This window comes from Pseudomonas sp. GW821-FHT02H06, from assembly GCF_059421525.1.
Genome location: NZ_JBWKVD010000009.1, coordinates 57,672 through 173,014, shown reverse-complemented (window position 1 = coordinate 173,014; position 115,343 = coordinate 57,672). Strand labels below are relative to the sequence as shown.

Sequence of the window (115,343 nt, the reverse complement as noted above, 5' to 3'; positions counted from 1 at the left end):
GAGGTACAGCATGCGTCGCCCTATGGTAGCTGGTAACTGGAAGATGCACGGTACCCGCGCCAGCGTCGCTGAGCTGATCGAGGGTCTTGCAAATCTCGCCCTTCCGGGTGGCGTTGATGTGGCGGTCTTCCCGCCTAGCCTGCACGTGAGTCTTGTGGTTGATTGCCTGGAAGGGCAGTCGATCTCTGTCGGTGCGCAGAATTGCGCTCATCAGGCAGGCCAGGGTGCGTTGACTGGAGAGGTGTCGTCGACTCAGTTGGCGGATGCAGGTTGCAAGTTTGTGCTTGTCGGGCACTCTGAGCGTCGCCAGATAATGGGCGAGAGCAATGAGGTGCTTAATCGCAAGTTCGAGGCCGTCCAGGCGGCAGGTCTGACGCCGATACTGTGTATCGGTGAGACGCTCGAGGAGCGAGAAGCCGGCAAGACCCTTGAGGTTGTCGGGCAGCAGCTTGGCAGCATCATCGAAGAACTTGGCGTCGGGGCTTTCGTTAATGCGGTAATTGCCTATGAGCCAGTCTGGGCCATTGGCACCGGATTGACTGCCTCGCCGGAACAGGCGCAGGAAGTGCACGCAGCGATTCGTGCGCAGTTGATGGAAGAGAATTCTGAAGTCGCACAAGGTGTGCGTCTTCTATATGGCGGCAGCGTGAAGGCGGCCAATGCGGTCGAACTGTTCGGCATGCCGGATATCGATGGAGGCCTCATTGGTGGCGCCTCCCTGAATGCAGATGAGTTCGGTGCGATCATTCGCGCCGCGGGAAACTGAAAAAATGCTGGAAACAGTCGTAGTCGTTCTTCATCTGCTGGGTGCTCTGGGCGTTGTTGCTCTGGTTTTGCTGCAGCAGGGTAAAGGTGCCGACGCTGGCGCATCATTTGGAGCAGGTGCATCAAATACTGTGTTCGGTGGGCAAGGTTCCTCTACCTTTCTCAGTAAACTTACTGCTATACTTGCCGCCTGTTTCTTCATGACTAGCTTAGGGTTAGGTTACTTTGCTAAAGAGAAAGCTCACCAGCTGACTCAAGTAGGTTTGCCAAATCCAGCGGTACTGGAAGTGAAGCAAAAGCCGGCAGCAGATGATGTTCCGGTTCTGGAAGGGCAACAGAAACCAGCTGCAGTACCTGCTGATGTTCCTGCCACTCCAGAGCAGAAGTAACACCGGATTCGCAGCTGTTTTTGGGGCTGCAAAAGAGTTGTAATGCCGAGGTGGTGGAATTGGTAGACACGCAACCTTGAGGTGGTTGTGCCCATAGGGTGTAGGGGTTCGAGTCCCCTTCTCGGTACCAATTAACAAGAAAGCCCGCAGTAGCGGGCTTTCTTGTAGGTGGATGTGTCGGATTGACCCAAATTTGGATCGGTCGTATACTTCCGCCCCAGCTTTGTCGCGGGGTGGAGCAGTCTGGTAGCTCGTCGGGCTCATAACCCGAAGGTCGTTGGTTCAAATCCAGCCCCCGCAACCAGTTTTAGCGGAGCCCCTTTTCAGGGGCTTTTTGTTAGCTGGACACTTTATGACGCCGCTTTTCGCAGGCGTTTTCATGATTGGGCTTCTGCCCATTTTTTATTTGCAGCATGCACGAGGGGGTTCAGGTGTCGAGCAAGCTAGAAGAGTTGCAGGCCTTGTTGGCCCCGGTGGTCGTGGCCCTAGGCTATGAATGCTGGGGTATCGAGTATTCGTCTCAAGGGCGTCACTCGATGTTGCGCGTCTATATCGATAAAGAAGGCGGCGTGTTGGTGGACGATTGCGCGATCGTCAGCCGTCAGATCAGCGGTATTCTGGATGTAGAAGATCCGATCAGCTCCGAATACACGCTCGAAGTTTCCTCTCCAGGCATGGAACGCCCACTGTTTACCATTGAGCAGTTTGCGGAATTTGCCGGGGCACAAGTGAAGATAAAGCTGCGTTCGCCGTTTGAAGGTCGACGCAACTTTCAAGGCCTTCTCCGCGGGGTGGAGGAGCAGGACGTCGTGGTCCAGGTTGATGATCACGAGTTTCTGTTGCCGATCGATCTGATCGACAAAGCCAACATTATTCCCACGTTTGACTAAGACGTGCCAGATACAGCGGATCCCGCGGATCCAATGGCTTGCGAAAGGCGAGGCGTACGATGAGCAAAGAAGTACTGCTGGTTGTTGAATCGGTATCCAATGAAAAAGGCGTACCGGCCGATGTGATTTTTGAAGCGCTTGAAATAGCTCTGGCTACGGCCACCAAAAAGCGTTTTGAAGACGAAGTAGACCTGCGTGTCGAGATCAATCGTCAAACAGGTGCATATGAGACTTTCCGTCGCTGGACCGTCGTCGAAGAAGACGACCTCGACGACCCGGCCATCGAGACATGGCCTAGCAAAGTTGCCCTGACCCACCCAGGCGCCAACGTTGGCGACGTAGTGGAAGAAAAGATCGATTCCATCGAGTTCGGCCGCATCGCTGCGCAGACTGCCAAGCAAGTCATTGTGCAGAAAGTTCGCGAAGCCGAGCGAGCTCAAGTCGTGGACGCCTACCGTGAGCGTCTGGGCGAAATCATTTCCGGCACTGTTAAAAAAGTTACACGTGACAATGTCATCGTCGACCTTGGCAACAATGCCGAAGCTCTGCTGGCGCGTGAAGACATCATTTCGCGGGAGACTTTCCGCGTAGGTGTCCGCGTTCGTGCATTGCTCAAAGAGATCCGCACCGAAAATCGTGGCCCTCAGCTGATCCTGTCGCGTACCGCGCCGGAAATGCTGATCGAGCTGTTCCGGATTGAAGTTCCGGAAATCGCCGAAGGACTCATCGAGGTGATGGCTGCCTCTCGTGATCCTGGTTCGCGTGCAAAGATCGCAGTTCGCTCCAAGGACAAACGCATTGACCCGCAAGGCGCGTGCATCGGCATGCGCGGTTCTCGCGTGCAGGCTGTTTCCGGCGAGTTGGGCGGCGAGCGTGTGGATATCGTGCTTTGGGACGATAACCCGGCGCAGTTCGTCATCAACGCCATGTCGCCTGCCGAAGTGGCAGCGATCATCGTTGATGAAGATGCCCACGCCATGGACATCGCTGTAGGCGCAGATAACCTCGCCCAGGCGATTGGCCGCGGTGGCCAGAACGTGCGGTTGGCCAGTCAGTTGACTGGCTGGACCCTTAACGTGATGACCGAATCGGACATCCAGGCCAAGCAGCAAGCGGAAACCGGTGACATCCTGCGCAACTTTATCGACGAGCTGGAAGTCGATGAGGATCTCGCTCAGGTTCTGGTAGACGAAGGCTTCACCAGCCTGGAAGAGATTGCCTACGTACCGTTGGAAGAAATGCTCAACATCGACGGCTTTGACGAAGACACCGTCAACGAGCTTCGCGCTCGTGCCAAGGATCGTTTGTTGACTAAAGCCATCGCTACTGAGGAAAAGCTGGCAGACGCCCATCCGGCCGAAGACCTGCTCTCGCTTGAGGGTATGGACAAGGATTTGGCGATGGAACTGGCGGTGCGCGGCGTAATTACCCGCGAAGACCTGGCCGAGCAGTCTATTGACGATCTGCTCGACATCGACGGCATTGACGATGATCGTGCCGGCAAGTTGATCATGGCCGCCCGAGCCCATTGGTTCGAGTAAGTAGATGCGGCCTGAGGAGAGAAGTGCATGACGCAAGTCACGGTGAAAGAACTGGCCAAGACGGTCGACACACCGGTAGAGCGCCTGTTACAGCAGATGCGTGAGGCAGGTTTGCCGCACAACGCCGCCGAACAAGTTGTGACCGATATTGAAAAACAAGCCCTGTTGACCCACCTGAAAAGCGGTCACAAGGCCAAGGTGGAAGAGCCGCGCAAGATTACCTTGCAGCGCAAGACCACCAGTACACTTCGCGTTGCTGGCAGCAAAAGCATTAGCGTTGAAGTACGCAAAAAGAAAGTCTTTGTTCAGCGCAGCCCGGAAGAAATCGAAGCCGAACGCAAGCGCGAGCTGGACGAACGTCGTGCGGTCGAAAATGCCGCTCGTCAAAAGGCTGAAGAAGAGTCCCGTCAGCGTGCCGAAGAAGAAGCGCGCCGTCAGCCTTCGTCTGGTGCCCCCGCTGCCGAGGCTGTTGCAGCGCCGGCACCGGCTCCGCAAGCTGCCGAGCCAGCCCGGGAAACTCCGGCTGCGGCACCTGCGCCTGTCGCTGATCGCAAGAAAGACGAACAGCGTCGCCCCGACAAACCACGCAATGACGACAACAATCGTCGCAGCGGCGGTGGTGACGGCGATCGCAAGAACGCCCCGCATCGTGCATCGGTCAAGGAAAAGGCGCCAACGCCACGCGTTGCTCCTCGTACTACCGACGAAGAAAGCGATGGCTTCCGTCGCGGCGGTCGCGGCAAGGCCAAGCTGAAGAAGCGCAACGCGCACGGTTTCCAGAGCCCTACCGGCCCTGTCGTTCGTGAAGTGAAGATCGGCGAAACCATCAGCGTGGGCGATCTCGCTCAGCAGATGTCGGTCAAAGCTGCCGAGATCATCAAGTTCATGTTCAAGCTGGGTACTCCGGCCACCATCAACCAGGTTCTGGATCAGGAAACTGCCCAGCTGGTCGCTGAAGAACTGGGCCACAAAGTGACCCTGGTCAGCGACACCGCGCTGGAAGATTCTCTGGCCGAGTCCCTGAAGTTCGAAGGTGAGACGTTCTCCCGTGCGCCGGTTGTAACGGTCATGGGTCACGTTGACCACGGTAAGACCTCGCTGCTCGATTACATCCGTCGCGCCAAGGTTGCTGCTGGCGAAGCCGGTGGTATCACCCAGCACATCGGTGCGTACCACGTGGAAACCGAACGTGGCATGGTGACGTTCCTCGATACCCCGGGTCACGCTGCGTTTACCGCAATGCGTGCTCGTGGTGCCAAGGCAACCGACATCGTGATTCTGGTTGTCGCTGCCGACGACGGTGTCATGCCGCAGACCATCGAAGCCGTGCAACACGCCAAGGCTGCCGGTGTTCCGCTGGTCGTTGCCGTGAACAAGATCGACAAGCCGGGCGCTGACCTGGACCGTATCCGCAGTGAACTGTCCGTTCACGGCGTAACGTCCGAAGAGTGGGGCGGCGAGACACCTTTCGTCTCGGTCTCCGCGAAGATGGGTACTGGCGTTGACGAGCTGCTTGAAGCCGTTCTGCTGCAGGCCGAAGTTCTGGAATTGATGGCAACGCCGTCGGCTCCGGGTCGCGGTGTTGTTGTCGAATCGCGTCTGGACAAGGGCCGTGGCCCGGTTGCTACTGTTCTGGTTCAGGACGGTACGCTGCGTCAGGGCGACATGGTTCTGGTTGGCTCCAACTACGGTCGCGTTCGGGCAATGCTCGACGAGAACGGCAAGCCAATCAAGGAAGCCGGCCCGTCGATCCCAGTCGAGATTCTCGGCCTGGACGGTACGCCGGACGCTGGCGACGAGATGAGCGTGGTTGCCGACGAGAAGAAAGCCCGTGAAGTGGCTCTGTTCCGTCAAGGCAAGTTCCGCGAAGTCAAGCTGGCCCGTGCTCACGCCGGCAAGCTGGAAAACATCTTCGAGAACATGGGTCAGGAAGAGAAGAAGACGCTCAACATCGTCCTCAAATCCGATGTCCGTGGTTCTCTGGAAGCGTTGCAGGGTGCTTTGAATGGCCTGGGTAACGACGAAGTGCAAGTGCGTGTAGTGGGCGGCGGTGTCGGTGGTATCACCGAAAGCGACGCCAACCTGGCACTGGCCTCCAACGCTGTACTGTTCGGCTTCAACGTACGTGCCGATGCTGGCGCGCGCAAGATCGTCGAGCAGGAAGGTCTGGATATGCGTTACTACAACGTTATCTACGACATCATCGAAGACGTCAAGAAGGCCCTCACCGGCATGCTTGGCAGCGACGTTCGGGAGAACATCCTGGGTATCGCTGAAGTCCGCGACGTGTTCCGCTCGCCGAAATTCGGCGCGATCGCAGGTTGCATGGTCATTGAAGGCGTTGTCTTCCGTAACCGTCCAATCCGTGTACTGCGTGAAGACATCGTTATCTTCGAAGGCGAGCTGGAATCCCTGCGCCGCTTCAAGGATGACGCTTCCGAAGTACGTGCCGGCATGGAATGCGGTATCGGCGTCAAGAGCTACAACGACGTCAAGGTCGGTGACAAGATCGAAGTCTTCGAGAAGGTCCAAGTGGCTCGCAGCCTCTAAATCGCGAGCTTCAGGAGTCATGGCTTGCGCCGCATGAAAATGCCAAGCGTCGGCCATGGACTCTAAACGCAACGCCCGGTCCGGCTCTCGCCGGGCCGGGCGTTTGCCGCTTTCAGACCACATGGCTTTTGCCATGGGTCAGCAGTGACAGGTAACAAGACATGGCAAAAGAATACAGCCGTACCCAACGTATCGGCGATCAGATGCAGCGCGAGCTGGCACAGCTGATCCGTCGTGAAATCAAGGACCCCCGCGTAGGGCTGGTCACCATCACCGCCGTTGACGTCAGCCGTGACGTCGGCCACGCGAAAATCTTCATGACCGTGATGGGGCAGGACAGCGCCGAAGAAATCGCACAGTCCATCAAGGTGCTCAATGCTGCTGCAGGATTCCTGCGTATGCAGCTGGCCCGTGAGATGAAGCTGCGCAGCGTGCCGCAACTGCATTTCCATTACGACGAAAGCGTTGCCCGTGGCGCGCATTTGTCGGCATTGATCGAGCGGGCAGTGGCTGAAGATGGTCAGCACCAAACCGCACCCAAGCAAGACGGTTCGGAGGAATAAGGCGTGGCTCAGGTCAAGCGTATTCGCCGTAACGTCAGCGGGATCATCCTGCTCGACAAGCCGCTGGGGTTCACATCCAACGCCGCGCTGCAAAAAGTGCGCTGGTTGCTCAACGCAGAAAAAGCAGGGCATACGGGCAGTCTGGATCCGCTGGCCACCGGCGTTCTGCCGCTGTGCTTCGGTGAAGCGACCAAGTTTTCCCAGTACCTGCTCGATTCTGACAAGGGTTATGAAACCCTGATGCAGCTTGGCAAGACCACCACCACGGCAGATGCCGAGGGTGAGGTCCTACAGACGCGGCCTGTGACCGTTGGTCGTTCGGATATCGAAGCGGTGCTTCCGGCATTTCGGGGGAATATCAGTCAGATACCGCCGATGTACTCCGCCCTCAAGCGCGACGGTCAGCCGTTATACAAGTTGGCCCGGGCTGGGGAAGTGGTGGAGCGTGAACCGCGTTCTGTTACTATTGCGCGCCTGGAATTATTGGCGTGCGAAGGTGAGACCGCTCGTTTGGCGGTCGACTGCACAAAAGGCACCTATATTCGTACCCTCGTGGAAGATATCGGTGAAAAGCTGGGCTGCGGTGCTTACGTTGCTCAGCTGCGTCGTACCCAGGCCGGTCCTTTCACGCTGGCCCAGACCGTAACGCTGGAAGAGCTGGAAGCGGTGCATGCCGAAGGCGGGAACGAAGCGGTTGATCGCTTCCTGATGCCATCGGACAGCGGGTTGCTGGATTGGCCGCTGCTGCAGTTTTCAGAGCACAGTTCGTTTTACTGGCTGCATGGTCAGCCAGTGAGAGCCCCCGACGCGCCGAAGTTCGGCATGGTGCGGGTGCAGGATCATGAAGGACGCTTCATCGGGATCGGTGAAGTGAGTGAAGACGGGCGCATTGCGCCGCGTCGACTGATTCGGTCAGAGTGACCGGACCCGTCGCGGCAGGGTTTCCTGGCACGGCGGTACGAGGGTGGCTGTTAACAGGCATGGTCACTCCTCACATTTAAATACGAGAGTCAGCTCTCGGCCTGTTGAAACCGTCTCCCCGGAGCGGTTTCTTGATAAAAGGAATGCCCACATGGCACTCAGCGTTGAAGATAAAGCTCAGATCGTAACCGACTACCAGCAAGCTGTTGGTGATACTGGTTCGCCAGAAGTGCAAGTTGCACTGCTGACCGCCAACATCAACAAACTGCAAGGCCACTTCAAGGCCAACGGTAAAGATCACCACTCCCGTCGTGGTCTGATCCGTATGGTAAACCAGCGTCGCAAGCTGCTGGATTACCTGAAAGGTAAGGACGTTAGCCGTTACAGCGCCCTGATCGGTCGTCTGGGTCTGCGTCGCTAATAACGACTCGGATAGAGGTTGGTTGGTCGTCATGTTCCGCTGGTTTTATCAGTGGGGTGGCGGCCTCCCAGCCTCTAGTTGTATCTGGACTGCCGAAGGGTCCGATTCCCCTCGCCGCCCAAGAATTCGCAAGAAACCAGTTCCCCAAGAGCCACAAAGAAGGTAGGAAACCGTGAACCCGGTAATCAAGAAATTTCAATTCGGTCAATCGACCGTAACCCTCGAGACTGGCCGTATTGCCCGTCAAGCCTCTGGTGCTGTATTGGTCACCGTTGACGACGACGTCACCGTTCTCGTGACTGTGGTCGGCGCCAAGCATGCAGACGCAAGCAAAGGCTTTTTCCCTCTTTCCGTTCACTACCAGGAAAAGACCTACGCCGCTGGCAAGATCCCTGGTGGTTTCTTCAAGCGTGAAGGCCGCCCTTCCGAAAAAGAAACACTGACCTCGCGTTTGATCGACCGTCCGATCCGCCCACTGTTTCCAGAAGGCTTCATGAACGAAGTGCAGGTTGTCTGCACCGTCGTCTCTACCAGCAAGAAAACCGATCCGGACGTCGCTGCGATGATCGGTACGTCGGCTGCTCTGGCCATCTCCGGCATTCCGTTCGACGGCCCGATCGGTGCCGCGCGCGTTGCTTTCCACGAGAGCACCGGCTACCTGCTGAACCCGACTTACGAGCAACTGAAAGCATCGAGCCTGGACATGGTCGTTGCCGGTACCGAAGAAGCGGTGCTGATGGTTGAGTCGGAAGCCAAAGAGCTGACTGAAGACCAGATGCTGGGTGCCGTGCTGTTCGCCCACGACGAATTCCAGTCGGTCATCAAGGCCGTCAAAGAGCTGGCCGCCGAAGCTGCCAAGCCAACCTGGAACTGGGCGCCTAAAGCTGAAGCCACTGAACTGCTGGGCGCTATCCGCTCCGAGTTCGGCACAGCGATCTCCGAGGCGTACACCATCACCGTCAAGGCCGATCGTTATGCTCGCCTGGGTGAGCTGAAGGATCAGGTTGTTGCCAAGCTGGCTGTTGAAGACGGCAGCCCGTCCGCCAGCGAAGTCAAAGCGGCGTTCGGCGAAATCGAATACCGCACCGTTCGCGAAAACATCGTCAACGGCAAACCACGTATCGACGGTCGCGACACCAAGACTGTTCGTCCGTTGAACATCGAAGTCGGCGTTCTGCCGAAGACTCACGGTTCGGCACTGTTCACCCGTGGCGAAACGCAGGCGCTGGTCGTGGCCACCCTGGGTACCGCGCGTGACGCTCAACTGCTCGACACCCTCGAAGGCGAGAAAAAAGACCCGTTCATGCTGCACTACAACTTCCCTCCGTTCTCGGTGGGCGAGTGTGGTCGCATGGGTGGCGCAGGTCGTCGTGAAATCGGTCACGGTCGTCTGGCCCGCCGTTCGGTTCAGGCCATGCTGCCTGCTGCCGACGTGTTCCCGTACACCATCCGTGTCGTATCGGAAATCACCGAGTCCAACGGCTCCAGCTCCATGGCTTCGGTCTGTGGTGCTTCGCTGGCCCTGATGGACGCTGGTGTTCCAATGAAGGCGCCGGTTGCCGGTATCGCCATGGGTCTGGTTAAAGAAGGCGAGAAGTTTGCCATCCTGACCGACATTCTGGGTGACGAAGACCACCTGGGCGATATGGACTTCAAGGTAGCCGGTACCGCCAAAGGCGTCACCGCGCTGCAGATGGACATCAAGATCAAAGGCATCACCGAAGAGATCATGGAGATCGCTTTGGGTCAGGCGCTGGAAGCGCGTCTGAACATCCTGGGCCAGATGAACACCATCATTGGTCAGTCGCGTACCGAGCTGTCGGAAAACGCGCCGACCATGATCGCGATGAAGATTGACACCGACAAGATCCGTGACGTCATCGGCAAAGGCGGCGCGACCATCCGTGCCATCTGTGAAGAGACCAAAGCGTCGATCGACATCGAAGACGACGGCTCGATCAAGATCTTTGGCGAAACCAAGGAAGCTGCTGAAGCTGCACGTCAGCGCGTTCTGGGTATCACCGCTGAAGCCGAGATCGGCAAGATCTACATCGGCAAGGTTGAGCGCATCGTCGACTTCGGTGCGTTCGTTAACATCCTGCCGGGCAAAGACGGTCTGGTGCACATCTCCATGTTGAGCGACGCTCGCGTAGAGAAAGTCACCGACATCTTGAAAGAAGGTCAGGAAGTCGAAGTTCTGGTGCTGGACGTGGACAATCGCGGTCGCATCAAGCTGTCGATCAAAGACGTAGCAGCTGCCAAGGCGTCGGGGGTTTAACCCGCTCTACCGCAGCTGATCAAAAAGAGCCCTTCGGGGCTCTTTTTTTGAATGCAATTAATGGCTTAAGGATGCAGACCGTCGCTTGGCAGCTGGTCAGAACATGCATCTTGCAAGCGGAACTTTCCCAAAGCGGGCAATCTGCACGACACCCGTGGATCCATGAAAACATAACTCATTGATTTATAACGAATATCCTTCAGGGCAAAGGTTGGCACACCGCTTGCGACATATAGGTAACCCTGCAGCCAATCAGATTGGCGCAGATTCTGAGAAAAACAGGAGTTACCCGTATGAAGAAGTTCGCTATTGCTGCTGCTACCGCCACTGCTCTGACTCTGACTATGGCCAACGTAGCCATGGCTCAGACCTCTGCTCAAGCTCCAATGACTGTAGCTGCCAACGAAGTCGCCAAAACCAAAGAAGCTACTTCTGACACTTGGATCACCACCAAGGTCAAATCTGATCTGCTGACCGAAAAAGGCATTCCAGGCTCCGACATCAAGGTTGAGACCAACAAAGGCGTGGTATCTCTGTCGTCGACTGTCGCTGTTACCGAAGCACAGAAAACCACCGCTGTTGCGATCACCAAGAAAATCAAAGGCGTGAAGGCTGTTTCGGCTGACGGCCTGAAAGCTGAGTAATTCCATTCGGTAGAGCCTTCGGAACAATTGTCTGACAGTGTGAAAGTCGTCAGCTGACTGATCCCGGTTCATGCGAAAGGCCGCAGCAATGCGGCCACCAAAAGCCCTGACGCCCGCGTCGGGGCTTTTTTATGCCCTGATTTCAGCCCATCCTCCTCGCTGTTTCACCAGCGCCAGAGCGTTTGACATATTCTCGCCACACCCGCTGCGTTACTCTTCTGCGCTTCTTGATATCCAAATGGAAGGATTTTTTCAATCCATCCGAAATGAATCGAATCAGCTGTGCACATTAATTGCATATCACGCAGCCCATTGTGGAATGGGTAGAGAATCTACCCACAGGTTTGACGCTTTGATGACGTGTCATCAGCTACAGTCTGGCATGACTCTTTGCTCACCCTTTGTCACGCTGCCTTAAACCGGGCCAGGCCTGAAACTCTTTTGCTGTGAGAAGTAGATGCCCACGATTCCCTTGCTCATTTGCGACGACTCCAACATGGCGCGGAAGCAGCTCATTAAGGCCCTGCCGCCCGAGTGGGATGTTTCAGTGACCACGGCAACCAACGGCCGTGAAGGGATCGAGGCGATTCGTCAGGGTCTGGGCCGCGTTGTGCTGCTGGATCTGACAATGCCGGACATGGACGGCTATCAGACATTGGCGGCCATCCGCGCGGAAAGCCTGCAGACCAGCGTCATTGTCGTCTCCGGCGACGTTCAGGAGGAGGCGGTGCGCCGTACCCTCGAACTGGGCGCACTGGCGTTCCTGAAAAAACCGGCCGATCCCGATCAGTTGCAGGAGACCCTCCAGCGGCTGGGCCTGTTGGGGGAGGGCGCCGATCAGTCGCTGGCTCCGGCATCTGGCCTCGATCAGGCGGAGATCAGTTTTAACGACGCATTCCGCGAGACCGTGAACGTTGCGATGGGCCGCGCGGCCGCTTTGCTGGCGCGGGTGTTGGGCGTATTTGTGCAGCTGCCGGTGCCCAACGTCAACATGCTGGAAGTGGGCGAGTTGCACATGGCGCTGGCCGATGCCCAGGCCAACGACCGGCTCACGGCGGTGTGTCAGGGCTACATTGGTGGTGGCATAGCCGGCGAGGCGCTGTTGTTGTTCCATGATTCGGAAATCGCCGACATGGCGCAGTTGATGAAGATCGATGACGCCGACTATTCCGACATGGAAATGTTGCTGGACCTGTCGTCCATCCTGATCGGCGCCTGTCTGAGCGGTATTGCGGAGCAGCTCGACATCGCATTTTCCCAGGGCCACCCGCAAGTGCTGGGATTGCACAGCGGCATTGAAGAGCTGATCCGGCTCAACGAGCGGCGCTGGAAGAAGACCCTGGCTGTGGAGATCAGTTACAGCCTGGAGGGTCATAACATCCATTTCGATCTGTTGATGTTGTTCACCGAAGACTCGGTCGAGCTGCTGTCGCGGAAACTCGCCCACCTGATGAGCTGATTCATGAACGATCGTATCGATTTCAAGGAATTGCACTGGCTGCTCACCGTGACGCAGAGCATCGACGTCGGCGTGGTGGTGCTGGATCAGGAATACCGGGTGCAGGTCTGGAACACCTTCATGGAGAACCGTTCCGGGATACTGTCCTACGAAGCGGCGACCCGTTCGTTCTTTTCGTTGTTCCCGGAGATCAACGAGCGCTGGCTGAAAAACAAGATCGACAGCGTGATTACCCTCGGCACCCCAGCGTTCACGATCTGGGAGCAGCGCCCTTTTCTGGTTCGCTTCAAGAGCTATCAGCCCATCACCGGGCAAGAAGACTTCATGTACCAGAACACCACGATGTTTCCGCTGCGGTCGACGACCGGCGTGGTCACCCATGTGTGTCTGGTGATTTACGACGTCACCGATGTGGCGACAAACCGTCTGCAGTTGCAGGCGGCCAACCGCGAGCTGCAGAAGCTATCGAGCACCGACCGCCTGACCAGCCTGTACAACCGCGGCCACTGGGAAGAAGCATTGCGTCTGGAGCATGCACGGCATGTGCGTTACGGCACCACAGCGTCACTGGTGATGTTCGACATCGACCACTTCAAACGCGTCAACGATACCTATGGGCATCAATGCGGCGACCGGGTGATTCAGCGGGTGGCGGACGTGGTGCGTGAGCACATCCGCGACGCTGACATCGCGGGTCGTTACGGCGGCGAAGAGTTCGCGGTGCTGCTGCCCGATACGGACAAGCAGGGCGGCGCCATGTTTGCCGAGCGTCTGCGCGCCGCCGTCGAGGCGCTGGACGTCATGCAGGAAGGCGAAGCCATTCATTGCACGATCAGCCTGGGCGTAGCGGACATGACCTCGCCGATGGACGACTACAAGATGCTCATCGAGCGCGCGGACCAGGCGCTGTACGAGTCCAAGAAGAACGGGCGCAATCGTGTGTCGGTGGATGCGTCAGATTGAAGCCCGGATAACGTCTGCGTCGCAGGCCGTCTTCACCCGCTAAGACAGCTCCGCGAAATCGCTGAGCACGTCATCCCGCAGCTCGATAAACCGCGCGTCGCTGCGATTGCGCGGGCGTGGCAGGTCCACGTCGACGATACGCCGGATGCGCCCCGGATGCGGTTGCATCACCACCACCCGATCACCGAGATAAACCGCTTCATCCACATCATGGGTGACGTGGACCATGGTGATCTTTTCCTGCTGCCAGATGTGCTGCAACTCACGCTGCAATCGCGTACGGGTCAGCGCATCCAGCGCGCCGAAGGGTTCGTCGAGCAGCAGCACGCTGGGCCGATTGACCAGTCCCCGGGCGATCGCCACCCGTTGCGCCATCCCGCCGGAAATCTGGTGCGGGTACGACCCGGTGAAATCCTGCAGACCCACCAGCTGAATATGTTCGCGCACGGTCTCATTTTTCTGCGCCGCACTCAGCGGCGCGTTTTTAAGGCCGACCGCGACGTTCTGCTCAACTGTGAGCCACGGAAAAAGCCGGTGATCCTGAAACACGATGCCGCGCTCCAGGCCCGTGCCCCTGATCGGCTTGTCGTCCAGCAGGATGCGGCCGTCAAATTCTTCGTCCAGGCCGAGGATCAGCCTGAGCAGGGTTGATTTGCCACAACCACTGGCGCCGACGATGGTGATGAACTCCCCCGGCGCGATGTCCAGCTGGACGTTATCCAGTACCTGCAGTTGGGTGTCGGCTCCTGTGCTGGCGAAGCGCTTGCTGATGTTTTCCAGACGCAGGCCATTGCCCTGCGATGGGGAGATGGCCGGGGCGACGGGCTGCGCGGTAAGCGGTTGAGTGGCGGACATGGGCTTTCCTTCAGACATTCGGTTTAGCGAAGCGAGAGAGTCGATTGAGGCTGAAGACGATGGCTTCAGCGCGGGGCGATGCCGTACAGCCGTTGCAGGCGCCGTTCAAGAAGGCGCGCCAGGACGTTAAGTCCCCAACCGACCAGCCCGATGACGATCATGCCGAACAGCACGAGGTCCATCATGAAGTGCTCGCTGCCATCGATCAGTGTGTTGCCGATGCCGCTGCCTGACACCAGCAGGTATTCCGCGCCGATGGTCGCCAGCCACGAATAGACCAGCGCCAGGTAGATGCCGGTGAAGATCGAAGGCAGTGCTGCCGGCAGCATGACGCCGATGATGGTCTGCCAGCGGGTGAAGCCGTAGACCTTCGCGACTTCCAGCAGCGCGGGGGAGACGCTGCGCAAGCCGTCGCACGTATTGACCACCACCGGCACCAGTGCGGCGAGTGAAAGAAACACCACTTTGGCGACGTCGCCCAGCCCGAACCACACTGAGATCAGCGGGATCCAGGCGAACAACGAGATCTGTTTGAAGGTGTTGAAACTCGGGCCCACCAGGCGCTCAAACAGCCGTGAAAACCCCAGCAGACAACCGAGCACCAGGCCCAATGTGGTGCCGATGAAGAAGCCGCTCACGTCGCGCGCAAGACTGGCGGAAATCGCGCGCCAGAACTGCGCGGAGGTCACTTGCTCCCAGGCGGTGACCGCGACCTTTTGCGGCGAGACCAACAGGCCGGAGCTGCTCCAGCCCTGACTCGACGCCAGCCACCACACGGCGACCGCCACTATCGGCACGACCCACCCTCGATAGCGGTGGGTCTGGCCGGCTTGCGGGATAGTCGGTGTGTTCATGCGAGTCTCCCGGTCTTGCTCGGGCGGCCTCGGTTGAGGCGCCGCTCGACGAACTCGAACCCGCGATCAATCAGCAGACCCATCGTGCCAACCACCACCACGGCGGCCATGACCAGATCCAGCTGGAACAACTGCCGACCGTAGGCAATCAGGTAGCCCAGCCCTTCGCTGGACGCCAACAGCTCAACCACCACCAGCGACAGCCAGGCCTTGGTGAAGCCCAGGCGCAGGCCGGTGAAGATCGGCGCAACGGCGGAGGGCAGGACGATATCAGTGACGATCTGACGTTGGCTGAACCCGTACGCGCGGCCCACCTCCAGCAAGCGCTTGGGCACTTCATGGAAGGCTTGCAGCGTACATAGCGTCACCGGGACCAGCGCGGCGTGGGCAATCAGCACGTATTTCAGTGGCTCGCCGATGCCGAACAACAAGAGCGCAAACGGCATCCAGCCCAGTACCGGAATCTGCACCAGCGCGTTGAAGGTCGGCAGCAGGTAATCCTCCACGGTTTTCGACAAACCCATCGCCAGTCCCAGGGTGATGCCCAGCGCCGAGCCAATCAGAAAGCCCACCAGCACGCGCTGCAGACTGGCGGAAGCGTTCAGCCACAAGTCGCCGCTGCTGGCCAGATCGCCCAGCGTCTGGTAAACGAACGCGGGCGGCGGCAGCACTTGCTCCGACAACCAGCCGCGTTCAGTGCCGAGGTACCACAGCCCCAGCAGCGCGATGGGCAGCAGCCAGGCCAGCGCGACGTTGGCAGCGCGGGTTCGCCAGGCCGTGGCGGTTTTGACAACCGGGACGCGGCGAGGGGCACGCGACGGTGAACGGGGCAGGCGCTTGACCGGCGCCAGGGTTTTCGCCGGGAGGTGCTGCCGATCAAGGGCTTCAGCGGTGGCTCGGGCCATGGCGTCAGCCTCCGATGTTGACGGGTTTGTCCGAAGACGCCGTCGCTGTGTTCGCGGCTTTGCCGTCTGCGCCGTAGGCTGTCCAGTAGTGCTCGAGGCCTTTGGCTTTCAGCGCGTTGTCCAGATAGCGGGTGTCGAACCAGCCGTCGACGCTCACTGGCCGACGGATCATTTTCTCGTCCTTGGCCTGATCGGCGACGGCTTGATAGCGGTCGCGCAGGAATTCATCCACCAGCGGTGACGCGCTGTCGCGCAAATCCAGTCGATTGAAGTCAGCTTGCAGCGAGGCCAGCGGTTCATTGGTCTTCGCCCACTCGTTGAGCACGGCGTCACGGTTGCCGGCTTCGGACTCCCATCGCGCGGCATCGACCAGCACGTTGACGACTTTCTGCACGTTGTCGGCGTGCTGTTTTTCGTAATCGCCACGAACCACCAAGGCGCACTGGCGCGTGTAGCGCACGTTGTCGTCAGGGTTGTCGAAGATGATGTCGACCAGCCCCTGATCGCGCAGCTTGAACAGCTCGCGACCGCCGAATGCGGCATCGACGCCTTTGGACGCCAGCGCGGCCTGGCTGCTGCCGCTGTCCAGATTGATCACTTTCAGGTCGCGCTCGGTCATGCCGTGATCGGCAAGCAATTTGATCGAAACCAGATGGCCGTTGGTACCACGGAACACCGCGACCTTCTTGCCCTTGAGGTTTTCGACGGTCTTGATGTCGGAGCCTTTCGGTACGGCGAGATACACATTCGAGCGCACGCCGATGGCCGCAAGCAATTTGGTGTCCAGGCCATTGGAACGGCCAACTACCGCAGGCAAGTCGCCTTCGTAAGCGAAGTCCAGTTGCTGATTGGACAGCGCCTCGTTGACGGCCGGCCCGGCGCCCTTGAAGAAGAACCACTGCACTTCGGTGTCGGTGCCGGCGAAGGCTTTTTCGAGGAGCTGCTGGTTGCGCACGATGCCTAACGGCGAGCCGCTGAACGTGACCGGATCACCGCCACCCGCGCTGGCCACGCCAATACGCAGAACGTCGGCCTCGGCCAAGGGCATCATCAGCAGCGCCGCCAGTGCGGTAGCTACGCTTGTTTTGCTGAATAGAGATGTTCGCTTGGCGTTTGCCATGACGGTTCTTCCTTGGAAAGTGGGTGACGCGCAATCAGGCAGCCAGGTGTTTCTTGTCGGCTTCTGTTTTGGGCGAGAGGGTTTCGGGTGTGGGTTTGATGGCCTGACTGGCGCGTCCGTCGACGCCGACCGGAATGTCGCCCGCCACAGTGGTACGACGCACCACGCGCTCGGCCTGGCCGTAGTCGTTGACGGCAATGTGTTGGGTGGCGCGGTTGTCCCACATCACCACGTCGCCTTCGTTCCAGCGCCAGCGCACGGTGTTGTCCAGATGGGTGATGCGATCGTGGAACAGGCGAATCAGCTGTTTCGAGTCATTACTGCTGACGCCCTGAATCTGTTTGACGAAGTGGCCGAGCAGCAGGCTGCGCTCGCCGGTTTCAGGGTGCACGCGCACCAGTGGGTGTTCGGTTTCGTAGACTTCGGCGGTGAACTGTTCGCGGTAGCGTTTCACGCCCGCTTCGCCGGTATCTCGGGGCGCCGCATAGTCATAGACATTGGTGTGCAGTGCGCGCAGGCCGTCGGCCAGGATTTTCAGGCTGTCGGGAAGGTCAGCGTAGGCGGCTGCCGTATTGGCCCATACGGTGTCGCCGCCGTAGGGCGGGATGACCACCCCGCGCAGGATCGAGATCTTCGGGTAGTTGGCGACGAAGGTGACGTCGGTGTGCCAGGAGTTGGCGCGGGTTTCCTTCGCGTCCAGATGCAGGATGGCACTGCTCTTTTCAGCGGAACGTACGGTGGGGTGAGGGACCTGATCGCCGAAACGGCGGGAGAAGCCTTCGTGCTGCTCGTCGTTGAGAAACTGCTCACGGAAGAACAGCACCTTGTGCGTGAGCAGCGCCTGATTGATGAAATCGAAATCCTGCGCGGAGACATCGGCGGAGAGTTTGATGCCGCTCACCTCGGCACCGATTTTCCCCGCAACGGGTTTGATCTGAATCGCCATGTCCGTAACCTCGATCTGAGCTGTTGTGGCTCAGATCATAAGGATATAAATCGGCGCTCCGCTAATCACAATTTGGCATAAATATAGAAGGAGAGTTTATGCGTGAGGTTAATGTCATGGGCTGAAGGTCATAAGCCCAAGAGATTCCTGCGCCATTGGATCACCTCACATCTGCGGTGCATCCTCCTGCAGACCCTGCCCCTTCCAGGTGCCGAGGGATCTTCGCAGTCGGGTGGCCAGCGAGCTGCTGCCGTGGACGTTGTGATAGTGAAACACCGCCGTGGCGCGCAGAGCGTCTTCGGCCACGGGCATGTTGGTGTGCAGCGAGCGATAGCCCCAGAACAGGTACAGGTGGCCGGGTTGCATGGCGATGCGGGTGAACGCCTCTTCATCCCTGGCGACTTTGGTCCTGAGACGGCGCTGCACCCAGCCGTTGTCCACTCGCACCTTGTCCAGCAGGTTGGCGAAGTAGGTGCGGCGGATCGGCCGACGGTTCGGCAGCATCAGCAGGTCGCCGCGTTCTCCGCTGGTGGGCATGCAGACCGGCATGATGGTGGTCAGCACAAACGAGTCGTAGTGGAAGATCAGCGATTCGCGACGACCGCCGCTACCGGTCAGGCAGCGTAACGTCTGGGTCATGCCGTTTTCACTGGAGCGATCACCGGTGGCTCCGGCCACAATGCGCCGGCATAAATCGACGAAATCCCGAGATGTACCCCATTCATGAAGCGGTGTCCCTTGCACGGCCGCTCGGCCTGAGAGCGCTACGTAGTCGTTGCCACAGTCGGCCACCGTGCGGGCGACCAGCGCTTGCAGTGCTTTGAGTTGGGAAGGGCTGGCCCAGCCGGGCAAGACAGCGTATCCGTCGCTGTCGATGGCTTTGATCAAGCTCTGGACCTGAGCTTCCGAAAAAGTGGTGTAGGGCATCTTGCGGCAACCTCATGACGTAGACCGAGGAACGGAGAAGCCCATCGGACCTACTGCTTGAGACGTACCGTTTCAGCCGGGCGAGGCCGAAGCCTAGCAGCTAGCACAGGGTTATCCATGTGCACGGAAAGAATATTTCAAAATGTTTATTTTCGCGGGAAAAGCTCACTTTTTCGTCCATTTATGAAACAGATCGACGCAAGATCCCCTGACCAGAGGGGTGCTGCGTGTAACGCTATTGTGTCGCGAGATATGTCAGGGCCACTTTGCGATCTTTAAACCACGTGGCGGGCCATCTGAATGGCAGTGCGTTTTACCCGCTCGACGATGTCCAGACCGGTTGAGCGGCAGAGCGGGGCCGAGTGTGTGGCTCAGCCCTTGAACAGGGGTTCTTCGAGGCCCTGGACGCCAGGGTGTAACGCGAACACGCCACCGGCCAGCGGCTGGTCGCTGATGTCGCCGCCGGGGCGTATCGAGGTGACGTAAAGGGTGTCCAGACCCGAACCGCCGAAGGCGCACATGGCGGGCTTTTTCACGGGCACCTTGAGCGAGCGATCCAGCTTGCCCTCGGGGGTGAAACGATGGATCACGCCTTCATCGTTGCCGCAGATCCAGTAGCAGCCGTCGGCGTCGACTGCTGCGCCATCGGGGCGACCGGCGTGGTGATTCATGTCGACGAACAGTCGGCGGTTGCGCGGCGTGCCGGTGTCTACGTCGTAATCGAAGGCCCAGATTTTCTGCACGGAAGGGTGGGAATCGGAGAGGTACATGATGCGGCCGTCCGGGCTGAACCCCAGGCCATTGGGCACGATCATGTCGGTAAGCTGCGCAGTCAGCGGCTCCGCCTGGCCGGCGCCGTAGCGATACAGCGAACCCACCGGCGACGCTTTTGCCATGTCCATGAACATGGTGCCGGCCCAGAAACGGCCCTGGCGATCGCAGCGACCGTCGTTGAAGCGCATGTTGTCGCTGGCGTGTTTCACGCCGCTGAGCAGTTGCGTGGTGACGGTACCATCGTCCTGAGGATGAAGGCGGAACAGGCCGCTTTCCATGCCGGCCAGCCAGCTGCCGTCTTCGTAGCGAGCGATGCAGGCGAGCATTTCCGGTGCTTCCCAGTGCGTGGTGCGACCGTCTTGCGGGCTCCAGCGATGGAGGCGACGGGCCGGAATGTCGACCCAGTAGAGTGCCTGTTCCTGAGCGTTCCAGACCGGCGATTCACCCGTGGCGTTGCGTGCATCGAGAATCAGCTCTGCGTCCATGACGATCATTCCCGGATTTTTACTATGGAAGGCCGACCTCGCAGTCGGCCTGGTCGTCGTCGATCCTTACTCGTCGCCAAACGGCCCGGACTCCACGAACGCGCCGCCCTGATAAACCATGGTGGGGTCGTCGGACGCCGGCATCGGCTGCGCTTCGACCTTGGCGCGAAAGGGCTCTGAACTGTCTTTCGGCTGATAGCCCAGGTGATTGGCCAGGCGGTTATCCCACCAGACCTTGCTGTTGTCCGACGCGCCGTAAACGATCGTGTGGCCGACGTTCGGGGTGAACAGGCCGCGCTCGATCAGCTGGGTCAGGTCGTCGTAGCTCAACCAGCTGGAAAGCATGCGGCGGTTCTGCGCTTCGGGGAATGAGGAGCCGATGCGGATGCTGACGGTCTCGATGCCGTAGCGATCGAAATAGAAGCTGGCCATGTCTTCACCGTAGGATTTCGACAGGCCGTAGTAGCTGTCCGGGCGACGCACAGCGCTGGCGTCGATGACTTCATCCTGACGGTAGAAACCGATGACGTGGTTGGAGCTGGCGAAGATCACTCGCTTCACGCCATGCCGGCGCGCGGCTTCGTAGATGTGGAAGATGCCACAGATGTTCGGGCCAAGGATTTCTTCGAAGGACCGCTCGACCGAGACGCCGCCAAAGTGAACGATAGCGTCAACGCCTTCGACCAACTGGTGAACCGCCTTTTTGTCGGCCAGGTCGCAGATCTGGATTTCTTCGTGGGAGCCGGCGGCCGGTGCCATGTCGGCGATATCGGAAAGCCGCAGGATCTTGGCAAATGGACGCAGGCTTTCGCGCAGGACTTTACCGAGGCCGCCAGCGGCGCCCGTCAGCAAAATGCGATTGAGCGGGGCCTGGGCGTTGAATTCAGTCATCGTGGGAAGCCCTGATTCTGATGTTGTTTTTATGGTGTCATCGGTTGTCGTATGACGTCTGCGGGATTATCGACAGGGCCCGCAAATTTTGTCAACGCGACAAAGGTTTCAATCCCATGGGGTCGTCCTCGCCGGGCCAGTCCCGGGCACTCCCCGAACGGTACTCGTCACGGGCTTACCAACGGTCGCTGGCGGATATTGCGGACCCCTTGTTTCTCTGCTAATTTCGAAAATGTTAACGATGACATTTCCGCTTAAACAATAAAAACAACGGGATTTTTCGCTATGACAACTCGCCTCAAGAAGGGCTTTTCCGCCGCTCTCTGTTCCCTCGCTGTGGCCGTCGCCTGCGGCACCCCCATCAACGTTCAAGCCGCCGACGCCGCTAAGACCGGTCCGCTGAAAATCGGCGCTTCGTTTCAAGAGATCAACAACCCCTATTTCGTGACCATGAAGGACGCCCTTCAGGACGCCACTGCCAGCATCGGTGCAACGCTGCTGGTCACTGACGCGCGCCATGACGTGTCCAAGCAGATCAGCGACATCGAAGACATGCTGCAGAAGGGCATCGATATTCTGATCATCAACCCGACCGACTCGGTCGGTGTTCAGTCCGCCGTCAAACAGGCCCACGATAAAGGCGTGGTCGTGGTTGCCGTCGACGCTCAAGCCAATGGCCCGCTGGACTCGTTCGTCGGCTCGAAGAACTTCGACGCTGGCGTGCAGGCTTGCGATTACCTGGCCAAGAACATCGGCGAGAAGGGCGACGTCGGAATTCTCGACGGCATCGCGGTGGTGCCGATTCTTGAGCGCGTGCGCGGCTGCAAGGAAGCCCTGGGCAAGTACAAAGACATCAAGATCGTCAGCATTCAGAACGGCAAGCAAGAGCGTGATCAAGCGCTGACCGTGACTGAAAACATGCTGCAGGCGCAGCCCAATCTCAAAGGCCTGTTCAGCGTCAACGACAACGGATCCCTTGGCGCCCTGGCGGCCATCGAATCCAGTGGCATGGACGTCAAGCTGACCAGCGTCGATGGCGCGCCCGAAGCCATTAAGGAAATCCAGAAGCCCAACAGCAAGTTCATCGCCACTTCCGCTCAGTACCCTCGCGACCAGGTACGTCTGGCCCTCGGGCTGGCGCTCGCCAAGAAGTGGGGCTCACAAGTCCCGGCGACCATTCCGGTCGACATCCTGCTGGTGGATCAGGCCAAGGCCAAGACTTTCACCTGGTAAGGGGCGTTGCGCCGCTCGCCTGAGTTTTGTTTGCCCAGGCGGGCGCCACGGATTGATGTGAGTTGCGCAGCGATGTTCTGCTGCGACGAGGTGCCCATGAGCTGCCTTCTGCAATTGGAAAACATCTGTAAAAGCTACCCCGGCGTGCAGGCGCTCAAGTCGATCAACCTGCAGGTCGAGCGCGGCGAAATTCACGCGCTGCTCGGCGAAAACGGTGCGGGCAAATCGACCCTGATGAAGATCCTCGCAGGCGTCGAGCATCAGGACAAAGGCAGCATTCTCATTGACGGCGCGGAGCAGCATTTCGCGACCTACAACGAGGCCATTGCCGCCGGCATCGGCATTGTCTTTCAGGAGTTCAGCCTGATCCCCTATCTCAATGCCGTGGAGAATATTTTCCTCGGTCACGAGATCGTCAACGGTTTCGGCTTGCTGCGAAAAGGCGAGATGCGCGAGAAAGCCATCGCGCTGTTCGACCGCCTCGGCGTGAAGATTAATCTGGATTGTTCGGTGCAGCACTTGAGCGTCGCCGAGCAGCAGTTTGTCGAGATCGCCAAGGCGCTGGCCCTTGAAGCGCGCTTGCTGATTCTCGACGAGCCCACCGCCACCCTGACGCCGTCCGAGGCCGAGCTGTTGTTCGACATCATGCGCGAACTGAAAAGCCAGGGCGTGGCGGTGATCTTCATCTCTCACCATCTGGAAGAGATTTTTCAGGTCTGCGACCGCATCAGCGTGCTGCGTGATGGCGCCAATGTCGGCGCCCTGACCGTCGCCAACAGCGACATCGACACGCTGGTGGAGATGATGGTGGGGCGGCGTCTGGAAGCGAGCTTTCCGCCCAAGCCGTCCCGCGCCCAGGGCGAAGTGGTGCTGCAAGTGCGTGATATCCAGCTCACCCGCAACGGCCCGCACAACAGTTTCAATCTGCACAAGGGCGAGATTCTCGGCTTTGCCGGGCTGGTGGGGTCCGGGCGCACGGAGCTGGCGCTGGGCGTGATCGGCGCGTTGCCGGTGGTCAGCAAGGATGTGCTGCTGCGGGGTCAGCCGGCGCACCTTAATGATCCGGCGCAAGCGCTGGCCAGTGGCATCGGCCTGTTGCCGGAGAGCCGCAAGAGCGAAGGGCTGATCGTGGATTTCAGCATTCGCGAGAACATTTCCCTGAACAATCTGGGCAAGTACGAAGGCGCGGCGCACCTGCTTGATCGGCACAAGGAGGACACCACCACCGCTCAGCTGATGAAGCAGCTGTCGATCAAGGCGCCGAGCTGTGAAAGCCGGGTGATTAATCTCAGCGGCGGCAATCAGCAGAAGGTCGTGATCGCGCGCTGGATCAATCACCACTGCGACATCCTGATCTTCGACGAGCCGACCCGAGGCATCGACGTCGGCGCGAAGGCGGAGATCTACACCCTGATGCGCACACTCACCGAACAAGGCTTCGCGATCATCATGATCTCTTCGGAACTGCCGGAAATCATCGGTATGTGCGACCGCGTGGCCGTTTTCAACAAGGGCGCTATCGTCAACGTGCTGGAGGCTTCGGCCATCAATCCGCAGGAAGTGATGCGCCACGCCACCGGGAGTCTGAACAGTGAACACCTCCATTAAATCCATGACCGCGCACCCCAACCGGATGCAGCTTAACTTCGCTCGATTGATCCGTTCGCCAGCGTTTTACCCCTTCGTCGGTCTGGTGGCGGTGACGGTCTTCATGATCTTCGCCAGCGACAAGTTTCTCACCGGCGCGAACCTGGAAAACATCGCCCGCCAGGTGTCGATCAACGCAATCATCGCGGTCGGGATGACGTGCGTGATCCTTACCGGCGGCATTGATTTGTCGGTGGGTCCGGTGATGGCCTTGTCCGGCACGCTGACCACCGGCCTGATGGTCGCAGGCGTGCCGGCGCCGATCGCTATCCTTGTCGGTTTGCTGATTGGCGTGGGCTTCGGGGTGGGCAACGGCATCTTCGTCGCGTACCTGAAAATGCCGCCGATCATCGTCACTCTGGCGACCATGGGCATCGCGCGCGGGCTGGGCCTGATGTACACCGACGGCTACCCGATTGCGGGCATGCCGGACTGGTTCGCCTGGTTCGGACGCGGCACGCTGTTCGGCATTCAGGTGCCGATTCTGATCATGCTGGCGACATACTTTTCCGCCTGGGTGCTGCTGCAACACACGCGTGTCGGTCGCTACGTTTATGCCATCGGCGGTAATGAAGAAGCCGTGCGTCTGTCCGGCGTGCGCGCCTCGCGGTTCAAGCTGCTGGTGTATTCGATCAGCGGGCTGACGGCGGCGATTGCCGGGCTGGTGTTGTCGTCGCGGCTGATGAGCGGGCAACCGAACGCTGGCGTCGGTTTCGAGCTGGACGCCATTGCGGCCGTGGTGCTGGGCGGTGCGTCGATTGCCGGCGGTCGCGGCGTGATCATTGGCACGCTGGTGGGCGCGATGCTGTTGGGCGTGCTGAACAACGGCCTGAACATGCTGGGCGTCTCGCCGTATGTGCAAAGCGTGATCAAGGGCGGAATCATTTTGCTGGCGATCTTCATCAGTCGGCAGCGGCATAAATAATTTTGGTGGTGACTGATTTGGCCTCATCGCGAGCAAGCTCACTCCTACAGGGCGACGCGGTCATTGGAGGAGTGAGCTTGCTCGCGATAGGGCCGGCCCAGTCACTGATGAATTTGAAACGATATCGGCTATCTCAGCCGTCATCCAAACATCAAAACAGGTAACCCGACATGGAACAAAACACAAAAACCACCATGCAAGCCGTCGTCTGCCATGCTCCGAAAGACTACCGTCTGGAGCAGATCAGCAAGCCCGTTGCGCGGGCCAATGAACTGGTGATTCGCATCGGTGCCTGCGGGATCTGCGCCAGTGACTGCAAATGCCATTCAGGGGCGGCGATGTTCTGGGGCGGCGAGAGCCCGTGGGTCAAGGCCCCCGTCGTGCCGGGCCACGAGTTCTTCGGCTACGTCGATTCGGTGGGCGAGGGCGCTGAAGAGCACTTCGGCGTAAAGGTGGGTGACAAGGTCATCGCCGAGCAGATCGTTCCGTGCGAGAAGTGCAAATTCTGCAAGTCCGGCAAGTACTGGATGTGCGAAGTGCACAACATCTTCGGCTTCCAGAAAGACGTCGCCGAGGGCGGCATGGCGCAGTACATGCGCATCCCGAAGACGGCCATCGTGCATCACATTCCCGAGTCGGTTTCGCTGGAAGATTCGGCGTTGATCGAGCCGATGGCCTGCTCGATTCACACCGTCAACCGCGGTGATGTTCAGCTCGACGACGTGCTGGTGATCGCCGGCGCCGGCACGCTGGGCCTGTGCATGGTGCAAGTCGCTGCGCTGAAAACGCCGAAGAAACTGGTGGTCATCGACATGGTCGACGAGCGCCTGGAACTGGCGAAAAAATTCGGCGCCGACGTGGTGATCAACCCGAGCCGCGACAATGCGAAAGAGATCATCAACGGCCTCACTGACGGCTACGGCTGCGACGTTTACATCGAGACAACGGGCGTGCCGATCGGCGTTACCCAAGGCCTTGATCTGATCCGCAAGCTGGGCCGCTTCGTGGAGTTCAGCGTGTTCGGCGCCGAGACCAGCGCTGACTGGTCGATCATCGGCGATCGCAAGGAACTCGACGTACGTGGCGCTCACCTGGGCCCGTATTGCTACCCGATTGCCATCGACCTGTTCGAGCGCGGGCTGGTGACATCAAAAGGCATCGTCACCCACGACTTCGGTCTGGACGACTACGCCGAAGCGTTTGCCCTGGCGGACTCGACCAAGTCGATCAAGGTGCTGCTCAAACCTGTTAACGGATAACGCTGTCTCTGTAGGAGCCACCGGAGGTTACGACGGTCGCGATGCGGTTTACCTGACACAACGCTTTCCGACCGTCGTAACCTCCGATTGCTCCTACAGGGAACCGTGGCACCCCTCAGGTAAACCAATAACAAGAGAGCGCACCCAGATGGATTACGTCATCGGTGTTGACATCGGCACTCAAAGCACCAAGGCATTGCTGGTCGATGGTCAAGGCCGGATCGTCGCGCAGCACAGCCACAGTTATAAGGTCGACACACCCAAACCGCGCTGGGCCGAGCAATGGCCGCAGGTCTGGCTCGACGCCGTGGAAATCTGCGTCGCCGCCTGCATGCGCAAAAGCGCGTTGCCGAGGGACAGCGTCAAAGCCCTGTGTGTCAGCAGCCTGTATGGCGGCTCCGGCATCGCGGTCGATGCACAGATCAAACCCTTGTACCCGTGCCTGATCTGGATGGACCGCCGCGCCGAGGCACAGGTCGAGTGGGTCAATCAGCACGTCGATCTCGAGCGGCTGTATGCGATCACCGGCAACTCGGTGGACAGCTATTACGGCTTCACCAAAATGCTCTGGCTCAAAGACAAACAGCCGCAGGTCTGGGCCGACACGCGCTACCTGCTGCCGCCCAACAGCTACATCAATTACTGCCTGACCGGCGAGGTCGCGGTGGACCACAGCTCTGCCGGCAACATCGGTGGTGTTTACGACGTAAAGGCCCGGGGCTGGTCGGCCGAGATGCTCGACGCGTTGGGCATCGCGGCGTCGATGATGCCCGAGCGGCTGGTTCACTCCGGTGATGTCGTCGGCGGCCTGTTGCCCGAATGGGCCGACCGCCTTGGGCTTGCTCCTGGCATTCCGCTGCTCGGTGGTGGCGTCGATGCCGCCATGGCGACCTTCGCCGCGGGCGTTACTCAGGCCGGCAATCACGTGGCGATGATCGGCACCAGCATGTGCTGGGGCTACCTCAATCAGCAGGTCGATGCCCGCCACGGTCTGGTCAGTTTTCCCCACGTCTTCAACGGCGCCAAGGACCTCTACATCTTCGGCGGCGCGATCACCGCCGGCGCCTCGGTCAGCTGGTTTCGCGAGCAGTTCTGTCAGGCTGAAGAGCAGCAAGGCAGGGAAAGCGGCGAAGACAGTCACGTCATTCTCGAACGTGCGGCGACGAAGATCCCGGCCGGCAGCGACGGCGTACTGTTCCAGCCGTACCTGATGGGCGAGCGCAGTCCGGTGTGGGACGCTAAAGCCAGCGGCAGTTTTGTCGGCCTGAGCCTTTATCACAGCCGAATCCATCTGTACCGCGCGGTGCTCGAAGGCGTCACGTTCGCGCTTCGGCACAACATCGAAGCGGGCACCAAAGGCGCGCAGTCCCTGGACCCTCGGCTGATCGTGGTCGGCGGTGCCAGCCACTCGGACCTGTGGATGCAAATCATCGCCGACGTCACCAACTTTCCGGTCTACACCATCGTGCAGGAGGTCGAGGCGGCGCTCGGTGCAGCCTTGCTGGCGGCCCACGCGGTAGGGTTGGTGGATGAGGCGCAGGTCCACAAAGGCTGGGTCCAACTGGAGCGCCGGGCTGAGCCTCAGGCCGAGAACGTCGCGCTGTATTCACGACTGTTCGCCGATTACGTGGCGCTGTACCCGGCGCTGAAACCGATCATGCATCGCTTGCAGGGAGCGTAACTGTGAACACGGTGCAATTTGATTTCGCCGGCCAGCGCATCCTGGTCACCGGCGCCAGCAGCGGCATCGGCTGGGAGGTCGCGCAGCAGTTGCTGGCCAGCGGCGCCGAGGTTTATGCCCTGGGCCGCGATGCAGCGGCTCTGGAAAAACTGGCAGGACAAGGCTGTCAGGTCTTGCGCGTGGACGTGGCCGATCAGCCGTCATTGGCCGCATTGCTGGCGGACTTGCCAGTGATGCACGGCCTGGTCAACTGCGCGGGGATTTCCATACTGGAATCCGCGACCGAGGTCAGCGCTGCGGCATTCGATCAGGTCATGGCGATCAACGTGCGGGCGGCGGCGATGATCGCGGGAGCGATAGCGAAGAAGATGATTGCCGAAGGCGTGGCCGGCAGCATCGTCAACGTGTCCAGCCAGGCTTCGTTGGTGGCGCTGGACGACCACTTGAGCTACTGCGCGTCAAAGGGGGCGATGGATGCCATGACCCGTGTGCAGTGTGGCGAATGGGGCCGCTACGGGATTCGCGTCAACAGCGTCAACCCCACCGTGACGCTGACGCCCATGGCGCAGATGGCGTGGGGCGAGCCAAGCAAACGCGACCCGGCGCTGGCGGCGATCCCCCTCGGCCGCTTCGCCGAAACCGCAGAAGTCGCAGCGCCGATCCTGTTCCTGCTGAGCAGCGCGGCGTCGATGGTCACTGGCGTGTCGCTGCCGATTGATGGGGGTTACACGAGCCGTTGAAGGCTTGGATTCAGCACCTGTGTGGATACTAAATGCGTGTTTATTGTGGGAGCGAGCTTGCTCGCGAAGGCGTCGGTGAAACCGCTAAATCACCTTCGCCTGGAATGCCTTCTTCGTGAGCAAGCTCACTCCCACAGGGATCCCGTTTGCTCTAAGGGTGCGTAGGTTTCACGACTAAGGTTGCGGGTGGATGGCCGATGAAAAATTACCCGCCAACCCCATTCTCCAGCTCCCCGACAATCACCACCTGCGCCTTCGGCAAATGCCGGTCCTCGATTCGCTCCATCAGCATCTTCACCGCACTGCTTCCGGCCAGCGAGGCATCGTGGGCGATGCAGGCGATGGGGATGCCAAAGATGTCGGCGAAGGGCAGCCGGTCGATACCGCAGATGGCCACGCTGTGGTGGGCGATATCGCGGTCGCGCAGGGCTTTCATGGCGCCCAGCGTTATGAGCTGGTTAAAACCGAAAATGGCGTCTGGTACTGGATGGTCGCGCAGGTAATCCAGCGTGCTTTGGTGCGACGGTTCCAGCGTGTAATCCCCGGCAAACACATCCAGTTGCACCGGCTTGCCGCTCTCGGCAATCGCCGCCTTCACACCCTTCAGGCGTTCCTCGGAAATCCGCGAATGCGCAGGACCGGTCAGCACCAGCATGCGACGCATCGCCGGGCTCTGCGCCAGCAGGTAACGCGCGCCTTTCAGGCCGCTGTGATAGTTGTCGAGCACCACATGGCTGAATGGGCTGGCAGGCAGCGCGCGGTCCAGCTGCACCACCGGGATGTCGCCATTGCTCAGCCGGCTCAGATAGACCGGTTGGTACGCCGGCTCGTCTGACACCGGCGACAGCACTATGCCCGCCACGCGATAACTGAGCAGCGTATCCACCGCTTTGGCTTCGAGTTCTTCGGAGCCGTCAGTGTCCACCAGCATGATGGTGTAACCACGGGTCTTCGCCTCGCGGGAGATCGCCTTGATCATCTCGCTGTAGAACGGGTTGTCCACCGACGCGGTTATGACACCGATGATCATGCTCTCGCTGCGCTTGAGGCTGCGGGCAAAGGCGTTGGGGACGTAATCGAGTTCTTGCGCCACTTCCAGGATGCGCGCCAGGGTGGCGGGCTTGACCAGATCGGGTTTGTTCAGCGCCCGGGAAACAGTGACAGGCGTCATATTCACGCGGCGTGCGATGTCGGAAATGGTGACGGGGGTTTTCTTGCTCATGGGCGATTGGCTGCCTGAAATCCGGGACAACCTGCGGGGCAGTCGCATCCCTCCAAAGAGTGCCAAGGCTAGCACGATGGAGGGCGCGAAAGGGATGCCGATGTCGGCGCGCGTCGTCGAACCGACAGCTAAATTATCGGACGCTGGCTGAGTGCCTGAAGACCCTCCGTCGATGCGCCGACGCCAGGGTCAGACGCTGGTTTCCATTGCCTCGGCGACAGCGCGACGTCTGGCTTTGACGGGCACGGAAATCTGCAGTTCGGTGAGCTCATCAAAGCGCGAAAGATCGCGGCGCAGCTCCAGAAAGTAGTCCAGCGCGCCGCCCAGGCAAATGCTGTAGGCCAGCAACTCGACGCCTTCTTCGACGGTGGTTTTCGCCAGCCGCGCGTAGCCGCCCTGAAGGATGCCGTGCCACAACGAGCCCATGCCGAAGAGTCGCGAGAAGATCAGCACCAGCAGGCCGGCCATGATGAAGCCGAACGCCGGACGCAGGGAAAAACGGGCGAGGCCCGAGACGACGTCGCGCCACGCGTTCCTGTACCCCAAGGCCTTGTAGACGCAAGTGCCAGCGGTGAGCAGCGCAGGCCACAGCCAGAAGCTGTGACTGATGGGGTCAAACAACCCGTCCAGCTCACGAATCAGCATGCAGGCGAAGAAGCCGCCAATCAGGATGCCAACGCCACGTTGCCCAGGTTGACGCGCCGAAAGCCAGAACAGACCGGCGATGATTGCCAGCATCACTTCCTGACTGACCTCGGTGAACGAGGTTTCGAGAATGTCCGTTTTAGCGATAAAGATGTCGATGAACACCATGCCGATACTGAAGAGCGTAAGCGCCAGCATGACGCCGAATCGCGTTAATGCTGATTTAACAAGTTGTAGATCGTTGTTCACAAGTTTTTCACTGTTGAGCGAGTATTAAGGGCAGGACTCTAAAGAACTTTCCCGGGTTAGCCAAACAGCGGACGAGTTCATTCTTTTAGTTTTTCTTCCACTCAGTAAAAGTCTTTTGTGATAATCGGTATTGCAGTTTTCCAAATCTGCGATTTCGTCTTGGTTATCTCGTCAGTATGGCTCAATCGGGCCTCTGATCCGCGCTGATGGGCGTGAGGCATGCAAAGTCAAAGTGTTTAACATGATGATGAATATGTTCACGCATACTTCAAAATTGCCTCAGCATGAACCTCGGTAACGCTCTCAGGTCTACCTTGCCTGGTCTGTATCAGCGACACTGCCAGTCTTGTTTATACCGGTGCCCGGAGCGCTCATGTCCTTGCCTGCTTCCTCTTCTTCTACGCGCGACTTCATCTTTGCCGCCTGCGCGTTACTCATCGCCATGGTCGGCACCACGCTGCCCACGCCGCTCTATGCCCTTTATCAACAACGGCTCGGCTTTGACGCGAGCTGGCTGACGATCATCTTCTCGATCTACGCGGCGGGCGTCATCGCAGCATTGCTGGCGGTCGGCAGTTGGTCCGATCAGTTGGGACGCAAGCCATTGTTGCTGGCAGGGCTGGCGATGGGAGCTATTAGCGCGGTGATCTTTCTGTTCAGCGATTCGATCGGCGGTTTGCTGATCGGACGGCTTTTTTCCGGTTTCAGCGCGGGCATCATGACCGGCACGGCAACTGTCGCCGTCATTGAACTGGCCCCCAAGACCTGGAAGAAAGCCACGCTGGTGGCCACGGCCGCCAATATGTTCGGCCTTGGCATCGGGCCTTTGCTGGCCGGCTTTACTTCGCAATTTCTGCCGGATGCGTTGCATCTGGTGTTTTACGTGCACTTGGTAATGCTCGTGCTGGCGACGGTCGGTATCGCGCTGATTCGGGAGACCGTGCAGCGTCCGGCCATTCTGAAACTGGGTATTCAGAAGCCATCGGTTCCAGCCTCAGTGCGCAGCGTGTTTATTTCCGCGTCCATCGCCGGGTTGGCGGGTTTTAGCGTGGCAGGTCTGTTCACCAGCATGGTGCCGTCGGTGATGATTCACGTCATGCACGAGCAGGGCGGGTTGTTGATCGGCGCTGTAATCGGGTTGTTTTTTGTGGCGTCGATCATTGGCCAGGCGTTGCTGCAGGTGCTGCCAAAGGACCGGCACATGACCCTCGGTTGCGTCGGGCTGATTGTCGGCATGATCTGTCTGGGGCTTAGCATCGCCACGTCGCAGTTGGGGCTGTTGATCGCGGCGGGTCTGGTGGCAGGCATCGGCCAGGGCATGATCCTGCGCGCCGGCATGGGCGCGGTGACCGCCAGCAGCCCGCCTGATCAGAAGGCAGCGGTGACGTCCGCGTTCTTCGTGGTGCTTTACGTGTCGATTTCCGTGCCGGTGGTGGCGGTGGGTTTCAGCGTGCGGGTGTTTGGCCTGGAGCATGTGGGCGAGTTCTTCGCCGGACTGGTGGCCGTGGTTGCGTTGCTGGCGATGATCAGCATGAAGCGCGTGCAATCGAAACAGGCTGCCCTGTCGGCATCCGGGAGCTAAACAATGAGTGTAAAAGTAGGCTTGATCTCGGACACCCACGGCCTGTTGCGCCCTCAGGCACTGGAGGCGTTGCAGGGCTGCGATTACCTGATCCACGGCGGCGACATCGGCAAGCCGGAGATCCTCGACGCATTGATGGCCATCGCGCCGCTGACGGTGGTGCGAGGCAACAACGACACCGACGACGCCTGGGCGTGCGACGTGCCTTATGAAGCAGTTTTGCGTGTCGGTGATGTAGCGATTTACACCACTCACATACTGGCCGATGTGCAGAAATCATTGCCAGATGAGGTGCGCGTCGTGGTCACCGGCCACTCCCACCGGCCCTTGCAGCAGATGCGCGATGGCGTGCTGTTCATCAACCCCGGCAGCGCCGGACCGCGACGGTTCAAACTGCCGATCACGGTTGGCGTGCTGCACATTGAGGGTGATGACGTGCGCGGTGAGTTGATCGAGCTGGCGCTCACATAAGCCCGTCCAGTGCATTTACGACGCAGTCCAGTGTGAGAGTGAGGTTGCTTACGAAGACGATCTTCCCTCCACCAAATATCTAGCGGATGTAATGGCCTCTTCGCGAGCAAGCCCGCTCCCACAAGTGATCTGGCAACTGATAGGGCTTCGGCGAACACGGTCACTGTGGGAGTGAGCTTGCTCACGAAGACGTTCATCCAATCGCCAAGTTATTTAGCGGATGTACGGGCCTCTTCGCGAGCAAGGTGGAGCGCCACCCCGGTCGCTCCCACAGGTCATCCGCCAACTGAAGGATCTGCGGCATCCTCGTTACTTCGCGATCGGGTCCAGGCCGCTGGCTTTGATGGCCGGGGCGGCTGCCGAAGAACTCAGAAACTCCAGAAACTGTTTGGCCTGTTCAGGGTGTTTGCTCATGGTCACGACGCCGGCGGAGTAGAGGGTCATCTGCTGCGCCTGGTCGGGGATCAGGCCGATGATGTCGATGCCGTCCACCGGCTTGAGCTCGCTCAGCTGTTGAAACCCAATTTCAGCGTCTCCACGCGCAACGACTTCACCGACGGGCTCGGCGGGAATCATGCGGCTTTTGCTCTGAATGCGATCGGCGATGTGCATCTGGCTGAACAGCACGCGGGACAGGTAAACGCCGCTGGCGCTGTCCGAATAGGCGATGCTTTTTGTGTCCAGCAGGGTCTGCTTGAAGGCTTCCATGGTGCTGATGTCAGGGTGTGGCGCGCCATGACGTACGGCCATGGCGATGTAGGATTTGCCCAGATCAACACGGGTTTTCGGATCGACCTTGCCGTCCTTGATCAACTTGTCCAGCGCCGCACCCACCATCAGTACCACGTCCGCCGGCTCGTGGCGGGCCAGTCGGTTTGGAATCGCCTGGGGCGTCGCGCCCATCGATGGGGCTACCTCGCCTTGCAGCTTTACGCCGGCGCGCTGTTCGTAATCGGGGGCAACAGCCTTGAACGCACCCATGATCCCACCGGAACTCAGGACGATCAGTTGAACGGGGGCAGGTGCCGTGGCGGCGTGGGAAAAAGCGACTGGAACGAGGGAGAGGGCGGCACTGAGGAGGTAAGGCAACATTCTTTTCATGGAGATAAACCCGGCGTTGGAGATGAATATGACGAAATAAAACAGCGCGGGCAGTATGTGGCAATTGTGAGATCAGTAAATCCCTTTCTTGCCGATACGCCTGCGCGTTTCGTCTTCAACCCCTTGCAGTGCCTGCGCCGGGCGGCTTTTCGCCCGACGCAGATAAAGCCGGTTTACACCTTGAAGTGGCTGACCAACATCTGCAGCTGGTTGCCCAGGCGGGCGAGTTCGACGCTGGACGCGGCGGTTTCTTCGCTGGCGGCGGCGGTCTGTTCTGACACGTCGCGCACGTTGACGATGCTGCGGCTGATCTCTTCGGCCACCGAGCTTTGCTGCTCGGCAGCGGCGGCGATCTGCTGGTTCATGGCCTGGATGTTCGACACCGTCTGGGTAATGCTTTCCAGCGAGGTACCGGCCTTGCGGGTCAGGGCAACGGAGCTGTCAGTCAGGTTGCGGCTGCTGAGCATGATCTCCGAGACCTGGCGCGTTCCGTTTTGCAGCGCGGCGACGAGGCCTTCGATCTCTTCGGTGGATTGCTGAGTGCGTTGCGCCAGGCCACGGACCTCGTCGGCGACCACGGCAAAACCGCGACCGGCTTCACCCGCCCGTGCGGCCTCGATGGCAGCGTTGAGGGCCAGCAGGTTGGTCTGCTCGGCGACGGCCTTGATCACGTCCATGACCTTGCCGATCTTGTCGCTTTCCTGTTCCAGCACGGTCATCGCGTCGGTGGAGCGAACCACCTCAGTGGCCAGCTTCTCGATCTGGACGATCGCTTCACCCACCACTTTGTCGCCTTCCCGTGCCTGCTTGTCAGCGGCAGAAGCGGCGACCGATGCTTGCTCGGCGTTGCGCGCCACCTCGTGAACAGTGGCCGACATTTCGTGCATCGCGGTGGCGACCTGGTCGGTTTCCACTTTCTGGCTGTTGACCCCGGCGCTGGTCTGTTCGGTCACGGCCGACAGCTCTTCAGCGGCGCTGGCAATCTGCGTGACGCTGTCACGGATGCCGCCGATCAACTCGCGCAGCGTGGCGCCCATGCGCTGGATGCCCATTTGCAGAACGCCCAGTTCATCTTTGCGGGTCACGACCATGTCGTGGGACAAATCGCCCGACGCAATGCGGTCTACCACGGCCAGTGTCTGTTGAAGCGGACGGGTGATCTGACGGGTAATGATGATCGCCGCCAGCGTACCGAGGATCAGCGCCAGGAGCGTCCCGGCCAATTGCAGGGTGCGGGCTTGCTGGCTGTCGGCCTGGCCGAGGGTGATCTGCAAGTCATTCAGTTGCTTGGCCAATTTGACAATGGCGCTTCCTTCCTCGGTCATCTCGGCGCGCGTCGTGTTGATCGTGTCCGTGGCGACCTTGAATCCCTGCACCGATTGGCGATAGCCGTTCAGAGCCGCTTCCAGCTGCTTCAGACGTTCGCCCTGAGTGCCGCCAAACATGGCGTTGAGCGGAGCGAGGCCGTCAATGGCGCTGGTCAGTTGGCGCATGGCCGTGTCTTCGGTTTTGGCCGAGACACTGGCGGTGTAGCCGCGCACTTCATAGCGCACCAGCATCACGTCTTCGCGGGCTTTGATGACGGCCTGGTACTGCTCGAAACGGCGTTCGTCCGTCGGGTCGAGTTTCATTACGTCGTCGTTGATCGCGGCGATCAGGTCGGCCGCTTTCATGGCATCAACGCCCATGTCGGCGCGAACCTTGGCGCTCGCCTGATAGGCCTCGCGCATTTTGCTCAATGAGGTCTCATAAGCGGCGATCTGCTCGCCCAACGCCTTGATGGGCGCGACGTTCAGTGGATTGCTGAAGGTTTTCTGCAGAAATTGCTGCTGCGCCTTGAAGCTTTCGAGCGCAGTCTGCACGGTCTGCGCAGCGGCTTCGTCGCCATTGCTGAGCATGTACTGCAGCCGCGTAATCCGAAGGTCAGTCAGCTTCTGGCTGAGTTTGGTGATGTCGGCAACGCGGTCGCTGCGATAGGTCATATTGCCCAGGCTGTTCCAGCCCACCAGGGCCAGCAGGGCAGTCAGTACAAGCACGACACCGAAACCGAGGGCCAGCTTCATGTTGACGCTAATGTTCGCGAACCAGCTGTTCATTCCATTTCTCCAGATCCGTAAATATTTGAAATCGTCAGCTGGAGGGTTTTTGTTATGGAGCCAGCAAAACATTCATGTGTACGAATGCATCGGCAGATTCGCGAGAATCTGAAACCGATGTCGGAATTGTCCGACAGTCGTGTGCGAGCGGAGGTATAGGCAGGAGAAAAAACGCAGGGCCCAGAAACAATCAAGCCCGGCAAAGGCCGGGCTGGGGGAGGAGCAGGGTGTCGATCAGCTCAGGCGGCTGGCACCGACGTGGTCTGCACCGTCAGAGGCAATACGACCCAGCTGGGTGTGCGACGAACCGTTTTCAGCAACGCGATTTGCACCAACGCGATCGGCACCGTCAGCAGCAACGCGATTTGCACCAACGCGATCGGCACCGTCAGCAGCAACGCGGTTTGCACCAACGCGGTCAGCGCCGTCAGCAGCAACACGATTGATGTTGGTGTGGGAAGAGCCGTTTTCAGCAACGATTGGCGCGTTTACAAATGCGCTGGCATCAACAGCAGGGAGGGCGAAAGCGCTGGTTGCCAGTACAGAGAAGGCCAGGCCAAGAATCAGTGTGTTGGTTTTCATGGGAGTTGCTCCAGTACGTTTGATGAGTGGGTGACTCGGTATGGAGCTGATGTTACTCGCCGCAAAATTAATCAGAACTCAATACGATTGGTAGCGAACATTGTCGGCGTTGATAGTTGATTCACCGATGGCTTGCCCCGCTGCCCGTCAAACGCTGGCGTCAATCTTTGCGCCGTCCTTTGTACCGGACATGAAATATTTCAACTGTCGATAAGTCCACCAACCCCCTACCGTGTAAAGGCCGCGAGACTTCGCTGCCGCCGCGGGCGTTTTCTCACTCAGGACGGGACGTTGGGCCATGGGATCAGTTCAGCGATTCACCACGCTAGACAGTTTCAGGGGCGTTTTCGCGTTGTTGGTGGTCTTCTATCACCTGCACGTGGTGGGCGCTTTCATCGAGCTGCCTTTTTTTCGCAGAGCGGACATCCTCCTCAACTTCTTCTTCGTGCTCAGCGGTTTTGTCCTGGCCCATTCCTATGGGCTGAAGCCGCAATTCGGCTTCAAGCGTTTCGTCATCTCGCGCCTGTTCCGCCTGTACCCGCTGCACGTCGTGATGCTGCTGGTGTTTATCCTCTTCGAAGGGGTGCGCTGGGCGGCCTGGAAGAAAGGCTTCACCTTGAACAACGTGCCGTTCACCGGGCTCTTCGCCCCGTCGGAGATCCTGCCCAATCTGCTGCTGGTGCAAGCCTGGACGACGCTCACCGAAACCATGTCGTTCAACTACCCGTCGTGGAGCATCAGCATCGAGTTCTATATCTACATGCTCTTCGGCGGGCTGTGCCTGCTCTCACTGCGAAGCCGCTTTCTGATGTTTGCCTGCGTGGCCGTCGTCGCATTCACGATGATCTTCACCGAAAACGAACCGCTGGTCTGGCGCGCGATGCTGGGTTTGTCCTGCTTCTTCGCCGGCAATATCACGTACCTCGCCTATCTGTTGGTTCGCGACCGATTCGTGCCGGTGCGCTGGCTGATGACGGTGCTCGAAGTGGCGCTCACGTGCACAACGTACTGGATGGTGATGAACGACTACAGCGACCGCTCGCCCATTGCCAGTCTGACGTTCTGCGTGTTGGTGCTGGTGTTCGCATTCGAAGCCGGGCTGGTATCGACGTTCCTGAAAACCGCCGTGTTCAGGCTGTTGGGCAAGTTGTCGTACTCCATCTACATGACCCACGCTGCGCTGCTGTTTTGCCTGTCGACGATGTTCATCGTGGCGCAGAAGCTCACCGGCCGCGATCTGTCGCCGATGATCAACGGCCAGCGTTTCATGGACACAGGTTCCGAGCTGGGCAACAACGCGCTGGTGGTTGCCGTCACCCTCGCAGCGATCGGCCTGGCTGCTCTGGCTCATAAGTACATCGAGCTGAAGGGCGTCGAGTTGGGCAAGTGGGTCACCGGAGCCTCGAACGGCAAAGCGCCGGTCAAGCAGGGTATCGGCGGTGGCCTGAAGCCGCAGGTTGATCGCGCGGCGTGAATCCCCTTTGGTTGCGCTGAGCCTTAACTGCGGCGCAACCAGTCAACCATTCCCAGCCCTGCCGCGCGGCCGCTGGCGAAGCAGGCGGTCAGCAGATAGCCGCCGGTGGGCGCTTCCCAGTCGAGCATCTCGCCGGCGCAGAAGACGCCGGGCAGCGACGGGATCATCAGGTGCTCGTTCAGTGCTTCGAATTTCACTCCGCCTGCCGTGCTGATGGCCTCATCCAGCGGGCGCGGCGTGATCAGTGTCAGCGGCAAGGCCTTGATCGCACGCGCAAGCAGGGCTGGGTCAGCGAATGTCGCAGCGGGGGTCAGCTCACGTAACAGCGCCGCTTTCACCCCGTCGAGGCCCAGCTGGCTGTGCAGATGCTTGGACGTCGAGCGGGAACCGCGGGGTTTGCTCAGGGCCTTTTGCACCTCGGCAACGCTTTTGCCGGGCAGCAGATCAATCTCGACCGTGGCCGACCCCGACTGATTGATCGCCTCACGGATCTGCGCGGACAAAGCGTAAACGAGGCTGCCCTCGACACCGCCCTGCGTGACCACGCATTCCCCCAGCCGCAGGTTTTGCCCCTCCAGGCCCATGGCGATGTTCTTCAGCGGCGCGCCGGCGAATTTGCTGCGCAGCAGTTCGCTCCAGGCGGAGACTTCGAACCCGCAATTGGCGGCTTGCAGCGGCGCGACGTTGACCCCGCGTTGTTCAAGCAGCGGTACCCACGCACCGTCCGAGCCCAGCCGCGACCAGCTTGCTCCGCCCAACGCCAGCAGCGTGGCGGCAGGGTTCAGGGTGACTTCACCTTCGGGACCGTCGACTCGCAACGTATTGTCGGCATTCCAGCCCAGCCACCGATGACGGGTGTGGATAACGACGCCGGACTCGCGCAGTCGCTTGAGCCAGGCGCGCAGCAGCGGCGCGGCCTTCATATCGGTGGGGAATACGCGCCCGGAACTGCCGACGAACGTCTGGATGCCCAGGCCGTGAATCCACTCGCACAGCGCCTGGGCGCCGAAGCTGCGCAGCAAGGGCGCGATTACCGCGGCGCGTTCGGCGTAGCGGGCAACGAACGCAGGCGACGGCTCGGAGTGGGTGATGTTCATGCCGCCGACGCCCGCCAGCAGAAACTTGCGCCCGACCGAGGGCATGGCGTCGTAGAGGTCCACCTTGAAACCGGCGTGGCTCAGCACTTCAGCGGCCATCAGGCCGGCAGGGCCGCCGCCGATGATGGCGACTGTCTGGGTGCTTGAGGTGGCGGTTGACGTCATGGCTAAGCGAACACCGGTTGGGTAGGGGGCGCGCATTCTACGCGAGCTTCGTGAAACGCGGCCAGCCTGTGGAAAACTTATCGATCAAAAAACGTACAGTGCGCGCGAGCCCCAGTGATATCAGGGGATCACGCCCTTGCACTCAGGTTATCCACAGGCGGTTCCACAGGGGATGTGGGTAAGTGATGTCATCACTCAAAGCCCGCGCTCTATCCACACCCGCTGCGCACTGTGGTGCAAAATCCCGTGCCGTTGAGCAAGTGCTTGCCGGTCCTTGCTGTAGCCACCGCCAATCACGCCCATCACCGGAATGTCCCGACCCAGGCAATGACGCATCACCGCCTCGTCGCGGCGGGCAACCCCCGCATCGGTCAGCTGCAAATAACCCAACGCGTCGGCACATCCACGCCGGCGTCGTATAGCACCAGATCGGGCTGATACAGCGGCAGCAGGTAATTGAGCGTGTCGTCGACCACCTTCAGGTAGTCGTCGTCACCCATGCCCATCGGCAGCGGAATGTCCCAGTCACTTTGGGCCTTGCGCGCAGGGAAGTTCTTTTCGCAGTGCAGCGAGACCGTGATCGCGTCATCGGTGTGTTCGAGAATCCGCGCAGTGCCGTCACCCTGGTGCACGTCGCAGTCAAAAATCAGCACCCGGTCGACGCGTCCGCTTTGCAGCAGGTACTGACTGATGATCGCCAGGTCGTTGAAGATGCAAAACCCCGCCGGGTAATCGTAATGGGCATGGTGAGTGCCGCCGGCAAGGTGACAGGCCAGTCCGTGTTGCAGCGCCAGTTCCGCTGTCAGCAAAGAGCCACCTACCGCGCGTACCGTACGTCGGGCCAGATCCTCGGTCCAGGGCAGGCCAAGGCGACGTTGATCTTCCCGCGACAGCGCGCCTTCCATATAACGGCTGATGTAACCGGGGTCATGGGCCAGCACGAGGATGTCCGTTGGGCAGACCAGCGGGCGAAACAATTGAGCATCTGTGGTCAGGCCGGTGTCGATAAGGTGGTCGCGCAGAAGCCGGAACTTGTCCATCGGGAAGCGATGGTCGGGCGGAAAGTCCGGGCTGTAGTCTTCGTGGTAAATGAGGGGCAGGGGCATGGTGAGCACGCGTCTGGTTCGAAGGGGAATCTTGCCAGTTCTGACGATCACCGCACAGCGATTTGCCTGGGCGGGGAGATCGCCAGCCGGCGGGCATTTTGAGAGGCGAGGCAACAGGGAGACGATCGATGGAGCCGATTCTTGAGCTCAACAGCGCACGCTTGTTGATGCGTCAATGGCGAGATGATGATTTGCCAGCCTTCGCGAAGATGTGCGCCGATCCACAAGTGATGCGCTACTTTCCGCAGCCCTTGAGCCGCATGGAAAGCGCCAAGCTGATCGGCCGAGTGCGCGGGCATTTTGCCGAGTATGGTTTCGGCTTCTGGGCCCTTGAACGCAGGGACACCGGTGAATTCATCGGTTTCACCGGCCTGGCCGTGGTGGGCTTCGAGGCAGGATTTACGCCAGCGGTAGAGATCGGCTGGCGCCTGGCCCGCGAGCATTGGGGCCTGGGTTATGCCAGCGAAGCCGCCTGGACGGTCCTCGGCTGCGGATTCGAGCACCTGGACATGGACGAAATCGTGGCATTTGCGGCGGTCAATAATTTGCCCTCGCAGAAGGTCATGCAGGCCATCGGCATGCGCAACGATCCGGCTGACAACTTCGATTATCCGAAATTGCCCAACGGCCATCCACTCAGGCCCCACGTGTTGTATCGCATCAACCGGGCGGGCTGGTTGGCGACGCTTTAAACAGCTGCGGGAATCGGGCTACAAACCTCTGTATCATTTCGTCCCACTTCCATATGCGCCGGCCTACGGCGCCCATGGCCTGATTGATGCGATGACGGTTGGCGAGACGACCGTGTGAGGAACCCTGAATGAGTCACGTGCTGGATGATCTGGTGTCGCTGTTGAGTCTGGAGCCGATCGAAGAAAACCTCTTCCGCGGACGCAGCCAGGACCTTGGCTTTCGCCAGCTGTTTGGCGGTCAGGTACTGGGTCAGTCGCTGTCGGCGGCGAGCAAGACGGTTGAAGACGCGCGCCATGTGCATTCGCTGCATGGCTATTTCCTGCGCCCCGGCGACGCGCACTTGCCCGTGGTGTATCAGGTGGACCGGGTCCGCGACGGCGGCAGTTTCAGCACACGCCGGGTGACGGCCATTCAGAAAGGCCATCCGATTTTCACCTGCAGCGCGTCGTTCCAGTACGACGAAGAAGGCTTCGAGCACCAGAGCCAGATGCCTCACGTGGTCGGCCCGGAAAACCTGCCGTCGGAACTTGAATTGATGCGTCAGCGCGAGCACCTGATTCCCGAGCACATGAAGGACAAACTGCTGTGCCCCAAGCCCATCGAATTCCGGCCAGTCACCGAGTCTGATCCCTACAACCCGAAGCCTACTGACCCGGTGAAATACATCTGGTTTCGCGCCGACGGCACCCTGCCCGACATCCCCGCCCTGCACCGCTACATGCTTGCTTATGCGTCGGACTTCAACCTGCTGACCACCTCGCTGCTGCCCCACGGCAAGACGGTCTGGCAGAAAGACATGCAGATCGCCAGCCTGGATCACTCGCTGTGGTTCCACGGTGAACTGCGCGCTGACGACTGGCTGCTTTACGCCATGGACAGCCCATGGGCCGGTAATTCGCGCGGGTTCTCCCGAGGCAGCGTATTCAATCGCGAGGGCAAGCTTGTGGCGTCGGTCAGTCAGGAAGGTTTGATTCGCCACCGTAAGGATTGGTCATGAGCCTCAATCAAGTACGCCACTGGGTATTCGACATGGACGGTACGCTGACCGTTGCTGCCCATGATTTTCCGGCGATCAAGCGTGCGCTGGATATCCCTCAGGAGGACGACATTCTCGGGCATCTCGCGGCGTTACCGGCGGATGTTGCGGCGGCCAAACATGCCTGGCTGCTGGAGCACGAGCGCGCGTTGGCGATCGAATCCAAACCCGCGACAGGTGCTGTCGAGTTGGTGAGGGAGCTGGCAGGGCGGGGCTATCGTCTCGGCATCCTGACCCGTAACGCCCGGGAGCTTGCTCACGTAACGCTGGAGGCAATCGGTATTGCCGACTGCTTTGCCGTGGACGACGTGCTCGGCCGTGACGAGGCCGCGCCCAAACCCGATCCGGGTGGCCTGCTGAAGCTCGCGAGCGCCTGGAACGTGCAGCCGTCGGAAATGGTGATGGTGGGTGACTATCAGTTCGACCTGGCCTGTGGTCGAGCGGCCGGGGCCCGGACGGTGCTGGTCAATCTCCCGGAAAACCCGTGGCCGGAATTGACCGACTGGCATGCGGAGGATTGTGTGGCGTTACGGGCGATGATTGGCGCAAAGAGCTGATTCCACCCTTCTGGCAGGACCGGCTTCAGCCGGGAACGCGTCCGGCAATTCACCACAAAATTGATGGTGTACAGACCGGCCTCTTCCCGGCTAAAGCAGGTCCTACATAATGCCGCGTCTAGACAGTAGGACCGGCGGCTGCGTTCATTTGTAGGACCGGCTTCAGCCGGGAAGGCGTCTGGCGCTACACTGCAACATTGACGCTGCACATGCTGGCCTCTTCCCGGCCGAAACCAGTCCTACCAAACGCGCGGATATCAATTCGCCTTGAACAACGCCGTCTGCCCTTCAGGCGAAGTGAAGATCGCATCGCCGTTGTGCCCGACGTTTTTCACTTCCACCAGACGCTGATTCAAGCCTTCCGGGTGGCGCTTGGTCAGGTAATCGAAATAGTTGTGACCCCGGGCCAGGCGCTGAGGCCCCTGAGCTTCCGCGCCACAATCCTTGTCCAGCGCGGGGTGCTCCGGATCGGTGTCCAGCTCGCCCAACAGATAAGTAATGTCCCGCTTCACGTATGCGGCCTCAAGCTCGGCCGGTGTTTCCTTGCCGGCGTAGGCGGGCAGCTTGTTCAGACCATACTTCCAGGTGTCGAAAGTCGGGCAGCTCCCCGCATCAACCGGCACAGGGCGCGTCGCGTCGAAATAGGCATAAGAGGACGGGTTGGCGATCACATAGCGCAGCTTGATGCCTTCCTTCTTGAGCAAGGCATCTTCCTTGCCACCAATCATCGCGTAGCGCTGCACCACCTGCGCACCGCCGGAATGGCCCGCGATCACGATTTCCTTCAGGTTGGGGAACAGCTTACTGTCGCTCAGACGCTTGAGGATGTGATCGATGACCACAAAGGAGCTGACCGGCTTGGGGCCCAGTGACTTCTCGCCCGCCATCCAGTCATTGGTGTGCCAGCGAAGTACCGACTCAGGCAGGCGGTGTTCTGCGATGTCCTTTTCGTCGAGAAACTGCGGCGCGATCAGCAGGGTTTTCGATCGCTGCCTGGACTGGTTGGCTGCGCGCTCGACACTGCGCAGGTAGGTTTGCGCGTTACGCAGCCGACCGTGGAAAACAATGACCACCCGCTGGACCTGCGGGCTGGGACGAACCCAGTTCTGACTCAGGCCGAGGGTGGCCTGGGTCGTTCCGTTGATCTGCAGCCGGTCGGGGCTGATGGCTTTAACCGCCTGATCCGCCGCATGAGCATTGAGGCTCATCAGGGTGCCCAACAACAGGATCGAAAGCGGTTTCATCATGTGATCAGAGGCTCTTGGCGGCGAACGTATCGCATTGGTTGATTTGTCCCTGGGCAAAACCTGTCTTGAACCAGCGGACCCGCTGGGCAGAAGTGCCGTGGGTAAACGAGTCCGGCACGACCCGGCCCTGACCCTGTTGCTGCAAGCGGTCGTCGCCAATGGCATTGGCGGCGTTCAGCGCCTCTTCAATATCACCCGGCTCCAGCCAGTTCAAACGCTTTTGTGCGTTGTTGGCCCAAACGCCTGCCAGGCAGTCAGCTTGCAGCTCCTGACGCACCAGCAAACCGTTGTCACCTTCCATTTTCATGCCGCGTTGGCGGGCGGCGTCAACTTTAGCCGAAACCCCCAATAAGGTCTGCACATGATGGCCAACTTCGTGAGCAATCACGTACGCCTGAGCGAAATCTCCCGCCGCCTTGAAACGCTGACTCATCTCACGGAAAAACTCCATGTCCAGGTACACGCGCTGGTCAGCCGGGCAATAGAACGGGCCGCTCGCCGAAGACGCCGAGCCACAGGCCGACTGCACCCGGCCGCTGAACAGAATCAGGGTCGGGGCCTTGTACTGGCTCCCCATTTGCTGGAATACCTGCTGCCACGTGTCCTCGGTGTCGCCCAGGATCGCGCGCACGAAGTCGGCCTGCTCGTCATTGGCCGGTGGCGCCTGGCGCGTTTGCGGATTGACCGCTGCGGTCTGCTCCGAACCCATCTGGCCGGTAATCTCGCCCAGAATTCGCATCGGGTCCTGCCCGGTCAGCAGACCGATCGCGACAATGATCACGATCCCGCCAAGCCCCAGACCCTTGCCGCCAATGCGCATCCCGCCGCCACCGCCACCCCCGGAATCGCCGCGTGCGTCCACGACGTTGTCACTGCGACGTCCTTTTTTCCATAGCATGGGGGAATCCTCTTTTGGTCGTGTGGGAAGTGTAGACGGCGTGCGTGCGTCGTCTGGTCTGCTGGACTAAGAGAGGAGGGGAGGGGGAATAGTTCGCGAATCGGTTCTTCAGAGGTGTTGCTCACCTGCAGAGCTGTTTGGTGGGTTGGCAGCCTGGAACCTTATTTGTGTTTTTCAATCTGCGGAGAAATAGCCCATGCCAAGGCAGCGCCCTTTGAGCGCGCTAATGCGGCGCTCGAAAATAATAGAGCAGTCCGCTAGTCACGCCGATGAGAATCATCGAGCCATAAATTATCCGCACTCCCCACAGCAGTCGGGTAGGCAGTTTGAGCAGCTTTTGCCTGGGGATACGTTCCTGCCTCCAGAAGATCTCAGGTGCGACTGCGACCAGCATTACAAAGGTTTCCCTCATTCTTCGTCCGAAAAGGCTGTCTCCGTAGAAATCTCTGTTCAATGAAAACATTTCAATATCGCATAGGTAGTTTTCGATTTTTTCCAAGTTGATGTAGAAGAAGATGTAGTAGCCGGCGAGATGCAAGGCCGTGATCACTGTCAAAATGAGTGCCAGTAGTCCGGTAGGGATATCTACCATTACTGCGCCCATTCATAGAGATATTCGTCGGTCATTTCTTTCACTTCTCTCACTGTGCTGTGATAAAGGCATAAAGCCCGATCATGCATGCAAATACTGTATTTAGATTGATGTAGAGCCAGAGTATCCAGACCCTTAAATCTGGTGGCACTCTTAAGTTTGCATCTTTTGAAATATCTCCACGGAGGTACATCAAATTCGGAAAAGTAAGGACGACAGTCACCATGTTCATACGCATCTGTCTTCCGATAATGCCGTCGCCCCACATCCTTCGAGCATCAGATATGCATCTGCAGTCATTCAGATAGCTTTCAATTATTACTATCTTTCTGCAGCAAAAAATTGTCATCGTCAAGATGGTCGCAAACATCCAAAAGGACATTGCCAGTGAAAGTAGGCCGATTAAGTAGTGCATTGGTGAAGCAGCTCCAAATTTCTTCCCTAATGAGGGTCAAAAGGTCTCGCAGAGCACTGTCAAGCTTGTTCAGTCTAGGGAGAAATAAACCCAAGCTAAAGCGGCGCCGTTTGCATACGAGAAAAAATAGAGCGCCTGAAGTTGAAGCCTGAGCGCCGAAGACAACCGCTTATCTGCATCGGGAGGTATCTCACCCCGCCTGCACATAAGCTTATGCATGATGATAATCATCGCTAATCCATTCAGCCTCATCTGCCTGCCAATGAGGCCCCCGCCCCACACGCTTTTGTTCCACTGCACGAGTTTTACGTCTGATAGCAGTTCCTCCATGGCGGTTAACTTATTTAGCTGGAAGTAAATCATTATGATGATATTGACGAATATGCTTCCAAACACCGCCATCACCCACCAGACTTTCTCAATCATCATTAGTGTGCGGGCTCCATTCATAAAGTTTGGTTCCTATGAACTCTCCGCTTTTCTCACCTGCCAACCCACCTCCATACCCTCCAGCAACTGCGCCCACGATCAAACAGGCAAGTGCCACCGGGCCGCTTGTTGGACCCAATACCGCGAAGCATGCAGTAGCCGCCGCTGTGCCACCTAGCGTTCCGCCTAAGGAGCCGCCGCTGACATTGCCCACCAGTTTCACGCCTTCGACGAATTTCGCTCGCGTGCAAATATCCTCCCTTCCGGTCGAGCAGGCTTCCTTAATCTCAAGCGCGGTAGATGCTAAGTTCAGCCCGATCCCAATTGCTGTCCCATGCTTCAACAACTTCGCCACCTTGGCGATCTTCCCGACCCGCGCCGCATATCCCTGGATCTCACCTGTGTGCAGATAACTCTTGGTCGACAACCCCAGCATCTTCTTAAGCGGGCCCTTTTTCCGTAGCCCGGTACCCCAGCGAGCAATGCCTTCCAGTTGCTTATCAAGCGTGGCAAACAGCGCTCGTCGTTGGTTGATGAATTCCTGCCGGGCAATGGGTGTTCCGCGCGCCAGCGACAGTTTGTAAAGCCGCTCGATCTCTTCCAGAGTTTTCTTCACCCCCTCAAGGTGCTTGCCCCAACTCCCGTAGCAGCGCCAATACCCAGTGCTCCATAACTGAGCATGTTCTGCAGCAGGTCATAGTTCTCGATGAGCTGGCTGCCCGCGCCTTTCACTTGACGATGGACGTTACGCGCTAGGTTCATCAGCTCGGTTTCTTCGGCTGTGAGAGTGCCGTTTGAACCGTCGCTGACAATCACCAGTTGGCCCGGCATCACCACAACGTTTCGAATATGCGCGTTCAGCACATCGAACTTCGCACCCCCGCTCACCCGTGCCTTGAGTGTGAAATAGGTCTGTATGCGGTCATTGATAAACACATATGGCTTGGACACGTGCTGTCCTCAACTAAAGCGCTTGTTGGCGATGCGGTCCCAGCCGCCGGTGACGTTGCCGGCTGCCGCCCCGTCGCTGCGTTTCTGCTGGGTGTACAGAATGCGAACGCGGCCGAAGTTGATTTGCACGTGTTCCAGGGGCTCGCCGCTTTCACCGCTTTGGCTGAAGTCAGAAATGATCACTTCTTCGAGGCGCACTTCGTAGTACTTCAACTTGTCTCCACCGGCCCGGTACAGACACAAGGTCAGGTCCTTGATGTGCGTGCCCGCGCAGCTGGCCTCAAACAACGAAGCGCTGGATTTGTCCAGACGCTTGCTGAAGCTGAAGTCGCTGAGGCTGGCCCGACCCGAGCCTGCGCCGCCGTTCGAGCTGGCGGTGGCCGAAGTGCTTTGGCTGACGCCGAAGTCGTAGGCCACGATTTCGATCCAGCCCTTGTTGCGCTCATCCAGCGACTCGCCGTCTATCCCGTCCAGCTTGATGAATCCGTCAAATGCCATGCTGCATGTCCTTGCTGAGTTCAGATGCAGCAAGGATAGGGAGCGTATTCCTGGCTTTGAAGCGTCAAGAGGGGGGGCAAAAGTACGATTCGGATCGGTCCTACGCTGGAGCCATAGCCCGTCTTACGGAAGATTCCGTAACGGGTGATGTTCGTCGCAGTAGTTGTTCAAAAGGGGCTGGAAATCGCCGAATTCGCGTGGCGCTCAGAGGGTACGCGCCGACAGCAAATACCCGAGAGGGCTTACATCAAACCCGCGCCGTCTGCTTCTCGGTGGTTTCGACCGGCGAGGCGTCGGCAAAGTGGTTGACCTGGCGCAAGGCCTTGAAACCCACCATCCAGGCGCCCACAACACCCAGAGTGCAGAGGCCGCCGATGATCGCGGCGGGCACGGCCCCCCAAAGCGCTGCGCTGCTGCCGGCGCGGAATTCGCCCAGTTCGTTGGACGAGCCAATGAACAACATATTCACGGCGTTTACCCGCCCGCGCATGTCGTCCGGCGTTGAGAATTGCACCAGTGTGGAGCGAATGTAGACGCTGACCATGTCCGCCGCACCGGCGATCATCAACGCCAGCAGCGACAGCCAGAACAGCGTCGACAGGGCGAACACCAGATTGGCGATACCGAACACCGCGACGGCGATGAACATGACCAGACCGACGTGTCGATCAAAAGGCCGGAAGCTCAGGTACAGGCCGGTGCTGACCTCCCCCAGACTCATCGCGCTGCGCAACGCGCCCAGCCCTTGTGGCCCCAGGTGCAGCACTTCGTGGGCATAAATCGGCAGCAGCGCCACGACGCCACCGAGCAGCACGGCGAACAGGTCGAGGGAAATGGTGCCGAGGATGATCGGCCGCGATCGAATGAACGCGATGCCGGCGGTAAAGCGCTTCCAGGCCGTGGACTCGAGGATCTGCTTCTTCCCGGCATAGAGCACCGGCACGCGGATCAGCAACAGCACGCCAGCGATGAAGCTGGCCATGCACACCGAGTAGGTCAATCCGCCGCCGCCCGCTGCATATAAACCGCCGCCGACCAGAGGCCCGGCGATGGTGGCAATGCGCATGATCATGCTGTTGGTGGCGATGGCCGAGGCGAGTTTTTCACGGGGGACGACTTGCGGCAGCAGGCTCTGCAACGCCGGCCCGGTGAACGCCCGCGCGCAACCGAACAGCGCCAGAGTGGCGTAAATGAGCCGCGTATCCTGATGGTGCGTGACCGAGAACAGCATCAGCATCAGGCTGCACACCGCTTGCACCGACCAACTGATGGTCAGGATCATCTTGCGATCGTAGCGGTCGATCAGATCGCCGGCCGGCATCAACAACAGCAGCATGGGAATGAACTGCGCCAGGCCCACATACGCCAGGGAGATCGGGCTGCGGGTCATGTCGTAGACCTGCCAGGCGACCACGACCGCCTGAATCTGCATGGCAAACACGGCGGCAAGACGCGCGGTCAGGAAGGCGAAAAAGCCGGGCAGTCGCAGGGCGCTTTTAGCGGAGGATTCAGAGGACGGGGCGGGCGATTCGGAGCTCAAGGCTAGGCATCCATCGAAGCGAGAGACGGCCGAGAGTTATACACCGGTCTGACGCAGTTCGCCGCTAGCTGTCAGGAATTTAATGATGGGTGGTGAGGGATATGCTGCGTGCGCATGAGAAAGCGGCGGCGGATCGAGTAGGAGTGCGCTGGGTCCAAGCCCCATTGGGAAGATCACTTTGTTCATCCGGCCCATTCTTAACCACTGCCAAATGAACTGTGGGAGCGAGCTTGCTCGCGAATAGGTCGGTACATCCGCCAAATCTTCAGCGGACCGCACGCCGTCTTCGTGAGCAAGCTCACTCCCACAGGGACTTTATTAAATGCCCGACATCGCGGGATCTGGACGACCGGGGATATCCTAAAGTACCTCAGGTTTACCGGCTAACCAGCAACACCCCCGACTCCATGTGATGGGTATACGGGAACTGATCAAACAGCGCGCAGCGCTCGACCCGGTGGGTGTCGTGCAGTTGGGCGATGTTTGCGGCCAGGGTTTCCGGGTTGCACGAGATGTACAGAATGCGTTCGAAACGTCGCGTCAGCTCGCAGGTGTCCGGGTCCATGCCGGCGCGGGGTGGGTCGACGAACACGCTGCCGAAGTCGTAGCTCTTCAGATCGATGCCGGCCAGACGACGGAACGGGCGCACCTCATTCAGCGCTTCGGTCAGCTCTTCCGCCGAAAGGCGCACCAGCGACACATTATCCACACAGTTGTCCGCCAGGTTACTCAGCGCCGCGTTGACCGAGGTCTTGCTGATCTCGGTCGCCAGCACCTTGCGCACGCGGGTCGCCAACGGCAGCGTGAAGTTGCCGTTGCCGCAATACAGCTCCAGCAAATCATCGTCGCGGTCGCCCAGCGCGTCATATGCCCAGCTCAGCATTTTCTGGTTCACCGTGCCGTTGGGCTGGGTGAACGCGCCCTCCGGCTGGCGATAACTGAAGGGCCGGCCGGCGACTTCCAGCTGTTCGGTCACGTAATCGCGACCGATCACCAGACGCTGCCCCTTCGAACGGCCGATCACGCTCACCTTAAGATCAGACGCCAATTGCTCGGCCTCGACTTGCCAGGCTTCATCCAGCGGGCGGTGATAGCACAGCGTGATCATGCCGTCGCCGGCCAGCGTGGTCAGAAAGTCCACCTGAAACAGCTTGTGATTGAGCGTCTTGCTGGCTTCCCAGCGATCCCGCAGCACCGGCATCAGCGCGTTGATCTGCTGGCTGGCGATGGGGAAATCGTTGATCAGAATCGGCGTGTGTTTGTCGCCCGGCGCGAACATGGCGTAGTGACGCTTGCCATCGTCGCGCCACAGGCGGAACTCGGCGCGCAGGCGGTAGTGCTCGCTCGGCGAGTCGAAAACCTGAGGTTCCGGCGCCTCGAAAGGCGCCAGCAGCTCGCGCAGGCGCGCGGCCTTTTCATCGAGCTGAGCGGTGTAGTTTGCAGGGTCGAACGTAGAACTCATGGATAAAAGCCCAGCTTGATCACGAACAGAATCGACAGCACGACCAGTGCCGAATTCAGCTCGCGGCCCCGGCCCGACAACAGCTTGATCACGGTCCAGGAAATGAAGCCAAAGGCGATGCCGTTGGCGATCGAATAGGTGAACGGCATGGCCAGCGCGGTGATCACCACCGGTGCTGCTTCAGTGATGTCATCCCAGTTGATTTCGGCAAGGCCGGAGGTCATCAACACGGCCACGAACAGCAGGGCCGGGGCGGTGGCGAATGCCGGAACGCTGCCGGCCAGCGGTGCGAAAAACAGCGCCAAAAGAAACAGCACCGCCACCACGATGGCCGTTAGACCGGTCCGGCCACCGGCGCTGACGCCCGCCGCCGATTCGATGTAACTGGTGGTGGTCGACGTGCCCAGCAGAGAGCCCGCCATCGCGGCGGTGCTGTCGGCGATCAGCGCACGGCCCATTTTCGGCATGTGGCCGTCCTTGCCCATCAGGCCCGCGCGCTTGGCGACGCCGATCAGAGTGCCGGAGTTGTCGAACAGGTCGACGAACAGGAAGGAGAAAATCACGCTGACCAGACCGATGTTCAGTGCGCCGGGAATGTCCAGCTGCAGGAAGGTCGGCGCCAGTGAAGGCGGCATCGACACCACGCCGCCAAACGGCGAGAAGCCCATTACGATCGAGATGATGGTCACGGCCAGAATGCCTATCAGCACGGCGCCCCGCACTTTCAAAGCTTCCAGCGCCACGATCAGCGCGAAGCCCAGGGCGGCAAGGATCGGTGCCGGTTTGGCCAGATCGCCCAGGCCGACCATGGTGGCCGGGTTGCTCACGACGATTTCAGCGTTGTGCAGCGCAATCAGCGCCAGAAACAGACCGATACCCGCAGCGATGGCCGAGCGCAACGGCAGCGGGATGCTGTTGATGATCCATTCGCGGATGCGGAAGATCGACAGCAGGAAAAACATCACCGCCGAAATGAACACCGCGCCCAGCGCCACTTGCCAGGTGTGGCCCATGTGCAGCACGACGGTGTAGGTGAAGAAGGCGTTCAGGCCCATGCCCGGCGCGAGGGCGATCGGGTAGTTGGCGATAAGGCCCATCACGGTGGAACCGATGGCCGCGGCCAGACAGGTGGCGACGAAGATCGCGCCCTTGTCCATGCCGGTCTCGCCAAGGATGCTCGGGTTCACGAACAAGATGTAGGCCATGGCCAGAAAGGTCGTGACCCCGGCCAGAATTTCGGTGCGCACATTGGTGTTATGTGCCCTGAGTTGAAACAACCGCTCCAGCATTTAAGGCTCCCCGGTGACGCTCCGCGTCATTTATGTAGTCGACTGAAACAGCAAAGCACTGCTCACCGAAACGGCTTGCACAAATTCTGCCAGTTGCAAAAAGCCGAGCATCATACCAGCAGCTCCGGGCGATGGGGCCTGGCGCTTGTCGCCGGATTGCAAATGTCCGGATCGGCCTTGCGCCAGGCCGGCGCTACGCTGCGTCAAAACGCCCGTCATAAACCCTGAACGTTTCCGAAACCACACAAGTCGTACCCCTTAAGACGCAGATCACTGCGCTGATCGAGTACCTACCGTGAGGCTTCCCATGAGTGCAACCAATGAACAGGCGTTCGCAGGGCATTCCATCGCCCTGACGTTGAACGGCCAGACCCGACAAGTGGACGTACAGCCCTGGACCACGCTGCTGGATCTGCTGCGCGAGCAGCTCGATCTGGTCGGCACCAAAAAGGGCTGTGACCACGGCCAATGCGGTGCATGCACCGTGTTGCGTGACGGCAAACGCATCAATGCGTGCCTGACCCTGGCGATCATGTGTGACGGCGCCGAGCTGACCACGATCGAAGGGCTGGCCAACGGCGACACCCTGCACCCGATGCAACAAGCGTTCATCAAGCACGACGCCTTTCAGTGCGGCTACTGCACGCCCGGGCAGATCTGCTCGGCGGTGGGCCTGGCCAACGAAGGCCGCGCCAGCACCGATGACGAAGTGAAAGAACTGATGAGCGGCAACCTGTGCCGTTGCGGCGCCTACAGCAACATCCGTGCGGCGGTGGTTGAAGTCTTGCCATCGATGAATGCCGCACCGGATCAGGGAGGGCGCGGCCAATGAATCCCTTCAGCTACAGCAAACCGTCCGACATCGCACAGGCGGTCAATCTTGCAGGCCCTGCCAGCCGTTTCATCGCTGGCGGTACGAACCTGCTGGATTTGATGAAAGAAAACATCGCCCGTCCCGAGCACTTGATCGACATCACTGGGCTGCCGCTCAAAGACGTTCGCGCAACCGACAGCGGCGGCCTGATGATCGGCGCGCTGGTGAGCAACGCTGATCTGGCGTGGCACCCGCTGATCGAACGTGACTATCCATTGTTGTCTCAAGCCATTCTGGCGGGCGCCTCGCCGCAGTTGCGTAACATGGCGAGCACCGGCGGCAACCTGTTGCAGCGTACCCGCTGCTACTACTTCTACGACTCAACCGTGCCGTGCAACAAGCGCGAGCCTGGCACGGGTTGCCCGGCTAAAGAAGGTCTGAACCGCATCCACGCGATCCTTGGTGCCAGTGATGCCTGCGTCGCGACGCACCCGTCGGACATGTGCGTTGCCTTGGCTGCGCTCGAAGCCCGCGTGCACGTTCAAGGGCGTGCCGGTGCGCGGGTCATCGAGTTTGCCGACTTCCACCGCTTGCCGGGGGATGCGCCCCAGCGCGACAACCAGCTGGCCGACGATGAACTGATTACGGCTGTCGAACTGCCTGCGCCGCGTTTCCAGCAGCACAGCCACTATTTGAAGATCCGTGACCGCGCGTCTTACGCCTTTGCCCTGATCTCGGTGGCCGCTGCCGTCGAACTCGATGGCGACGTGATCCGTGATGTGCGCATCGCCTTGGGTGGCGTTGCCCACAAGCCTTGGCGTGACACGGCCGTCGAGCAGTCGCTCAAGGGTCAGCCGGTCTCGCGGGAAAACTTCGTTGCTGCTGCCGACGCGATGCTGCGCGACGCTCAGCCGCTGGCGCACAACGCTTTCAAGATCAAGCTGGCCCGCCGCGCGATCGTTCGCGCCTTGAGCGACGCCACCTTGGGAGGGACTGTTTAATGAACGCCAACACACCAATCCCGGGAAGCTCCGCGCTGGGCCAACCGATGGACCGCGTCGACGGACGCCTGAAAGTCACCGGCCAGGCCCGCTACGCCGGTGAGTACCCGGAGCATGGCTTGCTGCATGCTAGCGTCGTGTCCAGCACCATCGCCTCGGGCCGCGTCGTGCGCATCGATGCGACCCAAGCGCTGGCGGTGCCCGGCGTGGTGGCGGTCATTGATCACACCAATCGCCCGCACATCGCCAGCTATGACGAGCCTTATCAGGACGCCGATGCGGCCGAAGGTTCGCCGTTCCGCCCGTTCTATAACGATCGCGTGCTCTACAGCGGCCAGCCGCTGGCGTTGGTGGTGGCAGACACCCTTGAGCTGGCGCGGCATGCCGGCTCCCTTGTGCGTATCGAATACGAAACCGAGTCGCACCAGACCGACCTCGGCGTCGGCCAGAGTGACGCCCACACGGCACCTGCCGAAACGCCAAAGCCGCGCGGGGATTTTTCGCGCGCATTCGCCCAGGCGGCGGTGACGGTCGACACCCACTACAGCACGCCTAACGAACACCACAATCCGATGGAACCCCACGCGTCGACGGTGTTTTACAAGGCCGACGGCAGCCTGGAGATTCACGATAAAACCCAGGGCACGCAGAACTGCCAGGACTACCTGCACAGCGTGTTCGGCCTGGAGAAAGAAAAGATTCGCGTCCTCGCCGCCTTCGTCGGTGGCGCGTTCGGTTCCGGCCTGCGCCCGCAATACCAGCTGCCACTGGCCGTGATGGCAGCGCTGAAACTTCAGCGCTCGGTACGCCTGACGCTGACCCGCCAGCAGATGTTCACGTTCGGCTATCGCCCCCAGACCCTTCAGCACATGCGCCTGGGTGCTTCCAAAGATGGCAAGCTGACAGCGATTGCCCACGACGCGATCGGCCAGACCTCGCGTTTCGAAGACTTCACCGAGCACGTCGTTGAATGGAGCGGCATGCTCTATCAGTGCGACAACGTGCAGTTGAGCTACCAGCTGGCGCCGCTGGACGTTTACACGCCGCTGGACATGCGCGCACCGGGCGCCGCTTCCGGCATGGTCGCGCTGGAATCCGCCATGGACGAGCTGGCCATTGCGGCCGGCATCGACCCGGTGCAGCTGCGGATCGTCAACTTTGCCGACAGCAACGGCAACGAAGCCAAGCCGTATTCCAGCAAGGAACTGCTGGCCTGTTACGAGCAAGGCGCCGAGCGCTTCGGCTGGAGCAAGCGCAACCCTGAGCCGCGCAGCATGCGTCAGGGCCGTCAGCTAGTGGGTTGGGGCATGGCCGGTGGTGTGTGGGAAGCCATGCAGATGCCGGCCAGCGCCAAAGCCAGTATCGACAGCAACGGCAAGATCACCGTCAGCAGCGCCACCACTGACATTGGCACCGGCACGTATACGGTCATGACTCAGATCGCCGCCGAAGCCGCCGGTGTGAATCCGGACGACGTCACCTTCGTGCTGGGTGATTCTTCGCTGCCGACGTCGCCGTTGCAGGGTGGCTCGTTCACCGTGTCGTCCGTGGGTACTGCCGTGCAGCAGGCCTGCCGTGCCTTGCGCGCCAAGCTGCTCGACGCCGTGCGAATGGCGCATCCGCAATACGCGGTGGTGGACATGGCCGATGTCGGTTACGGCGACGGTTATCTGCTCATCGACGATCAGCGTTTTGCCTATGCCGACATCGTCCGCGAGTCGTCCCACGAGACGCTGGAAGTCCAGATCGACGCCAAGCCTGACGACAAGCGCGAAGGCTATTCGACGGCGACTCACTCGGCGGTGTTCGTCGAAGTGTTGGTGGACGAAGACCTGGGCACCATTCGCGTTAATCGTGTGGTGGACGCAGTCGCGGCGGGCCGCGTGGTCAACCCGAAAACCGCCCGCAGCCAGATTCTCGGCGGCGTGGTCTGGGGCATTGGTCAGGCGCTGCAGGAAGAGAGCCAGACCGACCACAATCTCGGGCGCTTCATGAACCACAGCCTGGCCGAGTACCACATCCCGGTGAACGCCGACATCGGTGAGATCGACGTGTTGTTCGTCGAAGAGAACGACGACATCGTCAATGATCTGGGCTCCAAGGGTGTAGGCGAGATCGGCATCGTCGGCGTGGCTTCTGCCATCGCCAATGCCATCTTCCACGCCACGGGCAAGCGTGTTCGGGAATTCCCGATTACGCTGGATAAAGTGCTGTAACCCACGCCGGACCTGATCGTTCCCACGCGCTGCGTGGGAACGGTCATCTGCTGCTGAACCCCCTTCATTCAATGTCGCCCCAGTGCAAGCACAGGTCGCGCTGGTGCGCTTGATGCTCAGGCCTGCTGCGTACCTTGCATCGACGCGGCAGCCATCGAATTGCCGCGGGTCTTCAAGCCTTGAAAAACTGCCGAAAAGAGCTGAATAAAATAACGAGCCGACCCGAGGAGCACCCATGAAGTCATTTATTCGTCATTTCAGTTGCGCTGTGTTGATGCTGAGCAGCACCGTCCTGCTGGCGGCGGAACCCGCCAAATGCCAGAACGTGCGCATGGGTGTGGTCAACTGGACAGACGTCGTCGCCACCAGCGCTGTCGCCGAAGTGCTGCTGCAGAACATGGGGTACGACGTGAAACAGACCAGCGCCGCCCAGCAAATCGTCTTCGGTGGTCTGCGTGACGATCGACTCGACGTCTTCATGGGTTACTGGAAACCGGCGATGGACAAGAACATCGCGCCCTTTGTGGCGGCCAATCAGGTCAAGGTGCTCGACGTGCCCAGCATGAGCGATGCCCAAGCCACGCTGGCGGTGCCGGACTATGTGGCGTCGGGCGGGCTGAACACCTTCGGCGATATCGCCAAATTCAAGGACAAGCTCGGCGGCAAGATCTACGGCATCGAGCCCGGCACCGGTGCCAACGCCAACATCAAGGGCATGATCGAGAAGAACCAGTTCGGCCTCGGCGGCTTCCAGTTGGTCGAGTCGGGCGAAGCCGGCATGCTCGCGGCGGTGCAGCGTGCGATCAAGCGTAATGAATGGGTGGTATTCGTCGGCTGGACCCCGCACCCGATGAACATCAATATGAAGATCGCCTACCTCACCGGCAGCGAAGACGTGTTCGGCTCGGGCGAAGGCGCTGCGACCGTTTCAGTGGTCACGGCGCCCGATTACGCGGCTCGTTGCCCGAACGTCAGCAAGCTGATGAGCAACCTGAAGTTCACCGCCGCTCAGGAAAGCCAGATGATGGTGCCGATCATGGACCGCAAGGCGCCGAACGACGTTGCCCGCCAGTGGCTCAAGGATCATCCTGAAGACATGAAACGCTGGCTGGATGGCGTGACCACCTTCGATGGCAAGGATGCAGCGGCCGCCGTGCAAGTGGCGGTGAACAAGTAAATCAACAGGCCTGGCCAAGGGCTCGGGCTGGAGCAGCCAATGCCCACGTCTTACCCGTTGTCACCCGAGATGTCGGCGTTCGTGACCAAAACGCTGAGCTTCAGCAGCGCGTCGGAGGACATCAACGAGCAGCGCCGTGCGTATGCGCGGATGAGCGAAGCGTTCACACCCGCCCGTCCGGCAGATCTCGATGTCAGGGATTTTGCCCTCGGCGGCGTGGCGGTGCGCAGTTACCGACCTCGGCGGCTGTCCCTCGAACATCCGGCGCCGTGCGTGATGTACATCCACGGCGGCGGCTGGGTGGTCGGCGATCTGGATTCCCATGACTTTCTGACCGCAGCCCTGGCGGCCGACCTCAACGCCGTGGTCGTCGCCGTGGATTACCGGCTGGCGCCCGAACACCCGTTTCCCGCAGGATTCGGCGACTGTCTGGCGGTCTGGCACGCCTTGCAGATTCAGGCGCAGCGGCTGGACATCGACCCGCGTCGCATCGCCATTGCCGGGGACAGCGCCGGTGGCAATCTCGCCGCTGCAGTGTGTCTGGCGCTGCGCGATTCCGGTGAGCGTCAGCCAGTGGGGCAGGCGCTGATTTACCCCGAGCTCGGGGGCGACACCGATCTGCCCTCACGCCGTGAATGCGCCGACGCACCGCTTCTTTCCACCGATGAGCTGGGGTTCTACCGGCAGATGTACATGGCGCCGGACGAACAATCGGCCTATGCCCGTCCGCTCCGCGCAGCTGATTTCCATGACCTGGCGCCTGCGTTCATTGCCGTCGCGCAGTTCGACCCGTTGCGTGACGACGGTGTTGCCTACGAGCGCGCGCTGCGTGAAGCGGGCGTGCGCACCGAGTTCGATCCCGGTCTCGGGCTGCTTCACGGTAGCCTCAGGGCCAAAGGCCAAGTGCCGGAAGTCGACGCGCTTTATCAGCGACTGATTTCTGCGCTGTTGGGCTTTATTCGCGATCCGTTGTAGGACCTTCTACTAGCGCTTTGTCAGTGCTGCGCTGCAATTCCACGCACCCTGTTCTGCTTCCCGCCAACTGCACCGCCCTGGCGGGTGAGTCAACTCGCCACGCGACAAAAGACCACGCAGAGCAAGTGCCGAAATGGGACTACTCTTTCACTGTCAGCTGACCTGGATCAATGCCCTGGCCTGTATTGATCGAACTGGCCGCGTGACGCATCCCCCGGTCGCCGACCTGAGCACGAATCCAAGAGAACAAACGCCACACCTCGTACTCAATACACCGGGGGCAGTCGCTGAAGGCCCTGAGTCTGAAGCCAGTTCCACCTGATAGAGGAAGACCTATGTTCGGCTTAGAGGCGCTCGATCTCGCCCGAATCCAGTTTGCGTTCACCGTTTCATTTCACATTCTTTTCCCTGCCATCACCATTGGTCTGGCGAGCTTCCTTGCGGTGCTTGAAGGCTTGTGGCTGAAAACCCATGACAACACCTACCGCGACCTTTATCACTTCTGGTCGAAGATCTTTGCCGTCAACTTCGGCATGGGTGTGGTTTCGGGTCTGGTCATGGCGTATGAGTTCGGTACCAACTGGAGCCGCTTCTCCGATTTCGCCGGCGCGGTCACCGGGCCGCTGCTGACCTATGAAGTGCTCACCGCATTCTTCCTCGAAGCGGGTTTTCTCGGCGTCATGCTGTTCGGCTGGAACCGCGTCGGTCGCGGCCTGCACTTCTTCGCCACGTCGATGGTGGCCGTCGGCACACTGATTTCGACCTTCTGGATTCTGGCTTCCAACAGCTGGATGCAAACCCCCCAAGGCTTCGAGATAGTCGATGGCCGGGTGATTCCGGTGGACTGGTTCGCGGTGATCTTCAACCCGTCGTTCCCGTACCGTCTGATGCACATGGCGATTGCCGCCTTCGTCGCCACGGCGTTCTTCGTCGGCGCCTCGGCGGCCTGGCACCTACTGCGTGGCCGCGACAACCCGGCGATCCGCAGAATGCTGTCCATGGCCATGTGGATGGCGCTGATCGTTGCGCCGATTCAGGCAATGGTGGGCGACGCTCACGGCTTGAACACCCTGGAGCACCAGCCGGCCAAGATCGCCGCCATCGAAGGTCACTGGGAAAACGTCGGCGACGAGCCGACCCCGCTGATCCTGTTCGGCATCCCGGACATGAAGGAAGAGCGCACCAAGTACGCCGTCGAGATTCCGTACCTGGGCAGCCTGATCCTGACCCACAGTCTGGACAAGCAGATCCCGGCCCTCAAATCCTTCCCGCCGGAGGACCGTCCGAATTCTCTGATCGTGTTCTGGTCGTTCCGGGTCATGGTGGCGCTGGGCATGCTGATGATCGCGGTCGGTCTGTGGAGCGCCTGGCTGCGCTGGCGCGGCGGGCTGTACACCAATCGCTGGTTCCTGCGTCTAGTCATGTGCATGGGGCCGGCCGGTCTGATCGCCATGCTGGCGGGCTGGTTCACCACCGAAATCGGGCGTCAGCCGTGGGTGGTCTATGGGCTGATGCGTACTGCCAATGCGGCGTCCCGCCACAGCGTTGAGCAGCTGAGCATCACGCTGGTGTTGTTCGTCGTGGTGTATTTCCTGCTGTTCGGCACGGGCTTCGGCTACATGATGCGTCTGGTACGCAAAGGGCCCAAAACCCATGAAGGTGACACTCCGGCACATGGCGGACCTGGGCAGAAACGCACCCCGGCGCGTCCTCTTTCTGCTGCTGCTGATGAAAGCAGCACGGACCACCGCAAAGACAGCCTGACTGAGGGGAACTGAGCCATGGGTATCGATCTTCCACTGATCTGGGCCGTGATCATCATCTTCGGCGTCATGATGTACGTCATCATGGACGGCTTCGATCTGGGCATCGGGATACTGTTCCCGTTCATGAAGGACAAGACTGACCGCGACGTGATGATGAACACCGTCGCGCCGGTCTGGGACGGCAACGAGACCTGGCTGGTGCTGGGCGGGGCCGGCTTGTTCGGCGCCTTCCCGCTGGCCTACTCGGTCGTGCTTGAGGCGCTGTATCTGCCGCTGATCTTCATGCTGTTCGGGCTGATCTTCCGCGGCGTGGCATTCGAGTTCCGCTTCAAGGCCACTGACGTCAAGCGGCATCTGTGGGACAAGGCGTTCATCGGCGGTTCCCTGGTGGCAACGTTCTTCCAGGGCGTGGCACTGGGCGCGTACATCGACGGCATTCCCGTGGTCGACCGTGCCTATGCCGGAGGCGGGCTGGACTGGCTGACGCCGTTCTCTGTCTTCTGCGGTCTGGCGCTGATCGTGGCCTATGCCTTGCTCGGCTGCACCTGGCTGATCATGAAGACCGAAGGGCCGTTGCAGAAAGCCATGCATGACTTGGCACGCCCTTTGGCCCTGGCCACGCTGGTGGTCATGGCCATCGTCAGTCTGTGGACGCCGCTGGCCCACCAAGCCATCGCCGATCGCTGGTTCAGCCTGCCAAACCTGCTGTGGTTCATGCCGGTGCCGGCGCTGGTCATGCTGACGATGTACGGCCTGTTCAAAGCGGTGGCGCGCAATGCCAACTACGCACCGTTCCTGCTGACGCTGGTGTTGATCTTCCTCGGCTACAGCGGTCTGGGCATCAGCCTGTGGCCGAACATCATTCCGCCGACTGTGTCGATCTGGGCAGCGGCATCGCCGCCACAGAGTCAGGGGTTCATGCTGGTCGGTACGCTGTTCATCATTCCGCTGATCCTGGGTTACACGTTCTGGAGCTACTACGTATTCCGCGGCAAAGTCACCCACGAACACGGCTATCACTAGCCGGTTGCGGCCCCGGTGTATCGCCGGGGCCGGACTGCGCGATAAGAGGGTTTAGCGATGTCGGTTAAAGAATCTGTTCAGCATGAAGCCCGGAATCAGGATGAGCACAGGCGTGAGGTTGATCCAGCGCAGGGCAAGCCACTGTGGCAGCGCATCGGCTGGCTGTTAGTCATCTGGACCGGCAGCGTGCTGGCCCTCTTCGTGGTCGCCATGCTGCTGCGCATGTTCATGACGGCGGCAGGCATGAAGTCGCACTGAATGATGCTCGCTCAATAAAAAACCCGCTTCGGCGGGTTTTTTTGTGCGGTCATGTTGGCGTTGCAGCAACATTGCGGGAGCGAGTTTGCTCGCGAAGAGGATTCTACTTACGCGCCTTGAGGATCACGAATTTCGGCGTCGCCGCCACTTGTTCCACGCCCCTGAACAACCGAGCCAGTTTGCTGTGATAGCCCAGGTGCCGGTTGCCGACGATGTACAGCGCGCCGCCGGTGACCAGTGCCGAGCGCGCCTGCTGGAACATCCGCCAGGCGAGGAAATCGCCGACCACTTGCTGCTGGTGGAACGGCGGATTGCACAGGATGACGTCCAGCGAATCGGGCTCCTGCGCCGCCAGCCCGTCACCTGCGTGAATCACCGCCGGGCGCTTGCCGAAGGCCAACGCCCAGTTCTCCTGCGCCGACTGCACCGCCATGAATGACTCGTCCACCAGCGTGTAATGAGCGTCGGGGTTTTCCAGCGCGCTGGCGATGGCGAGCACGCCATTGCCGCAACCCAGATCGGCGACCCGCGCTGAGCCCAGGCCCTTGGGCAAGTACGGCAGGAAGGCGCGGGTGCCGATGTCCAGACTGTCGCGGCAGAACACGTTGGCGTGGTTGATCAACTCGATCTTCGGCTCGTCCAGCGTGTAACGGGTGGGGTAGGGCGAGGGTTGCACGGTTTTGGCTTCAGGCGTGCAAAACAGCAGCCGCGCCTTTTTTACCGCGAGCGATGCCTGCACCGGGCCGATGTACTCTTCCATCAGCTCCCCCGCGGAGCGTGGCAGGTGCTTGATCATGCCGGCAGCGACGACTCTGGCGTTCGGGGCCAGTTGGCCCTGCAAACGAATCAGCTGCTCTTCCAGCAAGGCGAGGGTCTTGGGTACGCGAATCAGCACCCAGTCGAAGGGACCGGTCAACGGCGCGCTCGCCGGGATCACCGGCACCGCGTCGTAGGTCAGGCCATTGCGCACCAGGTTCTTTTCCAGGGCCTGAGCGCTGAGGTACGAATCCGTGCTGCTGACCACCGTGGCATGGGGCGCAAGGCTCGCTGCGAGTGCGCCGAAACTGTCGTTGAGCACCAGCACCCGGGTTTGCAGCGTCACGCCCTGTTCAGCGACATGGTTGAGCAGGTACTCGTCGGCGGCATCGAAGGCCTGCAAGGGCTCATCCGACTGCTCCGGCTGGCGGATCAGGTCGAGCTGGGCAAACGGGGTGGTAAGCAGCGGCATGGGCGGAGCAGTTCCAGTCATTGATGGCGCGACCGGCGTATCGGCGGCAGTTACACCTGCGCCGGCGTGTCCAGGTTCGCAAAGCCGGCGATTTTACGTGTTTTTGCCCGCGCGCACCGGGCTTTTCTCCCCTGCCTCACCTTGTGCCTAGATCACCCCATCTTTCGTTGCCTGGACCACTGCCGACATCTTGTTGCAGGCGCCGATCTTCTGGATGGCTTTGCCAACGTGGAAGTTAACGGTGCGCGCTGTGACATCCAGTATCAACGCGACTTCTGCCGCCGTCTTGCCAGTCGCGGACCACTTCAATACCTCTACCTCTCTGACCGTCAGGCCCTTGTAGGCGAGCGTCTCCGCGTTCGCCGTGCAGTCTTCCCCCAGCTTCCGAATACCCATCGTGTGCCTCCATGCTCAGTCTTGATCGTCCTGATCGAAGTCTAGGAAACAATTACGGCCCGGGATGGAGCGCGGTTCGTGGTCGCGTCGAAGTACCGCCCCGATTAGCTGCAGACATGATTTGGAAAAGCTAAGGGAATCATGAGGTTAGGACGATTGTGTGCTTCTGCATGAATCACCTGGCGATAACGCCGATAGCGAAATGCTCTAAAAATCGCATCAGTCGTTGCGGATATCACTACAAACCGGTGGTGTTTATCACGGCGGGTTTGCGGGACACTGATCACCCTTTTTGTGAGACAGGAGCCAGGAGCGCCCCATGACTGCCAGTGCAGAGAAATTCACCCGGCAAACGCTGCTGGACGTTACGCCGCTGACTCCCAGTCTCTTTACCTTTCGCACCACCCGCGATCCCGGTTTCCGCTTCACGGCAGGACAGTTCGCCCGTCTGGGCGTCACCAAGCCCGATGGTACGACGGTGTGGCGGGCGTACTCGGTGGTGTCTTCGCCCTTCGATGAATTCCTCGAGTTCTTCTCCATTGTGGTGCCCAACGGCGAATTCACCAGCGAGCTGAGCCGGCTTCGTCAGGGCGACACGCTGATGGTGGAAAAACAGGCGGTGGGTTACCTGACCCTTGATCGCTTCACCGATGGTCGCGACCTCTGGATGTTATCCACAGGGACCGGCGTTGCGCCGTTCCTGTCGATCCTGCAGGACTTCGAGGTCTGGGAAAAATTCGAGCGCATCATTCTGGTGTACAGCGTCCGCGAGTCCCGGGAACTGGCCTACCAGCAGCTCATCGCCGAGCTGACCCAGCGCGAATACCTGGTCGAGTACGCGCACAAGTTCAGATTCATCGCAACGGTGACGCGGGAGCCGCATCCCGGTGCGCTCAACGGACGGATTACCACGCTGATCGAAAACGGTGAGTTGGAGAAGGCGGCCGGCGTCGCGCTGACACCCGAGCACTCACGGGTGATGATCTGCGGCAATCCGCAGATGATCGAGGACACCCGCGCGGTACTGAAAACCCGTGACATGCGCCTGGCGTTGACGCGCAAGCCGGGACAGATCGCGGTGGAGAATTATTGGTAAGTTGATACTGCGGTGTGATCGTAAGACACATGTGGGAACGAGCAAGCTCACTCCCACATGTTATGACCGGCGTTAAACGAACCGGTCAGGCGTCACTGGCAGTGGCGCAGCCGGCTTGTTGTTTTGCTCTTTCAGCAGGTCGCGGATTTCGCCCAGCAGCAGCTCTTCCTTGGACGGGGTTGGCGGCAGGGTCGGTGCTTTGGCCTCTTCGCGTTTCAGGCGGTTGATCGCTTTGACGCCCATGAAGATGGCGAACGCGACGATGATGAAGTCGATCACGGTCTGAATGAACTTGCCGTAGGCCAGCACCACCGCAGGTGCAGTCCCTTCAGCAGGCCGCAGCATGATGGCCAGATCACTGAAGTCCACGCCGCCGATCAGCAACCCGAGGGGCGGCATGATTACATCGCCGACGAACGACGAAACGATCTTGCCGAATGCCGCGCCGATGATGATACCGACGGCCATGTCGACGACGTTTCCTTTTACGGCAAAGGCTTTGAACTCGCTTAGTACGCTCATGGGTGTATTCCTTTGTTACAGATGAGAGTGGTAAATGCAGTGTAAGTCAGCTACCTGCATCTCGCTTAATCCATGCAATCGACCGGGTCCGTCCCGGTTAGTTTTATTTAATCCTCCAAAAGCGTGCGTGCCCGATGGCGCTGCCACCGACGGTTTGACGCATCGGGTATGATTGCCCTCTTTTTACATCGGGGGTGTCATGGCCAAGGCCAAACGCATGTACGGCTGCACCGAGTGCGGTTCGACGTTTCCCAAATGGGCCGGCCAGTGCAGCGAATGCGGTGCCTGGAATACCCTCGTTGAAACCGTGATCGACAACAGTACGGCGGCTGCGCCCAGCGGTCGTTCCGGCTGGACCGGCCAGCAGGCGCAGATCAAAACCCTGGCGGAAGTCAGTGTTGAAGAAATCCCGCGTTTTTCCACCAACTCCACTGAGCTGGACCGCGTTCTCGGCGGCGGCCTGGTGGATGGCTCTGTGGTGTTGATTGGCGGCGACCCCGGCATCGGCAAATCGACCATTCTGTTGCAGACCCTCTGCGCCATCGCCGAGCGGATGCCGGCGCTGTACGTCACTGGCGAAGAGTCGCAGCAGCAGGTCGCGATGCGCGCCCGTCGGCTTGGCTTGCCCCAGGACAAACTGCGGGTCATGACCGAAACCTGCATCGAAACCATCATTGCCACGGCGCGCATCGAGCAGCCGAAGGTCATGGTGATCGACTCGATCCAGACCATCTTCACCGAACAACTGCAATCAGCGCCCGGCGGCGTATCCCAGGTTCGCGAGAGTGCCGCGTTGCTGGTGCGATACGCCAAGCAGAGCGGCACCGCGATCTTTCTGGTCGGCCACGTCACCAAAGAAGGCGCGCTGGCCGGGCCTCGGGTGCTGGAGCACATGGTCGACACCGTGCTGTATTTCGAAGGCGAGTCCGATGGCCGCCTGCGTCTGCTGCGTGCGGTGAAAAATCGCTTCGGCGCCGTCAACGAATTGGGCGTCTTCGGCATGACCGACAAAGGCCTGAAAGAAGTCTCGAACCCCTCGGCGATCTTTCTCACACGTGCGCAGGAAGAAGTCGCGGGCAGCGTGGTCATGGCCACATGGGAGGGCACCCGGCCGATGCTGGTCGAAGTGCAGGCGCTGGTCGATGACAGCCACCTTTCCAACCCGCGTCGCGTGACCTTGGGGCTGGATCAAAACCGGCTGGCCATGCTGCTGGCGGTACTGCACCGCCACGGCGGCATCCCTACCCATGACCAGGATGTGTTTCTCAACGTCGTGGGCGGGGTGAAAGTGCTGGAAACCGCTTCCGACCTGGCCTTGATGGCCGCCGTCATGTCCAGCCTGCGCAACCGTGCGCTGCCGGGCGACTTGCTGGTGTTTGGCGAAGTGGGCTTGTCCGGCGAAGTTCGGCCCGTGCCCAGTGGTCAGGAGCGTCTCAAGGAAGCGGCCAAGCACGGCTTCAAACGCGCCATCGTGCCCAAGGGCAACGCCCCGAAAGAGTCGCCGCCGGGCCTGACGGTGATTGGCGTGACTCGCCTGGATCAAGCACTGGACGCGTTGTTCGAGTAAGGGCAGCGCGTTCTATAGATGTATGAGTGCGCCCAGCTCACGCTCCAGTTCATCGTGATCGGCAATATTGAGCTCGATCAGTCGACGCAGGTGCGTCACTGAATCGAGCTCGATGTGCTTGCAGACAAACCCCAGGTGATTGTGATCATCGTGGGTCAGCAGCACTTCCATCACGACATCAATACCGTCCTGCAACTCAATGTCGACCATGAAGCGTTCATCGGGATCACCCTCCCAGGGTGACGGCTTTTCGATCAGCAGCCCCTTGAGCGACAGGTCGATCAGCTGAACCGTCCAGGTTTTGCCGCCTTGTGTGAGTTTCGTTTTCGCGTCGAATGCAACACGTTTGAAGCGACGACGATCTTTGTGGTTCTCGGTCATTACGCTACTACTCCTTCAGCGCCTGAAGCGCCCGCTGCGTTGACTATAGGACAAATATCGCGCTAGACCATCGTGGGGGTAGCCTTTCGCTCCGGCGGCGCTAAACTTCGCTTGCTGAACAACAATAAGTCCACTCAGTTGGAAACAAAAAAAATGAAAAACAATAATGGTCTGCTGCGCCACGTGCCCTGGCTGATTGTTGCGATCCTTGGGGCCTGGGCTCTGGGTGTGGTTGCATTGCGTCGCGGGGAGGCGATCAATGCACTCTGGATTGTGGTCGCCGCAGTGGCCATTTATCTGGTCGCTTATCGCTACTACAGCCTGTTCATCGCAACCAAGGTCATGCAACTCGACCCGACCCGGGCCACCCCCGCGGTGCTCAAGAACGACGGGCTCGACTACGTTCCCACCAATAAACACATTCTCTTCGGTCACCACTTCGCTGCCATTGCCGGCGCTGGTCCGCTGGTCGGTCCGGTGCTCGCCGCGCAGATGGGCTATCTGCCCGGCACGCTGTGGCTGATCGCCGGCGTCGTGCTGGCGGGTGCGGTTCAGGACTTCATGATCCTGTTCCTTTCCACGCGCCGTAACGGTCGCTCCCTGGGCGACATGGTGCGCGAAGAAATGGGCCGCATCCCCGGCACCATCGCGTTGTTCGGCTGTTTCCTGATCATGATCATCATCCTCGCGGTGCTGGCGCTGATCGTCGTCAAGGCACTGGCCGAGAGCCCATGGGGCATGTTCACGGTCATGGCGACGATTCCGATCGCGATGTTCATGGGCATCTACATGCGCTTCATCCGCCCGGGCCGTATCGGCGAGATCTCGGTGGTGGGCGTCGTGCTGTTGCTGCTGTCGATCTGGGTCGGTGGCCTTGTGGCAGCGAGCCCTGAGTGGGCGCCGATGTTCGCCTTCACCGGCGTGCAGATCACCTGGATGCTGGTCGGTTACGGTTTTGTCGCGGCCATGCTGCCGGTCTGGCTGGTGTTGGCGCCTCGCGACTACCTGTCCACGTTCCTGAAAATCGGCACCATCATCGCGCTGGCGATCGGCATCCTGATTCTTGCGCCTGAGCTGAAAATGCCTGCGCTGACGCAGTTCACCGACGGCACCGGTCCGGTCTGGAAAGGCACCCTGTTCCCGTTCCTGTTCATCACCATTGCCTGTGGCGCCGTCTCCGGTTTCCACGCCCTGATTTCTTCGGGCACCACGCCGAAGCTGCTGGATAACGAAGTCAACGCCCGTTACATCGGTTACGGCGGCATGCTCATGGAATCGTTCGTGGCGATCATGGCCATGGTCGCGGCCTCGGTCATCGAGCCAGGCGTGTACTTCGCGATGAACAGCCCGGCGGCCATCGTCGGCTCCGACGTCGCTTCGGTCGCGCAGATGGTCAGCAGTTGGGGTTTCCTCATCACACCGGATCAATTGACCGCTGTGGCGAAGGACATCGGCGAAAACACCGTGCTGGCCCGTGCTGGTGGTGCACCGACGCTGGCGGTGGGTATCGCGCAGATCCTGCATCAGGCGTTCCCCGGTCAGAACACCATGGCGTTCTGGTACCACTTCGCGATTCTGTTTGAAGCGCTGTTCATCCTGACGGCAGTCGATGCCGGTACCCGTGCTGGCCGCTTCATGCTGCAGGACCTGCTGGGCAGTTTCGTGCCTGCGCTGAAACGCACCGAGTCCTGGACCGCCAACGCCATCGGTACCGGTGGTTGCGTCGCGCTGTGGGGGTATCTGCTGTATCAAGGCGTGATCGATCCGCTAGGCGGGATCAACACGTTGTGGCCACTGTTCGGTATCTCCAACCAGATGCTCGCGGGTATCGCGCTGATGCTGGCGACGGTTGTGCTGATCAAAATGAAGCGTCAGCAGTACGTCTGGGTCACCATCCTGCCGGCTTCATGGCTGCTGATCTGCACCGTGACCGCAGGCTTCATCAAGCTGTTCGACCCGAGCCCTGCGGTAGGCTTCCTGGCGCTGGCGAAGAAATACAGCGCGGCGGCAGACGCCGGTCAGGTGCTGGCCCCGGCCAAGACCATGGATCAAATGCAGCATGTGATCTTCAACGCCTACACCAACGCCACCCTGACCACGCTGTTCCTGTTCGTGGTCCTGAGCATTCTGTTCTATGCGTTGAAGGTCGGTCGGGCGGCGTGGGTCAAGAAAGAGCGTACCGACAAGGAATCGCCTTTCCAGGCTTTCCCGGAAACCCACTGAGTGCGCTGTAACGCGAGGAGCTGCCTATGTTCAACGATCTGAGTCGCCTGGGTAAGTATCTCGGTCAGGCCGCTCGCCTCATGGTGGGCATGCCGGATTACGACAACTACGTTGAGCATATGCAGAAGACTCACCCGGACAAGCCGGTGATGTCCTACGAAGCGTTCTTTCGGGAACGCCAGGACGCACGTTACGGCGGGAAGGGCGGGCCCAAGTGTTGCTAATGATGTGACCCTGGGTCATGTAGGAGTGAGCTTGCCCGCGATGCGCTGATTCAGTCGCCGCTGTACTGACTGACATTTCGAATCGCCAGCAACCTCACTCCTGTTTTTTTTCAGCGAATCGAGGTCTTTTTTTGTTCACACCTATCCCCGTCACGATCCTCAGCGGCTTTCTCGGCGCCGGCAAAACCACTCTGCTGCGCCATCTGCTCAAAGAAGAGCACGGCCTGAAGATCGCCGTGATCGAGAACGAATTCAGTGACGCCGGCGTCGACACCCAGTTGCTGGGCGACGAGCCCGTGCAGGTGATGACCCTGTCCAACGGCTGCGTCTGCTGCACCATTCACACCGACCTCACCAAAGCGCTGTATCTGCTGCTGGAACGCCTCGACAGTGGCGAGATCGCCTTCGATCGGCTGGTCATCGAATGCACCGGCCTGGCAGACCCCGCACCGGTGGCGCAGACCTTCTTCATCGACGAGGAGCTGCGCGAGCGCTACCTCCTCGACGGCATCATCACGCTGGTTGACGCGGCCCACGCCGACACGCACCTGGAGCAGACCATCGCCCAGGCGCAGATCGGCTTTGCAGATCGTCTGCTGGTGAGCAAGACCGATCTGGTGGATGAGGCGGCCTTCAACGCACTAAGCGAGCGACTGACCCGCATCAACCGACGTGCGCCGATCCGTGTGGTCGAGCACGGCAAGATTGATCTGGCCGAGTTGCTGGATGTGCGCGGCTTCAACCTGAACGCTGACATCGGCGGGATGACCCTGCGCCCGGCGGCTCCGGCGGGCCGCTCCATCGACCGCATCAGCAGCCTGGTTCTGCGCAGTGACCAGCCGCTGGATATCGACAGGCTCAGCACCTTCATGAACGAGCTGCTGGAAGAGCACGGCAAACAACTGCTGCGCTACAAAGGCGTGCTGAACATCGCCGGCGAAGACCGCAAATTGGTCTTTCAGGGGGTGTTGAAGCTGTACGGGTTTGATTTCGATGTGGAGTGGGCGGATGGCGAAAAGCGCGAAAGCGTGATCGTGTTCATTGCCGATGAACTGCCGGAAGAGAAGATCCGGGCCGGCTTTGCAGGCGTTGCTGCAGATTAGATATCGCGTGCGGGAATGGTCCGTAAGAGGAGCTATGCCGCCTGCGTAGGACCGTTCCGAATCGTACTTTCAACCTCCCTCCCTACGCTTCTAAACCCTACATCCCGTCCCTATCCTTGCTGGATCTGAAGTCAAGCAAGGACGGGCAGCCTCATGTCCAAGCCCTACGTGTTCATCAATGACCGCATACAAACCTACTTCACGCTCAAAGCTCGGGTCGGCGGCAGCGCAAAGTTTGATGTGCTGAATGCGCACATTCGCAATGTAGTGGTTATGCCGGGCCAGCTGGTGATTGTCAGCGATGGTTCGATGGGCAGCCTCACGGCAGAAGAAACCGAGCTGATGAACCTGGCGCGGAACGTCCATCGACAGGTTAAAGGCTCGGGCAGCGAACTGATCAAGAACTACGACCTGATGCAGAACATGCTCAGTTACGGATCGCTGGGCGTCGGCGCCGCCACAGGCAGTTGGAGTAAACACCTTAACGGCGTGCAGAAAACCCTCGAAGAAATCGAGCGGCTGTACAAGCTGTCGCTGTCCCGCGGGACGCCCATTGCCCGGCAGGAATTCATCAATCAACGGCAAGTGATATTTGCCAGGCTGGATGTTCAGCTGGAAGGTATCGCCCGCTGGGGGACCGGGTTGACTAAAAAAGGCCCACTGAAAAAGATGCTGGGGCTATCGACCAAAAGTTATCTGCGCACCGGGGAGATACAGGGCTACGCCACGCGAATTGCGAAGATCGCCAAGGTGGCGAAGTTGTTGAAGCATGGGACGGCGGTTGGGATTGGGTTGAATATCGCATCAACCGCGCTGGAGATTAAGGAAGCCTGTTCTACGGGACGTGAAGAGTTATGTACACGGGCTCATTACGTTGAGGGAGCAAAGTTAGCGGGTGGCGTGCTACTCGGACTTGCCGGGGGGGAAGTAGGGGCAGTAGCCGGGCCGGTGGTGTGTCTGGCTGTGTTTGGTGCGCCTACCTTGGGGCTAGCTGCGTTAGGTTGCGGAATTATTGCCGGCGGGGCTTTAGCCTATGCAAGCGGCACAATGGGCGAAGCAGGTGGCGAACTTCTTGGGGAGAAGCTCTACGAATGGACACCCTGATTTCATACGACGCGGCTATTTGGTTGACGCTGATAGAATTCGTTTTGATCTTCATCCACTTGGTCTCGTCTCATATCTTTTTCTTGAAATACATGGAGCGCATTGAAGATTATCTTTCCGACATCGAGATGATCGGCTTACATGCAGACTATTACGGTGATACTTGGCTGGGCCGAAGAATGCGCGAGTCGTTCATTACGATGATCTTGATCATGCCGGGTGCATTTAAAAAGCAGGAAGTCATTCCACCGTACAAGCTTCAGAAGCTTCCTGGCCACTTTCGGTTCTGGATCAAATTTTTCTTTTATTCCGCGATAGTTCTTCTTTCTGCAATGACCGTGCTCTACCTGCGTCTAAAGCAGGGAAGCGTATAGCCAGTTCTTGATTGAAAGACCATCGAAATCTCAGCCCTAACTCCTGATGACTTGCGCCTCTTCGACGTAGACAAGAAGCAGATACGAGGAGACAGCCTCAACAAAAAGCCCGGCTAACAAGCCGGGCTTTTTCACATCAACCAACCGCTATCAAGCGCCGTAAACCGGCAGCTTGGCGCAGATGGCCTGGACCTTCTCACGTACGGCGTTGATCACCGCTTCGTTGTTCAGGTCTGCCAGGATGTCGCAGATCCAGCCGGCCAATTCCTTGCACTCTGCTTCCTTGAAGCCCCGAGTGGTCACGGCCGGAGTGCCAAAGCGCAGGCCGGAGGTGACGAACGGGGAGCGTGGATCGTTCGGCACGGAGTTCTTGTTCACGGTGATGAACGCTTTGCCCAGTGCGGCGTCGGCGTCTTTGCCGGAGATGTCCTGCTTGATCAGCGACAGCAGGAACAGGTGGTTTTCAGTACCGCCGGAGACCACGTCGAAACCGCGCTCGATGAACACACCGGCCATGGCCTTGGCATTTTTCACCACTTGTTCCTGGTAGGTCTTGAACTCAGGCTGCAGTGCTTCCTTGAAGCAGATCGCCTTGGCCGCGATGACGTGCTCCAGAGGACCGCCCTGGCCGCCCGGGAAGACAGCGGAGTTCAGCTTCTTCTCGATGTCGGCGTTGGCGCGCGCCAGGATCAGGCCACCGCGCGGGCCGCGCAGGGTTTTGTGGGTGGTGGTGGTAACGACGTCAGCGAAGGGGACCGGGTTCGGGTAAACGCCTGCAGCGACCAGACCGGCCACGTGGGCCATGTCGACGAACAGGTAGGCGCCGACTTTGTCAGCGATTGCGCGGAAACGCGGGAAGTCGAGGATCTGCGAGTAGGCCGAGAAACCGGCAACGATCATCTTCGGCTTGTGCTCGACGGCCAGACGCTCGACTTCGTCGTAATCGATCAGGCCGTTGCCGTCGATGCCGTACTGAACGGCGTTATACAGCTTGCCCGACGAAGAAACGCTGGCGCCGTGGGTCAGGTGACCGCCGTGGGCCAGGCTCATGCCCAGGATGGTGTCGCCAGCATTGAGCAGCGCCAGATATACCGCGCTGTTGGCTTGGGAGCCTGCGTGTGGCTGGACGTTGGCGTAATCGGCGCCGAACAGTTGCTTGGCGCGATCAATGGCCAGTTGCTCGACGATGTCGACGTATTCGCAGCCACCGTAGTAACGCTTGCCTGGGTAGCCTTCAGCGTATTTGTTGGTGAGAACCGAGCCCTGGGCTTCCATGACTGCCGGGCTGGTGTAGTTCTCCGAGGCGATCAGCTCGATGTGATCTTCCTGACGCTTGGCTTCCTGTTCCATGGCGGCGTACAGGTCGGCGTCGTACTTGGCGATGGTCAAATTGCGGCTGAACATGGCGGTCCTCGGGGATCGGGCAGTAGAAAAGGGGAGCATTCTAACCCATCAGGTTTTATCTGGCATATGAAAGCGGGTCATGTGCGTGATGAGCGCTGTGCAAGGCTAGCCTCAAGCCGCAAGCTGAATGCGCCGGGGCTTTGCTTGTAGCTTGCTGCTTGAAGCTTGCCGCTGCTAATCAAGCATAAACAGCGCGTCGTTGCTGAACTGAGCCTCGAACCGCGTCGCCGGCATGGGGCGGCCGAACAGGTAGCCCTGAACTTCGTCGCAGCCATGTTCACGAAGAAACTCCAGCTGCTCGTGGGTTTCCACGCCCTCGGCAATCACCGACAGATTGAGGCTATGGGCCATGGCGATGATTGCCCGGGCGATTTGCGCGTCCTGTTCGCCGGACGGCAGGCCATCGACGAACGTGCGGTCGATCTTCAACACGTCGATGGGGAACTGCTTCAGGTAATTCAGCGACGAGTAGCCGGTGCCGAAGTCATCGACTGCGATGCTCAGGCCCAGCCGCTTGAGCCCGGCCAGAATCTGCATGGCTTCGCTCACCTCACGCATCAGGATGCTCTCGGTCAGTTCCAGCTCGAGGCAGGCGGGCGGCAGGCCGATTTCCTGCAGAATACCGGCGATGCGCGTGCCCAACTGGCCGTCCGAAAACTGCCGTGCAGAAATGTTGACCGACACCTTCGGCACGCGGACCCGCGCCAGATGCCACTCGCGCAACTGGCGGCACGCCTCCTTGAGCACCCACTCGCCGACTTCGACCACCAGCCCGAGCTCCTCGAGCACCGGGATGAATTCCACCGGCGGCACCAGGCCGCGACGCGGGTGACGCCATCGCAGCAAGGCCTCGGCGCCGGTCAGACGTTTGCCGTCGCCACTGAACTGCGGTTGGTAATACAGCGTGAACTCGCCCTGCTCCAGGGCATGGCGCAGGTCACTTTCCAGCTCCAGACGCTCAAGGGCGGTGGCGTTCATGTCGGCCTGATAAAACTGGAAGTTGTTCTTGCCGCGTTCCTTGGCGTGGTACATCGCCGTGTCGGCGTTCTTCATCAACTGGCTGAGTTCGTTACCATCCTGCGGGCTCAGCGCGATGCCGATACTGGCCGTGACGAAGAACTCGCGGCCCTCCAGCACGAAGGGTTTCACCAGGCTGGCAAGAATCTGTTCGGCCACATGAATCGCCCGGTTCAGCGCGGCCTGTTGGGTGGGGCGAGGTTGCAGCAGCAGGGTGAATTCGTCGCCGCCCATGCGCGCAACAGTGTCGTCTTCGTCAACGCATCCAAGCAGGCGCAAGGCCATTTCCTTGAGCATGCGGTCGCCGGCGGCGTGGCCCAACGAATCGTTGATCGGCTTGAAGCGATCGAGGTCGAGGAACATCAACACCACCCACGTGTGTTGACGCTCGGCATGTTGCAGCGCGCTGTGCAAACGGTCCTGAAATAGCGTGCGGTTGGGTAGATGCGTCAGTGCGTCGTAATAAGCCAGCCGATGGATGCGCTGCTCGCTCGCCTTGCGCTCGCTGATGTCGCTGAAGAAGCACACGTAGCTGGCCAAGTCGCCTTCATCGTCGAGCACGGCGGTAATCCCGACCCATGCCGGGTAGTGCTCGCCGTCGCGACGCTTGAGCCACAATTCACCCTCCCAACTGCCGCGCTGGCTCAGCTGTTTGAGGATGTAACCCAGGTGCGCTGCCTGCTGATTTTCGACGGTCAGCATCATCGGCAGTTGATCCAGCACCTGCGACATGGCGTAGCCACTGACCCGCGTAAAGGCGTCGTTGGCCTGCACGATATAACCCGCAGGGTCAGTGATCAGAATGGCCGACGTCGAGTGTTCGAATACCGTGGCCGCCATGCGCAGGTCTTTTTCGGCGCGCCGCTGCTGACTGACATCACGTGCTACGCCCAGAACGCCTTCAAAAGTTCCGGATTCATCCCACACCAGAACCAGACGCAGCTCCACAGGAATCTTGCGGCCATCCGCGCGCAGGCAATCGAACAGGAACAATTGCGTAGGGATCTCGCTGCGCAGGTCCGCCAGCGCGTCGGGCTTTTTCAGCGCTTTACTGATCCGCTGCAGCAGCGCATAAAAGCCGGTGAGCTGCTGCGGGTTGGCGATGATCGCCTTCCAGCCATTCTGCAGAATCCACTCGGCGCTGTAACCCAGCACCGTATTGACCGAGGGGCTGATGTAGTTGGCTAGCAAAAGGCGATCGGTCGAGAAAATGACGTCGCTGATGCTCTCTGCCAGCATCCGGTAACGCTGCTCGCTTTCGCGCAGGGACTGGCTGGCGTCCACTTGATCGGTGATGTCCTTGGCGACGCCGACAATGCGTCGGATCTGACCGTCACTGTCCGCCGCCAGCGCCTGTTCACGGATCTCGAAACGACGCCAGTCGCCGCGTCGGGTGCGGAACCGCAGCTGGCACTGGATCAGGTCGCTGCGGCCATGCTCGGTGCGTACAAGGCGCAACTGCTCATACGCACCGATATCGTCCGGGTGCAGCAGCGTTTCCCAGAAAAGCTCGCCCATCTCATCCAGCTCGGCCGCCTCATAGCCCAGGGCGAGGCCCAGGTTATGGTTGCTGTAAATGATCCGCCGCGTCACCGCATCCAGAACGCAAAGATAATCCGGGACGGTACGCACGACATCCGACCAGAACTGCTCCCGCTCCTGCAGCGACAGCTCGGCCTGCTTGCGGTTGGTGAAATCGCTGATGCTGAGAATGACGGCATTCAAGTCTTCGAGCTGCTCGGGCAGGCGCATGACCAGCCACACGTGTTGGTCACCGCCCTGCGCACCAGGGAGCAGAATTTCGAGCTCAAGCTGACGTTGCCCGTCGAGGACGGCCTGGAGTATCTGCAGACCGATGCCGTTTCGGGCGCGAGGGCAGCCTTCGATCAGTTGCTGCCAGACATGCTGTGCCGATTCTGCGCGCAACAGTTGAGCGGCGACCTGATTGACCTCGGTGATGCGCAACTGCTGAAGCAGGCCGCTGATTTGCTCGGGCTGGCTGATCAGGCGCGCGTTCAGTTCTTCGCCGCTGTTCACTTGCAGGTGCCTGAGATGAGCCGGCAGACCGGAGAGGTCCAGTACGCATAGCGCAACGCCGGTGCCTTCAAATATGTCTTTGTAGCGGCGACGGCTTTGATGCAACTGAAGTTGGCGGCGGCGCAGGCTGCGCAGCGCAAACAACGGAATGATGGAACAGAACAGGGCGAGCAGGCATTTCCCGATCAGCGGGAAGAGCAGGGTCTGGCGGGCTTTCTGCGGGTCGAACAAGCCGCGCAGTTGCCAGTCGCTGTGGGCCAGGGGTTGCAGCAGCACTGTCTGCAATTGACGCTCGGTGGACTGATCGGCATCAAGCAGGTTTTTGTAGAGGGGGCGGCGGTTGCTGATGTCTTCCAAGAGCCAGACGGGCTGGTAATCCAGATCGCTCTGGCGGGTCAGTGATTTCAGTAGTTCAGGCCTAAGCCGCAGCGCCCAGTAGCGTTCATTGCCGGCGCCGGGCTGACGGATGAACAGATAGAACGTCGCTGCCCCCGGGTCGTTGGCATAAAAGTGTGGGTGACCCTGAATGACCGAATGCATCTGGGTCAAAAAGCCTACGTCACGGGTCTCGCCATCGCTGTCGGCGGTGACATTCCCATCGCTGTCGAGCCAGACCAGGCTTTTCACTGCTGGCAGGGACTGACGCAGACTCGCCAGCACTGCCGCTGATTCGTCTGCGGATTGCGAAGGGTCGCGTGCTCCGTCCAGCACATTCAGCGCGACCTGCGCGTTGAGGGCCATGTTCAGGCTCAACCGGTCGGCGAGCTGCACGCTGTAGTCGATGCTGCGCTTGTGCTGACGTTCCTGAGACTGCTGGAACTGTTCGATCATCTGCCATAACAACAGCATCAACATCATCAGCACCAGGACCGCGAGCGCACCTCTGAGCACGCCTCGCAAAGGCACGGTCGTTGCGCTATCGGATGGGCGCAGGGGTGAGATGGGTGTTGGTTTGAGCAAACTGTGATCCTGACTACTGGACTGAATCAACATGTGCGAAACGCACTATAAGCCCGGTGCGCAAAAGGCGGCTAGCATGCCACCGAGCTGTGGCTAAGTGCCAGCGCTAATGGGCCGGACGGTTTGCCCTGTTGCGTGCATTCGGGTAGCTTTGCGCCACGCGCGACGCGCCGGTTTCTGCACCGCATGCTTGCACGATTCAAAAGGCCTGCAAGCATTGCTCCAGCTTTAATACCGGCCCTCGGAAGTTTGTCCCTGCCGCGCCGGTCTGGCTCTGATCAATTCAAGGCCCGGAATCGCGCTACGGCAAGTTGCGGTGCGAAGATAAACGCATTTTTTCCGACGCAGCACCAAGCTCGCGCCTTTATTCACAGTCTCACTCCAGGTTTTCATTCCATGGCTCAATAACGGTATCTGCCCTATTAATTTTTAGTCATGTTTTGCAATCTGCAGTTGAGGCCTGATGGTTACTGGGTTTCCAGCCTGTCCAGTCTAATTTTTTCCCTCGCTCCTGTGGTCGCGTAGAGCTTTTTGTTAGCTTTTGCAGATTTCAGGTCAAATTTGGGCATCGAAACTTAACTTTTTGAAGAATTCCCAAGTTGCTCGGGACCGTGAGTGGACCAAACCCCGGTTAGCTTGTCACGAGACGTAGTAATCCCACTCTCCGCTGAAATACAAGCGCTGGTAAAAAGCAGTGTTTTTCGCCGCCTTCAACTCAGCGACTGCCCAATCCGTATCAGGCATACAGCCGCGTCTTTCAAAAAAGTGGAATGGGTTACTTGATTGTCTTTCGGCTGCATCTACACGTATACCCCGTGTTGAATCTGCGTGAGGTAACGCTCAACCGTAATGAACCCAACTGACGTTTCGATGAGCTCAACTGGAGTGAGTCCCGATAAATGCCTAGATGATCGGCACAGCCAGTCTTCCGCCATCGCTTGTGTACCTAAAACCGCAATCGCGTGCTCTAGCGTCTTGGCGAACTGGAATGCCATTGCGCTTTGTTGGGCATTGAGCCGATCCATTCCTAGGCCAGAATTTAGCAGCTGATTGACCTTCCGCTGAGACTTCCCTGTTATCAGCCCGATTACATTCCGCTTCGTGTACAGGGTTGAACTGGAAAGCATCATCTGTACGTCCTGCAGCGCAAACCCCTGCAAGACGAGTATCACGAGGTCCAGGCCTCCAAGGTCCTGAAGAGGGCGCTTTGTCAGCGTCTCTGTCGGTCCCCGAGCCTGGCTAGGTCTGGGATTAGAGTCCGGTATTAGATCTTTCATCGCACATCAACGCCGGTTTAAACGGGGTAGCCTGCCACAGGATCTAGCCGATGCGGCTTATATACTGATGGCGAGCAACGCTATCGGGAATTCTTAAGATCGGTTGCGGCGTCGAAGATCACCTGTATCAAGGTGGCATTCTCTAAAACCCCCGATCCAGAAAGGCTATAGCAGTTCCCCCCATCGACCTCGAATGCCTCGCATGGTCCGCCTAGGCTGGGGGATTCGAGGACAGATATTTTTTTAACGGGCTCCATAAGCCAGCGATCAGTACCGTTCACGTGTGCAGGGGTAACAATTTGGACCCCCTCAACCCTCATCCGAGGGGTTTCACGACGCACTAGCGAAACGACGTCCCGTGCATGTTGAATCATAAGCATGTACGTATCCGACTCGGTCGCGCCTACCCGAACTACGCTTAGGTAAAACCACGGATACATGAGTTCCTGCTCAACGTATGGCCAGATCTGCGTGTCGCCATATCGAGGATAGCCGAGGTCGGGTAACTGAATCTCAGAGCTTCGGTAGGTAGTGAACATAAGCCCCTCCAAAATGAACACTATAGATTGTAGCTCTATAGGACTCAAGAAGGCTTGATCGTTCCTTTTGTGAGCCTGAAAATTGGAACTGAACATCGCGTTTGGGCAGGTCCTTCGGGACATCCGCAAGCAAAGGGGCCTCACCCAAGAAGACTTCTCAGAAGTTAGTAGCAGGACGTATCTGAGCACGCTGGAACGTGGGTTGAAGTGCCCGACCATTGACAAGGTAACGCAGCTGGCTGAGGTACTTAGCGTCCACCCTGCCACGCTCATCACGGCAGCATTCCTAGTCCAAGAACGTGCGGTCGCGCGTAAGGCGCTGCTCCAACAAATCGACATGGAGCTGGAGAAACTCGGCATGCTTTAGCAGTGGACACAGCAATTCGTCAGACGCGTGTCGGCGTTGATTGAGCATTGACCCACCCTGTGGGTTGAATGACCCAAGGCTGCTTGCCGATTTTGAACTTGGCGATCATGCATAAGGCTGCAAGCAAAGTTCTGATCCTGAGCTCAGCAAAGCCGGCGGCATGAGATCAAAACGGGTCGTCCTCCTTATCCTCGATAGCCACCTAGGCCCACTCGCCTGAATCTTGGTGCTGGCCACCATAATGCGTTTTTGCAAGCGGTACGATTCGTTCCCCCTCTCAACTATCTATCAGTATGGCCCTACTGCTGGCATCATCCATGGACTGATCAGCGAGCACCTTGCTACCGGCGAAGACCTGTAGGTTGACCAGCACGCGATTGTGATCACTTCGGGATGCCAGGAAGCAGTCCTTTTCTGCCCTTATCCATTGTAAAACGACTGCTTTGGGTCGATAGCTGCCACTCAGTGAAGGTGGAAAAGCCTCAAGATCAAGCGTGAGGCTTTATCACCGTCGGCCTCATGTAGAACGTGTAATCCGGCCTGATAGGTGAGTTTGTGTAGATTGAAGTGGTTGTAAAACGCTTGGCCCAGTCGCTGATGCTCGAAGCTTCCTTGACTCCAAAGCCGAACGAACTCCTCATGAGCGGCGCGTTCGATCTGCAACGAGGAATCATGTCCCATGTCAGGTTCCTATCATTAGAGAGACTCAAGCGTACTAGCTGCCTATCAGCCCTTCCAGCTCGGCCTTTCCAATCAGAAAGTCAGTTATCGGCCAAATGCGGTCAATCGACAGACCAGAACAACTCCAGCCTTGAATAGTCATTTCGTGTTCTGCTTGCCATTTCGAATGTAGCAGTCATGTCGTAGTCACCGGCCTCCACAACAAGCTCAACCAAGTCGTGCTGTAGGTCTTCCTCCAAATAATCGATCAAATTACAGGCAGCTAGGACAGTGCAGTCTGTCGGTGCGTCCTTAGTGTAACCTCCAAGAGCACGCTGAAAAAACTAGCCAAGTCGTTCGCTGCCTGTTCAGTTATTTCGGAATACTTATTCAGACCAACGTTGTACAAAGCATTCCGCATGTCCCCCTTCAGGCAGCAATGCGCTCGCTTGTAGGGATATTGGTAGCTGAACAACAAACCTCCTTCAGGATAAACGAGGTGAGATGAGATGAGTCCGCCGACTCCTCAAGGAAGGCTACCATCCGATGTGAGAGCATTTTTTCTACCTTGAAACTTTGACTGTCCGGATTGCTGAGTGCACATAAGCACGGCTTGAGGAGCAGGATACACTGCCGGCCAGAATGGACGGTGGCGAGAGACAGCAAGTGGCCGACAGCAGTCGCTTGCCGATGTCCGCTTTTGGCCGATAGCAGCCGCTTTGGACCGTCGGCTACTGGCTGCAAGGCAGATATTGGTGTCGCTGGCCACCCATGTAGCGAATGCTGAACACAGCATCCTGGTTATGCTCAGACCGGAATAACTTGTGCGAGCGCAACGCCGGCAAGTTGTGCAGTGGCCAATAGTCGATCCAAGCTTTGGCCGTGACGTGCGCTGGCCGACAGGCCCGCCATCGTAGTGCTGACGAAGTCTGCCAGCCGGTCAGCCTCTTGTGGGTAGCGTTCGGCGATAGTGTTTCTAATCACATCTTGCGCAGCGATATGGAAGCCGCAAGCGGCCCCCCGCGCCTCCATGTCGTTGCATCGAGTGCCTTCAAGCACCATACAGCCAGTGGCTGAATGATCAGCGGCGTAAGCACGCGCGGCTTGCTCCAATATTTGAGCGAGCGAGACAGCCAACGGCCGCTCTGCCCCAAGTATCTCCAATAATGGGACGGCGCCCGTGAGGGCGTACCGATCCAGCACACGCTTGTATAACTTGGCTTTACTGCCGAATGCCGCATAAAAACTCGGTGGGTTTATACCCAGCGCATGCGTGAGGTCAGCAACGCTTACGTCATCGTAGCCCTTGGCATGAAACAGCTGCTGAGCCGTGGCGACCGCATGGTCTGGGTCGAACTGTCGAGGGCGTCCACGTGCTGGCTTATCTGTAGTCACCATTACAAAATCCTTTGACAGTGTGCTGATCGATAATTGTATCATGCGCTACACTAATCAAGGGGGAGGTACGTTCATGTCGAATTTTAAGAACAAGTCGGTGCTGGTGCTTGGTGGCAGCCGTGGAATTGGCGCGGCGATAGTCAGGCGGTTTGCAGCTGATGGGGCCAACGTTGCTTTTACGTACTCGGGTTCGCCGGAAGCGGCACGTTCTCTGGCTACCGAAACCGGCGGCAGAGCCTACTCAACCGACAGTGCCGACCGTGATGCGGTCATTGCTCGTGTCCGCGACAGCGGCCCGTTGGACGTACTAATAGTAAATTCAGGCATCGCCATCTTCGGCGACGCGCTAGAGCAGGATCCGGACGCGGTTGATCGTCTGTTTCGCATAAATGTGCAAGCGCCTTACCACGCCTCCGTGGAGGCGGCGCGACAAATGCCTCAAGGCGGTCGGATTATCGTGATCGGTTCAGTGAACGGTGACCGCATGCCCATCCCCGGCATGGCATCTTACGCTTTGAGTAAATCCGCGCTTCAAGGAATGGCACGGGGGTTGTCCCGTGATTTCGGCCCGCGTGGAATCACGATCAACATTGTGCAACCAGGGCCAATTGATACTGAAGCTAATCCAGCGGACGGCCCGATGAAAGAGCTCATGCACAGCTTCATGGCGATCAAGAGGCATGGTCGTTCTGAAGAGGTAGCGGGACTGGTCGCCTGGTTAGCCGGTCCGGAAGCAAGCTTCGTCACCGGAGCAATGCACACCATTGATGGTGCGTTCGGCGCTTGAAATACAGCCGGGCAGGTTTTTCCACTGCCCGGCCCACGCTCAGGGCAGTGATTAAAGCAGACCTCAGGTGAGAATTAATGACTACCATCGGGATTATTGGGGCAGGCGAAGTCGGCAGCCAGATTGCCCGAGCGGCCGTTGCGTGCGGCTATAACATCGTTATCGCCAACTCGCGCCACCCGGACACGCTAACCGAACTGGTAGCCGAATTGGGCCCGCGGGCGCGCCCGAAAACTGCAGCGGGGACCGCGATGGCAGGCGACGTAATTGTTATTGCAGTCCCGCTGAAAAGGATCAACGACATACCGATAGAAGGGCTCGCGGGTAAGATAGTGCTGGATACCAACAATTATATGGCGTGGCGGGACGGCGCATTCGACCTCGTAGATGGCGGTCAGAAAACTATTCACGAGATTCGTCAAGAACACCTTCCGAAAGCGAAAGTCGTCAAGGCATTTACGCACATCCAGGCTCCACGAATCACCACACGGGGCAGGCCGGCCGGGTCACCAGATAGGTTAGCTCTTGTGGCTTCTAGCAACTTTCAGGAGGCGATTGAATTTGCGACACGACTCTATGACGATTTTGGGTTCGACACGGTCAATAACAGTCCGCTTCTCGAGTCTTGGCGCAGCGCTCCGGGCCAACCCGCATGGAAGCAGGAGCGGCAGACTGCGGCTGAGCTGAAAGTCAATTTACTACGCGCCAAACGTCCGAACCCGCCAGCGAGGGGGTAGGCAACCGGTGCGGTCATGGCGGTCTTAGATGACCGCTTTGAAGGGGAGGTCAACTTTTTAGAAGCGGAACCTCGCCACAATACTGACCTATTGAGGGGGTTCAGATGGTCCAGATAAATGGGACACTCGCGCCGCGGTTGCCTAAGCTTTGCCGCTCATAGACTTGCCAGCAAACGCGGTCGTCTCAACGGCACCGAACGCCTCAACTGCAGCTTCCTTGAAGAAACTATTGTAGCCGGGCGATTGCTGGATTTTTTTTAGCTTTGCACGAGCCGCCGACTTTACGTTTTCACTTTCTTTCGTAGCCATGCCCATTACCCAGGGTCGCTCCACTTGTGCTTAGGTTAACCTTCGCGGCCGGCATGTCAACGTGTTAGGGCGTTAGTGATACCGAGTCCCGACTTTGCGCCAGCAGCTCACTCTGGGCTTTGTACGTAAAGTATCGGCTTGATCGCTGTGTGCTGGCCAATCGACGAGATACTCATCGCATCAGTAGAAATAAGGTTCATGCTTTCGAGGTCGTCGGAATGAAGTCCCAGTTACCATCCTGCGGTCCTGACATTTTAGAGGGGTCTGCGCAACTCCAGTCATTGCGACAGATTCGCTCTCGGCTGACGACTGAGGCTCACGCTACGCTCACTGATGCCCTACCAACATCAATACGCCATCAATTCGTATCTGACATGTATTGGTTGAATGCGTCCGGGTCGAATCGGATAGGTTCGCCGCTTTCCTCGCCGGCTATCAGTGCAGAACGGATAGCCTCGGTAATATCAGATCGCTCCTGATCACGGTGGATGAGCGCGCGGATGCATTCGCTGTAGCTCGCGTACCGGCCTGACTCGATCTGAGTCTTAATCCAGCGGTCTTGTGCATCTGATATGACGATGTTTTTGCGCACAGCAGCCATGCCATAGCCTCCTGGTGCGGTACTAAGATGCTAACCCAATCATACGAGTGGCGTCATTCGGCGATGTTCCCTCTTTGATGCCGTGCTCAAAAGCTGCGCCATCACTATCCGTGCGCGACGCTCTCGCTTTTCGAACGATCAATTTTGGCCGACAGCTGGCGGTGACGAAGGCGTGCTGAGCGCAATGTCTCGTGTTTTGAGGATAGCGGCATTACTCCCAAATAAGGATACGTTTTTGAGCGTATCAATGCGGCTGTCCCGAATGTATCGTCGGTTCTCTAGAGCGTACACGGAAGAGATCCGGCTACGGACAATGAGGGGGAGGATTGAAGAATGGAGCACCCGGTGGATGATTGTTGCAGGACGAGCGGTTTGCAGTGATTGCCTGGAAAGCCAAGCACTGGAAGATTGTGAGAGGCCGTTTTCTCATGCTCGGATATGCGCGGCCAAGGGAGAAAAATCCGAGTCTCCGTGGGTTGCGCTCCACGAGATCCTAGACTTCGCGCGAGGGTAAAGGTGCCAGTCAGGTTTGATAGGGCTGCTCGCCAGACAGGCTGTATGGCTTCGTGGAGGGGCCATGCTGGCGTAGGATGAGGCCTTTCCCATCAGTCCAGACCTTTTCCCTTATGACTCAATCCGTGCGGACAATCGTGAAGTGCCAAGATCTAGGTGATGGTAGCGGAGACGTAATCATCGATCTCCCACCTGATGTCCTTGCAGCAATAAACGTCGGTTTGGGTGATTCTTTGAGCATCGAATTGGTTAACGGGGCGATAGTGCTCAGACCGATTCTTGATGCGAATACCCAGTCCTGAGGCAGCTCACGGCCAAAAGCGGTCTTTCACGACGGCCGTTTAAGACGTGCGGACGACCCATCAATGCCAGAGCTCGAGATTGTTCCAGCAAGGCAAACCACCTATTGGATAGTGCCCCAAAAATTTTTGGGTCACTTCAACATCACGAGTACTCGGAAATGTCAGCTTTCGCTTACATCCGGTGATGTTCCAGTAAGAAGTCCACGAACAATCGCACCCGCACCGGCATTGCCGCCCCGCCGACGAACACCGCATGAATCGGTTCCTGGTCTCCAGGGTTCTAGGTTTCCAACAGCGGAATCAGGTCGCCGCGCTGCAGATCCCTGCTCACGCTGAACTCACCGATACGTGCAATGCCGGCACCTACTCGCGCGAGTTGTGCCAGCGCTTCACCACTGCTGCATTCGATGTTGCCGCTGACCTTTAGGGAAAACTCTTTTCCATCGCGGATGAACGGCCAGTTGGGTTCGGCACGCCGGAAGTTGAAGCGCAGGCAGTTGTGCTGTAGCAGGTCTTCCGGTTCTTGGGGGATGCCGTGGCACTGCAGATACTCGGGCGATGCCACCACTACCTGGCCGGTGTCGCCGATCCTGCGCGCGGTCAGCGGGCTGTCGGGCAGATGGCCAAAGCGGACCGCGACGTCGGCCTGTCCGCCGAGAATGTCGACCACTTCGTCGCCAAGGGTGAGGTCTACGACGATGTTCGGGTAACGGGCGCTGAATGCGGCGACCAAGGGAACGATGGCCAGCCGTCCATGGCCGAGGGCGGCACTGACCCGCAATCGCCCCCTGGGTACACCCTGGTCGGCGATGGCTTCTTCGACCTCGTCCATGTCGGCCAGGATACGCCGGGCGCCGCGCAGGAACGCTTCGCCCTCGGCAGTGAAGGTGATCGCTCGAGTGGTGCGCAACAGCAGGCGGGTGCCAAGACGTTGCTCGGTACGCGCGATTATCCGACTGACTGTCGAGGGTGTCAGGCCCAGTGCACGCGCTGCGGCCGACAGGCTGCCCTCCTGCGCCACGGTGGTGAACACACTCATTTCACCTGACCTGCCGTTAAAGTCCACTTGTGCGTCCTGCGCAAAGGTGATTGCCAAAAATGCTATCTACCGCCTGAAAAAACCGGATCGTAGCATTAGCGGCATAGATAAGGAGCTTTCCATGCGCATTAATCCACCACTTGTCGCGCTCGCCATCGGTGCCTTCGGTATTGGCGTAACAGAATTCGCCCCCATGGGTATGTTGCCGGGTATTGCTGCGGATCTGGGCGTTTCCATTCCCGCCGCCGGTTTGCTGGTCAGTGCTTATGCGCTGGGAGTATTGCTCGGCGCACCTCTGATGACCCTGACCACCGGCAAGATGCCCCGGCGCTATCTGCTGATCGGGCTCATGGCGATTTTCACCTTGGGTAATTTGATGTCAGCCCTGGCCACCGATTACTACAGCCTCATGGTCGCCAGGGTGGTGACCTCACTGAACCATGGTGCATTTTTTGGCGTTGGCTCCATCGTCGCCGCCAGCGTGGTCGCCCCGGAAAAACGTGCCGGGGCGGTTGCGGCGATGTTCATGGGCCTGACCCTGGCGACCATTGGCGGTGTACCGCTGGCCGCCTGGTTTGGTGAACTGTTCGGTTGGCGTACCGCTTTCTGGGGAATTACCGGCCTCGGGGTGGTGACCATGGCCGCGTTGTGGTTCGCCCTGCCTAACCTGAAGACGCCGCAAAGCGTCGGTGTAATGGCCGAAATCCGGGTACTGGGGCGTGGTCCGGTGCTGGGCGCGTTGGCCCTGACCATAGTGGGGTCTAGCGCAATGTTTACCGTCTTCACCTACATCGCGCCGATCCTCAGCAGCGAGACCAATGGTTCCACCACCTACATCACCGCCATGCTGGTGCTTTTTGGGGTGGGGTTGACGCTGGGCAACGTGTGGGGCGGCAAGTCCGCCGACCGCTCGATAGATCGCACCTTGATCGTCTCGCTAAGCGTTCTGATTCTCGTCTTACTGGCGTTCACCCTGCTGATGCGTTGGACGGTGCCGGCTGCTCTAGCCATCCTTGTATGGGGTATCGCTAGTTTTGCCCTAGTACCGCCGCTACAGATGCGCGTCATGGAAGCAGCGAAGGACGCGCCAAATCTTGCCTCTGCGGTGAACATTGGCGCCTTCAATTTTGGCAACGCGATTGGCGCAGCGCTGGGCGGAGCGGTGATCAACGCTGGTCTGGGTTATCCGGCGATTTCCCTGGCCGGAGCAGCGGTGGCTGCTCTGGGATTGCTGATGGTGTTGGCTTATGCCTGGCGTTCCAGAAGGATTGAAGCAGCAGTGGTGTGACAAAGATGAGGGGGAGTGGTTTGTTACCATCGATAACTGGGGGCAAGTGGTAGAATTGCTGCCCTTGGCGAGGGGAGACAAGCGGTCAATTTTAACCATTGCTGACCGGCAGCTTTGGGTCGATAGCTGCCGTTCCACACAGAGGGACGGGTCAACCCCGAGGCGCTGGATCAAAACTTCAGCCAAGCAGTGCTCATTTTCAACGGGTAAATACTGAACCTTGTTTATGCGTCTCCTTCCGAGATCTGCAAAACCTGTCTCATGCCTTGGTGGGTCAATTATTGGTGATAACGTATTTCTTGCCCTTATAAGCATCCTGAGTCGCAGGCCATACTATTGGATCAGGACATTGAATAATTGGGCGCGAGCACTGGTCCGGAAGGCCTGCGCACGCGGTAGAATTTAGTACTTCTGAACCCCGCTCATTGGACTGAACGCTTGAATGTAAGCTTGGCGTGTCCAATCAGTTACATGCACTCAAATGCTCAGACACCGCTCAGGCAGGTCTGATCGTCACGACAGGAATTACCTCATGAGCACCATCATTCTTGTCGAGGATGAGCAGGACATATTGACCATCATGGTCGAAATTCTGGAAATGGAAGGCCATAGGGTCAGAGCATTCTGCGAGGCAGATTCTGCCTGGAGTCACATTCAGCACAATGGTTTCGATGCAGATCTGCTGATCACTGACCTGAGAATGCCTGGCAGTATCGACGGGCTCGAGCTGGTCCAAAGGCTGCATGATTTGGTACCGCAGGTGCCTGTAGTCGTCGCCTCAGGTTTCCATGCTGCGGTAAACACGCTGGACTATGATCAGGTGCATTGGTTGAACAAGCCATTCACGTTGATTCAGCTGCAAGCGATTTGCCAAAGACTGACCGCACACTGATCAACTGGCTTTGCCCGGAGCCTCGGAAATTTCCTCCAGATAACGGGGCAGGTAGATACAGACTGTCGTGCCTTCACCTACGCTCGACCAGACTCGCACCTGACCACCTGATTGCTTGGCAAAGCCATAGACCATCGAAAGGCCAAGTCCGGTGCCCTGGCCGACGGGCTTGGTGGTAAAAAACGGCTCAAATATATGAGCCAGGGTTTCGGGCGGAATGCCCGACCCTGTGTCCTTGACATAAATGCACAAATACTGGCCTTCAGCGAGACCTTCACTTTGCGCTGCGGATTGATCTATCTGCTGGTTGGTCGTATTGAGCGTGATGCGACCGCCGTCCGGCATTGCATCCCGAGCGTTTATGCATAGATTTAAAAGTGCATTTTCAAGCTGGCTGGAATCGACATAAGCCTGCCACAGATTTGGATCGCCATGAGCATCGAGCTCGATGCCTTGCCCCATCAGACGCCGAGCGAAATCGACTATTTCGTGCATCAAGATGTTGACGTCGGTGGGCAGCGGCTCCAAGGTTTGACGACGTGAAAACGCAAGCAGTCGATGCGTTAGTGCAGCAGCGCGATCGGTGGATCTCTGTGCCATCGTGATGTACCTGTCGAGGTCCAACACTCGGCCCTGTGCCACACGCAATTTCAGCAAGCCCAGGGAGCCTGAGATACCCGTGAGCAAGTTACTGAAGTCGTGAGCGATACCTCCAGTCAACTGACCCACTGCTTCCATTTTTTGAGACTGGCGCAGCTTCTCTTCCAGCTCCATGAGCAGGACTGTACGGCTCACCTCCCGCTGCTCCAGAGCTTCGTTGAGCAGCCTCAGTTTCGCCTCGGTGTCACGGAGCGTATGGCAGGTGCGTTCGAGGTCCTGCTCGCGCGCGCGCAGCGCTTCTTCAGCAATGGTACGTTCGAGCAGGTCAGCTGCCTGTCGCGCCAGAATATCCAGCAGTTTCAGGTCCTGCTCGGAGGGATGATGCGCATCGCGCCAGTGAGTCGATATCATCCCTAACAACTGACCAGAGCGTGAGAGCAGTGGGGTGCTCTGCGCCGATCGTATCCCCGTTTTGCGAAAAGCCGACAAGTCTTCGGTCCCGGCGATTTCTGCCCATTCCTCGAAATCCGGAATGATGGCCCGCTTACCCAGCTTGAGCGCTTGAGTACAACTGCTATGAGCCGTTGGGCTGACCCACTGCCAGAAGTTGATCGCCTCTGGAGACAGTCCTAGCGAGCAAAGCAACTGAAGTTTGCCACCGTGGCCCGACGCGTGGCCCTCGGGGCAAAGCAGTTGCATTGTTCCGAATTGGGAGCCGGTGATGGACACTGCCGCGTCCACAATCTTGCCGTATAGTGCCTCCAGATGTTGTTCACCGATCAACTCGGTACTGATCGCGTGCAGTAACGCGATATCTGATGGTACATCTGTCGCGGTGACCGAAGAGGCGGGGTGAGCCTCCAGCTGACGGGGAGCAGATTGAGCGGGCATGACGACCTCTGCCGGAGCTGGAGTAGACGCGAAGTCTAGCATTTGCAGTACTTTCCGCGATAGCCGCCTTTGCCTTTGTACCTCAGCCCAAGAGTGGAATGGCTGCTTTGCCCATTGCCGTCTGCAGGTAAGGAGATGACCGTTCTCTGCCATCGTCTGACAGGGTGGGAGCACCCATGCGAGCAGGCTGCGCTCGATAATTACATTGATTTGTTTGCTGAAGAATTACCGACTAAACCATCACGCGATTTTTTGAAAATCATGAACCATTGTTTGATGTTTCGGCATAGAAAAGTCTGAGGCAACCTAGTAGGACCTTGGAATACTCAAGCAGAGAATTCCAGAGTAAAGCGTGAACCAGGAAGAGCATTCTCCCATTGAGGTTCACCTCCCAGCTGTCTGCTCAAGCGAGAAATGAGTTTCATGCCTAGGCTAGCGGGTTTCCTCTGCTGCCAATCCTCAGGTAACCCCGGGCCACGATCGCGTACTTCCAATCGTAGACGGTCGCCGTTGGGCTTGATGCTGATGCTTACATCGCCTGGTTTCTGTGGAGAGGCATATTTCACTGCATTGGTGACCAGCTCGTTCACCAGCAGGCCTAGAGGAATCGCGTCATCTGTGGGAATCATTACAGGAGGAGCGTCGTACGTCAGGATTTTGGTCGACGCGGAGCTGCTGAATTTCTCGCAGAGTTCCCTCAGAAAATCCTCCAGGTTCAGGCTTCGCACTTCGCCCGTTTGCCACAAACGGTCATGCAGTTGCGCAATGGTCAATACCCGCGTTTCTGCATCGCCGAGTGCCTGCCGAAGTTCTGAGGATGATGAGCTGTTGCTCTGCACGCGCAGCAACCCCGCCACAATCGTCAAGCTGTTCTTGACCCTATGGCTGACCTCCTGCGTCAACACATGCTGGTATTCAAGGGCTTGCCGTAAGTGCTCTTCGTTAGCCCGCAGTGCGTCTTCATAGCGCTGACGTTGCAACGCAACGCCCAGGAGATTTGCAAAGGCCTGCATAAATGCCAGGTCAGCTTCGGTGAATCGGCCATCGAGCGGACTGTCCACTTCGAGTACGCCATAGGGCTCTTCCGCGACTAGTAAAACCACGTTGATCGCCCGCTTCACGTTGTGGTCAGCCAGGATTCGTGGTGTGCGAAAACGCGCTTCTGCCTGCAGGTGGTTGGAAATGACCGCTCGTCTTGTCTGAAAAGCGAAACCCGCCGGGCTTTCCAGATCGGCTCCTGCTCGTGCATGCCCTACGTATCCAGGTTTCCAGCCCACACCGGCGATCATAAGAAAGTCCCCCTCTTGCGGCTGAAACGCCATGACCTTGCAAAGCAGGGTGGACATGCCCTCTGCACACAGACGGGTAGCCTCCTGAAGCAATAACTGTGCATCGTGGGTTTTTAAGGCGAGCAGTCCAAAATCTGCCGTCAGCTGCTGTTGACGGAGTCGGTAAGCCAGCTCTTCGGCGTTGGCTGCTCCTTGCTCTGGGGGGACGGGCGCAGCATTGTAATGATCAGCGGACATCAATGACCTCTATGACTGGGTTCCCTTCGTTTTGACTGAGAGCCTTTGTCATGGCCGTCCAGATCCGTCCTGGGAGTTAGCAGTGAAGCCTTACGAATACGAGGTATTTTAAAGTGATGGGCTTGGGCCGTAAATCCAGGAAAATAGCTTTTGCTCGAACCCTGGCGTCTAGAATGGGTCTGATAGCGGGCCTTCGACGATCGCCTTGTAATGCTGAGCAACCGGCGCATTTCTTGACCAATATTCTGGTGCTGGCCGGGAAAGGAGAAACTCATTTGATGATGGGATATTCCCGCGCGTAACGAAGCAGTGTTCCGATGGGTTTGACATCCATTTCGCGAAAGCTAACAGGCCAGTCAGCCTCGACCCTCCACCTGCCGCAGCTGTCGATGTCAATTCAGGGTGATGGACCTTGTGACCGTAGCAGCAGTTTGAGTCGTGCCCGGAGGCTCAAATTCCACTCTTGGGCGTCTCAAATTATTAGGCCTGAGACCATTGTACTTCGGCGATTCCGTGCCGCTCGGCGAGGGTTTTGCTGACCACCTGGACGTTGTCACGGCGGTATTTCGGGATCTGTGCAACCCCTGAGTCTACAGCAGCCCAGTGCCACGCCTCGGCATTGGTCATCGTCTCGGTGCTGACGTAAAAGCTCTTGTACGTGCCGTTATGGATGTAGTCGATTCGATAATGGGCAGAGTGTGCCATGGGTTGTTCCTTTTCCCGGAAAGCTACGGATTACACTTATTCCGAAAGTCGCACGCCACCATAGTTCCAGCAGCCCGTCTCGGTGGAGCAATGTCATCAAGCGCAGCTCGTCGCGACTCTTACTCAGGAGCGTCCACCAGTCTCTTGAGACAGCCGCTCAGAGTGTGTCGCCTAGCGCTATGCTAAAGCCGCCACACTGCAATACACGGAGTCCACATGAGCTTTGCGTATTACACATGGCGGGCAATAGCCGGGCGGTGAGTAATGGCAAATTATCAGATAAGCTTCCCGCCTTCCCCCCTGCAGGATTTTCGACATGCCGACTGGAGCTGTTGACGAGCGTAATTTCCGTAAAATTTTGCGACGCAATGTCGCAGCGCCAGTGATGCTTGGCCTTTTTGGTATCTTGCTGTTCGTTTCCTTGATTGCCTATCTTCTCGATCAAATCGACTGGGTCGAGCACACGGATCGTGTGATCAACAATGCCCATGAAACGCAGAAACTCGCCGTGGACATGGAGAGTGGTGTTCGAGGGTATCTTCTTAGCGGTGATGACCGTTACCTCGATACCTATGAGCTTGCCCGAGTCCGTGTTCCTGAGAATATCAAGGCGCTTCAGGCCCTGGTGTCGGACAACATTTCTCAAGTAGACCGGTTGCAGCGCATCGGAGCGCTGCAAGCGGCCTGGGCAGATCGGGCGCAGCGGATCATTGAAATACGGCGTAGCAACGGCGATGTCGAAAGTATCTTGCGAATGGGTAAAGGTAAGCAACTCGGTGATGAGATGCGTTCGGAGTTCAGAGACCTGATCGCGATGGAGCAGGGGCTGAGAATCTTGCGAACTGAATCGGTACGTCGCACGACGTTCATTACGATTAGCACGTTCGTGTTATTCACCTTGGCTGCAAACCTTATTCTTGCCTATTTCGGTCGTAGAGAGCTCATACAGCTCTCCACTTCGTATACCACTATCGTGGACGCCCAAAATCAAAGCAAAACCAGATTGGAACACGACGCTTGGCTCAAAAACGGACAGAGCCAGCTCGCCCAGCGCGTGCTAGGCGAGCTATCCGCGGATTCGGTTGGAAAAAATGTCCTGGAGTTTTTCGCCGAATACTTGGGCGCTGTGGTCGCTGCCGTTTATGTCCGGCAGCCGTTCGGCGATTTTGTACGCGTGGCGAACTTTGGGTTTTCACGCGAGCAAGCTTCAATGGGCCAGGCATTTCAACTGGGGGAGGGCTTGATCGGAAAAGTTGCGGAGCAAAATCACATCGTTTCGCTGAATGACCTTCCTCCAGATTACCTAAAAGTAAAATCCGGCCTGGGCGATGCCCGACCTACGAGCGTACTAATCGCGCCGGTAGCCAACGATGATGGGGTCAACGGCGTCATTGAGCTGGGTTTCCTAAGAGCTTTGGAACCCAAAGACGCGGAGCTGCTGAAGCTGGTGATGCATGATGTTGGGGTAGCGGTAGAGTCTGCACGGTACCGGCAACGCATTCAGGAAATCCTCGAGGAGACGCAGCAGCTGAACGAAGAGCTTCAGGTGCAACAGGAAGAGCTGCGCACCTCCAATGAAGAACTGGAGCAGCAGTCTCACGTACTGAGAGAATCTCAAGCCAGTCTAGAGGTTCAGCAGGTTGAGCTCGAGCAGACAAACGAGCAGTTGAGCAACCAAGGGCTGGAGCTGGCCCGGCAGCGCGACAGTCTTGATAGGAAAAACGAAGAGCTTCAGCTGGCTCAATCAGAGCTCGAAGCCAGGGCGCAAGAGCTGCAGCGTGCGAGCAGATACAAGTCCGAATTTCTTGCGAACATGTCACATGAGCTGCGCACCCCCCTCAACAGCTCTCTGATTTTATCTAAACTTTTGGCCGATAACGCTGGTGAAAATCTCACGCAGGAACAGGTCAAGTTCGCTGAGTCGATATATTCTGCGGGCAATGACTTGCTGCATCTGATCAACGACATTCTTGACATTGCGAAGGTCGAAGCGGGCCGATTTGATTTATTTCCCAGCGAAATCAGCACTGCGCGTTTGGTCGAGAATCTGAAAAATACGTTTAAGCCACTCGCGGACCAGAAAGCGCTCCAATTTTCCGTTGAGTTGCAAGAGGGGGTAGCGCCGATCATATACACGGATCAGCAGCGCTTGGAGCAGGTACTAAAAAACTTGTTGGCCAACGCGATCAAGTTTACAGAGAGCGGTCGTGTGGAGACGACGGTTTCGTCTCAGCCAGGCGGGGGTATCGCGTTTGCTATATCCGATACGGGCATTGGCATTGCAACTGATCAAATCGAGCGTGTTTTCGAGGCGTTCCATCAAGGAGACGGTTCAATTAACCGGCGTTTTGGCGGCACTGGGTTGGGGTTGTCGATCTCCCGTCAGCTAGCAGAACTGCTGGGGGGGACTATCAGCGTGACTAGCGCTCTAGGCAAGGGCAGTGTCTTCACGTTGACGATCCCAGAACGTTTCGATGGCGAGATTCTCCCGGCCATGGTTGTGCAGGCAGTTTCAGTAGCGTCGATGCCGGTTTCGCCACAGGCGAGCGATACCCGTGCTTCACTTGCTTCGATCGCCACCTTTGCAGACGATCGCCAATACGCGCCGTTCGACAAACACGTGATCTTGGTTGTGGAGGATGACGTACGCTTCGCTCAGGTTCTTTATGATCTTGCTCACGATCAGGGGTATCAATGTCTGGTGGCCCACGGTGCAGATGAAGGGGTTGAACTGGCATCGAAATTCTGTCCGGATGCCGTTCTTTTGGATATGCGGTTGCCAGATCATTCTGGGCTCACTGTGCTTCACCGCCTGAAAGAAAACGCAGCCACGCGGCATATTCCAGTCCACGTAATATCCGTTGAAGAACGACAGATGACTGCCATGCAGCTTGGCGCTGTCGGTTATGCAGTCAAACCAGCAACGTTGGTCGAACTTAAAGAGGTATTTGCCAGACTGGAGTCAAAACTTGCTCAAAAGGTCAAGCGGGTGCTTCTGGTTGAGGACGATGCCCGCCAGCGCGAGAGCGTAGTCAGATTGATCAGCGACGATGATGTTGAAATCAGCGCGGTGGAGTCGGGGGAAAATGCGCTTGTCCTCCTGCGCCGAGAAGCATTTGACTGCATGATTATCGATCTGTCACTGCCAGACATGACGGGCAACGACTTGCTCAAACACATGTCTATGGAGGCTTTGCCATCTTCGCCGCCGGTGATTGTCTACACAGGGCGATCTCTCACCCGGAAAGAGGAAGCAGAATTACTCCGTTACTCCCAGACGATTATCATCAAAGGGGCACGCTCTCCTGAACGCCTTCTGGATGAAGTGACCTTGTTCCTGCACAAGGTAGAAAATACCCTCTCCAGTGATCGGCAGAAGATGCTGATGGTGGCACGCAACCGCGATAGAGCCTTCGAGGGTCGCACTATATTGGTAGTGGACGACGATGTGCGAAACATCTTTGCGTTGACCAGCGCCTTGGAGCAAAGGGGGGCTTTGATTGTGGTAGCTCGCAATGGTGTTGAAGCTATTGAGCGACTCCAAGGAGCGGAGCATGTCGATCTTGTGCTCATGGACATCATGATGCCGGAGATGGACGGCTTCGAGGCCACACGGCGTATTCGGCAAAACCCGGTTTGGCGTAAGCTACCCATCATCGCGGTGACTGCCAAAGCGACGAAAGAAGATCAAGACCGATGCTTGGCGGCAGGTGCCAATGATTATCTGGCAAAACCCATTGAGCTTGGGCGACTGTTTTCATTAATTCAGGTGTGGATGCCAAAAATTTAAGGGCTCACGGTCAGGCACTGATGGGAGACTGAACTGACAATCCATGTTCGCTATTAAGTCGCTGCGCCGTCGCAGGCCTAACGTTGGTTAGAGAGGTCGAAGAATCAGCGTGGGGGAGTGGTCTGCTAAAGCCCGCCGGCCCGTGTAGAAATCAATTCCCTTTTTTGCCCCGCTCATCGGAGCAAAGGCTCGATTTCTAGATCGGTGTGTCCAATCAGTTACATGCACTCAAATGCTCAGACATCGCTCAGACAGGTCTGATCGTCACGACAGGAATTACCTCATGAGCACCATCATTCTTGTCGAGGATGAGCAGGACATATTGACCATCATGGTCGAAATTCTGGAAATGGAAGGCCATAGAGTCAAAGCATTCTGCGAGGCAGATTCAGCCTGGAGTCACATTCAGCATAATGGTTTCGATGCAGATCTGCTGATCACTGACCTGAGAATGCCTGGCAGTATCGACGGGCTCGAGCTGGTCCAAAGGCTGCATGACCTGGTACCGCAGGTGCCTGTAGTCGTCGCCTCAGGTTTCCATGCTGCGGTAAACACGTTGGACTATGATCATGTGCACTGGTTGAACAAGCCATTCACCTTGACTCAGCTGCAAGCCATCTGCCATAAGCTGACCGCGCACTGATCAACTGGATTTGCCCGGAGCCTCGGAAATTTCCTGAAGATAACGCGGCAAATAGATGCAGATTGTGGTGCCTTCACCCACGCTCGACCAGACGCGCACCTGACCACCTGATTGCTTGGCAAAGCCATAGACCATCGAAAGGCCAAGTCCGGTGCCCTGGCCGACGGGCTTGGTGGTAAAAAACGGCTCAAATATATGAGCCAGGGTTTCGGGCGGAATGCCCGACCCTGTGTCCTTGACATAAATGCACAAATACTGGCCTTCAGCGAGACCTTCACTTTGCGCTGCGGATTGATCTATCTGCTGGTTGGTCGTATTGAGCGTGATGCGACCGCCGTCCGGCATTGCATCCCGGGCGTTTATGCATAGATTTAAAAGTGCATTTTCAAGCTGGCTGGCATCGACATAGGCCAGCCACAGGTTTGAATCGCCATGAGCATCGAGCTCGATTTTTTGCCCCATCAGAGGCCGAGCGAAATCGGCTATTTCGTGCATCAAGTTGTTGACGTCGGTGGGCAGCGGCTCCAAGGTTTGACGACGCGAAAACGCAAGCAGCCGATGCGTCAGTGCCGCAGCGCGATCGGTGGAGCTTTGTGCCATCGTTATGTACCTGTCGAGGTCCAACACTCGGCCTTGGGCCACACGCAATTTCAGCAAGCCCAGGGAGCCTGAGATACCTGTAAGCAAGTTACTGAAGTCGTGAGCGATACCTCCAGTCAACTGACCCACTGCTTCCATTTTTTGTGACTGGCGCAGCTTGTCTTCCAGCTCCATGAGCAGGGCTGTACGGCTCATTTCACGCTGCTCCAGAGCTTCATTGAGCAGCCTCAGTTTTGCCTCGGTGTCACGGAGCGTATGGCAGGTGCGTTCGAGGTCCTGCTCGCGCGCTCGCAGTGCTTCTTCAGCAATGGTACGTTCGAGCAGATCAGCTGCCTGTCGCGCCAGAATATCCAGCAGCTTCAGATCCCGCTCGGAGGGATGATGCGCATCGCGCCAGTGAGTCGATATCATCCCCAACAACTGACCAGAGCGTGAGAGCAGTGGGGTGGTCTGCGCCGATCGTATGCCCGTGCTGCGAAACGCCGACAAGTCTTCAGTCCCGGCAATTTCTGCCCATTCCTCGAAGTCCGGAATGATGGCCCGCTTACCCAGCTTGAGCGCTTGAGTACAACTGCTATGAGCCGTTGGGCTGACCCACTGCCAGAAGTTGATCGCCTCTGGAGACAGTCCTCGCGAGCAAAGCAACTGAAGTTTGCCACCGTGGCCCGACGCGTGGCCCTCGGGGCAAAGCAGTTGCATTGTTCCGAATTGGGAGCCGGTGATGGACACTGCCGCGTCCACAATCTTGCCGTATAGCGTCTCCAGGTGTTGTTCACCGATCAACTCGGTACTGATCGCGTGCAGCAACGCGATATCTGATGGTACATCTGTCGCGGTGACCGAAGAGGTCAGGTGAGCCTCCAGCTGGGAGGGAGCAGATCGAGCGGGCATGACGACCTCTGCTGACGCTGGAGTAGACGCGAAGTCTAGCATTTGCAGCACATTCCGCGATAGCAGCCGCTTTTGCCTTCGTATTTTAGTTGGGGAGAGAACGGTTGCATGCCAAATTCCGTCCTGCTGGTGTACTGACTGATATTCAATAACCGTCTTAACGGTCGCAAGCTTGTTTTCGTAGCGTTGGTATTTACGCGGCTTCATACTGGAAGCCCTAAGCTTTAACGCTTGCCTCCCTATCAAGGTTTAAAAAAATGGCCTCGTTGCGCCCAGTGATATCAACCGGCAATGTCGGATTCGATTCAGTGTTGAGAGGAGGCCTACCCAGCAATCGGCTTTACCTTCTGGAAGGAACGCCTGGGGCTGGCAAGACTACGCTTGGCCTTCAGTTTTTGCTGGAGGGAGTAAAAGCCGACGAGTCCGTCCTGTACATTACCCTTTCAGAAACCAGCGAAGAGTTGGAAGGCGTCGCGCAGTCGCATGGCTGGACTTTGGACGGCATTGACCTTTTTGAGCTTTCTTCAACCGAGGAGGTGCTGGGCACGGGTTATGAACAGTCCATCCTGCACCCTTGGGAGGCAGAACTGGGTGACATCATCAAGCTAATCCAGGAGCGAGTGGACAGGATAAAGCCGAAAAGGGTGGTATTTGACAGCCTTTCCGAGATGCGCCTTCTGGCTCAGGATCCTTTGCGTTATCGCCGTCAGGTGTTAGCCCTAAAGCAGTATTTTGCTGGTCGGGACATAACCATCCTGCTGGTGGACGATCTTACGGCTTCGAATGGGGAAAGAGACAACCACCTTCACAGTCTTTGTCATGGCGTCATCACCCTTGAACGGCTGACTCTGGATTTCGGAGCAGCCCGCAGGCGCCTTCAAATACAAAAATTACGCGGTGTTGATTTCGTTGCGGGCTTTCACGACTTCACTATCCGCAGGGGCGGACTCGAAGTGTATCCGCGGCTAATCGCGGCCACCCATCATGTGCCGTTCACCGCAGAGCCTGTAGGTAGTGGGGTTGCTGCCCTGGATGAACTATTGGTAGGAGGTCCGCTAAGGGGGACTAGCACCCTGGTAACCGGGCCTGCCGGCTCTGGCAAAACCACTATTGCGCTGGCTTATCTTGCAGCGGCTTGCAGTCGGGGTGAGAACTGCACTATCTACGAATTTGACGAGCGCGTCGCTACTCTGGTTTTGCGTGCGGATAGCATGGGGATGGATTTGAGTAGTCACATTTCCAGCGGTCGCCTGGTCATTCAACAAATCGACCCGGCAGAGATCTCACCAGGGGAATTTTCCTGGCGCGTGCGCACCGAAGTTGAAGAGCGCAATTGCACCATGATCGTGGTTGATAGCCTGAACGGCTACTTGGCAGCGATGCCACAGGAGCAGCAGCTGATCTTGCAGATGCACGAATTGCTTTCCTATCTCAGCCAGCTTGGTGTGGTCACATTCCTGATCAACCCTCAGCACGGCCTGGTCGGCTCAATGTCAACAAATCTCAATATTTCCTACGTTGCAGACTCTGTGATCCTTATCCGGTTCTTTGAGGCGCAGGGACGGCTGCGTAAAGCAATTTCTGTCCTGAAGAACCGTAGCGGCGCCCATGAAGACGCGATTCGGGAGCTTCGCATTGACTCGAAAGGCGTGCGCGTTGGTGAACCACTGGCCAATTTCCGTGGCGTGTTGACTGGAACGCCGGAGTACTTCGGCGCAGACCTGCCCTTGATGGAAGAACGAAAGCGTGTCGACTGAGCGATTCTCTGAAGGTAGAAATCTGCTTGTGGTGGCTCCCTTCCAGGGAGATGCAATTGCTTTGCGCAAGCTCTTCGGCCAGACCTACCCGATTGAAGTCCATAGTGATTTGCACTCACTTTCGGCGGCCGTCGGTGAAAGCACTGGTCTTGTGATACTCACCGAGGAGAGTCTTTCCGGTGAGGTACTTAGCCTTGGAGCAGCACTCGACCTTCAACCACGCTGGTCCGAGATTCCAATCATCCTCCTCGCGTCCAATAAAAGCCGGTCTGGCCGAGACACCGAGATCGCTCGGCGCAGGCTCCCTAAATCGGCGGGGCACGTGGTCGTGCTGGAGCGCCCGCTCAGTTCAGCATCGTTGCTGAGTGCTACCGCCGCCGCATGGCGTTCGCGTATGCGCCAATTCGAAATGCGCGAGAGCATTGAGCAATTGGCGGAGGAGAGGAGGCGATTACATATCCTGCTTGAAAATATTCCATTGGGTGTGTGCTTCATGGACACGCAAGGTACATCTCTCGTCAGCAATCCTTTGTACCGGCGCTATGTGCCGGGAGGCATCATCCCTTCCAGACAACCGGAAGTCGCTACTATGTGGGTAGGGCTTGATGCTCATGGTAGGCAGTTGGAGCCCGATATGTTTCCGGGTGCTAGAGCGCTGAGAGGAGACCCGGTAGCTGGCTTGGATTTTTACCATCGCCTAAATGACGGCACAGAGTCATGGATGCGTGTCAGTGCTGTTCCTTTATACGATGAGAAGCAGTCGATCATCGGTGCAGCTGCTGTGATCGTCGACATCAACGAGGAGAAGCAAGCTGAACTGACTCTGCGCAGGTTCAATGAAGAGCTTGAGATTCAGGTTGAAGCGAGGACTCGTCAGTTGAATGCGGCTGTCGAGCAGCTCAAGGCCGAGAGTGAAGAACGCGCGCGTGCCGAAGAGCAATTGCGCCAATCCTTGAAGATGGAAGCAGTGGGGCAGTTGACCGGAGGTATTGCTCACGACTTCAACAATATGCTCACGGGCGTTATCAGCGCGCTCGACCTTGTGAAACTTCGAATAAACAAGGGACGCCTGGACGGAATCGATAGGTTTATGGACGCAGCGCAGAGTTCAGCACAAAGAGCTGCTTCTCTGACGCACCGTCTGCTTGCCTTCTCTCGACGCCAGTCGCTGCATCCAAAAGCAGTTTCGGTCAATGAGCTTATCCGATCGCTCGCTGATCTACTCAACCGTACGGTTACGGAGAACATCGTTCTCAAAATCGAGCTGAGCGTGGACCAACACTTGATCTTTGTGGACTCCAACCAGTTAGAGAACGCGGTTCTCAACCTGGTGATCAACGCACGAGACGCCATGCCTGATGGCGGTGAGTTAACCATTGCCACCTTCCTTGATGCGGGAACAGGGACGAGCTCTTTTCAGCAGGTCTGTCTGCAGATACGTGATACCGGTTATGGCATCCCCGAAGATCTCCTAAACAAGGTTACTGAGCCGTTCTTCACTACCAAACCTATAGGCCAAGGCACTGGCCTGGGATTATCCATGGTTTATGGATTCGCTAAACAGAGCAACGGTCGTCTTTCCATTGAGAGTAAAACCGGCGCAGGAACTGTCGTTTCAATCTTTTTACCGGAGCATCAGGGGATCGACGAAGATCACCCGAGCGCCGCCTTGCGGGTCACCGCAGGACAAGGTCAGACCATCCTCTTGGTCGAAGACGATGACTCTGTGCGCCTGATCAATCATGAAGTGCTAGAAGAGCTTGGATATCGGGTGTACGAGGCCCGCAGTGGTGAAGAAGCCCTGAAGGTGTACAACGATTTGCAAAAAGTGGACCTCTTGCTTACCGATGTCGGATTGCCGGGCATGAACGGGCGGCAATTAGCCGAGATTCTTCAACAACGTAAGCCGCGTCTTCCAGTGTTGTTCCTCACAGGATATGCAGAGGGGGCTATGGTGCGGGCCGATTTTCTAGGTCCTTTCATGCAGCTACTCACCAAACCGTTGGCTTTAGACGTGCTTGCCAGTCGAGTGGCAGAGATGATCGCGGAGTCAGACGCGACCGTTGAAGCCATGGCACATGGCACTGGCCGTGTCTGAAACGCCGAGCATGAGCGGAATCGATTTAGGCCAGGAAATTCAACGGTTGTACTCAGATTTGCCGGTGGTACTGGCTACTGGCTACAGCCATATATTCGCGCAGAATGGCGCCACAGGTTTTAAGCTTGTGCATAAGCCCTACTCTGTTGAGCAGCTATCGAGCGTGCTTCAACAGGTGCTCAGCGCGACAAGGCAAGGAACGCAATGCCCTTAATTTCGGTTTCATCTGTGACTGAAGCAGCTTCGGGTTATTCGGATTAGGGCCGCCGTCGCTCGGAGTCCATATACCCCCAAGCCGTCGACCTCAATACCGGCCTTTTTCGCATAGGCCGTGACCAAGGCATAGATGCCGTAGGCGATCCCGGCACCGGTCAGCTTGCCGCGCAACGGTATGAACAGCGGCACTTTCCTGTCATGTCCTGAGCTTCCTATGTACGCCCGGCCGCTACCGGGTGCAACGGCAGGTAGTGCATCTTGCCGCCTTTGCCCCCCGGCGCTCCCGGATGTCGCTCACCTGTAGCAACGCCGCCTCTCTGAATTACACAGGAGTCACCTGCGGGTGACTGGAGGCCTCCAACGATGCCTCGCCTCATTCCGCAGTAAGTCTCGACTCCTGCCCCTTGCACAAAACTATCCCTGCACTATCGTATTGCCTTAGGTAGTGACGCGACCGAACCCCCATGGGTTGCTTTAGGCGCTTTCGAGCGATGGCAACTGATTGGGGGATTACATGCAGGAAATGAACCGGTTTCACGCGTTGGACAGCATGCGCGGTATCAGCGCGATAGCGATCGTCCTTTACCACACCCATCTTGTAGGCAGCATTACGGAGTGGAAGTTTTTCGCTAATGCCGACCTGCTGGTCGAATTTTTCTTCGTCCTTAGCGGCTTCGTCATGGCTCACGCTTACGGTAGCAAGCGCGGACGGGACTTAAGCCATTTCCTGATTTCGCGCACCTTTCGCCTGTTACCCCTGCACGCGTTCATGCTTGCAGTCTTCATTGGTCTGGAGGTCCTGAAGTACGCCGCCTATAAACAGGGTTTCTCCTTCAATCAGACACCCTTCACCGGCATCTACGCGCCGTCGCAGATCCTACCCAATCTCATGTTGCTGCAAAGCTGGACGCGCTTGACGGAAAACCTGTCATTCAATACCGCGTCCTGGAGCATCAGCATCGAGTACTGGACCTACATGGTGTTCGCCGCAACCCTTTTCATGGCTTCGACTCGCCGATACCTTCTGTGGACATTCATTGCCCTCAGTGGATTTGCTCTGCTTTCCAACCATATCGATGTAATGACCGTTTATGCGCAAAAAGGCTTGGGATGTTTCTTTGCCGGGGCATTGGCTTACGCCCTTTTCAGCCGTCTAAGACGCTGGGTTGTCCCTGGCTTCGCATTGCTGAGCGCACTGGAAGCCTTCGCAGCCATTGCCATCTGGTGGGTGCTGACCTCGGAGTTGCCGCAGAAAATAGCGTCAGCCAGCATGGTGTTCTGCGTGACCATCATGCTATTTGCTTTTGATGGCGGAGCGCTGTCGCGCGTGCTCAAGCACGAATTCTTCGCTCGCTTGGGGCAGTGGTCTTACTCCATCTACTTGACCCACTTGGCCGTACTGTTCTTCGTGATTTCGGCTTTTATGGTGGTGCAGAAAAAAACCGGCTTTGAAGCCGCGCCCATGCAAGGTGATATCCGCTACCTGGATACCGGCCATGTCTGGCTGAATAACCTGATGGTTCTGCTGATTCTGACGGCGGTAGTGACGATTTCCAGTGCGACCTATCACTATGTCGAGCTCAAAGGACAAGCAGTCGGCAAGCAGCTGTTGAGGCGCAGGATGGCGATGCCCACGGGCTAACGTGATCATCCCCATACAGCTTGTGTGGGAGCGATGTGTTTCTGTCCTGACTGACACGGCTGGTGTATGAGCAGGGTTTGTACTGCAATCTGTTGCGAATCGGTCGTTTTTGAGAATGGAAGCTGTTGCCTGCGGAGATAACCTGTTGCAAGTGGCGAGCGCTTGATTCGCATCCTGGCGGTTAGCGCCTTAGTGCTACTGGGCTAAGCGCCAAACTCGTGGAGCTTGAGTCGCCGTCCCGAGGAGGTTTCTTTCGACAATCCGATTGAGATCAAATGCGGGCCTAGTGAGCGTTCGACCTAGGCTGTGTGAAATCGGCCGGGCCAAGCTGGAGCGGCCACCCTGCAGTAACTCGGAGTCCACATGAGCCTTGCCCACGTAAAAGAGATAGTTGAAGCCAGTGATGTCATCGAAGCGAATCGACTGCTTCAGTCAGGGCATGAGTTGCTGCAGATTGTCCCGGGCTGGACCAGCGACAATACTCCCTGCACGCTGTTTTACCTGAGCAAACCTGCCCCGACGTCAGAGGGCGATTATGTCGACGGCGATTGGGTGCCCAAGCGGCCGAACTGAGCCACTGCACATAACGGCAGCTCTGTTCGTACGCCCCACCGCATGGCCCGCTCCAGCGGTTTTTTTTTGCTGCTTGATGGACGCAAGTATGCCGGGGATTAACACCATAAACCTGCCCTGGCCTGCGCCCAGGTCCCTTGTTGCCTAGGAGCTGGTTATGTCCCCTGCCGATCTCGATTTTCTGGACACCTCGGATCTGCCGCGTGGTTTGAGCGAGCCGGCATACGCCACTTGGCGCCTGGCCCTGCGCGACCTATGCAGAGGTTCAAGTCGAACACTGTTTTCAGTTCTGTCACGGTTTTATCCAGGCCCTGCAGGATGTGCAGGCCGTTGAACCAGAGGTGTATCTGTTTCTTGAAGCTCAGGTGCACGGCCTCTGGATCGAGCAGATTTCCGCCCTTCAGGCACGAGGTCACTGATGCGCAGCGGAATTCAAGTAAACGTTGCAGGCCATGTTCGAATGTGGTGCCGGGCGCGGGGTGCTCGGCAGTCCGCACCACGACAAATGGCCAGGCCGATTCACGTCTGCGAGCCTTTTCGCGTGGGACGCTTTGTCGAGCACGTAGGCACTAAGCTATTCGCGCTGGCTGTAGAGGTGGCATGTAAGCCCGCTGAGAGCGGCCAGTTATTGACGGCCATGCCTGCTCAACCACGCTTGTAAGTTATTCCTTGGCGCTATGACTTATCAGTTAGGCCATTCGATCAAATGCTTTCACGGTAACTTGGCGTTCTCGACCATTGTGTGGATGCGTAAGCGCATGGTTTCGATGGAGAACGGTTTTGTCAGCACGGCCATACCAGGTGCCAACCGACCACTTCCCAGCACAGAATTTTCCGCATAACCGGTGATAAACAAGACCTTCAGGTCTGGCCTGCAGACGCGAGCTGCGTCCACCATCTGACGGCCATTCAGCCCGCCCGGTAGCCCAACGTCACTGATCAGCAGATCGATACGCGCATTTGACTGGAGTACATTCAGCCCTGCTGCGCTGTCACCTGCCTCGATAGCCATGTATCCGAGGTCTTCCAGGATGTCCATGACCAGCATGCGCACCGTTGGCTCATCGTCTACCACCAGCACAGTTTTGCTGCGGTCACTGGGTGCTATGGCGGCACGCTCTGGTTGTTCGACTTCACTTTCCGCTTCTGCATAGTGACGAGGAAGGTACAGGCAGACCGTTGTACCCAGTCCCTCTTCGGAATGAATTTTGACCTGTCCTCCCGACTGCTGGGCGAATCCGTAGATCATGGACAGACCCAGGCCGGTCCCTTTACCAATAGGTTTTGTAGTGAAAAAGGGTTCGAATGCTCGCGCGACCACCTCCGGCGGCATTCCGGATCCGGTGTCCGTTACGCTGAGGGCCAGGTATTGACCTTCTGGAATTTGATACTGCTTCGCAGTCTTTTCATCGAGACACCTATTGGCTGTCTCAACGATGATACGGCCGCCTGCAGGCATTGCATCTCGGGCATTGATACATAGATTCAGCAGCGCATTCTCAAGTTGCGAGACGTCCACTAACGCGACCCACAACCCAGGCATGCCTACCGCTTCAAATTGAATGCTGGGGCCGACGGTTCGCTGAATCATGTCCTGCAGTTCAACGACCAGCCGATGGATATCGGTCGGTCGTGGGTCAAGAGTCTGGCGACGCGCAAAAGCCAGTAATCGATGGGTCAAGGCAGAAGCACGCTTTGCTGCCCCTTGTGCTGCGCCTATATAGCGTTCCGCGTCGTTGATACGACCTTGCATCATTCGATGCTGCATCAATTCGAGTGACCCGGAAATGCCGGCCAGCAGATTGTTGAAGTCGTGTGCAAGGCCTCCGGTCAATTGGCCAACCGCCTCCATTTTCTGGGACTGCCGAAGTCTCTCCTGCGCATCCTGCAACTCAGCAGAGCGCTCGGCGACACGTTGCTCCAGATTCTCGTTGAGTGACCGTAAATCAGCAATGGCGCGGTCGCGTTCTGCTTCAACACTACGGCGACCCTCTATATCCAACAACACGCCGGGAAAGCTCGCCGGTGTGCCATCCGCATCGCAATCGACCCGACCGTTTGCTTCCAGCCAATAGTAATTGCCGTCTGCTCGCCTGACTCGGTACTGATGAGCGTATCTGCCGCCGCGAGCAATGGCCTGATCAATCGCTTCGATCAGCCCGGGGCGATCATCGGGATGAACCGTTTCCACGATCTGAGCCAGTGGGATTCCTTCCTTGCCCAAAGCAGCGTCCAAGCCAAACGCCACGGCGAATGCCTCGTCCACCGTAAAGCGGTCCAGTTTCAGGTCCCAGACCCAGCAACCGATGATGGCTCCGGCCGCGAGCGCGAGCTGCACCCGCTGGATATTTTCTTTGTTCAGCGCTTCACTGACCCGCAGCCGTTCTTCGGCGGCTTTTTGCGTGGTGATGTCAATCACAAATCCGGGAAAGCTGGTCCGTACACCGTGTTCATCGGAGCCGACGCTGCCATGGGCGTCAAGCCAGTAATACCGACCATCAGCGCGCTTGACTCGGTATTGATGTCTATAGGCGCCACCGCGTATCACGGCCTCAGCGATCGCAGTGTCTAATCCTGGTCGGTCCTCTGGGTGAACGTTTTTGAGGACCTCATCGATTGACGCTTCCTTATCAACAAGGCTTACATCAAGTCCAAACGCTTCGGTAAAACCAATATCCACGGAGAAACTGTCCTGGATTGGGTGCCAAACCCAAGTGCCTACGATTCCGCCTGCTTTGAGCGCAACGTGTACATGCTCGCTGCCTCTATTCGCCAGGAGCTCGTGTGAGCGTAGACAACGTGCCTCAGCCAGCTGTGATCGGAGACTCTCAACCTCAGAGCGAAGGGTCTCGATTTCCGACGGTTTGTCGGTCATTTCGACTCACCGTAGTGGGCCAAATGGTAAGTACTGGAGAGATGTGCACGTCTCTGAAGCGCGAAAACAGTGGTTTTTCTGTTAGCCATGGATGTCACGCGACTGAGGACCAAGAGGGGGGTTCCAGCATGCTACACCAATGGCTTGCGCATCGAATGCCATACGCGTGGGAACCTACAAAGGCTTTTTGGAGTGCCTGCGGTGTGCAGAAGGCTGGCACCTTAAAAAATCCCTTGCCACCTAGCCAATAGGTACAAAGCTATTTCAATAGCCTCCCTGCTTTTTCTGAATGAATATCTTACGTGGCATGTCTCATGCGCTGACGGCTCCATTCCGGCGCCGGCATTGTCAGGACTCCCCACATGACTTCACCTCTTAACGTCGTCGCGATCATGAAAGCCAAGCCAGGCATGGAAGCGCAATTGAAAAACCTGCTGCAATCCGCCCTGCCGCAATTCCAGCATGAGCCTGGGTGCCAGGCCTATGCGCTGTTGACGGATCTTGAAGACCCCACCCGCTTTGTTTCCTACGAAAGCTGGGACAATGAAGCGGCACTGCAAGCGCACATGAAGGCTCCGACCCTGACAAACGCTATGCCGGTTCTGGAAAATATCCTAGCCGAGCCCATGCAGCAGATTCGCCTTAATCAATTGCCGGGTAGCACCGTCTAGGTCGTGGTATGCCATGCACGCGGGATTGACATCCGATTAAAGAGAATGAGTCATGAAACATATTTTCTTCACTTCGTTGTTTGCTTTTAGCCTGACCGCTACAGCTGCACAGCAAAGCCTCAATCTTCCAAGCTGTGACATCCAAAACCAACAAGAAATAGCCGGGGAGACCGGAGCGCAGATCAGCGATCCAGGACAAGCACATATCTCAGTAAGAGCCAATGTTCTAAGTGCCGATATCAGTACCTCAAGAAAAGTCCGTCGTATTACCGAGGTTGAAGCACAGCATATGGTGAAGCGTGTAGAGAACGTCCGGAATGAAACTAATCGGTTCGTCGAGCAGCAGGGTTTCTTGAGCGCGGCAGAGAAAGCTAGCTTTGACCGTGAGTTCGATGCCATTGCGACGCAGCTGTGTAGGTAAGAAAATTGAACAACGCCCAATCCGGCATGAGTGGGGCTGTGGCCGTAGAAGAATACCGTGATCGTACCCCGATCGAGCAGTAAAAGCGGCTATTGCGCCTGAGGGCTTGATGGCTGATGGTAACCACGGCGACAAGTCACCCGTTCCACCACCAGCTACACAAACAACCAAAATGTCGCTGCATCCACAAGCCCGCCCCGTGCGGGCTTTGTCAGTAGCAACAGGGCATTATCGGACCTCAGATCGTGCAGGAAAATCAGCCGTGACCAATCTTAGTGAAACGCTTCGTGCAACTGCCAGAAAATGGCGAAATGCTAACCAGGATCATCGTGGCGGCGTCGTGCTGATCTGGCAAGGCGTGGTGTACGGCTGGAAGGATTCCTTGCGTGACGCGAGCGATGAGAGCCCAGGCGTATACGCTGTGAATGAAACAGATCACATTTTCATCGCCGAAGGCGGTGATGAATACAACGGTGCAAAATGCTGGGTAGCCGCTGTTTTTGAAAAAATCAGTAGGGAAGGTCGATGAGTACGAAAAAGCAATCTGCCCCGTATCCATTCCGACTGCCGGCAGAGTTGCGCGAGCGGCTGGCACACTGCGCGGTGATGAATAACCGCAGCCTCAACGCAGAAATGATCGCGCGCTTGGCGACAAGCTTACTTGACGTTGAGAAAGTCGATCTAGAAGTTGAAAACAACGTCATGCTGAAAGCGCTATGCGTCAAGTTGGGCACTTAGAGAAAAGATCCGTTGTGCACCACATGTCTTTGGCAGTAACAGGGCGCGTCTTTCGCGTCCGAGAGCTCAACGAGAAGATCGCTTCCAGAATGTTGCCGATGTGCAAAAAGAGATCACAGATAGGTCATGGATGAAAGCAGAACTCAGTGATGCCCCGGAACGAATTACGCGAAGAGGCCGCACGCGTGGCGTGCAAAGTCTTGTCGCCTGCCTAGCAATAGGCAGTGTCATTGGAGTCAGCGCTTTGCTGTGGGCAACCCGATCGGAGCCCCACCGAGAAGTCCCGTCGACGGAATCCAAAGCCCAGGTGTTGAACGCAGGGGCGGACAGAGGCTCTGTCATACGCTCGAATCCAACACCGTTGGACACGGGTCCCAATCCCAGTTCTCGGCAAACCAGCTTCAATGATCAGAATTTTATACCGACGGGCGCCTACAACATCGTCACTTTTCGTCAAAGCCCCTCTAACTCTCCTCGGGCTGAGTCTCCGCACAAGGTCAAGCTGACGATAGTCCGGCAAAGTCCCAGCCTGAAGGACCGGGCTTGCTGGCCTTTCAGGCTGGGAAGTATTGAGTCCCGCAACTGTCGGCTTTCAGTGGGCCTCAAGGATCGCGACTAAAGAAGTGCCCTGCCGCTTGGCGTTGCAAGCGGCGAAGGTGCTTCGAACAAAGGTGTGTGAAAGGGCTACATCCGGAATCGACGAATCTGATCGTTGAGTCCGACCGCCAGTTCTGACAATTGCTGGCTTGCTGCTCGCGTCTGTTCGGCCCCGGCTGCTGTCTGCACCGAGAGATCACGAATTCGTACCAAATTGCGGTCGACTTCTCGTGCCACCTGGGCCTGTTCCTCGGCTGCGCTGGCAATCACAAGATTGCGTTCATCAATGCCCGATACCGATTGCGCAATGGCTGCCAACGCGGAACTGGCTGACTGGGCCTGTTGGCGAGTCTGCCTGGCTTGGTCGGCACTGGTCAGCAAGGCATCCACTGTTTGCCCGGTACCCTGCTGAATGCTACCGATCATGCTCTCAATTTCCCGGGTGCTCTCGCCGGTGCGATGGGCGAGCGCTCGGACCTCATCAGCGACCACTGCGAAACCGCGACCCGCGTCGCCGGCGCGCGCCGCCTCGATCGCGGCGTTAAGAGCCAACAGGTTTGTCTGCTCTGCGACCGAGCGGATGACGTCCAGAACTTGGCTTATGTTGCGGGTCTGTTCAGACAGCTCTTGCGCGCGTTCGCTTGCGCCCAGGACGTTATGAGCCAAATCTTCGATCGCACTCAGCGTGTTACCCAGCTGCTGCTGCCCCTGACGTGCCGTTTCAGCGGCGTTACGCGATTCAGTAGAAGTAGACGTAGCATTGCCAGCCACCTCGTCGACCGCCTGGCTCATCTCCGTCACCGCGGTGGCGGCCATCTCGATTTCGCTGTTCTGCTGCTGCAGTCCTAGGGCGCTCTCGTTCATCACTGCCGTCATCTCTTCGGCTGCCGAGGCGAGTTGGGTCGCGGAATGGCCCAAGTGGCCCAAGGTATCGCGCAAGTTTGTCTGCATCTGCTGCATCGCCTGAAGAAGTTGAGCCGCTTCGTCTTGACCACGGACGTCGAGCGTCTGGGTTAGGTCACCACTGGCGATGGTTCTGGCGGCGCTCACAGCGTCTGCGATTGGCTTAGTCAAGCTTACGGTAAGGCGCCAGGCCAGCAGTAGCGTCAGGCCGAGGGCAAGACCAATAGTCACCCAGGTGATGGACGTGGATTGGCTATAAGTCGCACTGGCGGTTTGAGCGGCTGCTTTGATGTCATCCTGACTAACCTTTCGCAGGGCCTCGGTGTTTTCATTCATCTTCGTGCCTAGCTGAGCCATGCCCGACTGCACCAGGACACGCGCTTCATCCACCTTGCCGGTGGCAACAAGTTCTATGAGCTGGCTTATGTTCTTCACGTAGTCCTGATGGACCTGGCGAAGACTCTCGAAGGCCTGCCGCTCGCTGTCTGAGCTGACGAGCTTGTCGTAGCGGCCGAATGCCGCGACTACATCGCCGTTGATGCTATCGATCTTGTCGCGCGTGCTCGCCACAGTCGCGGCATCGGGCATAGCCAACAAGCGCAGCACCTCAATTCGGGTGCGGGCCAGTTGCAGGGAGAGGTTGTCGGCCTCCACGATACTCGGAACACTGTCAGTTTCGATCACCAAGCTTTGATTACGGATCTGCGACATCTGCGAAACGCCAAAAATACCGACGCCCGCAACCAGGGCGGCCAACAGGCCAAAACATAACAAGCTGCGCGTAGCGATGCTGAATGAACGGAAGGTCATGTCTGAGTCCGATGGGTGATTGTGCTAAGCACATCGACAACTGGCCTTTTTACTTGAGCAGACGGCGCAGGGACATGACGCCAGCCGATAAGTGGTCCTGCAACGCTGAGGAGCGAAAATACCGCGCTGAGGTCAGGGACGTATTTGCAGCTCATCATTGATAGGGATCGACTCAACCACTTGCTAGAAATCCTCGCACCTGTACAACAGCTCGCTCAGGGATCGATACTTTATCAAGTGGTATGGAGAACAAAGGATATGTTCAACGCTTTGAGAACCGACATCGGCGAATTGCACCGAGCTAACCGTGCCAATCTGGAGGATGATTGCGATGCGCTGAAAATTCGGATAGATCAATCACGGCGCGAAGGTCGCATAACGGAAGAGCCTGGAACTTCAGTCGCTTGCAGAAGGAATCCCCGCTCTTCATGTCGGGGAGGAAGTCAGATGTGGGTTGGCACGTCCGAGCAAGGCTCGGACTTCGTCGGTTGACCTATGGACAGAGCGCCCTGGGCCATCAATCCGAGAGCAGTGCATGCATGTCCTCAGCAAGCAAGGGTGTGCTCAGCAGAATGCCTTGAGCATAAGGACAGCCTAGAATTCTGAGCTGAGCCATCTGGCTTTGCGTCTCTACCCCCTCAGCCACGATTGCCAGATCCAACACCTGGCCCAACGACAAAATACTCTTGACGATGGCAACGCTGCGCTCATGGCTCATCATACGGAAGACGAATGAGCGATCAATTTTGATGACATCAATAGGGTAGCGGTCGATATAACTCAGGGAGCTGTAGCCCGTGCCGAAATCGTCCAACGCGACGCGAATGCCCTGAGCTCGAAGGGCTACCAGAGTCTGGAGCACAACATCCGGTTCATGCAGAAAGACTGACTCGGTGATCTCTATCTGCAGAGTGCAAGGGTCAAATCCGGTCTCGTCAAGTATATGGGCAACTTGAATAGCGAAGCCCTTGCGGTTCATCTCGACCCCCGACACATTGACGTTGAGCTTGATGGTTTTCTTCGGGAAGCTGTCGCGCCACCTCCTGACCTCACGGCAAGCATTGCGCATTACCCATTGACCAAGGTCGTGAATGACGCCAATGTCCTCTGCCACGCTGATGAAAACATCCGGTGTGACATTTCCCCAGATCGGATGGCGCCATCGGATCAAGGCTTCAACCCCCACGATGGCCTCAGTTTCTACAGAGAAGATCGGTTGGAATACCAGGTAGAACTCATCGGCTGTGATCGCATGCTTGAGCGCGCTTTGCAGCATCAACATGTCGATCGAGGCCTGCCGCATCGACACATCGAAGATCGCAAAGCGACCACGCCCTTGTTTTTTGGCCGAATACATCGCCACATCCGCATCTCGAATCAGGTCCTCAGCTGTGTTGTGATGATTATCCAGGGTCGCGATGCCAATGCTGCAGGAGGTAAACAGCGTCTGGCCTTCGATCTCGATGGGTAGGCCAAGCGCTTGTATAATTCGTCCGGCAGTCTCGACAGCCTGTTTCTGGTGGTCTTCGCCGGTAAGTAGAACGGCAAACTCGTCGCCGCCAATCCGCGCAACCACCGCCTCGACGTCAATAGAATAATGCAACCGCTCCGCAACCCGTTTGAGCAACACATCACCAGCGTGATGACCTATGCCGTCATTGACGTATTTGAACCGGTCGAGGTCCATATACAAAACTGTAGCCGTGCTACGGCTGCCGTCGCCCTTTCTACTTAGGGCTTCCTCGATGCGGCTTGTGAAGTACGCCCGGTTCTTGAGTCTTGTGAGTTCATCGTGAAATGCAGCGTAGGACAACTCCTCCTGAATTCTCTCGCGCTCCACCAGCCGTGACTGGAGCGCCACGCGTTCCTCACGATCCATCTGTGCTTGTTGCAATGCCTCCTCAGCTTCTTTTCGCTCAGTGATGTCTCGCTGCACAGACACCCAATGAGTAAACCAGCCGTTCTCGTTTGCCACCGGTACGATGCTCATTTGTACCCAAAATCGAGTCCCGTCGCGTCGTGCGTTGATCAGCTCGACTTCGATGGGTTCCCATCGCTGCAACGACGCTCGCAATTGCCGAAGCGTGTCGCGGTTGCTCTCCTCGCATTGCAATATGCGAGGGGTCTGCCCTATGACCTCTTCGAGGGAAAAACCGGTATTCGCCAGAAACGCCGGATTGCAATAAACGATGCGCGGTCCCGGCATGTCGATGGGCTCGGCCTCTGTAATCAGGATGGCGTCCTTTGAATTGACCACCACCGACTCCAATAAGCGCAGGCGTGCGGCAGAATCATTTACCCGCGTTGGTTGGAGGGCGGCATAGAGGTCGGCAGCGTGAGTTCGCAGAAGGCAGATCTGCGCGGCGCTAAGTCCCTTGCGGGGTAGCGGAACTGTCATCAGCACCACACCAGCAAGACGCTCAGCAGCATCTTTGACGGCAATGCAGACCTGAAAAAAATCGCCGATCCCCCGCTCGAAACCTATAGGGAGAACGGCGTTGCCGACCATAATTTCATTGAGATCGACTACGTCGTCGTAAGACAACACGAATTTCAGCCAGGCATCGATAGCTTTTTCGATCTTAAAGTCTGGCGCGGATCCGTAGGTGGATGCGATGCGCCAGTGCCCGCCTTCGTGCAGAACCAAAACGGCGCCAGAACAGGCTTCTAGGCAGGAAGCAGTGCTTACGAAATTATCGAGAGCTGTCTTTTCATCCACGCCGGGGCAAGAATCTGAGGGCATGTGCAGTACCTGCAAGCGAGCTTGAAAGTGGTACAGATAAGGCCAATACCAAGTCGATGAGATTGGTTATAGCTGTCTTGCAGGCACTACGCTATCCCGCTGATTCAGAGGTGGCCGGCCTCTGAACCAACGTGTTCAGTGAAGACGAATCCAGTTTGAATGCAACATGATTTTTAGGGTTCGCTAGCCATGGTTTTGCTCAAGCAAGAACTTGATTGTCCTGTTCAAAACAACTGCACGGCTTGTCACCGAAACGTAGCCGTGCCGGTAAAAGCGTTGGCCGGACATTGCATGGGCGTTTGGTCCCTACAACCCACGCCGTCAGAGCTTGTTGCTGAAATTGCAATGCATGCTGCTATTGAGGGGAATACTCAAGGTTTCATTCGTCCCGTCGATAGTATTTTCATGTCCATGCGAGTGACCGTCATGTTCAATAACCGGTTGAAAAACAGAATCCAGCAGCTGGAAAAACGGCTGGGAGCTCTGGAGCAGGTCAAGGCGACACTGGATCTCGAAACCGTGGCGGTCACGCTGGATGCGGCAGGCGTAATCCTGGAGGTAAATGCCCTGTTCGAAAAAGAGCTGGGATTCACTCACGCTGAATTGTCCGGTCGGACCCTGCGGGAGTTCAGCCCCGCTGAGCTGCACGGTGATGTCCATCAGCGCCGCGCGTTGGAGGCAATTGCCAAGGGCAAGCATTACAGTGGTACCTTGCGCCTGTGCAGCCGTGAAGGTCGTCATGTCTGGCTGCGGGCAATGGTTATACCTTTCGCCGGTGAGAGCGGACGGGTCGAACGCATCGTTTTGTATTGCAGCGTGCTGACAAGGACCATTGAGGCTTCAAGGGAGAATGAAGCATTGGTGGGGGCCCTGATGCGCTCCACTGCCGTCATCGAGTTTTCTCTGGATGGGGTAGTCCTGACGGCCAATCAGAATTTTCTGCACGCCATGGGCTATTCATTGCCCCAAATCCAGGGCCAGCATCACAGGATGTTTTGCCTGCCATCCGATGTCGGTTCAACAGAATATGAGCAGTTTTGGCAGACCCTGCGCCAGGGCTCGTACGTCGCCGGGAGGTTTTGCCGATTGGATAAATCTAACAGGGAGGTCTGGCTGGAGGCTTCCTACAATCCGATCGTAGATGCCAACGGCAAGCTGTACAAGATAGCCAAACTCGCTACCGTAATCACCGACCAGGTCAACCGTGAGCGCGCCATATCGGAAGCAGCTGGCATGGCTCACGATACGTCTGTTCAAACAGACGCCAGTGCACAGCAAGGCCGCGGAGTTATCCAGAATACCGTTACAACCCTCAACACGCTTTCGGCGTTGATGGAAGATGCGGCGCATGGCATTGAGGCGCTGGATGCACAGAGCCAGGAAATCGGCACCATTGTCAAAACCATTGGCAGCATCGCGGACCAGACCAACCTGTTGGCCTTGAACGCAGCAATCGAAGCAGCACGCGCCGGAGAGCAGGGCCGGGGATTTGCTGTAGTCGCTGACGAGGTCAGGCAACTGGCCCTTCGAACCACTCAGGCAACGGCAGAGATTGTTGAGGTCGTGAAAAAGAATCAGATCCTCGCTTCCACTGCAGTGGACATGATCGGAAAAAGTAAGCAACAGGCCGGTGCGGCGCTGGAGTTGGCAAGCGAGGCGGACGAGGTGATCAAAGACATTCAGCAGAGTGCCAACAGTGTGGTGGCAGCCGTTGAGCAGTTCTCGGGCCAAGCCAGATAGTGATGGTTTTAAAATCAGGCTTGCCCAGCAATTCGCATTTACCACTCGGTTAGGCGCGATATCCAGGTGATCCTATGCTCGATGCTCTCAAACAATCCATTCGTACTCTGCACCTGGCTCACTGGGCCAGCCTTGAAGATGAATGTGATGCATTACTCATCAGGATTGAGCAAGCACGAAGAACAGGTGTTGTGACTGACGAGCAGGCCATGCAGCTGGTCTATGATGTCCGAAATGAACGTTCACGGTGCTTTCGCAGCGTGAACCGTTGCCGCATCAAGGGCTCCGCTTCAAGATGATTTTCCTTTGACCCCA

At 58.2% G+C, this 115,343-nt stretch carries 95 protein-coding genes, 2 tRNA genes and 8 pseudogenes; 59 read left to right on the top strand and 46 right to left on the bottom strand.

Annotated elements, in window-relative coordinates:
- Window positions 1-10: 10 nt before the first annotated feature.
- From tpiA to AC07VF_RS16460, 14 genes are all read left to right on the top strand, one after another.
- Window positions 11-766: a triose-phosphate isomerase gene (gene tpiA, locus AC07VF_RS16525; RefSeq protein ID WP_495009240.1), complete on the top strand. Its 756-nt coding sequence runs from the start codon at window positions 11-13 to the stop codon at window positions 764-766.
- A 4-nt stretch (window positions 767-770) separates the two neighbouring features.
- Window positions 771-1,154, top strand: coding sequence for a preprotein translocase subunit SecG (gene secG, locus AC07VF_RS16520; RefSeq protein WP_074888489.1), 384 nt, complete (start codon window positions 771-773; stop codon window positions 1,152-1,154).
- Window positions 1,155-1,198: 44 nt separating this feature from the next.
- A tRNA-Leu gene (locus AC07VF_RS16515) sits at window positions 1,199-1,284 on the top strand.
- Between the two features lie 97 nt (window positions 1,285-1,381).
- Window positions 1,382-1,458: transfer RNA gene (locus AC07VF_RS16510), tRNA-Met, on the top strand.
- A gap of 127 nt (window positions 1,459-1,585) precedes the next feature.
- Window positions 1,586-2,044 (top strand): ribosome maturation factor RimP, encoded by a 459-nt coding sequence (rimP, locus tag AC07VF_RS16505; protein ID WP_282366977.1) that lies wholly within the window; start codon window positions 1,586-1,588, stop codon window positions 2,042-2,044.
- 59 nt (window positions 2,045-2,103) lie between these two features.
- Window positions 2,104-3,585 carry a transcription termination factor NusA gene (gene nusA, locus AC07VF_RS16500; protein WP_065987602.1) on the top strand — a complete coding sequence of 494 codons (1,482 nt, stop codon included), beginning with the start codon at window positions 2,104-2,106 and terminating at the stop codon, window positions 3,583-3,585.
- 27 nt (window positions 3,586-3,612) lie between these two features.
- Window positions 3,613-6,135: a translation initiation factor IF-2 gene (gene infB, locus AC07VF_RS16495; RefSeq protein WP_192173306.1), complete on the top strand. Its 2,523-nt coding sequence runs from the start codon at window positions 3,613-3,615 to the stop codon at window positions 6,133-6,135.
- Window positions 6,136-6,296: 161 nt separating this feature from the next.
- Window positions 6,297-6,698: a 30S ribosome-binding factor RbfA gene (rbfA, locus tag AC07VF_RS16490; protein ID WP_037015118.1), complete on the top strand. Its 402-nt coding sequence runs from the start codon at window positions 6,297-6,299 to the stop codon at window positions 6,696-6,698.
- Window positions 6,699-6,701: 3 nt separating this feature from the next.
- On the top strand, window positions 6,702-7,619 hold the full coding sequence (gene truB / locus AC07VF_RS16485; protein ID WP_133776826.1) for a tRNA pseudouridine(55) synthase TruB: 918 nt from the start codon (window positions 6,702-6,704) through the stop codon (window positions 7,617-7,619).
- A 151-nt stretch (window positions 7,620-7,770) separates the two neighbouring features.
- Window positions 7,771-8,040 (top strand): 30S ribosomal protein S15, encoded by a 270-nt coding sequence (rpsO, locus tag AC07VF_RS16480; protein WP_037015114.1) that lies wholly within the window; start codon window positions 7,771-7,773, stop codon window positions 8,038-8,040.
- Window positions 8,041-8,212: 172 nt separating this feature from the next.
- Window positions 8,213-10,318, top strand: a complete 2,106-nt coding sequence (gene pnp / locus AC07VF_RS16475; protein WP_237252931.1) for a polyribonucleotide nucleotidyltransferase — start codon at window positions 8,213-8,215, stop codon at window positions 10,316-10,318.
- 293 nt (window positions 10,319-10,611) lie between these two features.
- Window positions 10,612-10,962, top strand: coding sequence for a BON domain-containing protein (locus AC07VF_RS16470; RefSeq protein WP_074888508.1), 351 nt, complete (start codon window positions 10,612-10,614; stop codon window positions 10,960-10,962).
- A 457-nt stretch (window positions 10,963-11,419) separates the two neighbouring features.
- Complete coding sequence (locus tag AC07VF_RS16465; protein ID WP_346629226.1) at window positions 11,420-12,421, top strand: response regulator; 1,002 nt, start codon at window positions 11,420-11,422, stop codon at window positions 12,419-12,421.
- Between the two features lie 3 nt (window positions 12,422-12,424).
- Window positions 12,425-13,384 carry a sensor domain-containing diguanylate cyclase gene (locus tag AC07VF_RS16460; RefSeq protein WP_192173303.1) on the top strand — a complete coding sequence of 320 codons (960 nt, stop codon included), beginning with the start codon at window positions 12,425-12,427 and terminating at the stop codon, window positions 13,382-13,384.
- 39 nt (window positions 13,385-13,423) lie between these two features.
- Here AC07VF_RS16460 and AC07VF_RS16455 read toward each other — a convergent pair whose 3' ends face one another.
- From AC07VF_RS16455 to AC07VF_RS16420, 8 genes are all read right to left on the bottom strand, one after another.
- Window positions 13,424-14,239, bottom strand: a complete 816-nt coding sequence (locus tag AC07VF_RS16455; protein ID WP_495009241.1) for an ABC transporter ATP-binding protein — start codon at window positions 14,237-14,239, stop codon at window positions 13,424-13,426.
- A gap of 65 nt (window positions 14,240-14,304) precedes the next feature.
- Complete coding sequence (locus tag AC07VF_RS16450; RefSeq protein ID WP_495009242.1) at window positions 14,305-15,093, bottom strand: ABC transporter permease; 789 nt, start codon at window positions 15,091-15,093, stop codon at window positions 14,305-14,307.
- Complete coding sequence (locus AC07VF_RS16445; RefSeq protein ID WP_495009243.1) at window positions 15,090-15,998, bottom strand: ABC transporter permease; 909 nt, start codon at window positions 15,996-15,998, stop codon at window positions 15,090-15,092. Before AC07VF_RS16445 ends, AC07VF_RS16450 begins: the two co-directional genes overlap by 4 nt.
- A gap of 4 nt (window positions 15,999-16,002) precedes the next feature.
- The gene (locus AC07VF_RS16440) at window positions 16,003-17,118 is read right to left on the bottom strand and encodes an ABC transporter substrate-binding protein (protein WP_495009244.1); all 1,116 of its coding nucleotides are present in this window, start codon (window positions 17,116-17,118) and stop codon (window positions 16,003-16,005) included.
- A 34-nt stretch (window positions 17,119-17,152) separates the two neighbouring features.
- On the bottom strand, window positions 17,153-18,064 hold the full coding sequence (locus tag AC07VF_RS16435) for a TauD/TfdA dioxygenase family protein (RefSeq protein ID WP_495009245.1): 912 nt from the start codon (window positions 18,062-18,064) through the stop codon (window positions 17,153-17,155).
- 165 nt (window positions 18,065-18,229) lie between these two features.
- A complete protein-coding gene (locus AC07VF_RS16430) occupies window positions 18,230-18,991 on the bottom strand; it encodes a hypothetical protein (protein ID WP_495009246.1) in 762 nt (253 codons plus the stop codon).
- A gap of 371 nt (window positions 18,992-19,362) precedes the next feature.
- Window positions 19,363-20,250 carry an SMP-30/gluconolactonase/LRE family protein gene (locus AC07VF_RS16425; RefSeq protein ID WP_495009247.1) on the bottom strand — a complete coding sequence of 296 codons (888 nt, stop codon included), beginning with the start codon at window positions 20,248-20,250 and terminating at the stop codon, window positions 19,363-19,365.
- Window positions 20,251-20,316: 66 nt separating this feature from the next.
- A complete protein-coding gene (locus AC07VF_RS16420; protein WP_346627906.1) occupies window positions 20,317-21,141 on the bottom strand; it encodes an NAD-dependent epimerase/dehydratase family protein in 825 nt (274 codons plus the stop codon).
- A 285-nt stretch (window positions 21,142-21,426) separates the two neighbouring features.
- On the opposite strand from AC07VF_RS16420, the gene AC07VF_RS16415 reads away from it, so the two are divergent.
- From AC07VF_RS16415 to AC07VF_RS16390, 6 genes are all read left to right on the top strand, one after another.
- Entirely contained in the window at window positions 21,427-22,374 is a 948-nt protein-coding gene (locus tag AC07VF_RS16415) for a substrate-binding domain-containing protein (protein ID WP_495009248.1), read from the top strand.
- A 96-nt stretch (window positions 22,375-22,470) separates the two neighbouring features.
- Window positions 22,471-23,982 (top strand): sugar ABC transporter ATP-binding protein, encoded by a 1,512-nt coding sequence (locus AC07VF_RS16410; protein WP_495009249.1) that lies wholly within the window; start codon window positions 22,471-22,473, stop codon window positions 23,980-23,982.
- A 4-nt stretch (window positions 23,983-23,986) separates the two neighbouring features.
- Window positions 23,987-24,946 (top strand): ABC transporter permease, encoded by a 960-nt coding sequence (locus AC07VF_RS16405; protein WP_495009284.1) that lies wholly within the window; start codon window positions 23,987-23,989, stop codon window positions 24,944-24,946.
- A 170-nt stretch (window positions 24,947-25,116) separates the two neighbouring features.
- Window positions 25,117-26,205, top strand: coding sequence for an alcohol dehydrogenase catalytic domain-containing protein (locus AC07VF_RS16400; protein ID WP_495009250.1), 1,089 nt, complete (start codon window positions 25,117-25,119; stop codon window positions 26,203-26,205).
- A gap of 148 nt (window positions 26,206-26,353) precedes the next feature.
- Complete coding sequence (locus tag AC07VF_RS16395; RefSeq protein WP_495009251.1) at window positions 26,354-27,886, top strand: FGGY-family carbohydrate kinase; 1,533 nt, start codon at window positions 26,354-26,356, stop codon at window positions 27,884-27,886.
- 2 nt (window positions 27,887-27,888) lie between these two features.
- The gene (locus AC07VF_RS16390; protein ID WP_495009252.1) at window positions 27,889-28,626 is read left to right on the top strand and encodes an SDR family oxidoreductase; all 738 of its coding nucleotides are present in this window, start codon (window positions 27,889-27,891) and stop codon (window positions 28,624-28,626) included.
- A 205-nt stretch (window positions 28,627-28,831) separates the two neighbouring features.
- Here AC07VF_RS16390 and AC07VF_RS16385 read toward each other — a convergent pair whose 3' ends face one another.
- A complete protein-coding gene (locus AC07VF_RS16385; protein WP_427687429.1) occupies window positions 28,832-29,848 on the bottom strand; it encodes a LacI family DNA-binding transcriptional regulator in 1,017 nt (338 codons plus the stop codon).
- Between the two features lie 189 nt (window positions 29,849-30,037).
- Window positions 30,038-30,691, bottom strand: coding sequence for a hypothetical protein (locus tag AC07VF_RS16380; protein WP_346629219.1), 654 nt, complete (start codon window positions 30,689-30,691; stop codon window positions 30,038-30,040).
- Between the two features lie 424 nt (window positions 30,692-31,115).
- Here AC07VF_RS16380 and AC07VF_RS16375 point away from each other — a divergent pair, with 424 nt between their 5' ends.
- Both AC07VF_RS16375 and AC07VF_RS16370 read left to right on the top strand, forming a co-directional pair.
- Window positions 31,116-32,324, top strand: coding sequence for an MFS transporter (locus AC07VF_RS16375; protein WP_495009253.1), 1,209 nt, complete (start codon window positions 31,116-31,118; stop codon window positions 32,322-32,324).
- Window positions 32,325-32,327: 3 nt separating this feature from the next.
- Entirely contained in the window at window positions 32,328-32,795 is a 468-nt protein-coding gene (locus tag AC07VF_RS16370) for a metallophosphoesterase family protein (protein ID WP_495009254.1), read from the top strand.
- A gap of 309 nt (window positions 32,796-33,104) precedes the next feature.
- On the opposite strand, the gene AC07VF_RS16365 is transcribed toward AC07VF_RS16370, so the two are convergent.
- From AC07VF_RS16365 to AC07VF_RS16350, 4 genes and pseudogenes are all read right to left on the bottom strand, one after another.
- Window positions 33,105-33,896 (bottom strand): substrate-binding domain-containing protein, encoded by a 792-nt coding sequence (locus tag AC07VF_RS16365; protein ID WP_192173285.1) that lies wholly within the window; start codon window positions 33,894-33,896, stop codon window positions 33,105-33,107.
- Window positions 33,897-34,069: 173 nt separating this feature from the next.
- Window positions 34,070-34,774: a methyl-accepting chemotaxis protein gene (locus tag AC07VF_RS16360; protein ID WP_407073240.1), complete on the bottom strand. Its 705-nt coding sequence runs from the start codon at window positions 34,772-34,774 to the stop codon at window positions 34,070-34,072.
- A 198-nt stretch (window positions 34,775-34,972) separates the two neighbouring features.
- Window positions 34,973-35,878: pseudogene (locus tag AC07VF_RS16355) on the bottom strand (methyl-accepting chemotaxis protein); the annotation flags it as partial.
- 348 nt (window positions 35,879-36,226) lie between these two features.
- Complete coding sequence (locus tag AC07VF_RS16350) at window positions 36,227-36,574, bottom strand: hypothetical protein (protein WP_495009255.1); 348 nt, start codon at window positions 36,572-36,574, stop codon at window positions 36,227-36,229.
- 298 nt (window positions 36,575-36,872) lie between these two features.
- Here AC07VF_RS16350 and AC07VF_RS16345 point away from each other — a divergent pair, with 298 nt between their 5' ends.
- Window positions 36,873-38,048: an acyltransferase family protein gene (locus tag AC07VF_RS16345; RefSeq protein ID WP_192173282.1), complete on the top strand. Its 1,176-nt coding sequence runs from the start codon at window positions 36,873-36,875 to the stop codon at window positions 38,046-38,048.
- Between the two features lie 23 nt (window positions 38,049-38,071).
- Here the strand turns inward: AC07VF_RS16345 and AC07VF_RS16340 are convergent, their stop codons facing one another.
- Together AC07VF_RS16340 and AC07VF_RS16335 are read right to left on the bottom strand one after the other, a co-directional pair.
- Complete coding sequence (locus AC07VF_RS16340; protein ID WP_495009256.1) at window positions 38,072-39,310, bottom strand: TIGR03862 family flavoprotein; 1,239 nt, start codon at window positions 39,308-39,310, stop codon at window positions 38,072-38,074.
- A gap of 195 nt (window positions 39,311-39,505) precedes the next feature.
- Window positions 39,506-40,416 (bottom strand): annotated as a pseudogene (locus tag AC07VF_RS16335) (histone deacetylase family protein).
- A gap of 128 nt (window positions 40,417-40,544) precedes the next feature.
- On the opposite strand from AC07VF_RS16335, the gene AC07VF_RS16330 reads away from it, so the two are divergent.
- The 3 genes from AC07VF_RS16330 to AC07VF_RS16320 all read left to right on the top strand — a co-directional run bounded on the left by AC07VF_RS16330 (window position 40,545) and on the right by AC07VF_RS16320 (window position 42,702).
- Window positions 40,545-41,108, top strand: a complete 564-nt coding sequence (locus AC07VF_RS16330; protein ID WP_495009257.1) for a GNAT family N-acetyltransferase — start codon at window positions 40,545-40,547, stop codon at window positions 41,106-41,108.
- 128 nt (window positions 41,109-41,236) lie between these two features.
- Entirely contained in the window at window positions 41,237-42,106 is an 870-nt protein-coding gene (tesB, locus tag AC07VF_RS16325; RefSeq protein WP_495009258.1) for an acyl-CoA thioesterase II, read from the top strand.
- Window positions 42,103-42,702: an HAD family hydrolase gene (locus AC07VF_RS16320; protein WP_282369733.1), complete on the top strand. Its 600-nt coding sequence runs from the start codon at window positions 42,103-42,105 to the stop codon at window positions 42,700-42,702. Before tesB ends, AC07VF_RS16320 begins: the two co-directional genes overlap by 4 nt.
- Window positions 42,703-42,959: 257 nt before the next feature.
- On the opposite strand, the gene AC07VF_RS16315 is transcribed toward AC07VF_RS16320, so the two are convergent.
- From AC07VF_RS16315 to AC07VF_RS16270, 10 genes are all read right to left on the bottom strand, one after another.
- The gene (locus AC07VF_RS16315) at window positions 42,960-43,949 is read right to left on the bottom strand and encodes an alpha/beta hydrolase (RefSeq protein ID WP_192173276.1); all 990 of its coding nucleotides are present in this window, start codon (window positions 43,947-43,949) and stop codon (window positions 42,960-42,962) included.
- A gap of 4 nt (window positions 43,950-43,953) precedes the next feature.
- Window positions 43,954-44,847 (bottom strand): KPN_02809 family neutral zinc metallopeptidase, encoded by an 894-nt coding sequence (ypfJ, locus tag AC07VF_RS16310; RefSeq protein WP_282369729.1) that lies wholly within the window; start codon window positions 44,845-44,847, stop codon window positions 43,954-43,956.
- Between the two features lie 223 nt (window positions 44,848-45,070).
- Window positions 45,071-45,451, bottom strand: coding sequence for a hypothetical protein (locus AC07VF_RS16305; RefSeq protein WP_346627917.1), 381 nt, complete (start codon window positions 45,449-45,451; stop codon window positions 45,071-45,073).
- 472 nt (window positions 45,452-45,923) lie between these two features.
- Window positions 45,924-46,283 carry a hypothetical protein gene (locus AC07VF_RS16300; protein WP_192173273.1) on the bottom strand — a complete coding sequence of 120 codons (360 nt, stop codon included), beginning with the start codon at window positions 46,281-46,283 and terminating at the stop codon, window positions 45,924-45,926.
- Window positions 46,273-46,899 carry a hypothetical protein gene (locus AC07VF_RS16295; protein ID WP_495009260.1) on the bottom strand — a complete coding sequence of 209 codons (627 nt, stop codon included), beginning with the start codon at window positions 46,897-46,899 and terminating at the stop codon, window positions 46,273-46,275. Before AC07VF_RS16295 ends, AC07VF_RS16300 begins: the two co-directional genes overlap by 11 nt.
- Window positions 46,896-47,234 carry a hypothetical protein gene (locus AC07VF_RS16290; protein ID WP_495009261.1) on the bottom strand — a complete coding sequence of 113 codons (339 nt, stop codon included), beginning with the start codon at window positions 47,232-47,234 and terminating at the stop codon, window positions 46,896-46,898. Before AC07VF_RS16290 ends, AC07VF_RS16295 begins: the two co-directional genes overlap by 4 nt.
- A 9-nt stretch (window positions 47,235-47,243) precedes the next feature.
- On the bottom strand, window positions 47,244-47,732 hold the full coding sequence (locus AC07VF_RS16285) for an Hcp family type VI secretion system effector (RefSeq protein ID WP_282369722.1): 489 nt from the start codon (window positions 47,730-47,732) through the stop codon (window positions 47,244-47,246).
- A 247-nt stretch (window positions 47,733-47,979) separates the two neighbouring features.
- Complete coding sequence (locus AC07VF_RS16280) at window positions 47,980-49,272, bottom strand: MFS transporter (protein ID WP_192173270.1); 1,293 nt, start codon at window positions 49,270-49,272, stop codon at window positions 47,980-47,982.
- A 376-nt stretch (window positions 49,273-49,648) separates the two neighbouring features.
- The gene (gene trmA, locus AC07VF_RS16275; protein WP_495009262.1) at window positions 49,649-50,734 is read right to left on the bottom strand and encodes a tRNA (uridine(54)-C5)-methyltransferase TrmA; all 1,086 of its coding nucleotides are present in this window, start codon (window positions 50,732-50,734) and stop codon (window positions 49,649-49,651) included.
- Window positions 50,731-52,023, bottom strand: coding sequence for an NCS2 family permease (locus tag AC07VF_RS16270; protein ID WP_282369716.1), 1,293 nt, complete (start codon window positions 52,021-52,023; stop codon window positions 50,731-50,733). The genes trmA and AC07VF_RS16270 overlap by 4 nt, the downstream gene beginning before the upstream one ends.
- Before the next feature lie 307 nt (window positions 52,024-52,330).
- Here AC07VF_RS16270 and AC07VF_RS16265 point away from each other — a divergent pair, with 307 nt between their 5' ends.
- From AC07VF_RS16265 to AC07VF_RS16230, 8 genes are all read left to right on the top strand, one after another.
- Window positions 52,331-52,855 (top strand): (2Fe-2S)-binding protein, encoded by a 525-nt coding sequence (locus tag AC07VF_RS16265; RefSeq protein WP_122536674.1) that lies wholly within the window; start codon window positions 52,331-52,333, stop codon window positions 52,853-52,855.
- Complete coding sequence (locus AC07VF_RS16260; protein WP_065987554.1) at window positions 52,852-53,838, top strand: FAD binding domain-containing protein; 987 nt, start codon at window positions 52,852-52,854, stop codon at window positions 53,836-53,838. Before AC07VF_RS16265 ends, AC07VF_RS16260 begins: the two co-directional genes overlap by 4 nt.
- The gene (locus AC07VF_RS16255) at window positions 53,838-56,054 is read left to right on the top strand and encodes a xanthine dehydrogenase family protein molybdopterin-binding subunit (RefSeq protein ID WP_495009263.1); all 2,217 of its coding nucleotides are present in this window, start codon (window positions 53,838-53,840) and stop codon (window positions 56,052-56,054) included. The genes AC07VF_RS16260 and AC07VF_RS16255 overlap by 1 nt, the downstream gene beginning before the upstream one ends.
- Window positions 56,055-56,289: 235 nt before the next feature.
- Entirely contained in the window at window positions 56,290-57,231 is a 942-nt protein-coding gene (choX, locus tag AC07VF_RS16250) for a choline ABC transporter substrate-binding protein (RefSeq protein WP_495009264.1), read from the top strand.
- Window positions 57,232-57,270: 39 nt separating this feature from the next.
- The gene (locus AC07VF_RS16245) at window positions 57,271-58,206 is read left to right on the top strand and encodes an alpha/beta hydrolase (protein ID WP_495009265.1); all 936 of its coding nucleotides are present in this window, start codon (window positions 57,271-57,273) and stop codon (window positions 58,204-58,206) included.
- Window positions 58,207-58,541: 335 nt separating this feature from the next.
- A complete protein-coding gene (locus AC07VF_RS16240) occupies window positions 58,542-59,984 on the top strand; it encodes a cytochrome ubiquinol oxidase subunit I (protein WP_495009266.1) in 1,443 nt (480 codons plus the stop codon).
- A gap of 3 nt (window positions 59,985-59,987) precedes the next feature.
- Window positions 59,988-60,995, top strand: a complete 1,008-nt coding sequence (gene cydB / locus AC07VF_RS16235; RefSeq protein ID WP_122536680.1) for a cytochrome d ubiquinol oxidase subunit II — start codon at window positions 59,988-59,990, stop codon at window positions 60,993-60,995.
- A 57-nt stretch (window positions 60,996-61,052) separates the two neighbouring features.
- Complete coding sequence (locus AC07VF_RS16230) at window positions 61,053-61,253, top strand: DUF2474 domain-containing protein (RefSeq protein ID WP_495009267.1); 201 nt, start codon at window positions 61,053-61,055, stop codon at window positions 61,251-61,253.
- 103 nt (window positions 61,254-61,356) lie between these two features.
- Here the strand turns inward: AC07VF_RS16230 and AC07VF_RS16225 are convergent, their stop codons facing one another.
- Together AC07VF_RS16225 and AC07VF_RS16220 are read right to left on the bottom strand one after the other, a co-directional pair.
- Entirely contained in the window at window positions 61,357-62,481 is a 1,125-nt protein-coding gene (locus tag AC07VF_RS16225; protein ID WP_495009268.1) for a methyltransferase, read from the bottom strand.
- A gap of 147 nt (window positions 62,482-62,628) precedes the next feature.
- Window positions 62,629-62,877, bottom strand: coding sequence for a helix-turn-helix transcriptional regulator (locus AC07VF_RS16220; protein WP_495009269.1), 249 nt, complete (start codon window positions 62,875-62,877; stop codon window positions 62,629-62,631).
- A gap of 319 nt (window positions 62,878-63,196) precedes the next feature.
- Here AC07VF_RS16220 and AC07VF_RS16215 point away from each other — a divergent pair, with 319 nt between their 5' ends.
- A complete protein-coding gene (locus AC07VF_RS16215) occupies window positions 63,197-63,973 on the top strand; it encodes a ferredoxin--NADP reductase (RefSeq protein WP_495009270.1) in 777 nt (258 codons plus the stop codon).
- 72 nt (window positions 63,974-64,045) lie between these two features.
- Here the strand turns inward: AC07VF_RS16215 and mscL are convergent, their stop codons facing one another.
- Window positions 64,046-64,495 (bottom strand): large-conductance mechanosensitive channel protein MscL, encoded by a 450-nt coding sequence (mscL, locus tag AC07VF_RS16210; RefSeq protein ID WP_133776875.1) that lies wholly within the window; start codon window positions 64,493-64,495, stop codon window positions 64,046-64,048.
- Window positions 64,496-64,694: 199 nt separating this feature from the next.
- Here mscL and radA point away from each other — a divergent pair, with 199 nt between their 5' ends.
- Window positions 64,695-66,062 carry a DNA repair protein RadA gene (radA, locus tag AC07VF_RS16205; RefSeq protein WP_074888638.1) on the top strand — a complete coding sequence of 456 codons (1,368 nt, stop codon included), beginning with the start codon at window positions 64,695-64,697 and terminating at the stop codon, window positions 66,060-66,062.
- A 12-nt stretch (window positions 66,063-66,074) separates the two neighbouring features.
- Here the strand turns inward: radA and AC07VF_RS16200 are convergent, their stop codons facing one another.
- Window positions 66,075-66,443, bottom strand: coding sequence for a PilZ domain-containing protein (locus tag AC07VF_RS16200; RefSeq protein WP_346629207.1), 369 nt, complete (start codon window positions 66,441-66,443; stop codon window positions 66,075-66,077).
- A 153-nt stretch (window positions 66,444-66,596) separates the two neighbouring features.
- Here AC07VF_RS16200 and AC07VF_RS16195 point away from each other — a divergent pair, with 153 nt between their 5' ends.
- The 5 genes from AC07VF_RS16195 (at window position 66,597) to AC07VF_RS16175 (ending at window position 71,471) form a co-directional block, all read left to right on the top strand.
- Complete coding sequence (locus AC07VF_RS16195) at window positions 66,597-68,666, top strand: carbon starvation CstA family protein (protein WP_495009271.1); 2,070 nt, start codon at window positions 66,597-66,599, stop codon at window positions 68,664-68,666.
- Window positions 68,667-68,692: 26 nt separating this feature from the next.
- Window positions 68,693-68,890: a YbdD/YjiX family protein gene (locus AC07VF_RS16190; RefSeq protein WP_065987541.1), complete on the top strand. Its 198-nt coding sequence runs from the start codon at window positions 68,693-68,695 to the stop codon at window positions 68,888-68,890.
- Between the two features lie 131 nt (window positions 68,891-69,021).
- Window positions 69,022-69,993: a GTPase gene (gene yjiA, locus AC07VF_RS16185; RefSeq protein WP_495009272.1), complete on the top strand. Its 972-nt coding sequence runs from the start codon at window positions 69,022-69,024 to the stop codon at window positions 69,991-69,993.
- A gap of 153 nt (window positions 69,994-70,146) precedes the next feature.
- Complete coding sequence (locus tag AC07VF_RS16180; RefSeq protein WP_495009273.1) at window positions 70,147-71,097, top strand: hypothetical protein; 951 nt, start codon at window positions 70,147-70,149, stop codon at window positions 71,095-71,097.
- Window positions 71,085-71,471 (top strand): hypothetical protein, encoded by a 387-nt coding sequence (locus AC07VF_RS16175; RefSeq protein WP_192173252.1) that lies wholly within the window; start codon window positions 71,085-71,087, stop codon window positions 71,469-71,471. Before AC07VF_RS16180 ends, AC07VF_RS16175 begins: the two co-directional genes overlap by 13 nt.
- A gap of 150 nt (window positions 71,472-71,621) precedes the next feature.
- On the opposite strand, the gene glyA is transcribed toward AC07VF_RS16175, so the two are convergent.
- The 3 genes from glyA to AC07VF_RS16160 form a co-directional block, all read right to left on the bottom strand.
- The gene (glyA, locus tag AC07VF_RS16170; protein WP_192173251.1) at window positions 71,622-72,875 is read right to left on the bottom strand and encodes a serine hydroxymethyltransferase; all 1,254 of its coding nucleotides are present in this window, start codon (window positions 72,873-72,875) and stop codon (window positions 71,622-71,624) included.
- A gap of 174 nt (window positions 72,876-73,049) precedes the next feature.
- A complete protein-coding gene (locus AC07VF_RS16165) occupies window positions 73,050-76,871 on the bottom strand; it encodes a sensor domain-containing protein (protein WP_495009285.1) in 3,822 nt (1,273 codons plus the stop codon).
- Between the two features lie 818 nt (window positions 76,872-77,689).
- Window positions 77,690-77,884: an antitoxin Xre/MbcA/ParS toxin-binding domain-containing protein gene (locus AC07VF_RS16160; RefSeq protein ID WP_495031059.1), complete on the bottom strand. Its 195-nt coding sequence runs from the start codon at window positions 77,882-77,884 to the stop codon at window positions 77,690-77,692.
- A gap of 903 nt (window positions 77,885-78,787) precedes the next feature.
- On the opposite strand from AC07VF_RS16160, the gene AC07VF_RS16155 reads away from it, so the two are divergent.
- Window positions 78,788-79,072, top strand: coding sequence for a helix-turn-helix domain-containing protein (locus tag AC07VF_RS16155; RefSeq protein ID WP_346627930.1), 285 nt, complete (start codon window positions 78,788-78,790; stop codon window positions 79,070-79,072).
- A 1,467-nt stretch (window positions 79,073-80,539) separates the two neighbouring features.
- Here the strand turns inward: AC07VF_RS16155 and AC07VF_RS16150 are convergent.
- Window positions 80,540-81,130 (bottom strand): TetR/AcrR family transcriptional regulator, encoded by a 591-nt coding sequence (locus AC07VF_RS16150; RefSeq protein WP_495009275.1) that lies wholly within the window; start codon window positions 81,128-81,130, stop codon window positions 80,540-80,542.
- A gap of 73 nt (window positions 81,131-81,203) precedes the next feature.
- Here AC07VF_RS16150 and bdcA point away from each other — a divergent pair, with 73 nt between their 5' ends.
- Window positions 81,204-81,917: an SDR family oxidoreductase gene (gene bdcA, locus AC07VF_RS16145; protein WP_346627931.1), complete on the top strand. Its 714-nt coding sequence runs from the start codon at window positions 81,204-81,206 to the stop codon at window positions 81,915-81,917.
- A gap of 77 nt (window positions 81,918-81,994) precedes the next feature.
- Complete coding sequence (locus tag AC07VF_RS16140; protein ID WP_346627932.1) at window positions 81,995-82,654, top strand: NADPH-dependent F420 reductase; 660 nt, start codon at window positions 81,995-81,997, stop codon at window positions 82,652-82,654.
- Between the two features lie 141 nt (window positions 82,655-82,795).
- On the opposite strand, the gene AC07VF_RS16135 is transcribed toward AC07VF_RS16140, so the two are convergent.
- From AC07VF_RS16135 to AC07VF_RS16125, 3 genes and pseudogenes are all read right to left on the bottom strand, one after another.
- Window positions 82,796-82,963: a hypothetical protein gene (locus tag AC07VF_RS16135; RefSeq protein WP_187292090.1), complete on the bottom strand. Its 168-nt coding sequence runs from the start codon at window positions 82,961-82,963 to the stop codon at window positions 82,796-82,798.
- Between the two features lie 358 nt (window positions 82,964-83,321).
- On the bottom strand, window positions 83,322-83,564 hold the full coding sequence (locus tag AC07VF_RS16130; protein ID WP_346627933.1) for a type II toxin-antitoxin system ParD family antitoxin: 243 nt from the start codon (window positions 83,562-83,564) through the stop codon (window positions 83,322-83,324).
- A 987-nt stretch (window positions 83,565-84,551) separates the two neighbouring features.
- Window positions 84,552-85,445, bottom strand: a pseudogene (locus AC07VF_RS16125) (LysR family transcriptional regulator).
- 94 nt (window positions 85,446-85,539) lie between these two features.
- Between AC07VF_RS16125 and AC07VF_RS16120 the strand changes: the two are divergent.
- Both AC07VF_RS16120 and AC07VF_RS16115 read left to right on the top strand, forming a co-directional pair.
- Window positions 85,540-86,706, top strand: a complete 1,167-nt coding sequence (locus AC07VF_RS16120; RefSeq protein ID WP_346627935.1) for an MFS transporter — start codon at window positions 85,540-85,542, stop codon at window positions 86,704-86,706.
- A gap of 532 nt (window positions 86,707-87,238) precedes the next feature.
- Window positions 87,239-87,598 (top strand): response regulator, encoded by a 360-nt coding sequence (locus tag AC07VF_RS16115; RefSeq protein WP_346627936.1) that lies wholly within the window; start codon window positions 87,239-87,241, stop codon window positions 87,596-87,598.
- Between the two features lie 39 nt (window positions 87,599-87,637).
- Here the strand turns inward: AC07VF_RS16115 and AC07VF_RS16110 are convergent.
- The 3 genes and pseudogenes from AC07VF_RS16110 to AC07VF_RS16100 form a co-directional block, all read right to left on the bottom strand.
- Window positions 87,638-89,089: pseudogene (locus AC07VF_RS16110) on the bottom strand (GAF domain-containing hybrid sensor histidine kinase/response regulator); the annotation flags it as partial.
- Window positions 89,090-89,415: 326 nt separating this feature from the next.
- Complete coding sequence (locus AC07VF_RS16105) at window positions 89,416-90,615, bottom strand: sensor histidine kinase (protein ID WP_346627937.1); 1,200 nt, start codon at window positions 90,613-90,615, stop codon at window positions 89,416-89,418.
- A gap of 480 nt (window positions 90,616-91,095) precedes the next feature.
- The gene (locus tag AC07VF_RS16100; protein ID WP_346627938.1) at window positions 91,096-91,320 is read right to left on the bottom strand and encodes a DUF6555 family protein; all 225 of its coding nucleotides are present in this window, start codon (window positions 91,318-91,320) and stop codon (window positions 91,096-91,098) included.
- A 316-nt stretch (window positions 91,321-91,636) separates the two neighbouring features.
- On the opposite strand from AC07VF_RS16100, the gene AC07VF_RS16095 reads away from it, so the two are divergent.
- Both AC07VF_RS16095 and AC07VF_RS16090 read left to right on the top strand, forming a co-directional pair.
- Complete coding sequence (locus AC07VF_RS16095; RefSeq protein WP_346627939.1) at window positions 91,637-95,110, top strand: response regulator; 3,474 nt, start codon at window positions 91,637-91,639, stop codon at window positions 95,108-95,110.
- 283 nt (window positions 95,111-95,393) lie between these two features.
- Window positions 95,394-95,753, top strand: a complete 360-nt coding sequence (locus AC07VF_RS16090; RefSeq protein ID WP_346627940.1) for a response regulator — start codon at window positions 95,394-95,396, stop codon at window positions 95,751-95,753.
- Here the strand turns inward: AC07VF_RS16090 and AC07VF_RS16085 are convergent, their stop codons facing one another.
- Window positions 95,754-97,451 (bottom strand): GAF domain-containing hybrid sensor histidine kinase/response regulator, encoded by a 1,698-nt coding sequence (locus tag AC07VF_RS16085; RefSeq protein WP_495009276.1) that lies wholly within the window; start codon window positions 97,449-97,451, stop codon window positions 95,754-95,756. It abuts the gene before it with no gap.
- Between the two features lie 50 nt (window positions 97,452-97,501).
- On the opposite strand from AC07VF_RS16085, the gene AC07VF_RS16080 reads away from it, so the two are divergent.
- Complete coding sequence (locus AC07VF_RS16080; RefSeq protein WP_346627941.1) at window positions 97,502-99,001, top strand: ATPase domain-containing protein; 1,500 nt, start codon at window positions 97,502-97,504, stop codon at window positions 98,999-99,001.
- On the top strand, window positions 98,991-101,099 hold the full coding sequence (locus AC07VF_RS16075; protein ID WP_346627942.1) for an ATP-binding protein: 2,109 nt from the start codon (window positions 98,991-98,993) through the stop codon (window positions 101,097-101,099). Before AC07VF_RS16080 ends, AC07VF_RS16075 begins: the two co-directional genes overlap by 11 nt.
- A 261-nt stretch (window positions 101,100-101,360) precedes the next feature.
- Here the strand turns inward: AC07VF_RS16075 and AC07VF_RS16070 are convergent.
- Window positions 101,361-101,631 (bottom strand): annotated as a pseudogene (locus AC07VF_RS16070) (tyrosine-type recombinase/integrase); the annotation flags it as partial.
- Window positions 101,632-101,829: 198 nt separating this feature from the next.
- On the opposite strand from AC07VF_RS16070, the gene AC07VF_RS16065 reads away from it, so the two are divergent.
- Both AC07VF_RS16065 and AC07VF_RS16060 read left to right on the top strand, forming a co-directional pair.
- Complete coding sequence (locus tag AC07VF_RS16065) at window positions 101,830-102,957, top strand: acyltransferase family protein (protein ID WP_346627943.1); 1,128 nt, start codon at window positions 101,830-101,832, stop codon at window positions 102,955-102,957.
- 363 nt (window positions 102,958-103,320) lie between these two features.
- Window positions 103,321-103,530 carry a hypothetical protein gene (locus tag AC07VF_RS16060; protein ID WP_346627944.1) on the top strand — a complete coding sequence of 70 codons (210 nt, stop codon included), beginning with the start codon at window positions 103,321-103,323 and terminating at the stop codon, window positions 103,528-103,530.
- A 712-nt stretch (window positions 103,531-104,242) separates the two neighbouring features.
- Here AC07VF_RS16060 and AC07VF_RS16055 read toward each other — a convergent pair.
- Window positions 104,243-106,210 (bottom strand): PAS domain-containing protein, encoded by a 1,968-nt coding sequence (locus AC07VF_RS16055; RefSeq protein WP_346627945.1) that lies wholly within the window; start codon window positions 106,208-106,210, stop codon window positions 104,243-104,245.
- A 557-nt stretch (window positions 106,211-106,767) separates the two neighbouring features.
- Between AC07VF_RS16055 and AC07VF_RS16050 the strand changes: the two genes are divergently transcribed.
- The 4 genes from AC07VF_RS16050 (at window position 106,768) to AC07VF_RS16035 (ending at window position 108,235) form a co-directional block, all read left to right on the top strand.
- Window positions 106,768-107,076 (top strand): putative quinol monooxygenase, encoded by a 309-nt coding sequence (locus AC07VF_RS16050; RefSeq protein WP_346627946.1) that lies wholly within the window; start codon window positions 106,768-106,770, stop codon window positions 107,074-107,076.
- A gap of 52 nt (window positions 107,077-107,128) precedes the next feature.
- The gene (locus tag AC07VF_RS16045; RefSeq protein ID WP_346627947.1) at window positions 107,129-107,497 is read left to right on the top strand and encodes a hypothetical protein; all 369 of its coding nucleotides are present in this window, start codon (window positions 107,129-107,131) and stop codon (window positions 107,495-107,497) included.
- A 262-nt stretch (window positions 107,498-107,759) separates the two neighbouring features.
- Window positions 107,760-108,026, top strand: coding sequence for a hypothetical protein (locus AC07VF_RS16040; RefSeq protein WP_346627982.1), 267 nt, complete (start codon window positions 107,760-107,762; stop codon window positions 108,024-108,026).
- Window positions 108,023-108,235, top strand: a complete 213-nt coding sequence (locus AC07VF_RS16035) for an Arc family DNA-binding protein (RefSeq protein WP_346627948.1) — start codon at window positions 108,023-108,025, stop codon at window positions 108,233-108,235. Before AC07VF_RS16040 ends, AC07VF_RS16035 begins: the two co-directional genes overlap by 4 nt.
- A gap of 684 nt (window positions 108,236-108,919) precedes the next feature.
- Here the strand turns inward: AC07VF_RS16035 and AC07VF_RS16030 are convergent.
- The 3 genes and pseudogenes from AC07VF_RS16030 to AC07VF_RS16020 form a co-directional block, all read right to left on the bottom strand.
- Window positions 108,920-109,723, bottom strand: a pseudogene (locus AC07VF_RS16030) (methyl-accepting chemotaxis protein); the annotation flags it as partial.
- A gap of 51 nt (window positions 109,724-109,774) precedes the next feature.
- A pseudogene (locus tag AC07VF_RS16025) lies at window positions 109,775-110,545 on the bottom strand (MCP four helix bundle domain-containing protein); the annotation flags it as partial.
- A 517-nt stretch (window positions 110,546-111,062) separates the two neighbouring features.
- A complete protein-coding gene (locus tag AC07VF_RS16020; RefSeq protein WP_346627950.1) occupies window positions 111,063-113,288 on the bottom strand; it encodes a putative bifunctional diguanylate cyclase/phosphodiesterase in 2,226 nt (741 codons plus the stop codon).
- A gap of 189 nt (window positions 113,289-113,477) precedes the next feature.
- On the opposite strand from AC07VF_RS16020, the pseudogene AC07VF_RS16015 reads away from it, so the two are divergent.
- From AC07VF_RS16015 to AC07VF_RS16005, 3 genes and pseudogenes are all read left to right on the top strand, one after another.
- Window positions 113,478-114,491 (top strand): annotated as a pseudogene (locus AC07VF_RS16015) (PAS domain-containing protein); the annotation flags it as partial.
- Window positions 114,492-114,521: 30 nt separating this feature from the next.
- Window positions 114,522-115,028: a methyl-accepting chemotaxis protein gene (locus AC07VF_RS16010; RefSeq protein ID WP_410110747.1), complete on the top strand. Its 507-nt coding sequence runs from the start codon at window positions 114,522-114,524 to the stop codon at window positions 115,026-115,028.
- Window positions 115,029-115,102: 74 nt separating this feature from the next.
- A complete protein-coding gene (locus AC07VF_RS16005; protein ID WP_346627951.1) occupies window positions 115,103-115,327 on the top strand; it encodes a hypothetical protein in 225 nt (74 codons plus the stop codon).
- Window positions 115,328-115,343 lie beyond the last annotated feature (16 nt).

Excerpts from the sequence above, each read along its gene's own strand:
- tpiA (WP_495009240.1), top strand. The coding sequence starts at position 11 with ATGCGTCGCCCTATGGTAGCTGGTAACTGGAAGATGCACGGTACCCGC.
- secG (WP_074888489.1), top strand. The coding sequence starts at position 771 with ATGCTGGAAACAGTCGTAGTCGTTCTTCATCTGCTGGGTGCTCTGGGC.
- nusA (WP_065987602.1), top strand. The coding sequence starts at position 2,104 with ATGAGCAAAGAAGTACTGCTGGTTGTTGAATCGGTATCCAATGAAAAA.
- infB (WP_192173306.1), top strand. The coding sequence starts at position 3,613 with ATGACGCAAGTCACGGTGAAAGAACTGGCCAAGACGGTCGACACACCG.
- rbfA (WP_037015118.1), top strand. The coding sequence starts at position 6,297 with ATGGCAAAAGAATACAGCCGTACCCAACGTATCGGCGATCAGATGCAG.
- rpsO (WP_037015114.1), top strand. The coding sequence starts at position 7,771 with ATGGCACTCAGCGTTGAAGATAAAGCTCAGATCGTAACCGACTACCAG.
- AC07VF_RS16470 (WP_074888508.1), top strand. The coding sequence starts at position 10,612 with ATGAAGAAGTTCGCTATTGCTGCTGCTACCGCCACTGCTCTGACTCTG.
- AC07VF_RS16465 (WP_346629226.1), top strand. The coding sequence starts at position 11,420 with ATGCCCACGATTCCCTTGCTCATTTGCGACGACTCCAACATGGCGCGG.
- AC07VF_RS16460 (WP_192173303.1), top strand. The coding sequence starts at position 12,425 with ATGAACGATCGTATCGATTTCAAGGAATTGCACTGGCTGCTCACCGTG.
- AC07VF_RS16455 (WP_495009241.1), bottom strand. The coding sequence starts at position 14,239 with ATGTCCGCCACTCAACCGCTTACCGCGCAGCCCGTCGCCCCGGCCATC.
- AC07VF_RS16450 (WP_495009242.1), bottom strand. The coding sequence starts at position 15,093 with ATGAACACACCGACTATCCCGCAAGCCGGCCAGACCCACCGCTATCGA.
- AC07VF_RS16445 (WP_495009243.1), bottom strand. The coding sequence starts at position 15,998 with ATGGCCCGAGCCACCGCTGAAGCCCTTGATCGGCAGCACCTCCCGGCG.
- AC07VF_RS16440 (WP_495009244.1), bottom strand. The coding sequence starts at position 17,118 with ATGGCAAACGCCAAGCGAACATCTCTATTCAGCAAAACAAGCGTAGCT.
- AC07VF_RS16435 (WP_495009245.1), bottom strand. The coding sequence starts at position 18,064 with ATGGCGATTCAGATCAAACCCGTTGCGGGGAAAATCGGTGCCGAGGTG.
- AC07VF_RS16430 (WP_495009246.1), bottom strand. The coding sequence starts at position 18,991 with ATGCCCTACACCACTTTTTCGGAAGCTCAGGTCCAGAGCTTGATCAAA.
- AC07VF_RS16425 (WP_495009247.1), bottom strand. The coding sequence starts at position 20,250 with ATGGACGCAGAGCTGATTCTCGATGCACGCAACGCCACGGGTGAATCG.
- AC07VF_RS16420 (WP_346627906.1), bottom strand. The coding sequence starts at position 21,141 with ATGACTGAATTCAACGCCCAGGCCCCGCTCAATCGCATTTTGCTGACG.
- AC07VF_RS16415 (WP_495009248.1), top strand. The coding sequence starts at position 21,427 with ATGACAACTCGCCTCAAGAAGGGCTTTTCCGCCGCTCTCTGTTCCCTC.
- AC07VF_RS16410 (WP_495009249.1), top strand. The coding sequence starts at position 22,471 with ATGAGCTGCCTTCTGCAATTGGAAAACATCTGTAAAAGCTACCCCGGC.
- AC07VF_RS16405 (WP_495009284.1), top strand. The coding sequence starts at position 23,987 with ATGACCGCGCACCCCAACCGGATGCAGCTTAACTTCGCTCGATTGATC.
- AC07VF_RS16400 (WP_495009250.1), top strand. The coding sequence starts at position 25,117 with ATGGAACAAAACACAAAAACCACCATGCAAGCCGTCGTCTGCCATGCT.
- AC07VF_RS16395 (WP_495009251.1), top strand. The coding sequence starts at position 26,354 with ATGGATTACGTCATCGGTGTTGACATCGGCACTCAAAGCACCAAGGCA.
- AC07VF_RS16385 (WP_427687429.1), bottom strand. The coding sequence starts at position 29,848 with ATGAGCAAGAAAACCCCCGTCACCATTTCCGACATCGCACGCCGCGTG.
- AC07VF_RS16380 (WP_346629219.1), bottom strand. The coding sequence starts at position 30,691 with ATGCTGGCGCTTACGCTCTTCAGTATCGGCATGGTGTTCATCGACATC.
- AC07VF_RS16375 (WP_495009253.1), top strand. The coding sequence starts at position 31,116 with ATGTCCTTGCCTGCTTCCTCTTCTTCTACGCGCGACTTCATCTTTGCC.
- AC07VF_RS16370 (WP_495009254.1), top strand. The coding sequence starts at position 32,328 with ATGAGTGTAAAAGTAGGCTTGATCTCGGACACCCACGGCCTGTTGCGC.
- AC07VF_RS16365 (WP_192173285.1), bottom strand. The coding sequence starts at position 33,896 with ATGAAAAGAATGTTGCCTTACCTCCTCAGTGCCGCCCTCTCCCTCGTT.
- AC07VF_RS16360 (WP_407073240.1), bottom strand. The coding sequence starts at position 34,774 with ATGTCGGCCACTGTTCACGAGGTGGCGCGCAACGCCGAGCAAGCATCG.
- AC07VF_RS16350 (WP_495009255.1), bottom strand. The coding sequence starts at position 36,574 with ATGAAAACCAACACACTGATTCTTGGCCTGGCCTTCTCTGTACTGGCA.
- AC07VF_RS16345 (WP_192173282.1), top strand. The coding sequence starts at position 36,873 with ATGGGATCAGTTCAGCGATTCACCACGCTAGACAGTTTCAGGGGCGTT.
- AC07VF_RS16340 (WP_495009256.1), bottom strand. The coding sequence starts at position 39,310 with ATGACGTCAACCGCCACCTCAAGCACCCAGACAGTCGCCATCATCGGC.
- AC07VF_RS16330 (WP_495009257.1), top strand. The coding sequence starts at position 40,545 with ATGGAGCCGATTCTTGAGCTCAACAGCGCACGCTTGTTGATGCGTCAA.
- tesB (WP_495009258.1), top strand. The coding sequence starts at position 41,237 with ATGAGTCACGTGCTGGATGATCTGGTGTCGCTGTTGAGTCTGGAGCCG.
- AC07VF_RS16320 (WP_282369733.1), top strand. The coding sequence starts at position 42,103 with ATGAGCCTCAATCAAGTACGCCACTGGGTATTCGACATGGACGGTACG.
- AC07VF_RS16315 (WP_192173276.1), bottom strand. The coding sequence starts at position 43,949 with ATGATGAAACCGCTTTCGATCCTGTTGTTGGGCACCCTGATGAGCCTC.
- ypfJ (WP_282369729.1), bottom strand. The coding sequence starts at position 44,847 with ATGCTATGGAAAAAAGGACGTCGCAGTGACAACGTCGTGGACGCACGC.
- AC07VF_RS16305 (WP_346627917.1), bottom strand. The coding sequence starts at position 45,451 with ATGGGCGCAGTAATGGTAGATATCCCTACCGGACTACTGGCACTCATT.
- AC07VF_RS16300 (WP_192173273.1), bottom strand. The coding sequence starts at position 46,283 with ATGATGATTGAGAAAGTCTGGTGGGTGATGGCGGTGTTTGGAAGCATA.
- AC07VF_RS16285 (WP_282369722.1), bottom strand. The coding sequence starts at position 47,732 with ATGGCATTTGACGGATTCATCAAGCTGGACGGGATAGACGGCGAGTCG.
- trmA (WP_495009262.1), bottom strand. The coding sequence starts at position 50,734 with ATGAGTTCTACGTTCGACCCTGCAAACTACACCGCTCAGCTCGATGAA.
- AC07VF_RS16270 (WP_282369716.1), bottom strand. The coding sequence starts at position 52,023 with ATGCTGGAGCGGTTGTTTCAACTCAGGGCACATAACACCAATGTGCGC.
- AC07VF_RS16265 (WP_122536674.1), top strand. The coding sequence starts at position 52,331 with ATGAGTGCAACCAATGAACAGGCGTTCGCAGGGCATTCCATCGCCCTG.
- AC07VF_RS16260 (WP_065987554.1), top strand. The coding sequence starts at position 52,852 with ATGAATCCCTTCAGCTACAGCAAACCGTCCGACATCGCACAGGCGGTC.
- AC07VF_RS16255 (WP_495009263.1), top strand. The coding sequence starts at position 53,838 with ATGAACGCCAACACACCAATCCCGGGAAGCTCCGCGCTGGGCCAACCG.
- choX (WP_495009264.1), top strand. The coding sequence starts at position 56,290 with ATGAAGTCATTTATTCGTCATTTCAGTTGCGCTGTGTTGATGCTGAGC.
- AC07VF_RS16245 (WP_495009265.1), top strand. The coding sequence starts at position 57,271 with ATGCCCACGTCTTACCCGTTGTCACCCGAGATGTCGGCGTTCGTGACC.
- AC07VF_RS16240 (WP_495009266.1), top strand. The coding sequence starts at position 58,542 with ATGTTCGGCTTAGAGGCGCTCGATCTCGCCCGAATCCAGTTTGCGTTC.
- cydB (WP_122536680.1), top strand. The coding sequence starts at position 59,988 with ATGGGTATCGATCTTCCACTGATCTGGGCCGTGATCATCATCTTCGGC.
- AC07VF_RS16230 (WP_495009267.1), top strand. The coding sequence starts at position 61,053 with ATGTCGGTTAAAGAATCTGTTCAGCATGAAGCCCGGAATCAGGATGAG.
- AC07VF_RS16225 (WP_495009268.1), bottom strand. The coding sequence starts at position 62,481 with ATGCCGCTGCTTACCACCCCGTTTGCCCAGCTCGACCTGATCCGCCAG.
- AC07VF_RS16220 (WP_495009269.1), bottom strand. The coding sequence starts at position 62,877 with ATGGGTATTCGGAAGCTGGGGGAAGACTGCACGGCGAACGCGGAGACG.
- AC07VF_RS16215 (WP_495009270.1), top strand. The coding sequence starts at position 63,197 with ATGACTGCCAGTGCAGAGAAATTCACCCGGCAAACGCTGCTGGACGTT.
- mscL (WP_133776875.1), bottom strand. The coding sequence starts at position 64,495 with ATGAGCGTACTAAGCGAGTTCAAAGCCTTTGCCGTAAAAGGAAACGTC.
- radA (WP_074888638.1), top strand. The coding sequence starts at position 64,695 with ATGGCCAAGGCCAAACGCATGTACGGCTGCACCGAGTGCGGTTCGACG.
- AC07VF_RS16200 (WP_346629207.1), bottom strand. The coding sequence starts at position 66,443 with ATGACCGAGAACCACAAAGATCGTCGTCGCTTCAAACGTGTTGCATTC.
- AC07VF_RS16195 (WP_495009271.1), top strand. The coding sequence starts at position 66,597 with ATGAAAAACAATAATGGTCTGCTGCGCCACGTGCCCTGGCTGATTGTT.
- AC07VF_RS16190 (WP_065987541.1), top strand. The coding sequence starts at position 68,693 with ATGTTCAACGATCTGAGTCGCCTGGGTAAGTATCTCGGTCAGGCCGCT.
- AC07VF_RS16180 (WP_495009273.1), top strand. The coding sequence starts at position 70,147 with ATGTCCAAGCCCTACGTGTTCATCAATGACCGCATACAAACCTACTTC.
- AC07VF_RS16175 (WP_192173252.1), top strand. The coding sequence starts at position 71,085 with ATGGACACCCTGATTTCATACGACGCGGCTATTTGGTTGACGCTGATA.
- glyA (WP_192173251.1), bottom strand. The coding sequence starts at position 72,875 with ATGTTCAGCCGCAATTTGACCATCGCCAAGTACGACGCCGACCTGTAC.
- AC07VF_RS16160 (WP_495031059.1), bottom strand. The coding sequence starts at position 77,884 with ATGGCATTCCAGTTCGCCAAGACGCTAGAGCACGCGATTGCGGTTTTA.
- AC07VF_RS16150 (WP_495009275.1), bottom strand. The coding sequence starts at position 81,130 with ATGGTGACTACAGATAAGCCAGCACGTGGACGCCCTCGACAGTTCGAC.
- bdcA (WP_346627931.1), top strand. The coding sequence starts at position 81,204 with ATGTCGAATTTTAAGAACAAGTCGGTGCTGGTGCTTGGTGGCAGCCGT.
- AC07VF_RS16140 (WP_346627932.1), top strand. The coding sequence starts at position 81,995 with ATGACTACCATCGGGATTATTGGGGCAGGCGAAGTCGGCAGCCAGATT.
- AC07VF_RS16135 (WP_187292090.1), bottom strand. The coding sequence starts at position 82,963 with ATGGCTACGAAAGAAAGTGAAAACGTAAAGTCGGCGGCTCGTGCAAAG.
- AC07VF_RS16130 (WP_346627933.1), bottom strand. The coding sequence starts at position 83,564 with ATGGCTGCTGTGCGCAAAAACATCGTCATATCAGATGCACAAGACCGC.
- AC07VF_RS16120 (WP_346627935.1), top strand. The coding sequence starts at position 85,540 with ATGCGCATTAATCCACCACTTGTCGCGCTCGCCATCGGTGCCTTCGGT.
- AC07VF_RS16115 (WP_346627936.1), top strand. The coding sequence starts at position 87,239 with ATGAGCACCATCATTCTTGTCGAGGATGAGCAGGACATATTGACCATC.
- AC07VF_RS16105 (WP_346627937.1), bottom strand. The coding sequence starts at position 90,615 with ATGTCCGCTGATCATTACAATGCTGCGCCCGTCCCCCCAGAGCAAGGA.
- AC07VF_RS16100 (WP_346627938.1), bottom strand. The coding sequence starts at position 91,320 with ATGGCACACTCTGCCCATTATCGAATCGACTACATCCATAACGGCACG.
- AC07VF_RS16095 (WP_346627939.1), top strand. The coding sequence starts at position 91,637 with ATGCCGACTGGAGCTGTTGACGAGCGTAATTTCCGTAAAATTTTGCGA.
- AC07VF_RS16090 (WP_346627940.1), top strand. The coding sequence starts at position 95,394 with ATGAGCACCATCATTCTTGTCGAGGATGAGCAGGACATATTGACCATC.
- AC07VF_RS16085 (WP_495009276.1), bottom strand. The coding sequence starts at position 97,451 with ATGAAGCCGCGTAAATACCAACGCTACGAAAACAAGCTTGCGACCGTT.
- AC07VF_RS16080 (WP_346627941.1), top strand. The coding sequence starts at position 97,502 with ATGGCCTCGTTGCGCCCAGTGATATCAACCGGCAATGTCGGATTCGAT.
- AC07VF_RS16065 (WP_346627943.1), top strand. The coding sequence starts at position 101,830 with ATGCAGGAAATGAACCGGTTTCACGCGTTGGACAGCATGCGCGGTATC.
- AC07VF_RS16060 (WP_346627944.1), top strand. The coding sequence starts at position 103,321 with ATGAGCCTTGCCCACGTAAAAGAGATAGTTGAAGCCAGTGATGTCATC.
- AC07VF_RS16050 (WP_346627946.1), top strand. The coding sequence starts at position 106,768 with ATGACTTCACCTCTTAACGTCGTCGCGATCATGAAAGCCAAGCCAGGC.
- AC07VF_RS16045 (WP_346627947.1), top strand. The coding sequence starts at position 107,129 with ATGAAACATATTTTCTTCACTTCGTTGTTTGCTTTTAGCCTGACCGCT.
- AC07VF_RS16035 (WP_346627948.1), top strand. The coding sequence starts at position 108,023 with ATGAGTACGAAAAAGCAATCTGCCCCGTATCCATTCCGACTGCCGGCA.
- AC07VF_RS16020 (WP_346627950.1), bottom strand. The coding sequence starts at position 113,288 with ATGCCCTCAGATTCTTGCCCCGGCGTGGATGAAAAGACAGCTCTCGAT.
- AC07VF_RS16010 (WP_410110747.1), top strand. The coding sequence starts at position 114,522 with ATGGCTCACGATACGTCTGTTCAAACAGACGCCAGTGCACAGCAAGGC.
- AC07VF_RS16005 (WP_346627951.1), top strand. The coding sequence starts at position 115,103 with ATGCTCGATGCTCTCAAACAATCCATTCGTACTCTGCACCTGGCTCAC.